At 64.7% G+C, this 113,896-nt stretch carries 109 protein-coding genes, 1 tRNA gene and 1 pseudogene (1 of these 111 cut by a window edge); 55 read left to right on the top strand and 56 right to left on the bottom strand.

Going from position 1 to position 113,896, the window contains the following annotated elements; all coding sequences use genetic code 11:
• From AC1DSD_RS05930 to AC1DSD_RS05940, 3 genes are all read right to left on the bottom strand, one after another.
• Positions 1–478, bottom strand: a 478-nt coding sequence (locus AC1DSD_RS05930) for a 1-deoxy-D-xylulose-5-phosphate synthase N-terminal domain-containing protein (RefSeq protein ID WP_478029026.1), incomplete at its 3' end; no start/stop codon positions are given.
• Positions 479–588: 110 nt separating this feature from the next.
• A complete protein-coding gene (locus AC1DSD_RS05935; protein WP_478029027.1) occupies positions 589–1,632 on the bottom strand; it encodes an MlaA family lipoprotein in 1,044 nt (347 codons plus the stop codon).
• A complete protein-coding gene (locus AC1DSD_RS05940; protein ID WP_478029028.1) occupies positions 1,629–2,222 on the bottom strand; it encodes an ABC transporter substrate-binding protein in 594 nt (197 codons plus the stop codon). Before AC1DSD_RS05940 ends, AC1DSD_RS05935 begins: the two co-directional genes overlap by 4 nt.
• Before the next feature lie 190 nt (positions 2,223–2,412).
• Here AC1DSD_RS05940 and ispH point away from each other — a divergent pair, with 190 nt between their 5' ends.
• On the top strand, positions 2,413–3,381 hold the full coding sequence (ispH, locus tag AC1DSD_RS05945) for a 4-hydroxy-3-methylbut-2-enyl diphosphate reductase (protein ID WP_478029029.1): 969 nt from the start codon (positions 2,413–2,415) through the stop codon (positions 3,379–3,381).
• A 9-nt stretch (positions 3,382–3,390) separates the two neighbouring features.
• Entirely contained in the window at positions 3,391–4,536 is a 1,146-nt protein-coding gene (gene hpnH / locus AC1DSD_RS05950; RefSeq protein ID WP_478029030.1) for an adenosyl-hopene transferase HpnH, read from the top strand.
• Between the two features lie 15 nt (positions 4,537–4,551).
• On the opposite strand, the gene AC1DSD_RS05955 is transcribed toward hpnH, so the two are convergent.
• From AC1DSD_RS05955 to hpnA, 7 genes are read right to left on the bottom strand one after another with little or no spacing between them, the layout of a single operon-like run.
• On the bottom strand, positions 4,552–5,202 hold the full coding sequence (locus AC1DSD_RS05955; protein WP_478029031.1) for a phosphorylase family protein: 651 nt from the start codon (positions 5,200–5,202) through the stop codon (positions 4,552–4,554).
• Positions 5,199–7,136 carry a squalene--hopene cyclase gene (shc, locus tag AC1DSD_RS05960; RefSeq protein ID WP_478029032.1) on the bottom strand — a complete coding sequence of 646 codons (1,938 nt, stop codon included), beginning with the start codon at positions 7,134–7,136 and terminating at the stop codon, positions 5,199–5,201. The genes AC1DSD_RS05955 and shc overlap by 4 nt, the downstream gene beginning before the upstream one ends.
• A gap of 9 nt (positions 7,137–7,145) precedes the next feature.
• Entirely contained in the window at positions 7,146–8,402 is a 1,257-nt protein-coding gene (gene hpnE / locus AC1DSD_RS05965; RefSeq protein WP_478029033.1) for a hydroxysqualene dehydroxylase HpnE, read from the bottom strand.
• Entirely contained in the window at positions 8,399–9,235 is an 837-nt protein-coding gene (gene hpnD / locus AC1DSD_RS05970; protein WP_478029034.1) for a presqualene diphosphate synthase HpnD, read from the bottom strand. The genes hpnE and hpnD overlap by 4 nt, the downstream gene beginning before the upstream one ends.
• Positions 9,232–10,056 (bottom strand): squalene synthase HpnC, encoded by an 825-nt coding sequence (gene hpnC / locus AC1DSD_RS05975; RefSeq protein WP_478029035.1) that lies wholly within the window; start codon positions 10,054–10,056, stop codon positions 9,232–9,234. The genes hpnD and hpnC overlap by 4 nt, the downstream gene beginning before the upstream one ends.
• Complete coding sequence (locus AC1DSD_RS05980; protein ID WP_478029036.1) at positions 10,053–11,183, bottom strand: glycosyltransferase; 1,131 nt, start codon at positions 11,181–11,183, stop codon at positions 10,053–10,055. The genes hpnC and AC1DSD_RS05980 overlap by 4 nt, the downstream gene beginning before the upstream one ends.
• Positions 11,180–12,190, bottom strand: coding sequence for a hopanoid-associated sugar epimerase (gene hpnA, locus AC1DSD_RS05985; protein ID WP_478029037.1), 1,011 nt, complete (start codon positions 12,188–12,190; stop codon positions 11,180–11,182). The genes AC1DSD_RS05980 and hpnA overlap by 4 nt, the downstream gene beginning before the upstream one ends.
• A gap of 46 nt (positions 12,191–12,236) precedes the next feature.
• On the opposite strand from hpnA, the gene hpnI reads away from it, so the two are divergent.
• Genes hpnI through AC1DSD_RS06010 form a run of 5 tightly spaced genes read left to right on the top strand, consistent with a single transcriptional unit; the run spans position 12,237 to position 17,587 of the window.
• The gene (hpnI, locus tag AC1DSD_RS05990) at positions 12,237–13,403 is read left to right on the top strand and encodes a bacteriohopanetetrol glucosamine biosynthesis glycosyltransferase HpnI (RefSeq protein WP_478029038.1); all 1,167 of its coding nucleotides are present in this window, start codon (positions 12,237–12,239) and stop codon (positions 13,401–13,403) included.
• Positions 13,400–14,845: a hopanoid biosynthesis associated radical SAM protein HpnJ gene (gene hpnJ, locus AC1DSD_RS05995; RefSeq protein WP_478029039.1), complete on the top strand. Its 1,446-nt coding sequence runs from the start codon at positions 13,400–13,402 to the stop codon at positions 14,843–14,845. The genes hpnI and hpnJ overlap by 4 nt, the downstream gene beginning before the upstream one ends.
• 5 nt (positions 14,846–14,850) lie before the next feature.
• Positions 14,851–15,681 carry a hopanoid biosynthesis-associated protein HpnK gene (hpnK, locus tag AC1DSD_RS06000; RefSeq protein ID WP_478029040.1) on the top strand — a complete coding sequence of 277 codons (831 nt, stop codon included), beginning with the start codon at positions 14,851–14,853 and terminating at the stop codon, positions 15,679–15,681.
• Between the two features lie 11 nt (positions 15,682–15,692).
• Positions 15,693–16,601 carry a ferritin-like domain-containing protein gene (locus AC1DSD_RS06005; protein WP_478029041.1) on the top strand — a complete coding sequence of 303 codons (909 nt, stop codon included), beginning with the start codon at positions 15,693–15,695 and terminating at the stop codon, positions 16,599–16,601.
• A gap of 20 nt (positions 16,602–16,621) precedes the next feature.
• A complete protein-coding gene (locus AC1DSD_RS06010) occupies positions 16,622–17,587 on the top strand; it encodes a lysylphosphatidylglycerol synthase domain-containing protein (protein WP_478029042.1) in 966 nt (321 codons plus the stop codon).
• A 25-nt stretch (positions 17,588–17,612) separates the two neighbouring features.
• On the opposite strand, the gene AC1DSD_RS06015 is transcribed toward AC1DSD_RS06010, so the two are convergent.
• Positions 17,613–18,710, bottom strand: coding sequence for a carbohydrate porin (locus tag AC1DSD_RS06015; protein WP_478029043.1), 1,098 nt, complete (start codon positions 18,708–18,710; stop codon positions 17,613–17,615).
• A 334-nt stretch (positions 18,711–19,044) separates the two neighbouring features.
• Here AC1DSD_RS06015 and AC1DSD_RS06020 point away from each other — a divergent pair, with 334 nt between their 5' ends.
• Positions 19,045–19,617 (top strand): CC0125/CC1285 family lipoprotein, encoded by a 573-nt coding sequence (locus AC1DSD_RS06020; RefSeq protein WP_478029044.1) that lies wholly within the window; start codon positions 19,045–19,047, stop codon positions 19,615–19,617.
• Between the two features lie 216 nt (positions 19,618–19,833).
• Here the strand turns inward: AC1DSD_RS06020 and secA are convergent, their stop codons facing one another.
• The 3 genes from secA to AC1DSD_RS06035 form a co-directional block, all read right to left on the bottom strand.
• The gene (secA, locus tag AC1DSD_RS06025; RefSeq protein WP_478029045.1) at positions 19,834–22,575 is read right to left on the bottom strand and encodes a preprotein translocase subunit SecA; all 2,742 of its coding nucleotides are present in this window, start codon (positions 22,573–22,575) and stop codon (positions 19,834–19,836) included.
• An 82-nt stretch (positions 22,576–22,657) separates the two neighbouring features.
• Positions 22,658–22,915, bottom strand: a complete 258-nt coding sequence (locus AC1DSD_RS06030; protein ID WP_478029046.1) for a hypothetical protein — start codon at positions 22,913–22,915, stop codon at positions 22,658–22,660.
• Between the two features lie 104 nt (positions 22,916–23,019).
• A complete protein-coding gene (locus AC1DSD_RS06035) occupies positions 23,020–23,505 on the bottom strand; it encodes an energy transducer TonB (protein ID WP_478029047.1) in 486 nt (161 codons plus the stop codon).
• A gap of 97 nt (positions 23,506–23,602) precedes the next feature.
• Here AC1DSD_RS06035 and argJ point away from each other — a divergent pair, with 97 nt between their 5' ends.
• Together argJ and AC1DSD_RS06045 are read left to right on the top strand one after the other, a co-directional pair.
• The gene (gene argJ, locus AC1DSD_RS06040; protein ID WP_478029048.1) at positions 23,603–24,829 is read left to right on the top strand and encodes a bifunctional glutamate N-acetyltransferase/amino-acid acetyltransferase ArgJ; all 1,227 of its coding nucleotides are present in this window, start codon (positions 23,603–23,605) and stop codon (positions 24,827–24,829) included.
• Positions 24,830–24,835: 6 nt separating this feature from the next.
• Positions 24,836–25,447 carry a glutathione S-transferase family protein gene (locus AC1DSD_RS06045; protein WP_478029049.1) on the top strand — a complete coding sequence of 204 codons (612 nt, stop codon included), beginning with the start codon at positions 24,836–24,838 and terminating at the stop codon, positions 25,445–25,447.
• 268 nt (positions 25,448–25,715) lie between these two features.
• On the opposite strand, the gene trxA is transcribed toward AC1DSD_RS06045, so the two are convergent.
• The 11 genes from trxA to pdhA form a co-directional block, all read right to left on the bottom strand.
• A complete protein-coding gene (trxA, locus tag AC1DSD_RS06050) occupies positions 25,716–26,060 on the bottom strand; it encodes a thioredoxin (RefSeq protein ID WP_478029050.1) in 345 nt (114 codons plus the stop codon).
• Between the two features lie 62 nt (positions 26,061–26,122).
• Positions 26,123–29,545, bottom strand: a complete 3,423-nt coding sequence (gene addA / locus AC1DSD_RS06055; protein WP_478029051.1) for a double-strand break repair helicase AddA — start codon at positions 29,543–29,545, stop codon at positions 26,123–26,125.
• A complete protein-coding gene (gene addB, locus AC1DSD_RS06060) occupies positions 29,526–32,501 on the bottom strand; it encodes a double-strand break repair protein AddB (RefSeq protein WP_478029052.1) in 2,976 nt (991 codons plus the stop codon). The genes addA and addB overlap by 20 nt, the downstream gene beginning before the upstream one ends.
• Before the next feature lie 191 nt (positions 32,502–32,692).
• The gene (locus AC1DSD_RS06065; RefSeq protein ID WP_478029053.1) at positions 32,693–33,454 is read right to left on the bottom strand and encodes a nucleotidyltransferase family protein; all 762 of its coding nucleotides are present in this window, start codon (positions 33,452–33,454) and stop codon (positions 32,693–32,695) included.
• Positions 33,451–34,422, bottom strand: coding sequence for an aminoglycoside phosphotransferase family protein (locus AC1DSD_RS06070; RefSeq protein WP_478029521.1), 972 nt, complete (start codon positions 34,420–34,422; stop codon positions 33,451–33,453). Before AC1DSD_RS06070 ends, AC1DSD_RS06065 begins: the two co-directional genes overlap by 4 nt.
• Positions 34,419–34,859, bottom strand: a complete 441-nt coding sequence (gene tsaE, locus AC1DSD_RS06075; RefSeq protein ID WP_478029054.1) for a tRNA (adenosine(37)-N6)-threonylcarbamoyltransferase complex ATPase subunit type 1 TsaE — start codon at positions 34,857–34,859, stop codon at positions 34,419–34,421. The genes AC1DSD_RS06070 and tsaE overlap by 4 nt, the downstream gene beginning before the upstream one ends.
• Entirely contained in the window at positions 34,859–35,155 is a 297-nt protein-coding gene (locus AC1DSD_RS06080) for a CcdB family protein (RefSeq protein WP_478029055.1), read from the bottom strand. The genes tsaE and AC1DSD_RS06080 overlap by 1 nt, the downstream gene beginning before the upstream one ends.
• The gene (locus tag AC1DSD_RS06085) at positions 35,155–35,403 is read right to left on the bottom strand and encodes a type II toxin-antitoxin system CcdA family antitoxin (protein ID WP_478029056.1); all 249 of its coding nucleotides are present in this window, start codon (positions 35,401–35,403) and stop codon (positions 35,155–35,157) included. Before AC1DSD_RS06085 ends, AC1DSD_RS06080 begins: the two co-directional genes overlap by 1 nt.
• A 49-nt stretch (positions 35,404–35,452) precedes the next feature.
• On the bottom strand, positions 35,453–37,795 hold the full coding sequence (locus tag AC1DSD_RS06090; RefSeq protein ID WP_478029057.1) for a PAS domain-containing sensor histidine kinase: 2,343 nt from the start codon (positions 37,793–37,795) through the stop codon (positions 35,453–35,455).
• A gap of 136 nt (positions 37,796–37,931) precedes the next feature.
• Positions 37,932–39,344 (bottom strand): pyruvate dehydrogenase complex E1 component subunit beta, encoded by a 1,413-nt coding sequence (locus AC1DSD_RS06095; RefSeq protein WP_478029058.1) that lies wholly within the window; start codon positions 39,342–39,344, stop codon positions 37,932–37,934.
• Between the two features lies 1 nt (position 39,345).
• Positions 39,346–40,392 (bottom strand): pyruvate dehydrogenase (acetyl-transferring) E1 component subunit alpha, encoded by a 1,047-nt coding sequence (gene pdhA, locus AC1DSD_RS06100; RefSeq protein ID WP_478029059.1) that lies wholly within the window; start codon positions 40,390–40,392, stop codon positions 39,346–39,348.
• A gap of 166 nt (positions 40,393–40,558) precedes the next feature.
• On the opposite strand from pdhA, the gene AC1DSD_RS06105 reads away from it, so the two are divergent.
• The 5 genes from AC1DSD_RS06105 to AC1DSD_RS06125 all read left to right on the top strand — a co-directional run bounded on the left by AC1DSD_RS06105 (position 40,559) and on the right by AC1DSD_RS06125 (position 47,895).
• A complete protein-coding gene (locus AC1DSD_RS06105) occupies positions 40,559–41,947 on the top strand; it encodes an MFS transporter (protein WP_478029060.1) in 1,389 nt (462 codons plus the stop codon).
• Entirely contained in the window at positions 41,944–42,864 is a 921-nt protein-coding gene (gene cysK, locus AC1DSD_RS06110) for a cysteine synthase A (RefSeq protein WP_478029061.1), read from the top strand. Before AC1DSD_RS06105 ends, cysK begins: the two co-directional genes overlap by 4 nt.
• 138 nt (positions 42,865–43,002) lie before the next feature.
• Positions 43,003–44,406, top strand: coding sequence for a cell wall hydrolase (locus tag AC1DSD_RS06115; protein ID WP_478029062.1), 1,404 nt, complete (start codon positions 43,003–43,005; stop codon positions 44,404–44,406).
• Between the two features lie 278 nt (positions 44,407–44,684).
• The gene (locus AC1DSD_RS06120) at positions 44,685–46,220 is read left to right on the top strand and encodes an ArnT family glycosyltransferase (protein ID WP_478029063.1); all 1,536 of its coding nucleotides are present in this window, start codon (positions 44,685–44,687) and stop codon (positions 46,218–46,220) included.
• 277 nt (positions 46,221–46,497) lie between these two features.
• Positions 46,498–47,895 carry a hypothetical protein gene (locus tag AC1DSD_RS06125; RefSeq protein WP_478029064.1) on the top strand — a complete coding sequence of 466 codons (1,398 nt, stop codon included), beginning with the start codon at positions 46,498–46,500 and terminating at the stop codon, positions 47,893–47,895.
• Between the two features lie 19 nt (positions 47,896–47,914).
• Here AC1DSD_RS06125 and AC1DSD_RS06130 read toward each other — a convergent pair whose 3' ends face one another.
• The 4 genes from AC1DSD_RS06130 to hisI form a co-directional block, all read right to left on the bottom strand.
• On the bottom strand, positions 47,915–49,717 hold the full coding sequence (locus tag AC1DSD_RS06130) for an acyl-CoA dehydrogenase C-terminal domain-containing protein (RefSeq protein ID WP_478029065.1): 1,803 nt from the start codon (positions 49,715–49,717) through the stop codon (positions 47,915–47,917).
• 2 nt (positions 49,718–49,719) lie between these two features.
• Positions 49,720–50,148 carry a MerR family transcriptional regulator gene (locus tag AC1DSD_RS06135; RefSeq protein ID WP_478029066.1) on the bottom strand — a complete coding sequence of 143 codons (429 nt, stop codon included), beginning with the start codon at positions 50,146–50,148 and terminating at the stop codon, positions 49,720–49,722.
• Between the two features lie 47 nt (positions 50,149–50,195).
• Positions 50,196–50,690 carry a hypothetical protein gene (locus AC1DSD_RS06140; protein ID WP_478029067.1) on the bottom strand — a complete coding sequence of 165 codons (495 nt, stop codon included), beginning with the start codon at positions 50,688–50,690 and terminating at the stop codon, positions 50,196–50,198.
• A 64-nt stretch (positions 50,691–50,754) separates the two neighbouring features.
• The gene (gene hisI, locus AC1DSD_RS06145; RefSeq protein WP_478029068.1) at positions 50,755–51,117 is read right to left on the bottom strand and encodes a phosphoribosyl-AMP cyclohydrolase; all 363 of its coding nucleotides are present in this window, start codon (positions 51,115–51,117) and stop codon (positions 50,755–50,757) included.
• A 142-nt stretch (positions 51,118–51,259) separates the two neighbouring features.
• Here hisI and purF point away from each other — a divergent pair, with 142 nt between their 5' ends.
• Complete coding sequence (gene purF, locus AC1DSD_RS06150; protein ID WP_478029069.1) at positions 51,260–52,717, top strand: amidophosphoribosyltransferase; 1,458 nt, start codon at positions 51,260–51,262, stop codon at positions 52,715–52,717.
• Between the two features lie 5 nt (positions 52,718–52,722).
• On the top strand, positions 52,723–53,430 hold the full coding sequence (locus AC1DSD_RS06155; protein ID WP_478029070.1) for an SDR family NAD(P)-dependent oxidoreductase: 708 nt from the start codon (positions 52,723–52,725) through the stop codon (positions 53,428–53,430).
• Between the two features lie 13 nt (positions 53,431–53,443).
• Here AC1DSD_RS06155 and AC1DSD_RS06160 read toward each other — a convergent pair whose 3' ends face one another.
• The 10 genes from AC1DSD_RS06160 to AC1DSD_RS06205 form a co-directional block, all read right to left on the bottom strand.
• Entirely contained in the window at positions 53,444–54,436 is a 993-nt protein-coding gene (locus AC1DSD_RS06160; protein WP_478029071.1) for a DUF6976 family protein, read from the bottom strand.
• Positions 54,437–54,439: 3 nt separating this feature from the next.
• The gene (locus AC1DSD_RS06165) at positions 54,440–54,742 is read right to left on the bottom strand and encodes a hypothetical protein (RefSeq protein WP_478029072.1); all 303 of its coding nucleotides are present in this window, start codon (positions 54,740–54,742) and stop codon (positions 54,440–54,442) included.
• Positions 54,739–54,861 carry a hypothetical protein gene (locus AC1DSD_RS06170; RefSeq protein ID WP_478029073.1) on the bottom strand — a complete coding sequence of 41 codons (123 nt, stop codon included), beginning with the start codon at positions 54,859–54,861 and terminating at the stop codon, positions 54,739–54,741. The genes AC1DSD_RS06165 and AC1DSD_RS06170 overlap by 4 nt, the downstream gene beginning before the upstream one ends.
• A gap of 99 nt (positions 54,862–54,960) precedes the next feature.
• Positions 54,961–56,118, bottom strand: a complete 1,158-nt coding sequence (locus tag AC1DSD_RS06175; RefSeq protein WP_478029074.1) for a serine hydrolase domain-containing protein — start codon at positions 56,116–56,118, stop codon at positions 54,961–54,963.
• Positions 56,118–57,344: a class I SAM-dependent methyltransferase gene (locus AC1DSD_RS06180; protein ID WP_478029075.1), complete on the bottom strand. Its 1,227-nt coding sequence runs from the start codon at positions 57,342–57,344 to the stop codon at positions 56,118–56,120. Before AC1DSD_RS06180 ends, AC1DSD_RS06175 begins: the two co-directional genes overlap by 1 nt.
• A gap of 50 nt (positions 57,345–57,394) precedes the next feature.
• A complete protein-coding gene (locus tag AC1DSD_RS06185) occupies positions 57,395–58,768 on the bottom strand; it encodes a cryptochrome/photolyase family protein (RefSeq protein WP_478029076.1) in 1,374 nt (457 codons plus the stop codon).
• A 173-nt stretch (positions 58,769–58,941) separates the two neighbouring features.
• Positions 58,942–59,979: a 2-oxoacid:ferredoxin oxidoreductase subunit beta gene (locus tag AC1DSD_RS06190; protein ID WP_478029077.1), complete on the bottom strand. Its 1,038-nt coding sequence runs from the start codon at positions 59,977–59,979 to the stop codon at positions 58,942–58,944.
• On the bottom strand, positions 59,976–61,844 hold the full coding sequence (locus AC1DSD_RS06195) for a 2-oxoacid:acceptor oxidoreductase subunit alpha (protein WP_478029078.1): 1,869 nt from the start codon (positions 61,842–61,844) through the stop codon (positions 59,976–59,978). The genes AC1DSD_RS06190 and AC1DSD_RS06195 overlap by 4 nt, the downstream gene beginning before the upstream one ends.
• Before the next feature lie 175 nt (positions 61,845–62,019).
• The gene (locus AC1DSD_RS06200; protein ID WP_478029079.1) at positions 62,020–64,338 is read right to left on the bottom strand and encodes a TonB-dependent receptor; all 2,319 of its coding nucleotides are present in this window, start codon (positions 64,336–64,338) and stop codon (positions 62,020–62,022) included.
• A gap of 198 nt (positions 64,339–64,536) precedes the next feature.
• Complete coding sequence (locus AC1DSD_RS06205) at positions 64,537–65,463, bottom strand: histone deacetylase family protein (protein WP_478029080.1); 927 nt, start codon at positions 65,461–65,463, stop codon at positions 64,537–64,539.
• A 52-nt stretch (positions 65,464–65,515) separates the two neighbouring features.
• Between AC1DSD_RS06205 and AC1DSD_RS06210 the strand changes: the two genes are divergently transcribed.
• From AC1DSD_RS06210 to AC1DSD_RS06235, 6 genes are all read left to right on the top strand, one after another.
• Positions 65,516–66,490, top strand: a complete 975-nt coding sequence (locus tag AC1DSD_RS06210; protein ID WP_478029081.1) for an alpha/beta hydrolase — start codon at positions 65,516–65,518, stop codon at positions 66,488–66,490.
• 184 nt (positions 66,491–66,674) lie between these two features.
• A complete protein-coding gene (locus AC1DSD_RS06215; protein WP_478029082.1) occupies positions 66,675–67,157 on the top strand; it encodes an RNA pyrophosphohydrolase in 483 nt (160 codons plus the stop codon).
• 79 nt (positions 67,158–67,236) lie between these two features.
• Positions 67,237–68,133, top strand: coding sequence for a DUF481 domain-containing protein (locus tag AC1DSD_RS06220; protein ID WP_478029083.1), 897 nt, complete (start codon positions 67,237–67,239; stop codon positions 68,131–68,133).
• A gap of 54 nt (positions 68,134–68,187) precedes the next feature.
• A complete protein-coding gene (locus AC1DSD_RS06225) occupies positions 68,188–69,390 on the top strand; it encodes a hydrolase (protein WP_478029084.1) in 1,203 nt (400 codons plus the stop codon).
• Positions 69,387–70,403 (top strand): arginine N-succinyltransferase, encoded by a 1,017-nt coding sequence (locus AC1DSD_RS06230; RefSeq protein ID WP_478029085.1) that lies wholly within the window; start codon positions 69,387–69,389, stop codon positions 70,401–70,403. The genes AC1DSD_RS06225 and AC1DSD_RS06230 overlap by 4 nt, the downstream gene beginning before the upstream one ends.
• A complete protein-coding gene (locus AC1DSD_RS06235) occupies positions 70,403–71,659 on the top strand; it encodes an N-succinylarginine dihydrolase (RefSeq protein ID WP_478029086.1) in 1,257 nt (418 codons plus the stop codon). The genes AC1DSD_RS06230 and AC1DSD_RS06235 overlap by 1 nt, the downstream gene beginning before the upstream one ends.
• A gap of 9 nt (positions 71,660–71,668) precedes the next feature.
• On the opposite strand, the gene AC1DSD_RS06240 is transcribed toward AC1DSD_RS06235, so the two are convergent.
• The gene (locus AC1DSD_RS06240; protein WP_478029523.1) at positions 71,669–73,873 is read right to left on the bottom strand and encodes a S9 family peptidase; all 2,205 of its coding nucleotides are present in this window, start codon (positions 73,871–73,873) and stop codon (positions 71,669–71,671) included.
• 197 nt (positions 73,874–74,070) lie between these two features.
• Between AC1DSD_RS06240 and AC1DSD_RS06245 the strand changes: the two genes are divergently transcribed.
• Positions 74,071–74,451 (top strand): VOC family protein, encoded by a 381-nt coding sequence (locus AC1DSD_RS06245; protein ID WP_478029087.1) that lies wholly within the window; start codon positions 74,071–74,073, stop codon positions 74,449–74,451.
• Between the two features lie 49 nt (positions 74,452–74,500).
• Here the strand turns inward: AC1DSD_RS06245 and AC1DSD_RS06250 are convergent, their stop codons facing one another.
• The gene (locus AC1DSD_RS06250; RefSeq protein ID WP_478029088.1) at positions 74,501–75,052 is read right to left on the bottom strand and encodes a DNA-3-methyladenine glycosylase I; all 552 of its coding nucleotides are present in this window, start codon (positions 75,050–75,052) and stop codon (positions 74,501–74,503) included.
• 134 nt (positions 75,053–75,186) lie between these two features.
• Here AC1DSD_RS06250 and AC1DSD_RS06255 point away from each other — a divergent pair, with 134 nt between their 5' ends.
• Positions 75,187–76,395, top strand: a complete 1,209-nt coding sequence (locus tag AC1DSD_RS06255; RefSeq protein WP_478029089.1) for a serine hydrolase domain-containing protein — start codon at positions 75,187–75,189, stop codon at positions 76,393–76,395.
• A 28-nt stretch (positions 76,396–76,423) separates the two neighbouring features.
• On the opposite strand, the gene AC1DSD_RS06260 is transcribed toward AC1DSD_RS06255, so the two are convergent.
• From AC1DSD_RS06260 to AC1DSD_RS06275, 4 genes are all read right to left on the bottom strand, one after another.
• Complete coding sequence (locus AC1DSD_RS06260; protein ID WP_478029090.1) at positions 76,424–77,971, bottom strand: N-acyl-D-amino-acid deacylase family protein; 1,548 nt, start codon at positions 77,969–77,971, stop codon at positions 76,424–76,426.
• A gap of 190 nt (positions 77,972–78,161) precedes the next feature.
• On the bottom strand, positions 78,162–78,542 hold the full coding sequence (gene rplS / locus AC1DSD_RS06265) for a 50S ribosomal protein L19 (protein ID WP_066806226.1): 381 nt from the start codon (positions 78,540–78,542) through the stop codon (positions 78,162–78,164).
• Between the two features lies 1 nt (position 78,543).
• The gene (trmD, locus tag AC1DSD_RS06270) at positions 78,544–79,275 is read right to left on the bottom strand and encodes a tRNA (guanosine(37)-N1)-methyltransferase TrmD (protein ID WP_478029091.1); all 732 of its coding nucleotides are present in this window, start codon (positions 79,273–79,275) and stop codon (positions 78,544–78,546) included.
• Complete coding sequence (locus AC1DSD_RS06275; protein WP_478029092.1) at positions 79,272–80,000, bottom strand: metallophosphoesterase family protein; 729 nt, start codon at positions 79,998–80,000, stop codon at positions 79,272–79,274. The genes trmD and AC1DSD_RS06275 overlap by 4 nt, the downstream gene beginning before the upstream one ends.
• 197 nt (positions 80,001–80,197) lie before the next feature.
• Between AC1DSD_RS06275 and AC1DSD_RS06280 the strand changes: the two genes are divergently transcribed.
• Positions 80,198–81,493, top strand: a complete 1,296-nt coding sequence (locus AC1DSD_RS06280; protein ID WP_478029093.1) for an Hsp70 family protein — start codon at positions 80,198–80,200, stop codon at positions 81,491–81,493.
• A gap of 22 nt (positions 81,494–81,515) precedes the next feature.
• Here AC1DSD_RS06280 and rimM read toward each other — a convergent pair.
• The 3 genes and pseudogenes from rimM to ffh form a co-directional block, all read right to left on the bottom strand.
• Positions 81,516–82,007 (bottom strand): annotated as a pseudogene (gene rimM, locus AC1DSD_RS06285) (ribosome maturation factor RimM); the annotation flags it as partial.
• A gap of 110 nt (positions 82,008–82,117) precedes the next feature.
• Complete coding sequence (gene rpsP / locus AC1DSD_RS06290; protein WP_478029094.1) at positions 82,118–82,771, bottom strand: 30S ribosomal protein S16; 654 nt, start codon at positions 82,769–82,771, stop codon at positions 82,118–82,120.
• Positions 82,772–82,843: 72 nt separating this feature from the next.
• Positions 82,844–84,349 carry a signal recognition particle protein gene (gene ffh / locus AC1DSD_RS06295; protein WP_478029095.1) on the bottom strand — a complete coding sequence of 502 codons (1,506 nt, stop codon included), beginning with the start codon at positions 84,347–84,349 and terminating at the stop codon, positions 82,844–82,846.
• 246 nt (positions 84,350–84,595) lie between these two features.
• Between ffh and AC1DSD_RS06300 the strand changes: the two genes are divergently transcribed.
• Complete coding sequence (locus AC1DSD_RS06300) at positions 84,596–86,206, top strand: putative bifunctional diguanylate cyclase/phosphodiesterase (protein ID WP_478029096.1); 1,611 nt, start codon at positions 84,596–84,598, stop codon at positions 86,204–86,206.
• Here AC1DSD_RS06300 and AC1DSD_RS06305 read toward each other — a convergent pair.
• A complete protein-coding gene (locus AC1DSD_RS06305) occupies positions 86,181–86,759 on the bottom strand; it encodes a DUF924 family protein (RefSeq protein WP_478029097.1) in 579 nt (192 codons plus the stop codon). The two genes, AC1DSD_RS06300 and AC1DSD_RS06305, sit on opposite strands and share 26 nt — an antisense overlap.
• Between AC1DSD_RS06305 and mtaB the strand changes: the two genes are divergently transcribed.
• From mtaB to AC1DSD_RS06335, 6 genes are all read left to right on the top strand, one after another.
• Positions 86,758–87,987, top strand: coding sequence for a tRNA (N(6)-L-threonylcarbamoyladenosine(37)-C(2))-methylthiotransferase MtaB (gene mtaB / locus AC1DSD_RS06310; RefSeq protein WP_478029098.1), 1,230 nt, complete (start codon positions 86,758–86,760; stop codon positions 87,985–87,987). The two genes, AC1DSD_RS06305 and mtaB, sit on opposite strands and share 2 nt — an antisense overlap.
• Positions 87,984–88,919 carry a signal recognition particle-docking protein FtsY gene (gene ftsY / locus AC1DSD_RS06315; RefSeq protein ID WP_478029099.1) on the top strand — a complete coding sequence of 312 codons (936 nt, stop codon included), beginning with the start codon at positions 87,984–87,986 and terminating at the stop codon, positions 88,917–88,919. Before mtaB ends, ftsY begins: the two co-directional genes overlap by 4 nt.
• A complete protein-coding gene (locus AC1DSD_RS06320; protein ID WP_478029100.1) occupies positions 88,916–89,602 on the top strand; it encodes an inner membrane-spanning protein YciB in 687 nt (228 codons plus the stop codon). Before ftsY ends, AC1DSD_RS06320 begins: the two co-directional genes overlap by 4 nt.
• Before the next feature lie 135 nt (positions 89,603–89,737).
• Complete coding sequence (locus tag AC1DSD_RS06325) at positions 89,738–90,040, top strand: hypothetical protein (protein ID WP_478029101.1); 303 nt, start codon at positions 89,738–89,740, stop codon at positions 90,038–90,040.
• A 52-nt stretch (positions 90,041–90,092) separates the two neighbouring features.
• Entirely contained in the window at positions 90,093–91,031 is a 939-nt protein-coding gene (locus AC1DSD_RS06330; RefSeq protein WP_478029102.1) for a cation diffusion facilitator family transporter, read from the top strand.
• 2 nt (positions 91,032–91,033) lie between these two features.
• Positions 91,034–91,627 carry a hypothetical protein gene (locus AC1DSD_RS06335; RefSeq protein ID WP_478029103.1) on the top strand — a complete coding sequence of 198 codons (594 nt, stop codon included), beginning with the start codon at positions 91,034–91,036 and terminating at the stop codon, positions 91,625–91,627.
• A 64-nt stretch (positions 91,628–91,691) separates the two neighbouring features.
• Here the strand turns inward: AC1DSD_RS06335 and AC1DSD_RS06340 are convergent, their stop codons facing one another.
• Both AC1DSD_RS06340 and pspF read right to left on the bottom strand, forming a co-directional pair.
• Positions 91,692–92,303: a superoxide dismutase gene (locus tag AC1DSD_RS06340; RefSeq protein WP_066806251.1), complete on the bottom strand. Its 612-nt coding sequence runs from the start codon at positions 92,301–92,303 to the stop codon at positions 91,692–91,694.
• 118 nt (positions 92,304–92,421) lie between these two features.
• Entirely contained in the window at positions 92,422–93,429 is a 1,008-nt protein-coding gene (pspF, locus tag AC1DSD_RS06345; protein WP_478029104.1) for a phage shock protein operon transcriptional activator, read from the bottom strand.
• Positions 93,430–93,598: 169 nt separating this feature from the next.
• On the opposite strand from pspF, the gene AC1DSD_RS06350 reads away from it, so the two are divergent.
• The 12 genes from AC1DSD_RS06350 (at position 93,599) to AC1DSD_RS06405 (ending at position 97,689) form a co-directional block, all read left to right on the top strand.
• Entirely contained in the window at positions 93,599–93,748 is a 150-nt protein-coding gene (locus AC1DSD_RS06350; RefSeq protein ID WP_157093879.1) for a hypothetical protein, read from the top strand.
• Positions 93,749–93,841: 93 nt separating this feature from the next.
• Positions 93,842–94,507, top strand: coding sequence for a phage shock protein PspA (gene pspA, locus AC1DSD_RS06355; RefSeq protein WP_478029105.1), 666 nt, complete (start codon positions 93,842–93,844; stop codon positions 94,505–94,507).
• A gap of 14 nt (positions 94,508–94,521) precedes the next feature.
• Complete coding sequence (gene pspB / locus AC1DSD_RS06360) at positions 94,522–94,791, top strand: envelope stress response membrane protein PspB (protein ID WP_478029106.1); 270 nt, start codon at positions 94,522–94,524, stop codon at positions 94,789–94,791.
• Position 94,792: 1 nt separating this feature from the next.
• The gene (gene pspC / locus AC1DSD_RS06365) at positions 94,793–95,170 is read left to right on the top strand and encodes an envelope stress response membrane protein PspC (RefSeq protein WP_478029107.1); all 378 of its coding nucleotides are present in this window, start codon (positions 94,793–94,795) and stop codon (positions 95,168–95,170) included.
• 28 nt (positions 95,171–95,198) lie between these two features.
• A complete protein-coding gene (locus AC1DSD_RS06370; RefSeq protein WP_439646753.1) occupies positions 95,199–95,516 on the top strand; it encodes a hypothetical protein in 318 nt (105 codons plus the stop codon).
• A 104-nt stretch (positions 95,517–95,620) separates the two neighbouring features.
• The gene (locus tag AC1DSD_RS06375) at positions 95,621–95,827 is read left to right on the top strand and encodes a hypothetical protein (protein ID WP_478029524.1); all 207 of its coding nucleotides are present in this window, start codon (positions 95,621–95,623) and stop codon (positions 95,825–95,827) included.
• 12 nt (positions 95,828–95,839) lie between these two features.
• Positions 95,840–96,115, top strand: a complete 276-nt coding sequence (locus AC1DSD_RS06380; RefSeq protein ID WP_066806263.1) for a hypothetical protein — start codon at positions 95,840–95,842, stop codon at positions 96,113–96,115.
• Positions 96,116–96,138: 23 nt separating this feature from the next.
• Entirely contained in the window at positions 96,139–96,267 is a 129-nt protein-coding gene (locus tag AC1DSD_RS06385) for a hypothetical protein (RefSeq protein ID WP_478029108.1), read from the top strand.
• A 27-nt stretch (positions 96,268–96,294) separates the two neighbouring features.
• Entirely contained in the window at positions 96,295–96,585 is a 291-nt protein-coding gene (locus tag AC1DSD_RS06390; RefSeq protein ID WP_478029109.1) for a hypothetical protein, read from the top strand.
• A gap of 34 nt (positions 96,586–96,619) precedes the next feature.
• A complete protein-coding gene (locus AC1DSD_RS06395; protein WP_478029110.1) occupies positions 96,620–96,868 on the top strand; it encodes a hypothetical protein in 249 nt (82 codons plus the stop codon).
• Positions 96,869–97,014: 146 nt separating this feature from the next.
• The gene (locus AC1DSD_RS06400; RefSeq protein WP_478029111.1) at positions 97,015–97,422 is read left to right on the top strand and encodes a SufE family protein; all 408 of its coding nucleotides are present in this window, start codon (positions 97,015–97,017) and stop codon (positions 97,420–97,422) included.
• Between the two features lie 93 nt (positions 97,423–97,515).
• A complete protein-coding gene (locus AC1DSD_RS06405) occupies positions 97,516–97,689 on the top strand; it encodes a hypothetical protein (protein WP_478029112.1) in 174 nt (57 codons plus the stop codon).
• 40 nt (positions 97,690–97,729) lie between these two features.
• Here AC1DSD_RS06405 and AC1DSD_RS06410 read toward each other — a convergent pair whose 3' ends face one another.
• Both AC1DSD_RS06410 and AC1DSD_RS06415 read right to left on the bottom strand, forming a co-directional pair.
• Positions 97,730–98,050, bottom strand: coding sequence for a DUF2218 domain-containing protein (locus tag AC1DSD_RS06410; protein ID WP_478029113.1), 321 nt, complete (start codon positions 98,048–98,050; stop codon positions 97,730–97,732).
• Between the two features lie 85 nt (positions 98,051–98,135).
• The gene (locus AC1DSD_RS06415) at positions 98,136–98,729 is read right to left on the bottom strand and encodes a PadR family transcriptional regulator (RefSeq protein WP_478029114.1); all 594 of its coding nucleotides are present in this window, start codon (positions 98,727–98,729) and stop codon (positions 98,136–98,138) included.
• A gap of 195 nt (positions 98,730–98,924) precedes the next feature.
• On the opposite strand from AC1DSD_RS06415, the gene AC1DSD_RS06420 reads away from it, so the two are divergent.
• The 6 genes from AC1DSD_RS06420 to AC1DSD_RS06445 all read left to right on the top strand — a co-directional run bounded on the left by AC1DSD_RS06420 (position 98,925) and on the right by AC1DSD_RS06445 (position 102,515).
• Positions 98,925–100,244, top strand: a complete 1,320-nt coding sequence (locus AC1DSD_RS06420; protein ID WP_478029115.1) for a replication-associated recombination protein A — start codon at positions 98,925–98,927, stop codon at positions 100,242–100,244.
• Entirely contained in the window at positions 100,241–100,468 is a 228-nt protein-coding gene (locus AC1DSD_RS06425) for a DUF7336 domain-containing protein (protein WP_478029116.1), read from the top strand. Before AC1DSD_RS06420 ends, AC1DSD_RS06425 begins: the two co-directional genes overlap by 4 nt.
• Positions 100,455–100,802: an MmcQ/YjbR family DNA-binding protein gene (locus AC1DSD_RS06430; protein WP_478029117.1), complete on the top strand. Its 348-nt coding sequence runs from the start codon at positions 100,455–100,457 to the stop codon at positions 100,800–100,802. The genes AC1DSD_RS06425 and AC1DSD_RS06430 overlap by 14 nt, the downstream gene beginning before the upstream one ends.
• A complete protein-coding gene (locus AC1DSD_RS06435; protein WP_478029525.1) occupies positions 100,792–101,664 on the top strand; it encodes a hypothetical protein in 873 nt (290 codons plus the stop codon). The genes AC1DSD_RS06430 and AC1DSD_RS06435 overlap by 11 nt, the downstream gene beginning before the upstream one ends.
• Positions 101,665–101,708: 44 nt before the next feature.
• Positions 101,709–101,784 (top strand) — tRNA-Thr (locus tag AC1DSD_RS06440).
• A gap of 146 nt (positions 101,785–101,930) precedes the next feature.
• Positions 101,931–102,515 carry a hypothetical protein gene (locus AC1DSD_RS06445; protein ID WP_478029118.1) on the top strand — a complete coding sequence of 195 codons (585 nt, stop codon included), beginning with the start codon at positions 101,931–101,933 and terminating at the stop codon, positions 102,513–102,515.
• Between the two features lie 54 nt (positions 102,516–102,569).
• On the opposite strand, the gene AC1DSD_RS06450 is transcribed toward AC1DSD_RS06445, so the two are convergent.
• A complete protein-coding gene (locus tag AC1DSD_RS06450; protein ID WP_478029119.1) occupies positions 102,570–103,163 on the bottom strand; it encodes a hypothetical protein in 594 nt (197 codons plus the stop codon).
• A gap of 117 nt (positions 103,164–103,280) precedes the next feature.
• A complete protein-coding gene (locus AC1DSD_RS06455) occupies positions 103,281–104,069 on the bottom strand; it encodes a class I SAM-dependent methyltransferase (RefSeq protein WP_478029120.1) in 789 nt (262 codons plus the stop codon).
• 129 nt (positions 104,070–104,198) lie between these two features.
• Here AC1DSD_RS06455 and pdxR point away from each other — a divergent pair, with 129 nt between their 5' ends.
• The 3 genes from pdxR (at position 104,199) to AC1DSD_RS06470 (ending at position 108,922) form a co-directional block, all read left to right on the top strand.
• Positions 104,199–105,698, top strand: coding sequence for a MocR-like pyridoxine biosynthesis transcription factor PdxR (gene pdxR, locus AC1DSD_RS06460; protein WP_478029121.1), 1,500 nt, complete (start codon positions 104,199–104,201; stop codon positions 105,696–105,698).
• 206 nt (positions 105,699–105,904) lie between these two features.
• Positions 105,905–106,687, top strand: a complete 783-nt coding sequence (locus AC1DSD_RS06465; protein ID WP_478029122.1) for a DUF3108 domain-containing protein — start codon at positions 105,905–105,907, stop codon at positions 106,685–106,687.
• Between the two features lie 165 nt (positions 106,688–106,852).
• Positions 106,853–108,922: a S9 family peptidase gene (locus AC1DSD_RS06470; RefSeq protein ID WP_478029123.1), complete on the top strand. Its 2,070-nt coding sequence runs from the start codon at positions 106,853–106,855 to the stop codon at positions 108,920–108,922.
• Positions 108,923–108,961: 39 nt separating this feature from the next.
• On the opposite strand, the gene AC1DSD_RS06475 is transcribed toward AC1DSD_RS06470, so the two are convergent.
• Positions 108,962–111,355, bottom strand: a complete 2,394-nt coding sequence (locus AC1DSD_RS06475; RefSeq protein WP_478029124.1) for a penicillin acylase family protein — start codon at positions 111,353–111,355, stop codon at positions 108,962–108,964.
• Positions 111,356–111,828: 473 nt separating this feature from the next.
• On the opposite strand from AC1DSD_RS06475, the gene AC1DSD_RS06480 reads away from it, so the two are divergent.
• A protein-coding gene (locus AC1DSD_RS06480; protein ID WP_478029125.1) for a TonB-dependent receptor plug domain-containing protein crosses the window boundary here: on the top strand, positions 111,829–113,896 show its 5' portion. It continues 1,001 nt past the right edge of the window; the window shows 2,068 of its 3,069 coding nt (coding positions 1–2,068); it begins with the start codon at positions 111,829–111,831; its stop codon lies off the right edge, out of view.

Genomic DNA, 113,896 nt, shown 5'->3' on the forward strand with positions numbered 1-113,896 from the left:
ACGCCATGCCCGCCGACATCGCGCCGTCGCCGATCACCGCGATCGCCTTGCCGGGTCTCCCCGCCAGCTTGTTGGCGATGGCGAACCCCAGGGCCGCCGAGATCGAGGTCGAGCTATGCGCCGCGCCGAACGGGTCGTATTCGCTCTCGCTGCGCTTGGTGAAGCCCGACAGGCCGCCGCCCTGGCGAAGCGTGCGGATGCGGTCGCGCCGTCCAGTCAGGATCTTGTGCGGATAGCATTGGTGCCCGACGTCCCAGATCAGCCGGTCGTCAGGCGTGTCGAACACATAATGGATCGCGGTCGTCAGTTCGACCACGCCCAGCCCCGAGCCGAGATGGCCGCCGGTCGTCCCCACCGCCGAGATCGTCTCCGCGCGCAGTTCGTCCGCCAATTGCCGCAATTGCTCGGGCTTCAGGTTGCGAAGATCCGCCGGCGTCGAAACAGTGTCGAGCAGCGGCGTCTCGAAGGAAATGGTCATCTGGTATCGGCTCCTGCGCCCAACTTAACCCAACAGCGCCGCGAAACAATCGTGCGGACAACGACCATCTCTTCGGAAAACCGCGGGATGTTGATGAGCATTAGAAGAAATCAATGTGGCATTTCTGCGGGTGCCGGCGCGGCGGGGTCGGCCATCGGGTCCTGCAATTCCCGCGCGTTCGACTCGGGCGGAGACGCGACCGGCCCACCGGGATCACGTAAAGGGTCATCGAGTTCCGACGGGCTCTGCACGTCAACCCGGTGGTGCCGCAGACCGGCGACCTCGGCCGCGCGATTCTGCAGCCAGACCGACCGCAAGGTGGCGTACGGGTCCACGGCGCCGCCGAACAATGCGCGCAATTCGGGGTCGGATTCGGCGCGCAGATCGAGTCCGGTGATCGCCCCGCTGGAAAGCTGATAGCGCCAGTCGCTGAACGGCTTGCCGACCGCGAGCGGCAGGACGGCCCCGTCCAACGGCCCACCCAGCACATCGCGCAACGTGGTCGGGCCCATCAGCGGCAGAAACAGATAGGGTCCGGGCCCGACGCCGTAATAAGCCAGCGTATCGCCAAAGCTGTTGTTGCGATGTGGAAGGTTGAAATCCTTCGTCTTCGCGATGTCGAAGAGGCCACCGACACCCAGGGTCGAATTGATCGTGAACCGCGCCAGCGTCTCCGCCGCCTTGCCGAACTTGAACTGGAGCAGGTAATTCAGGAACACGACCGGCTCGGTCAGGTTACCGAAGAAGTTGCGCAATCCCGATCGCACCGGTTTGGGTACGATATGCTGATAGCCCATTGCGACCGGCCGGTAGATCGACTTGTCGAGCGCCTGATGGAGCCCGAACATCGCGCGGTTGAATCCTTCCAGCGGATCACCGCGATTGGGGTCGACCGCGGTTGCCCGAAACGGCGTCTCGCCCATGGCGGCCGGAGCGGCGGTTTCGGGATCGAACAGCGGGTCCGCAAACTCGGGAATCGGCGCGGAAGGGCTTGCCGCCGGCGAGTCGGCGACGGGCGGCGCCGGGGCAACGATAGGAGCCGACCCAGCGACGGGCGCCGGCGCGACGACCGGAGGTGCCGGCGGCGGTGCCGTTTGCTCTTGGGCCGGGGCGGCGATCAGCGCCACTGCCGGGAGGACAAGCGAGATCGTCAAAAATCGCCCTTCGCCGCCAAGCTATCGAGATGGGCGATCAACGCCTTGGCCCCCCCCTTGGCCAGAACGGTCGCGAAATCGGACCGTCGCGTCGCAATCTGACTGATCGAATTGCGGTAGAAGACGTCGATAATCTTCCAGGTGCCGCCGCTCGCGCGCAGGCGATAGCTGATCGGGATATCGGCCTTGCCCGGCGTGGTCAGCGTCGTGCGGACCAGCTTGTCGCCGCCCCGTGCCTCGATCTGCGGTGCGATCGCAAACCGCTCACCCGACCAGCTGTCGAAATTGGTGGCATATTGGGCGATAGTCATCCGTCGAAAGGCGGCGACCAGCGCCTGCTGATCGGCCGGCGCAGTCGTCGTCCAGCCCGAGCCCACCGCGAGTCGCGTCATCAGCGGCAGGTCGAACGCGCGGTCGATCACTGGGCCGATCGCCGCCGAACGGCTCTTTACCGCCCCCTTCGCCTTCATGATCGCGATCAGGCCATCGTCGAGCGCCTGCACCGTAGTGCGCGCGGGATCGGTCTGGGCGAACGCAGGAACGGGAATCGCAAGCGCCAGCAACACGGCGGAGGAGACAGTGATACGCATCAAAACACTCCTGATCGGCCGCCGGGCAATACCCCGCCCAGCGTGAGGGCGTCCACCCTTGTCGAACGCAAACTCTTTGCCGCGTTGCAATATTGCGTCTTTTGCAACCGGGGGTGAACGACTATCTGTGCCCCCAGGGCCCAGTGCTGGGTCGCGGCATTTCGAAAGACGGAATTGCATGCAGGACCAGATGACCGATCCTTCTTCGCCTTCGATCAACGTTCTGCTGGCAAATCCACGCGGTTTCTGCGCGGGCGTAGTCCGCGCGATCGAGATCGTCGAGCGCGCACTCGATCTCTATGGTGCCCCGGTCTATGTCCGGCATGAGATCGTTCACAATCGCCATGTCGTCGATCGATTACGCGGCAAGGGCGCGATTTTCGTGGACGAACTCGATGAAATTCCGCCTGAGGCGCCGACCGTCTTCAGCGCGCATGGCGTCCCGCGATCGGTCCAGGAGGCTGCCGTCGCGCGCGGCTTGCCGGTGCTCGATGCGACCTGCCCGCTCGTCACCAAGGTCCATGTCCAGGGTCGTCGTTATGCCAAAGCGGGGCGAACGCTCGTGCTGATCGGCCATGCCGGCCATGCCGAGGTGATCGGTACGATGGGCCAGGTCGACGCGCCGATTCATCTCGTCTCGACCACCGACGACGTCGCCTCCCTGCCGCTCGCGACGGATACGCCGATCGCCTATATCACGCAGACCACCCTCAGCGTCGACGATACGCGTGGCGTGATCGCGGCGCTCAACCAGCGTTTCGACGACGTCCAGGGTCCTGACGTCGCCGACATCTGCTACGCCACCCAGAACCGGCAGACCGCAGTTCGCGATCTCGCCCGGCAAAGCGACCTGCTGATCGTGGTCGGCGCGCGCAACAGTTCGAATTCGAGCCGGTTGCGCGAAATAGGCGACGAAATGGGCGTGCCGAGCTATCTGGTCGACGATGGCGGCGGCGTCGATCCGGCATGGTTCGACGGCGTGGCGACAGTCGGCATCACTGCCGGCGCGTCGGCACCCGACGAGTTGATCGAAAGCGTGATCGCCGCCATTGCTTCGGTCCGCCCGGTTTCGGTGAAACAGCTGGATGGCGTCACCGAAGATGTGGAATTCACGCTTCCTCCCCAATTGCGCAACGTCACCCGCGCGGCTGCCGAATAGGATTTCCCGATGACCTTACCGCTTTCCCAGATCGCGCGGATCGGCGCCTATACGCTGAAGCAGCATATCAAGGGCGGGAAATATCCGCTGGTGCTGATGCTCGAGCCGCTATTCCGCTGCAACCTGGCCTGCCCCGGCTGCGGCAAGATCGATTATCCCGATCCCATCCTCAACCAGCGCATGTCGTACGAACAATGCATGGAAGCGATCGACGAATGCGGCGCGCCGGCCGTCTCGATCGCCGGCGGCGAGCCGCTGCTGCACAAGGACATGGCGCGGATCGTCAAGGGCTATATCGCCAAGAAGAAACTGGTGATCCTGTGCACCAACGCGCTGCTGCTCAAGAAGAAGATCGACGAATACGAACCGTCGCCCTTTTTCACCTGGTCGATCCATCTCGATGGTGACAAGCAGATGCACGATCATGCCGTCGATCTCGACGGCACCTACGAAATCGCGATCGAGGCGATCAAGCTGGCCAAGAGCAAGGGCTTCCGCGTGCAGGTCAATTGCACCGTGTTCGACGGCGCCGATGCCGAGCGGCTGGCGACCTTCTTTGATGAGATGGAATCGCTCGGCGTCGAGATCACGATCTCGCCCGGCTATGCCTATGAGCGTGCCGCCGACCAGGAGCATTTCCTCAACCGCGAGCGGACCAAGAAATTCTTCCGCGACGTGTTCGCCCGCGGCAATGGCGGCAAGGACTGGACCTTCACCAACTCGCCGCTGTTCCTCGATTTCCTCGCCGGCAACCAGACTTACGAATGCACACCCTGGTCGATGCCGTTACGGACGATCTTCGGCTGGCAGAAGCCGTGTTACCTGCTCGGCGAGGGCTATGTCGCGACCTTCAAGGAATTGATGGAAGGTACCGACTGGGAAAAATACGGCGTCGGCAAATATGAGAAATGCTCGAACTGCATGACGCATTGCGGTTTCGAAGGCACCGCCGCGACCGACGCGATCCGCCATCCGCTCAAGATGTTCAAGGTCGGCCGCAACGGCGTCAAGACCGAAGGCCCGATGGCGCCCGACGTCGACCTGACGACCGCGCGGCCTGCCGAGGATGTCTATTCCTCGCATGTCGAACTGGAACTAGCGAAGATCAAGGCGGCCGATCCCGAAGGCTTCAAACGGGTCCAGCGCGCTGCGTGATCCCGTTTGCCGGCCTTAACGGGCCGGCAGCCCGAGTCGGTCTATCCCGGCCCCGATAATCGCATCGAATGCCTGCGCCAGGCTGCGAAACGCCTGATCGGCCTGGCGCCCGGTACGGATCAACGCCGACAGCTGCCGCGGATCGCGCGCGAGCGAGACGAGAACCGCGCCCAGTGCCATCCCGCCGTCCGGCCGCATCCCGACCAACGCAGCGGGCGGGAGATCGTCTTCGGCACGATCCGAAATCACCCGCAACGCGGCGAACGGCAGGCCCTTGCGCACCGCCACGCGCGCGGCGACGTGGCTCTCCATGTCGACCGCAATCGCGCCGGTCCGCTCGTGCAGGAGGCGTTTTTCCGCCGCGGTTGCGGTGATCGCGTCGTTCCCCACAATCCCGCCGCGATGAGCATACGGCAGCGCCTGCCCCAGCCGTTCAACCACAACCACATTGCCGTCGATCACGACATCGCCGGGTCGCAGCGACGGGGCGAGCGCGCCGGCGATGCCGCATGACAGGATGATGCCGGGAAAAAGCGCGGCTTTATCGTCGAGATCGCGCTCGAGCGTCGCCGCAACGCCGCCGCCGGTGACGACGACGAGATCGCGTCCGGGGCGGTTGAAAATCCGCGCCTCGCGCTTGAGCCCGCAGGCGATGATCAAGGTCACATGCCGACCGTGACACGCTTGGTGTTCGAGCGCTTGAGGTTGCGGTAGCGCGCCATCGCCCAGAACGGGAAATATTTCGGATAGCCGTGATAGCGGAGATAGAAGACCCGCGGAAACCCGCCGCCGGTATAATATTCCTGGCCCCACAGTCCGTCGGGATCCTGGTTAGCGGCCAGCCAGTCGATCCCGCGTGCCACCGCCTGGCTGTCGACCTCGCCCGCCGCCATCAGCCCTAGCAACGCCCAGGCGGTTTGCGACGCGGTCGAGGGAGCCGGAACATGGCCGGTGCGATCGAGATCATAGCTATTGCAATCCTCTCCCCAGCCGCCATCGGGATTCTGGATCGTCTCGAGCCACGCGGCAGCGCCCGCGACCATCGGATCTCCCTGATCGAACCCTGCCGCGTTCAGCGCGCACAACACGGACCAGGTGCCATAGATGTAATTGACCCCCCAGCGACCGAACCAGCTGCCCTCGGGTTCCTGTTCGCGGCGAAGATAGTCGATCGCCGCCGCCATACGCGGGCTGTCCGGCCGCTCGCCCAGCTGCGCGAGCATCGACACGCAGCGCGCGGAGACGTCCGCGGTCGGCGGATCGAGCAGCGCGCCATGGTCGGCAAATGGCAGGTTGTTGAGATACTCGTAGGCATTGTCGGCGTCGAACGCGCCCCAGCCGCCATTCTTCGACTGCAGTCCGACCGTCCATTCGACCCCGCGGTCGATCGGCATCCGGTCGGCCGTCCCGGCGCGATCCATTGCCATCACCACCACCGCGGTATCATCGAGGTCGGGATAGTGCGCATTATTATATTGGAAGGCCCAGCCGCCCGGGCGCACGCCGGGCCGTTCCTCCGCCCAATCCCCCGCCACGTCGAGCACTTGGCGCGGCTTGAGCCAATCGAGCGCGGCGTCAGCGCTGGCGATATTGGCCTCGCCCCCCGCCTCCAGCATCGCATGTGCCGCGAGTGCTGTGTCCCACACCGGCGACACGCAGGGCTGGCAATAGGCCTCGTCCTCCTTGATCACGAGCAAATTCTCGACCGATTGCCGGGCGATGACGCGAGCCGGATGGTCCTCTGCATAGCCGAGCAGGTCGAACACCATCACGCTGTTCGCCATCGCCGGATAGATCGCGCCGAGCCCGTCCTCACCGTTGAGCCGTTCGACTACCCAGGCCTCGCAGGTCCGGATCGCGCGCTGCCGGAGCTTGGTCGGCCACAGCCCGTCGCCGGCCTTGAGCAACCGGTCGAGCGCATTGAAGCCCTTGGTCCACAGCCATTTGGGATCAGCCGCCTTGGTCCCGGCGCGTACCGCCTCGCCAGTATAGAGCTCGTCGACCTTGATGCCCTTGGCGTTGCGCGCAACGGGTTTGAGCGCACACAGCACGAGCAGCGGCACCACCACGGTACGCGCCCAATAGCTCATCTTGGACAGATGGATCGGGAACCAGCGGGGCAGCAGGATCAGCTCTGGCGGCATGGTCGGCACGGTCGACCAGGGGCTGGCATCGAACAAGGCGAGCTGGATGCGAGTGAATACGTTCACCGCCGCAGCCCCGCCCGCCGCCAGGATCGCCGTCCGCGCGCGCACCATGTGCTGCGCCTGTGGATCGTCGCCGATCATCTTGAGCGCGTAATAGGCCTTCACGCTGGCGCTGACGTCGAATCCGCCGGCATGAAACAGGCCCCAGCCGTCATGCGCCGGCGACTGGATGCGGCGCAGATAGCGGCCGATCTTCGCTTCCAGCACTTCGTCGACCGGTTCGCCGAGATAGTGGCGCAGCAGCACATATTCGGCCGGGATGGTGCAGTCCGCCTCGAGCTCGAACACCCAATGGCCATCGGGGCGTTGTGCGGCGGTCAATGCGGCAGCGGCGCGATCCACCGCCCTATCGATCGCCGCAAGCGGATCGGCTGACTGAAGCTTGGTGGCCATGCCGATCCGTTAGCGCGTCCGAGCGCCAATCGCCAAGCGTGCGGCGGTCTCGCCTGACCGCAGCGCGCCTTCGATCGTCGCGGGAAGGCCGGTATTGGTCCAATCGCCGGCCAGGAACAGGTTGCGCCAGCGTGTCGCAGCCGGGGGACGCTTGGCGTCCTGTACGGGCGTTGCGGCGAAGGTGGCGCGCTTTTCCTTTACGATCTGCCACTTTGGCATCGGCGCCGTGAAGCGATAGGCGCTCTGGATATCTGCCCAGAAACGCTGTGCCACATCCTCGCGGTCGAGATCGACGATCGCGTCGGCCGCGCTGACCGTCACCGAGATCCGGTCGGGAAAAGCGAACAGCCATTCTGCGGTGCCGCCGAGCACACCAAGCATCGTCGGCGCACCTTCCGGCGGCGTCATCGCGAAGTGGCCGTTGACGATCGCGTGGAAGGCGTCGGGCGCCGAAATCTCCGGCAGCAGCGCGGTCGCGACCCAGGGCGGCACGGCGAGGATCACGACTTCGTCATCGGCCACGGGTTCGGGCCCGGCGCCCCAGTCCAGCGCGGTTGCGCGATCGCCGAGCGTTTCGATCGCGCGAAGCCGCCTGCTTGGCGTGAACGGTGTGTTGCGAGCGGCGAGCCAGGCCAAGGCTGGATTGATGAACGCCGCCCCAAGGCTCGGTTCGGCGATGCGCGGCAAGGTCGCCTTGCCGCCGCGCAACAGCGATTCGCGGAGGACTGTCGCGGTCAGCCGGGTCGAGCCGGTTTCAGGCAGGGTATTGAGCACCGCGAGCAGCACCGGCGCCATCAGCTTGTCCCACACCAGTCCGGTCGCATCGATCCGGTCGCCGACTGCGTCCGCAGGAGCGCCTGTCAGCAACCCGGCGAGCCTGAGATAGTCCATCACCCCCGTTCCCGGCACGCGCCGCCGCTTCGACAGCACCCACCACGGCAGCACCCCGTCGTTCATCCGGATCGTCCAGCGCTCGTCGCTGGCGAGATCGGCGAACGCGAAATCAGCGTGATCGGGCCCGGCAAGCGGTGTGGCCGCCCCGATAGTCGCGCGGAACGCCGCGACCGACCTGTTCCCCGCCAGCACTAGGTGGTTGCCATTGTCGATCGTGAGACCCAGTTGCGGGTCGTGATAGGAGCGGCATCGCCCACCCGCCTGGGCAGCCGAATCGGCGATGCGCACGGTCAATCCCGCTTCGACCAGCCGCACCGCCGCCGACAGCCCGGCGAGACCGGCCCCCGCTATCGTCGCTCGCGCGAAGGTCACCGCGTCACCAGCAGCCGCGCCACCGTCCACAGCAAGGCCGGCTTGCCGACTTTCACCCGCCGGCGCGGCGGCGCCCAGCCGGTAACTTCCATGCGCTTGAGCAGCTTCGAATAGACCGCTTCCATCAGCCGCGGCGCGATCAGATGCCCTGCGGGCCGCGCCGCGAGAATGGCATTGGCGGCGCGATAATGATCGTGCGCACGCGCCACCAGCGGGCGGACCGCTTGGTCGATGCGCGGATCGGCGGCGACCTCGACCGGTGTGGTCAGCGCGATCCCGGCCCCGGTCAGCGCCTCGGCGGGGAGATAGACCCGGCCGATCTCGGCATCTTCATCGATATCGCGCAGGATATTGGTGAGCTGGAGCGCGCGGCCGAGATGGTGCGCGAGTTCGAGACCGGGCTCGCGCGGCATGCCGAACACGCGCACCGACAGCCGGCCCACCGCCGAGGCAACCCGGTCACAATAAAGGTCGAGCTCCGCCATGGCCGGCCAGCGAATATCGCGAGCCACATCCATCGCCATGCCGTCGATCACTGCCTCGAAATCGGTGCGGTCCAGGTCGAATCGACGTACCGCCTCCGCCACCAACCTCGCCTGCCCCGGATCGTCCCCGGCATAGAGCGAGTCCAAGTCGCGGCGCCAGCGGTCGAGCGCCACCGCGCGCCCTTCCCGCTCTCCCCCCTGATCGTCAGCGATATCGTCGACCACGCGGCAGAAGCCGTAAATCGCGTACATCGCCTCGCGCTCGGCCTTGGGCAGCAAGCGCATGCCGGCGTAGAAGGAGCTGCCGGCAGCCTGTGTCGCCGGCGCGGTGGTGGCGGCGTCGCTCATGCCGCGCGCCTGAAGAGCACGGGAAGCGCCGCGCCGAGCGCGATCCAGCCCGCTTCGACCTTGCCGTGATGGACGCGCTCGCTCAGCGGATCGCGCTGCTCCAGTCGATCGCACAGGCTAAGTGCCAGCCGGTGGATCGCCGCCACTTCCGCCGCCAGCCGCCGATCACGGATCAGCGCGGCGAATCCGGCGGACGAATCGAGCAGTTGCCGCGTGCGCCCGACGAGATCGGTGAGGATCGCCCGCAGCGCCGGCGTGGTACGTGTGCCGCCGAGATCCTCGACCCGCAACCCGGTATCGAGCGGGATATAGACTCGGTCGAGCTCGCGATAATCCTTGGCGCAATCCTGGAGATGGTTGATCACCTGCAGCGCGGCGCACAAAGCGTCGTTGGCGGGCCAAGTCTCGCGGCTTTCGCCGTGCACGTCGAGGACATAGCGCCCGACCGGCATCGCCGAGAGCCGGCAATAGCCGATCAGCTCGCCCCAGTTGCGGTAGCGGGTGACTGTCACGTCGCGGACGAACGCATCGAGCAGGTCATGGGCATGGACCGGATCGATCCGCCGCGCGGCCATCACCTCGGCCAGCGCCATCGCCTCTGGCGCGCCCTTTCCGTCCAGCCCGGCGCGCATTTGGGCGAGCAAGTCGAGCTTAGTCTCGGGCGAGGCCTGCGCATTGTCGGAAATGTCGTCCGCGGCCCGGGCGAAGCGGTAATAGGCCATGACCGGCGCGCGATGTTCGGGGCGCAGCAGGAAGCTCGCCACCGGAAAATTCTCGTCGGTGTGATTCTTGCCCGAAGCAAGGTCGGTTACGTCTGTCATCGCCCCGCCGCTGCCTGCGCCCGACCTTTCCACATGCCGCCACGACCGCGCATGTGCTGCCAGGCCGATAGCAAGGTGCAGCCAGCGTAGAAAGCCGCGATCAACGGCAGCGCTACGCCCCAGAGCGGCGAGCGGCGATAGAAAGCGAGCATCGGCTGAAAGGCGATCGCCATCAGCGCCCAGGCGGCGCTCCCGGCGAACCGCGCGAAACCCTGGCCGAAGATCGCGAGCAATGGCGGCGCGGCATAGACGAGCGCCAGGCCCAACAGAGTGCCCGCGAGCAGCAACGGCGAATAGCGCAGCTGGGCATAAGCCGAGCGCGAGATCATCGCCGCCACCGCGCCGAAGCCGTCATACGGCCTGATGCTCCGCGACCGGTCGGTGAGGCCGAGCCAGATACGCCCCTGTCGCTTGAGCAACGCGCCCAGCGTGCAATCGTCGATCAGTGCATCGCGAATCGCCGCGATACCCCCCGCCGCCTCCAACGCCTCGCGCCGCACCAGCATGCACCCGCCGGCGGCTCCCCCGATCCCGCCGGCGCGATTGACCAGCCCGAACGGGTAGAGCAGCTGGAAGAAGAACACGAAGGCCGGGATCAGCATCCGTTCGGCGATGCTGTCGCAGCGCAACCGAGCCATCAGGCTGACCAGGGTCAGTGCACCCGCCTCCCCGCGCGCGACGAGCGTTCGCAACGTGTCCGGCGCATGGTCGATATCGGCGTCGGTGAGCCACAGCCAGGTGGGCGCGCTCCCGGCACGCTCGACACCTTGCGAGACCGCCCATAATTTGCCGGTCCAGCCCGGAGCGAGCGGTAGACCGCGCACCACCTCGACCCGATCGGATCCCAGCGCGCGGGCGATATCGGCGGTGCCGTCGCTCGACGAATCGTCCATCAGGATGATGCGGAAGCGTCCCGGATAATCCTGCCCGGCAAGGCTGCCGATCGAGCGCGCGATCACATCAGCCTCGTCTCGCGCGGGTACCACCGCCACCACGTCCGGCCAGTGCATGGGATCGGCCGGCACGTCGCGCGTGTCGCGCTCGCGCGCCAGCCAGAAACCGTGCCGGGCAAGGATCAGCACCAGCCAGATCGCCAGCGACAGCCCGGCAACGAAAGTCCAGATCACCGCACCATCCCTGCGTCGCGGAACCAGGCGATCGCATCGCCCAGCGCCTCGCGGTGCGGCCGCGCGCGATAGCCGAGCTCGGCCTCCGCCTTGGCCGACGTGAAGAACATCCAGTGCTTCGCCATCCTGAGCGAATCCCTGTTGAGGAACGGATCGCCACCAGTGACCCGCGCGATCTGCTCGTTCACCCAGGCAAACGGAAAAAGCGGTGCGCGCGGGATGCGAATCGTGGGAGCCTTGCGGCCGACGATCGCGGCGATCTCGGCAAGCATGTCGCCCAGCATCACATCCTGCCCGCCCAGAATGTAGCGCTCGCCGACCCGTCCGTTGTCGAACGCGAGCAAATGCCCGGCGGCGACGTCATCGACATGGACGAGGTTGAGCCCGGAATCGACGAATGCCGGCATCCTGCCGTTCGCCGCCTCGACGATGATGCGCCCGGTCGGCGTAGGCTTGACGTCACGCGGACCGATCGGAGTGGTGGGCTGAACGATCACCGCGGGCAGGCCGCGGTCGGCGACCATCTCCTCGACCAGCCGCTCGGCCACGACCTTGCTCCGCTTATAGGCGCCGACCGCCTGGTCCGGCGTCGCCGCGCGGCTTTCGTCCGCGGGCGCGTCGTCGCGCGGCTTCAGCGTGGCGACGCTCGACGTATAGACAATGCGCTCGACCCCGGCAGCGAGCGCCGCCTCCATCACGATCCGCGTCGTCGTTGCGTTGTTGCGGACGATCTCCTCCGGATCTGGTGCCCAGAGGCGATAATCGGCGGCGACATGGAAGAGATGGCGCACCCCGGCCATCGCCTGTGCGACGGCTTCGGCATCGCGCAAGTCGCCCTCGACAAGCTCGCCCGGAAAATCAGTGAGGTTCGCGCGCGGGCTCGATCCGCGGATCAGGCCGCGCACCCGAGCGCCGCGCACCGCCAGCGCGCGCGCCACGGCCGAGCCGACAAAGCCGGAAACGCCGGTGACGAGAACGAGTGGAGAAGATGCGTCGGACTGACCCACGTGCGCGCTCTACACAGGACCTGCAGCTCCGGATAGAGGAGCAGGCATGGCAAGCGTCCCGATCGCGATCATCGCTGGACTGACATGGGCAGTGCTGGGGCTGAGCCTGATCGGCTCGGCCTATATGGTTGCGGCCGCGATAACGCTGCGCAGCTTTCTGTCGCCTGGGGCTGCGGCGGGGCGCCGTGATGACGCAGTGACGATCCTGAAGCCCCTGCACGGCGCCGAACCGCACCTGGTCGACAATCTCGCCAGTTTCCTGGCGCAGGATCATGACGGACCGATTCAGTTGCTGTGCGGCGTCCAGCGCGCCGACGATCCCGCGATTGCCGCGGTCGAGACGCTTCGCGCGCGCTTTCCTGAGGCTCGGATCGACTTGATCGTCGATCCGACGGCGCGTGGCGCCAACGGCAAGATCGCCAATCTGATCAATCTCGAACCGCATATCGCGCACGATGTCGTGGTGCTGAGCGACAGCGACATGGCGGTAGGACCCGATTATCTGTCACGCCTGCTCGCGGCGCTCGATGCGCCCAAGACGGGCGCGGTGACGATCGCCTATAACGGACGCGGCGATGCCGGTTTCTGGTCGAGGATCGCCGCCGCCGGGCTGAGCTGGCAATTCCTGCCCGGCGTGGTTTTCGGGGCCGTACACGGGCTAGCGCGGCCATGCATGGGATCGACCATCGCAATGCGGCGCGAAACCTTGGTGGCGATCGGCGGATTCGCGGCGTTCGCCGACGTACTGGCCGACGATTATGCGATCGGCGAGGCGGTCGCGGCGCTGGGCCTTAAAGTCGCAATGCCGGCAATGCTGGTCACTCATGCGTCGGCGGAACGCAGTTTCGGGGAGCTGTGGCGGCACGAACTGCGCTGGGGCGCGACGGTGCGGGACGTGGTGCCGGTCGCTTATGCGATGGGCGTGATCGCCATTCCATTCCCACTGGCGCTGCTCGCGATCCCCGTTCACCCCCTGCCAGGCCTTGCCCTCGCCGGCCTCGCTTTGCTTGCGCGTCTTGCCACCGCCATCGTGGCGGACCGGCGCGGCGGCGCTCGGACCGCGCCATTATGGCTCCTGCCGCTGCGCGATTGCCTCACATTGACGGTATTTATCGCCAGCCTGACGGTGCGATCGGTTGATTGGCGCGGCGCAACACTTAGAATGGCACAACGTGGCCGGATCTCGGCCGAACCGGAGTTACCTTTCCGATGATGCGCTCGCTGTTTCTTCAGGCCCCTTCGTTCGACGGTTATGACGGAGGTGCCGGCGCCCGTTATCAGATGAAACGCGAGGTGCGCTCCTTCTGGTATCCGACCTGGCTCGCCCAGCCGGCCGCGCTGATCGAAGGGTCGAAGCTGATCGACGCGCCGGCGCATGATCTCGGCTGGGACGACATCAAGCATGAGGTCGACGACAAGGACCTCATCATCCTTCACACCTCGACGCCGTCGTTCCGCCAGGACGTCCACACCGCCGAGCTGATCCGCGCGCGCAACCCGAAAGCGCTGATCGGCCTGATCGGTGCCAAGGTCGCGGTCGAGACCCAGACGTCGCTGGAGGCATCCACGGCGGTCGACTTCGTGTGCCGCAACGAATTCGACTTCACGATCCTCGATATCGCCAAGGGAATACCGCTCAGCGAGGTCCACGGCATTTCGTATCGCGATGCCGACGGCACGATCGTCCACAACAAGGATCGCGCGGTAATCGAGGACATGGACTCGCTGCCGTTCGTCTCACCGATCTACAAGCGCGATCTCCAGATCGAGAAATATTTCGGCGGCTATCTGAAGCACCCGTATGTGTCGTTCTACACCGGCCGTGGGTGCAAGAGCCGCTGCACTTTCTGCCTGTGGCCGCAGACCGTCGGCGGCCACAATTACCGCACCCGATCGATCGGCCATGTCATCGAGGAAGTGAAATACGTCCTGGAGGCGATGCCCGAGGTCAAGGAGATCTTCTTCGACGACGACACGCTGACCGACAACGCCCCGCGGATCGAGGAGCTGTCGCGGGCGCTCGGCGAACTCGGTTTCGGCAAGCCGGGCTTCCGCGTCTCGTGGAGCTGCAACGCCAAGGCCAATGTGCCGAGGGAGACGCTCGAAGCGATGAAGGCCGGCGGCTGCCGGCTGCTGCTGGTCGGCTATGAGAGCGGCAACCAGCAGATTCTGCACAATATCAAGAAGGGCCTGCGCACCGATGTCGCGCGGCAATTCACCAAGGACTGTCACGAGCTCGGCATCGTGATCCACGGCACCTTCATCCTCGGCCTCCCCGGCGAAACCGAAGAAACGATCGAAGAGACGATCAATTATGCCAAGGAAATCAACCCGCACACCATCCAGGTGTCGCTCGCCGCGCCCTATCCGGGGACGTTTCTGTTCAAGCAAGCGACCGAGAATGGCTGGTTCGACGGCACCGACCATCTGCTGACCGATGGCGGCAACCAGATCGCGCAGCTGAGCTATCCGCATCTGCCGTCGACCGTGATCTTCGACAAGGTCGAGGAATTCTACAAACGCTTCTACTTCCGCCCGTCCAAGATCGGGTCGATCGTGTGGGAAATGGTTCGCGATTTCGACATGATGAAGCGCCGCCTGCGCGAAGGCGTCGAGTTCTTCGACTTCCTGCGCCGCCGCAAGGAAGCCGCATAAGCGACGTGAAACGGCTGATCGTCACCGCCGACGATTTCGGCGCCTCGCCCGAAGTCAATGACGCGGTCGAACAGGCGCATCGCGACGGCATCCTGACCGCGGCCTCGCTGATGGTGGCGGGCAAGGCGGCGGCCGATGCCGTGGCGCGTGCGCGCGCGCTTCCGACCCTGGGCGTCGGACTGCATATCGTGCTGGTCGAGGGACGGCCGGTACTGCCGGCCGATCGCCTTCCAGCGCTGGTCGATGGCACGGGCAATTTCCGCACCGACATGGCGCGAGCCGGCGTCACCATCTTCGCCTCTCCCGCCGCGCGGCGGCAACTGGCTGCCGAGGTGGAGGCGCAATTCGCTGCCTTCGCCGCGACCGGGCTGACGCTCGACCATGTCAACGCGCACAAGCATTTCCACCTCCATCCGACGATCGCCGGCGCCATCCTGAAGATCGGGAAGCGTTACGGCATGCGCGCGGCCAGGGCGCCGATCGAGCCTCGCCGGCTACTGGCGCAGGTCGATGGAACCGCTTCCGGTCCTCGCATCGAGACGATCTGGGCACGCCTGGTTCGCGCACGCTTGCGGCGTGCAGGGATACTCGTTCCCGATCAGGTGTTCGGGCTGGCCTGGTCGGGCGCGATGACCGGCGACAGGGTGCGCGGCATCCTGGAACTGCTGCCCGACGGCCTGACTGAGATCTACACCCATCCGGCGACCGGCGCCTATCCCGGATCGGCGCCCAGCTATGATTATCGCGGCGAGTTGGCTGCATTAGTCGACCCGCTTGCCAAGACCATCCTGACGCGCGAGCGCGTCGCCCTCGGCCATTTCGCCGATTTTGCCTGAAAGACCGACCGATGAACCTCGTGCCCGATTGGGGGGAGTTCGACACCGACGCGCCACTGCCCACCGGTCCGGTGCGGCTCGGCTCTCCCGACCATCTGATGCTGTTCAGCCGCATGATCCTGGATACGCACGATCCCTATCGGCCCGCGCTGATCGACTGGCCCGAGCTCGAGCCGGAGACGCGCGAGAAGATCGTCTCGCTGCCGATCTGGGACATGGCGGTGCAGACCGAGGGTCGCACCGGCCTGTTCGTCAAGACGTTCAGCGAGACGGTCGAGGATCCGCTGTTGAAAGCGGCAGTCCAGATGGACGCGTTCGAGGAGCGCCGGCACAAGGTCGTGCTCGCCGACATGGTCCAATCCTACGGCATCGAGCTGCGGCCCGAGCCGGATTACCGCAAGCCCAAGGACGCGGAATGGGCATTCATGCGCTCGGGCTATTCGGAATGTATCGACAGTTTCTTCGGCTTCGGCCTGTTCAAGCTCGCCAAGGATACCGGCTTCTTCCCGCCCGAACTGATCGACACGTTCGAGCCGGTGATGCGCGAGGAAGGGCGGCACATCCTGTTCTTCGTCAACTGGGTCGCCTGGTGGCGGCGTAACATGCCGTGGTGGCGGCGGCCCTATTTCGAGGCCAAGGTCATTGTCGTTTGGCTCTTCCTGATCTGGGAACGGATCGATATGGCCAAGGGCATGGGGGATAATAGCAAGGCGCAGGAGAACAACTTCACGCTCAATGGCTCGAAGGAGCTGGGCGTCGAGGTCAGCTTTGCCGAACTGGCGCGGATCTGCCTGGCGGAGAACGACCGGCGGTTGGCGGGGTATGATTCACGGCTGATCCGTCCGCGCTTCGTGCCGGCGATGATCCGCCTCGCGCTGAAATTCGTGCGCGCGCCCCGCCCGGCGGGAGACACCGCCTGAAGATTTCCGCCAGCGCCGGCTTGCTGCTGGCCACCATCGCGGGACTGATTGTCACGATCTGGACGTTCGGCGCCACCGGGTTCGCCGATATCGCCGCCGTGGCGCGCCGGCTCGGGCTGGGCGGCTTCCTGCTGTTCTGCAGCTGGTCGCTCGGGACGTTCCTGCTGCTTGGTGCCGCGTGGCTCGCCGCCGCGCCCGGCGAGCGGACCGCACGGATCGGCCGATTCACCTGGGCAAGAATGCTGCGCGAGGCGGTGTCTGACCTGCTGCCCTTCTCGCAACTCGGCGGTATCGTGGTCGCCGCGCGCTCACTCACGGTCGCCGGTATTCCCACTCCGCGCGTCTATGGATCGCTGGTCGTGGACCTGACGACCGAAATGGCCGCGCAATTGGTCTACACGTTGTTCGGGCTGGCGCTGATGGCGTCGCTGCTGATCGGCGATGGCACGGCGGTATCGCTGCGCCCCGCCATTCTCGGCGGGACCGCGATCATGGTCGTGATCATCCTGTTCTTCTTCGTCGCGCAACGCTCGGCGCTCGACATTACCGGGCGCATCGGGGAGCGCTTCATTCCGGGGTCGCAAGTCGCCTTCGGCGATATCCGGGCCGAACTCACGCGAATCTATCTCCGGCGAGACCGGGTGGCGATTGCCTTCGGCTTCAACCTCGCCGCCTGGGTGGCGAGCGGTCTCGGTGGCTGGCTGGCGCTTCACCTGATGGGCGCGCGGATCTCGCTATGGGACGTGCTGTCGCTCGAAAGCCTGATTTTCACCCTGCGCAGCGTCGCCTTCTTCATTCCCGGAGCGCTGGGGGTGCAGGAAGTCGCCTATGCGCTGGCTGCGCCATTATTCGGTCTGCCGCCTGAAAGCGCGCTCGCGCTGTCGCTCGCCAAGCGCGCGCGGGACGTGGCAATCGGTCTGCCGACCTTATTGTGCTGGCAATTTGCCGAGGCGCGCCAGATCGCCGCCCGAGCTGGCGGTAGGTAAGCCTCGTTACGCGCCACGAAGCGGTTCACTTGACCGCGAAATGCAGGCGCAATCCCAAAACCAGCGCGTCGGCGGCAGCGCCCCAGCTCGGATGGCGGACATATTGCACGTCGGGCTGCACCTGTAGCCACTTGCTCAACCGACGAGTCGCGGTGACTTCGATCGTGGTCTCGGCACGCCGCCGCGGCGTAAACTCGGCGGCGAACGCACGCAGGGCCGGATCGCCCAACCGAGCGTGGGCGACCGCGATGCCGTACGACCGATCGTCGGTTCCCCAGGAGAATCCTCCCCCGACATAGACACCGATCTGGTTGACCTCGGCCGCCGCACGTCCGGCCCGAAGCCATCCCTTGAGCGCCCCGGTCTTCTCATCGCCGGCAAGGACCTGCTCATACTGCACATAGCCGCCCGCGCTTCGCCCGCGGCCGGTGCCATCGAGCCGCGCGAATCGATCGGTATAATACCAGGCGCCCAGCTGCAGTTCGCCACCGCCACCGATCTTCACCTCCCCTTCGGCCGACAGCAACGCTCCGCTGCGACCAAACGGGCCAGGGAACGTCCGATGCGGGTGGCCCGGGTCTCCCGGCAGCGCGTCGAACATTGCAGCGCGGATCGTCCAGCGCGGCCGTTCGATCGCGACGACCACGCCCGGCGACGTCACCGGAAAGATCGACGGGCCGTTCAGTCCGGATTGCGAATAATCGGGCGCGATGCCGAACGAGCTGTTGAGGAACAACGCCCCGACCGACTGCACGTCGAATTCGCTGTTGAGGTCGATCAGCCCGGCTTTGGCCCTGACGCTGGCGCCCAACGGCGCTTCGACCCAGGCTTCGAACGGACGGATGGCATAAGGCGCATCGATATTGCTGACGACCTGGGCATCGCCGGCATCGCGTGCCGAAAAGCCGCCGCCATGGAGAAGGAAGATATCAGCATGGGCACGCGCGCCTGCTACCCCGAACAGATCGGTACCACTATCGAGATCGAGGTCCAGCCGCCCCATCCAGCGCACGCCGCGCCGTTCGCCGCCGGCGGCCACGCCAACGATGTCGGTCGTGTAACGCAAATCGGCCGACGGCGTGTCGTCGGCTCTCGCCGCCGCCGGTACGACAAGAGCGATCACGCCACAGGCCAGACGTAAGAACCTTTGCACGAGATTGCACCGATCGTTGCCGTCGGTCCCTCCGACCCGCCGCGCGTATCGGGATGCGTTGCGGAGATCAATGCATTATCGTATGTTATAATACATCTTATCCTGACGCCGATCCGAAACTGCCACTGCGATTGGCAAAGGCTCGAACACCTTCCTGCAGGTTCATTCCGTCAGCCGATCAAAGGAGATGCGACCAACCGATCGTTACGCCGCTGGCATATGGAGCAAAATCCGTTCATTCTGCGTTCCAAGAGGGCGGGGTAGGATGGAGCGTTGCTTCCTCCCGGTGAACGGAGATTTGAAAATGACGTCTTCCTTAGGTCGCGTTGCCCTGATGGGCGCAGTCGCCGCGACATCGTTGATGCTCGCAGGCTGCATGACCGAAACCACCTACCGCCCGGCGACCGGCGCCGGCTTCTCGCGCGAAGGCTATAGCGATCGCCAGATCGAGGCGAACCGCTTCCAGGTTACCTTCTCAGGCAATACCATGACCTCGCGCGATACGGTCGAGCGCTACCTGTTGTTCCGTGCCGCGGAACTGACCGAGCAGCAGGGTTATGACTATTTCGTCATGGCCGATCGCGACACCGACAAGAAGACGCGGACCTATGTCAACGACTTCGGCGGTCCCTATGGCGGCGGGCTATGGGGCCCGCGCTGGCGCTATTATGGCCGCGGCTTCGGCTGGCGGAGCTGGGACCCGTTCTGGGGTGATCCCTTCTTCGACCGCAATATCGATGTGAATACGGTCGAAAAATACGAGGCCATTGCCGAGATCGTGATGGGCAAGGGCCCCAAGCCTGCGGGCAATGTCCGCGCATTCGATGCCAAGTCGGTGATCGCCAATATCGGACCGACCATCGTCATGCCGAAATAGGCTGGGCGATCGGACTGAAACGAAAAGGCCGGGGCGCAATCCCCGGCCTTTTTCTTTATTCATACCCTCTCCCGCTTGCGGGAGAGGGAGGGGCCCGCCGCGAAGCGGTGGGAGGGTGAGGGTCTTCTGTCTTCTTCTGTCTCGGTAAACGCCTGGAAGAAGACAGAAGACCCTCACCCAACCCTCTCCCGCTTGCGGGAGAGGGCTAGCTGACCACTACGCGATCTGGCCGTGGCAGTGCTTGTACTTGAGCCCCGAGCCGCACGGGCACGGTGCGTTGCGGCTGACCTTGCCTTCCCAATCCTTCGGATCCTCGCCCAAATCGGGCTGTTCGGGCCGAACGATCGACAGCGGCGGCAGGCCGAGATCGCCCGGCGCGCGCGACCCGCCATCGATATCGGCGCTGTCGTCATCGCCCGAGAACGGATCGAAATGCTGGGTGATGAAGTCGGGCAGTTCGGGAAGCTCGGGCGGCGGTTGGAAGCGGAATTCGGCGGTGGCCAGCACCTTGGTCACATCCTCGCGGATCGATCCCAGCATGCGCTCGAACAGCGCGAACGCTTCCTGCTTATACTCGTTGATCGGCGTCTTCTGGGCATAAGCGCGCAAGTGGATGACCTGGCGCAGCGCGTCGAGCGTCGCGAGATGCTCTTTCCAGTGATGGTCGAGATTCTGGATCAGGATCGACTTTTCGATCGTCGTCCAGGTTTCGGGCTCGATCTCGGCCGCCTTGGCGTCGACCAAAGCCGACGCCGCCTCGTTCAGCCGCTCCTCGACCATCTCGACATCGACCGCTTCTTCCTTGAGCCAGTCGTCGATCGGCGGCTCGATCCCCAGCATCTCGGAGACTTTGGCCTTCATCCCTTCGACATTCCATTGCTCGGGATAGGAATTGGGCGGGCAATGGTCGCTGACGATCGTATTGATCGTCTCGGTCCGCATGTCGACCACCACGTCGCCGACCGTTTCGGCGTCCATGATGTCGTTGCGCTGCTCGTAAATGACCTTGCGCTGGTCGTTCATGACGTCGTCATATTCGACGACCTGCTTGCGGACGTCGTAGTTGCGCGCCTCGACCTTCTTCTGCGCGGTCTCGATCGCCTTCGACATCCAGCGCGACGGCGGCAATGCCTCGCCATCCTCCAGGCTCGACCGCATCATCTTGGCGAACAACGTGTTCGGCCCGAAGATGCGCAGCAGATCATCGTCGAGACTGAGGTAGAAACGCGACAGGCCGGGGTCACCCTGACGGCCCGAACGGCCGCGCAGCTGGTTGTCGATGCGCCGGCTCTCGTGCCGCTCGGTGCCGAGCACGAACAAGCCGCCCGCCGCCAGCACTTCCTGCTTCTCGACCGCGATCTCCTGACGAATGCGCTCGATCGCGGCATCGCGCTCGGGCCCTTCGGGCATGTCGCTCAATTCATCCGCGATCCGGAAATCGAGGTTGCCGCCGAGCTGGATGTCGGTGCCGCGGCCGGCCATGTTGGTCGCGATCGTGACCGCGCCCTTGCGGCCCGCCTGCGCGACGATATGCGCTTCCATTTCGTGATAGCGCGCGTTCAGCACCTTGTGCTCGACCTTTTCCTCATGAAGGAATTCGGACAGCATTTCGGATTTTTCGATCGACACCGTGCCGACCAGCACGGGCTGGCCCAACTCAGCCTGGACCTTGATCGCCTTGGCGATACCGCGGAACTTGTCCTGGATATCCTTGTAGAACGTGTCTTCCTCATCGATGCGCCGCACCGGTACATTGGTCGGGATCGACACGACGTTCATCTTGTAGATGTCGTAGAATTCCGCCGCCTCGGTCGCCGCGGTGCCGGTCATGCCCGACAGCTTGGGATACATGCGGAAATAATTCTGGAAGGTGATCGACGCCATCGTCTGGTTCTCGGGCTCGATCTCGACCCCTTCCTTGGCCTCGACCGCCTGGTGCAGGCCGTCCGACCAGCGCCGGCCGTCCATCATGCGACCGGTGAACTCGTCGATGATGATGACCTTGCCGTCCTTGACGATGTAATCGATGTCGCGCTTGAACATCATGTTGGCGCGCAGCGACTGGTTCAGGTGGTGGACCACCTGGGTATTCTCGAAATCGTAGAGGTTGGTGCCTTCGAGCAATCCGGCGGTTTCGAGCATCCGCTCGACCGTCTCGGTACCCTCCTCGGTCAGGATGATCGACTTCTGCTTCTCGTCCTTTTCGTACAGGTCGGGCGCGAGCTGCTTCACCACTGCATCGACGCTCTTGTAGAGCTCGGACTTGTCGTCGGTCGGGCCGGAGATGATCAGCGGCGTGCGCGCCTCGTCGATCAGCACCGAATCGACCTCGTCGACGATCGCCATCGAGAATGGACGCTGGACCATCTGATCGCGCTCATATTTCATGTTGTCGCGCAGATAGTCGAAGCCGAATTCGTTGTTGGTGCCGTAGGTGATGTCGGCGGCGTAGGCTTCCTTGCGCTGATGGTCGGTCAAATTGGGGATGATCACCCCGACCGTCAGGCCCAGGAACGTGTACACCTGCCCCATCCACTCGGCGTCGCGCTTGGCGAGATAGTCGTTGACCGTGATGACATGGACGCCGGTGCCCGGCAGCGCGTTGAGATACACCGCCAGCGTCGCCACCAGCGTCTTGCCCTCACCCGTCCGCATCTCGGCGATCTCGCCGCGATGGAGGACGATACCACCGACCATCTGAACATCGTAATGGCGCTGGCCGAGCACCCGGCTGGCGGCCTCGCGCACCGTCGCGAAGGCCTCGGGCAAGAGGTCGTCGAGCTTCTCGCCATTGGCCAGGCGCTCACGGAACAGCACCGTCTGGTTGGCGAGCGTCGCGTCGTCCATCGCCTGGAGCGCGGGCTCGAAGCTCGCGATCGTGTTGACGATGCCGCCGAGCGATTTGACATACCGGTCGTTGGACGACCCGAAAATGGATTTGGCGAGTCCGCCGAGCATGATGATTTCCTGTTATATGAATGCGCGCGGGCCCCACGGGGCCGCGCTGATCGGGTAGAAAAAGGACGTGGTCGCGCGGGCGCTATTCGCGCCGGCGGCTCGCAAAGGCGGGGATCGCGTTCGAAAGGACGAAAGCCGGCAGCGCCGAAATCGCCGCTTGAGCCGGCCCGGCGATCGCCTGGATCGGCCGCGCCGCCACCTGACGCCGCACCTCGGCCGTCGCTTTGACCGCCGTCGCTACCACCGCGCTGCTGAGCGTGGTCGGCACCTGCGCCCCGCGCGCGCCGGCCGTGCCGCTGAACGCGGACAACAAGGCAGACAGGAGCAGGATCAGGTTCAAGCGAGCGCTACTTCATCGATTATGACGGACGGTGACATAGGGTCGCGTCCGGCAAAGGTCTATCAAATACTCATTACTTGCCGGCTTTGGGCTTCGGGAAGGCCTCAGCGTTTCTTGGCAGGCGTCGGTGCGACTTTAGCCGGAGCTGGTGCATTTTTTGCGGGAGTCACCGCAGGCACCGGTACGCTAACGGCGGCCGGCGGAGGCGGTGGAGGTGGCGGATTTTCGAGCTTCCACATCATCGACGAGCTCCACTTGCTCGCGGTCGGCTTGTTCTTCTTGTTGCGCGCCACTTCGAACCGGCCATTGGCGGTCATGAAATTGCACGTCGTCTCATCGAGCAGCGGCGATTCGGAGCTCTTGATGACCTTGCAATCGGTCACGCGTCCGGTGTCGTCGATAGAGAGGGTGAAGCTGACGCGCCCCTGCTCTCCACTCGCGCGCGCCGCCGGCGGGTAGCCATCCTGGGGAATCCAGCTGCCCGGACTGCCGATCGGCTTCGCGGTCGGGATCGGCTCGTCGTCATCCTGCGCCTGAGCGACGCCCGGAAACGCAAAGGCGGCCAATGCCAGAACGATGGCAATACGCATGTTTTTTTCTCCCCAATTGGCGTCACGCTAGCCCAACCCGACCCGACTTGTCACCGCCGCCTTTGCCTGTCCGGCACACGGCTCTATGAGAGCCGCCATGACCGACCGCTCCCCCCTCGCCCCCACCGCCTTTCCCGATCTGCCGGACATTGCCGGCATGACTCGCCGCGTCGCCAAGGCACAGTACAAGACCTGGGACCGTTGCGACCTGACCTATGTCGAGCTGGCGCCCGGCACCGCGGTAGCGGGCGTGCTGACCAAGAGCCGTTGCGCTTCGCCCGAGGTAGATTGGTGCCGCGCCGCGCTCGTCCTGGGCCGCGCGCGCGCGCTGGTCGTCAACGCCGGCAATTCGAATGCCTTTACCGGCGATCGTGGCCGCCACGCGGTCGAAGGGCTCGTCGCCGCTGTCGCGCGGCATCTCGATTGCCAGCCGTCGGACGTGTTCGTCGCCTCGACCGGCGTGATTGGGGTGCCGTTGCCACTCGACAAGGCAGAAGCCGGACTCGCCTCCGCCTTCGCTGCCGAGCCTTGCAGTTGGGAAGAGGCGGCCGCAACGATCATGACCACCGACACCTTCCCCAAGGCGGTGGTGACGCGCGCAGTGGTCGACAGCAAGCCGGTCAGCCTGGTCGGGATCATCAAGGGATCGGGCATGATCGCGCCCGACATGGCGACGATGCTGGGATTCATCTTCACCGACGCAGCAGTCGATCCCGCCTGGCTGCAGGCGGCACTCGCGCGTGCCAATACGCGCAGCTTCTCGTGCATCACGGTCGATAGCGACACCTCGACCAGCGACACCGTACTCGCCTTCGCGACCGGCGCTGCGGGTAATGTCGCGATCGCGCATGACGACGATCCCGGCGCCGACGCCTTTGCCGCGGCGCTCAACGATCTTTGCCTGCAATTGGCGCACCTTGTCGTGCGCGACGGCGAAGGCGCGACCAAGTTCATCGCGGTCGAGGTGACCGGCGCCGAAAGCGACGCCAGCGCGCATCGTATCGGCATGAGCATCGCCAACTCGCCTTTGGTCAAGACCGCCATCGCTGGCGAGGACGCCAATTGGGGCCGCGTCGTCATGGCGGTGGGCAAGGCCGGCGAGCCCGCCGAGCGTGACCGCGTGGCGATCCGCTTCGGTGAGACCCAGGTGGCACTCAATGGCCTCGCGGTCGAGGGATATGACGAAGCGCCGGTCGCCGCGCACCTCAAGGGCCGCGAGATCGATATCGGCGTCGATCTGGGATTGGGTGACGGCCGCGCCACGGTTTGGACCTGCGACCTGACCCACGGCTATATCTCGATCAACGCCGATTACCGGAGCTGAAACACGATGCTGACGATCTGGGGCCGGCTCAACTCGCACAACGTCAAGAAAGTCGCCTGGTTCGCCGAAGAACTGGGACTCTCCTATGTCCGCCACGATATCGGCGGTCAGTTCGGCATGAGCGACGCCTATCTGGCGATGAACCCCAATGCGCTGATCCCGACGATCGACGATGACGGCTTCATCCTGTGGGAATCGAACGCGATCCTGCGCTACCTCGCTGCCCACCATGGCGGCGTGCGCTGGTGGCCTGACGAGCCGCAATTGCGCGCGCTCGGCGACCGCTGGATGGAGTGGCAGAATGGCTATGCGCCGGTGCAACTCGACGCGTTCGTCAACCTGGTGCGCGTCGTGCCCGACAAACGCGATATGGCGGCCGTCGCCCGCTCGGCGCAGCGTTGCGGCGAGCGGATGGCGATCCTCGACCGGTACCTCGCCGAAACACCCTGGCTATCAGGCGACGATTTCGGCGTCGGCGACGTGCCTATGGGCGTTTACGCCTATACCTGGTTCACGCTCGACATCGAGCGACCCGATCTGCCTAATGTCGCCGATTGGTACCGCCGCCTGCAATCGCGCCCCGGTTATGCCAGCCAGGTGATGATCCCGCTGACGTAGAACGCGATCCCTCTTCCGCTTGCGGGAGAGGGCGGGCCCCGCCGCCAAAGGCGGTGGGAGGGTGAGGATCTTCTTACTTCTTTTGTCGTTTTATCTGCATGGAAGAAGAAAGAAGACCCTCACCCAACCTGCACCGGCTGAACAGCGCCCCGCGCTGTTCAGGTCATGCCGGGGGCATGACCGACCCGGTGCACCCGCAAGCGGGAGAGGGCTAAAAAAAAGGCCGCACCCAACAGGATGCGGCCTTTTGTTCACCTCGACTTCGAACTCAGGCGGCCGAACTGGTCGCCGTTCCGAGTTCACCCTCGAGCCACGCCTTGATCCGGCCTTTGGGTTCGGCGCCGATCTTGGTCGCCGCCGGGCTGCCGCCCTTGAACAGGATCATCGTCGGGATGCCGCGCACGCCATAACGCGCGGGCGCATCGGGATGATCGTCGATATTGAGCTTGGCGATCGTCACCTGCTCGCCCAGCTCTTCCGAGATTTCCTCGAGGCTCGGCCCGATCATCTTGCACGGCCCGCACCATTCCGCCCAGAAATCGACCAGCACCGGCTTGTCGGAATCGAGCACATCCGCCTGGAAACTGTCGTCGCTGATATGTTTGGTTGCCATGAGAGAATCTCCTTTGACCCCGAATGTAGGCGCGGCGAGGCACTTGCTCAACGGCTCTGGCCCTAGCTTTGCTCCATCGCGGCAAAGCCCGGCTTGTGAGGAGCGAGCACGTCTTCGGGCAGATCGAACAGGCGCGGCGCGGCCGTGTAGAGCAACGCCGCCTCGATCCGCCGCCCCGGGAAGATCACCCGCAAGGCTTCGGCATAGGCCGCCATCTGGCGCAGGTGGAATAGCGGCACTTCGTCGAGCCCCAGCGGCACGCGTCGCCCGGTCTTGAAATCGATCACGCGAACGCGGTCGGGCTCGACCAGCAAGCGGTCGACGGTTCCCGCGATGACATAGCCGCCGGGCACGACCGCCGAGATCGGTGCCTCCCCTAGCGAATTCGGCCCGAACAGATCACCGTGCGCGGGATCGTCGAGCACTGCCGATACCGTCGCGATCAGCTCGCTCCTAAGCCCGGCATCGGCGACCAGGCCCACGGCCGACAGCCAGCGATCGGCCGCTGCCGCGCGGCGATCCGGCGCCAGGGCCGGCAATCGCTCGAACAGAGCGTGGATCAACCGGCCGCGCTCGGCCGCCGTCCGCATCGCCGCCGAGGGTGGAGGATCGGACACATCGTCCTCGCCGACCGACGAAGGCGCGAGCGGCCGTGGCGGCCGCGCCTCCTTCGGGGCGGGCTGGAATGCCCAATCGGGCAAAGCGACGGTCTGCGCCTCGGCGTTCCGTGCCGGTCGCGGCCGCACCGGCGGCTGCGGATCGTGGCCGGCGAACGAGCGGCGTGGCCCCTCCTCGCGCTGCGCCGTGCCCAACGCCGTGAGCGCCGCTTCCGCCGCCGCATACCAACTATTCTCGGACGGCACGCCTTTCGCCCGCGGCCCCAAAGATCCCGCTATCTCCAATCTTTCCTCGGCGCGCGTCGCGGCGACATAGAATAATCGCCAATGCTCAGCGAGTTCGCGCGCGTCGGCGGTCGTGATCGCCTCGGCCAATACTCCCGACCGTTGCTCCTTGCGTGGGCGGAAGACGGGCAGTTTGGTATCCTGATCTGCCTGCCAATCAAGCGTCGAACGCGGCCGCGCCTCCGGATCGGCGGTGGCGTCGGCCAGGATCACCAGCGGTGCCTGCAATCCCTTGGCGCCATGCGCGGTCATCACCCGAACCGCGTCGAGCGGCTGCGACGGATCGCGCACGATCTCGACATCGCCGCGGTCGAACCAGTCGAGGAAGCGTTGCAACGAGGGGATCGCGACGCGTTCGAACTCGAGCGCGGCATTGAGCAATTCGTCGATCGGGTCGCGTGCTTCCTGCCCCAATCGCCGGATCAGCTTGCGCCGCCCGTCGAGCGGCCCAGTTAGCATCTCCTCGAGGAAGACATAGGGCGTGGTGAAATCCGCGCGTCGCAGCATTGCGCTGAGCGGCGCGATCCGCTCGATTGGTTGCGTAGCCTGGAGGTGCGCCCATAAGCCGCCGCGGCGCTTCATTGCCGCGCGCATCAACTCGTCCTGGCTCCAGCCGATTAACGGCGACACCAGCAGGCTGGCGAGGGCAAGATCGTCCTGAGGCTGGAGTACGAAGCGGATCGCCGCGAGCAGATCCTGCACCGCCAGCGGCGCGGTCAGCCGCAAGCGGTCGACGCCCGCCACCGGTACGCCCTCGGCATAGAGCCGCGCGACGATCAGCGAGGCGAGCTCGCCGCGCCGCTTGACCAGGATCATAATGTCTTCGGGGCGCAGCGGCCGGCCCTTGCTCTCCAGGATCAGCGGGTCGTTGGGATCAAGCCAGGCCTTGACCTGGGCGGCGATCCGCGTCGCGTGCGCGCGCACCGCATCGGTGATCCAGCCCTCCTCGCCTTCATCCTCTTCGCCGGCCAGGGTCGGTGCCCAGAGATTGACCTGACCCGGCCCCTCGACCTTGCTCGAATGCCGCTGGTTGTCGTCCACCCCCAGCCCGCTACCGGGCAGCACGCCGATCGCCGCGTCGACGAAGTCGAGGATCGGCTGGGTCGAGCGGAACGACGACGTCAGCGCGAGCTGCTCGAACGGCGTCGGCTCGATCTCGCTGATATCGCTCGTCACCTCGGCAAGGTCGCGGAAATGCCGTTCGGCCCAGCGGAAATTGAGCGGGTCGGTGCCCTGAAAGCCGAAGATCGCCTGTTTATAGTCGCCGACGGTGAACAACGTGCGCCGCCGGTCGCCGCGGCTTCCCTGACCCGAGAAGAAGTCGCTCGCGATTGCGTCGACGATTTCCCATTGCCGCAAATTGGTATCCTGCGCCTCGTCGATGAGGACATGATCGGTCGACTGGTCGAGTTTGAAGCGAACCCAATCCCCCATCCCGTCCTGGCGCAGCAATGCGACCGCGGCGTCGATCAGATCGTCGAAATCGACCGCGCCGATCCGGCGCTTGGCGGCGCGATAGGCAAAAGCATAATCGCGTCCGACCGCGAGACCGGCAGCCAGCAGATCGGCATAATCCGCCAGATGACGCATCTGGATCAGGCGCGAGACTTGTTCATGGAAGTCGGTCGCGATCGGCGCGTAATCCTCGTCCTGCGGCGCCTGCCCCTTGGCAAACGACCGCAGCTCACCGTCCTGGCGTGCCCACACGCTGTGGAGTTCGTCGAGTGTCGCCGTCCGCCGCTCCACGCTCCTCGTCAGCCAGGTACCGATGATCTCGGCACGCGACAGACCGCTTTTGGTGCCCCACGCCTGGTTGAGGTCGCGCAAATGCTCGAGCAGGTCGTCGTCGAGCTGGGCACAGCCGTCGGCGATCGCCGCCTCGACATCGTCCACCCCGATCAACGCGCGCCGGACATACGGGCCGACCCCCTCGCCCATCGGCAGCGCCGCCATTGCCGCCGGAGCACGGGCGCAGGCACGCAGAAAGGCTTCCGCGCCCTCTTCACCTAGCCTGAGGCTCAACGCACCAACCGCGCGCACCGCGCCGTCGCGCCCCTCGCGCTCGGCATCGACCAACAATTGCGCCAGCGTCTCGCGCGCCAGCGCAGATTCCTCGCGCGCTTCTAGTGGACGAAAACCGGGAGTCAGCCCCGCTTCGACCGGGAAAGCGGCGAGCAACGACTGACAGAAACCGTGGATGGTCTGGATGCGCAGCCCCCCGCCCGGCGCGTCGAGCACCTTGGCGAACAAGGTTCGCGCCCGCGCGATCAGCGCCGGGGTGGCGCGCTCGCCCAGCGAGGCGAGATCGGCCCGGATATCGGCCTCGGACGCGCGCACCCAGCGCGCCAGTCGCTGGTTGATCCGCCCCGCCATTTCCGCAGCACCTGCCTTGGTGAACGTCAGGCAGAGGATCGCACCGGGATCGGTGCCGCCGAGCAGCAACCTATAGACTCGCGCCGCCAGCACCTGGGTCTTGCCGGTCCCAGCCGACGCTGCGAGCCAGACATGCGACGAGGGATCGCTCGCGCGCGCCTGCTCGTCGACCAGACGCGGCAGGATCGCGTCAGCGCCGCTCACGGCCATACCATTCGTCGCGGCGCATCAGCTGGTCGTAATCGCCGAACGGCGCGAATTCGGGTTTCAATTTGGCGGTAAACGGCGCCGCGCCGGTCAACCAGGCTTCCGCCGCCTCAGTGAAGTTGCGCCGCGCCTCAGCGACGAATTCGTCGGCCGGGATCGGCTCCTTCTTCTTCGGATCGCACGGCGAATCGACATAACCGAACCCGCCGGCGCGATTGCGGGCTAGCGACCAATATTCGAACCCTTCGGCCTTGCCGGCGACGCCGGCGAACTTGCCCGCTTCGGCGATCATCCCGAGCAAGCCGAGTTGCAGGCTGAACCCCGCGCGCACCGCCGCGGTCGAGGGCGGCTGTCCCGTTTTGTAGTCGACCACCACCAACCCGCCATCGTTGAGCCGATCGATGCGGTCGAATCGTCCGGACAATTCGACGCCCGCAAGCTGCAGCGTTCCTTTACCCTCAACCGCGAGGATGGTTCGTTCACCCGCGCGATCGGACACTTCGCGCGCGATCCAGTCGACCGCCTCGATCAGCCGCGGTCCCCATAAGGCTCGGATCATCGGATGCGTGCGGACGTCGCCCAGCAAGGCCTCGGCACGCGGGCGCAAGGTTTCGGGATTCGCGCTATCCTCGCGAAACCAGGTTTCCAGGATCGCATGGACCTGATTGCCGCGCCACGCCGGGCTCGGTTCGGCATCAACCGGATCGATAGCGCCCAGCCGCAGCATCCGGCGCGCGTAAAAAGCAAAGGGGTCGGCCTTGAGGCGGTCGACTTCGGTCACCGAAATCTGGCGCGGCCGGTCCTCGATTGCCGGCGACGGCTCAGGCCGCGTTGCCGGTTCGTGCACGCCCGGATTGTCGATCGCGGCGGCCCATGCGGCCAGATCGGGGTCGCGGACGAAGCGATCCCCCGCCAGGGCTTCGAGCCGCAGCCAGAAGCGTGAGGCCAGCGTCGGCGACCGTCCGTCGCGGCGCGCGCGCGTGATCAGCACTTCGGGCGCGCCCAAAGCATTGGCGAAATCGTGCGCCGCGACGCCGACGCCGCGATCGAGCCCGGGCAACCCCAGTTCCGCCCGGATGCGCGGCGCCAGCCACGGATCGGGTGCAGCGATCGCCGGCCAGGTACCTTCATTAAGGCTTCCCAGGATGGTCAAGTCGGCGGTCTGCAACCGCGCCTCGATCAGGCCATAGATCGCCAGGCGCGGATGGCCGCCCTGGGGAGGACGAACCGCGACTTCCTCCATCAAGGTGCGCAGCAGTGGCGCGACGCTGGCCGGGTCGACCAAGGCCGGCCCGTCCGCCGCGCGCAGTTCGAGATCGGCGAGCAGTTCAGCCGCCGCGCGACCCGCCGGTCCAGCCCATACCGCGAAACCGCACAGGGCTTCGGCCGTCTCGCGCAACGTCGCAATCATCGCCGCCAGCGGTTGCTCGCCATTGCCGAAGCAGTGCGCCAGCGGTTCGAGCAATCCGCGCATTTCCGGCCAGACCTGGCGCGCCGCCGCGCGGATCGACGCCTCGCGCTCGTCGCCGTCGAGCAGATGCGAATCGATGCCCGCGAGCCCCGGAGCCGGGCGGGGCCCGCGCAACGCACGGTCGAGCGCGCGGACGCCGTCGAGCCACAAGGTCCGCGGCTCCCCGCTCTGGACGAGCGGGTGCTTGAGCAGCGCCAGCAATGCGAGCGGCGCGAAGTCCTGTGCCGCAGCCTCGGCCAGCATCGTCAGCAGTGTGCCTGGCGCGCGCGTCGCGAGCGGACGGCCGGCAGTATCGTCGACATCGATCCCCCAACGCGCGCAATGGGCCGCGACGCGCTCGGCCAGCGTGCGGTCGGGCGTGACCAGGGCAGCGGTACGCCCCTCGACTTCCAGCGCGCCGCGCAATGCCAGCGCAATCGCCTGCGCCTCATCGGCTGGGGTTGCCAGCTCGACCGCGCGAATCCCGGTCAATCGCCGGTCGGGCGCTTCCAAATCGGTCCACTTGCCGGTGAAATCAGCAGGCGCGAAGGCGTTGGCGATCGCCTTGCCGCGCGCCGCCGAGGCATCGTGATCGCTTCCCTCGCGCCAAGCGCGCACCTCGCCGCGTCCCGCGCTCATCCGTTCGAGCAACAGCTTCAGCTGAAATTGCGGGTGGGTCTCGATCGAGCGCGCCTTGAAGCAGCTGGCATCTGCCTCGTGCGGCCCAAGCGCGTCCCATTCCTCGGCCGGCATCGCAGTGGCGAGGTCCTGGAACACGACCAAGCCTTGGTCGAGCTCCGCGACACGGCGCAACAAGGCCGCCACTGCCGGCGCCGGATCGGTGATCCCCGCTGCACAGACGAAACCCGCGGGCGGCATCTCCTTCCAGCGCGCCGCCAACCGACGCAGCATGATCGCACGGCGCGTTGCTGCGTCCATCGCGCCCAGCCGCGCCAGCTCCGCCGGCCACCGATCGATCACGATACGGAACAGCTCGAGCGCGCGCTCCCAATGGCTGGTCAATTCGCGCCCGACGTCGAGCTCGGCGAGTTTCGTCGCCGCGACTTCCTCGACCAGCAGTTGGTCAAGCGTCCGCGCCAATGCTCCGGCCAGGCGTACGGCTTCGTCGGCGGCGACCGGCTCCCCTTGGCGGGCGCGCTCCTCGCTGACCAACCTCGCCAGGATCATCCGTCGCGCCAGCGGATCGACCGGTGGCGGCAAAGGCTCGAGATCGTCAGCCGGATCGAGCATCGCCCCCGCCGCTTCATCGAGCGCCGGATCGCCGATCGTCACTAGTCGCGGCAACAACAGCCCACCGCCGCTCGCACGCACGAACGCGTCCTGGACCGCGCGCCGCCCGCGATTATTGGGAAGAAGGACGAGGCCACGCGCGAGCCGCATCGGATCGTCGCCGAAGCGCTTCATCAGCCCAGCGACGAGCGCATCGGCAAAGGCTCGCTGTGCCGGAATCGTATAAAGCGCGAGGCCGCGTTGAGAGGTCGAATTCATGATCGCCAATCAACTATCACAACCGGGAATACCCCGACCGTAAAATAGCCGCGCCTGCGCCTGATAATTCAAACGTTACCCCGGCCTTGTGCCGGGGTCCAACGCGCCTCCTGGGAAGTCAGCCGTTGGTGCACGTTGGATGCCGGGACAAGCCCGCATGACGACACGAGCTTGAGCGGCAAGGCCGCACCCTAAGCATCGATCAGAAGCGCTTCCGTCTTGGCAATGGCCGGCGGCGTGCCGACGTCGAACCACAACCCCTGATGGACGAAGCCGTAAGCACGCCCGGCCTCGATCGCGCGGTTCCAGAACAGGTTGGTCGAGAACGGCCCTTCCGGCCAATCGTGGATCACGCGCGGCGAGAGGATCTGGACGCCGGTATAGACGAACGGCGCCACCCTCCCAGGCTTGCGGCGCCCGGTGATGCGGCCGTTGGCGTCGAGGTGAAAATCGCCCAAGCCGCCATGATTATGCGCGCGCGCCAACGGCACCATCAGCAACAGCGCGTCCATCGCCTCGTCGTCCCAGCGCGACGCGAGCAGCTTGATCGTGTCCGCCGGTCCGTCGACCCACAGATTGTCGGCATTGGCGACGACGAACGGCTTGTCGCCGATCAGGTCGCGCGCTTTGACGATGCCGCCCCCGGTTTCCATCAACTGATCGCGCTCGTCGGAGACGATGATGTCGACGCCCTTCACCCGGTTCTTGAGGTGCGCTTCGAGCGCATCGGCGAGATAATGGACGTTGACCACCGCACGCTTGATCCCCGCCGCGCGGAGGCGGTCGAATACGTGATCGAGCAAGGGCTGACCGGCGACCTGGATCAGCGGCTTGGGTCGCGTCGCGGTGAGCGGACGCATGCGTTTGCCGATTCCCGCCGCCATCACCATCGCGGTTTCCGGAACCGTGCCGCCCGGATCGGGCCGCAGCGACAAGGTGCGTTTCGCGGTCATGCGCGGGCGATCTCCATCGGGTCGCCGCGCAGGTCGGCCGGGATATTGGCGTCGAACCAGGCCTTGACCGGCGCCAGTGCCGGGTGATCAAGATCGCGGTTCAGATAACGCCAGACGCGCGGGCACATCGCCGGATAGCGCGGCTTGCCGTCGCGCCGCCATAGCCGGGTGAAGATGCCGACGATCTTGGCGTTCCGCTGCGCGCCGAGGATGTGATAGGCCGCATCGAAATCGTCGCCCGCACCGGTCACGCGGCGATAGCGGTCGAGCATCGCCGCCTCGATCTCGGGCTCGACATCGCGGCGAGCGTCCTGCAGCAGCGACACCAAATCATAGGCCGGATGGCCCGCCAAAGCGTCCTGGAAATCGAGCAGGCCGAGCGCTTCGGTGCCGCCGATCAGCATCAGATTCTCGGCATGATAATCGCGCAGCACCGTCACCGGCTCGGCCGCCAGCGCATGGTCGAACACCTCGCCCCAGGCTTTGGCGTAGCCGTCGGTATCGACCGTCACGCCGATTGCCGGGCAATACCATTCGGTCAGCAAATCGGCTTCGCGCTGCAATTCCTTGCGGTCATAGGGACGCCACGGGCCGGCGGGTTCCCCGCGCAAGCGGATCAGGATATCGACCGCCGCCTCGTACATCCGCAACAGGCTTTCCGGCGCGGCATCGACCGTCTCGCGCATCCGGGCGTCACCGAAATCCTCGATCAGCACCAGTCCCTGCTCAAGGTCCGTGCCGAAGATCACCGGCGCGGGGAAACCGCGCGCGACCAGCCATTGCGCGACTTGGATGAACGGGCGCGGGTCCTCATGCGGTGGCGGCGCATCCATCAGGATCGCGCTGCGGCCGTGGTCGGCGACGCGGAAATAGCGCCGGAACGAGGCGTCGCCGGCGAGCGGCAGCACGTCGCCCTCTCCCCAGCCCAGTTTGGCAAGGAAATCGGCGGTCCCCGCCGGTGGATTCATGTCAAGGGCCATCGCCCCTCCCATGCCGCGGGCACGGTTGCTGTCAAGCGGCGTCCGCCATCGGGTGCGAAGTCCAAGGTCAATGCCAAGGCGTCCGGCCATCGGCCGGGCGCACGCTCGGGCCATTCGATCAGCAGGACCGAGTCCTCTCGCGCTTCGTCCAGCCCGAGTTCGTCGAGTTCGTCGACATGCTCGATCCGGTAGAGGTCGACATGCATCACCGGCAGCCGCGTCTCGGGTGGCGCATATGGCTGCACGATCGCAAAGGTCGGCGACGGCGCTTCCTCTTCGAGTCCCAAAGCCGCGAGCAGGCCACGAGCGATACTGGTCTTACCGGCGCCGAGAGAGCCGGATAGCGTGACGACATCGCCGGGACGGACCGCAGCGGCGAGAAGGGCGCCGAATTCCTCGCTGGCGGCAGCATCGGCGAGCAGCATCAATAGCCGCTCAACAGCATGTCGATGGCGTTCATGATTGCGTCCTGTTCAGCCGTAAGTGAATCGACGCGCACCCCAATCCGCTTGATTGGCACCGCGCCCATCGATTGGGTCAACATGACCATATCGTTTCCGGCAACGCTGAAGACGGGATTGAGGCGCGGGATCTTTCGCTCGACTCGGTCTGCGCGATACAAAGGGACCATCAGCCGCGAGTTGATCCCGTCGAGCAAATCGGTTTGGCAATCGAGCAGAAGCGGCCCGCCCTCACCGCGATGCACATCAAATCGTGCCATCAGAACGTGCGATACCGTTCGAGCGGCAAGCCGTTCTCCTCGATAAATCGGTTATATTCCTCGAAAGCCTCGGCATTCTCTTCCTTGAACCGGCGTTCCCGCTCAGCCTTCACTTCGCGCGCCAAACCTTCCTCACTCGCGCGGGAAACGTTGATGCCGAGTTGCTTGGCCTCTTCAACCAGGCGCGCGTCGAGCGACACGTTGGTTGGCCGGCGGAACGGCGCCCGATCTTCACGCACTCTCGCCATCACAATCTCCTATGCGCATAGATTATGCGCATCGAAATCGCGACGCAAGCTATCGCGGCAGCTCGACGATCAGCACTGCCCCCGCGCCGGGTTCGGACAATAACTGGATCGTGCCGCCATGCGCCTCGGCGAATTGCCGCGCGATCGGCAGGCCGAGCCCAAGCGCGCGGTCGTCATCGCGCGCCTGGTGTCCGCCAAAGCGATCGAACGCATGCTCGATCGCGTCCGGCGTCATTCCCGGACCATCGTCCGACACAACGATCCGCGCCGTCCGCACGTCACCATCGGTGTGGAGCAGCACGCGTCCGCCCTCGCCAATCCCGCCCACCGCGTGGCGCAGTAGATGCTCGATCATCTGGCGCAACTTCTTGGCATCGCCCTTCACCATGCCGGTCGACGGCGCGACCTCGATGGCGAAATCGACTTTCTTGCGCTTGGCGCTCGGCGCGATTGTCTCCGCGGCGTTGTAGGCGGTGGTTTCCAGATCGACGCTGAGGCGTTCGATCTTGTTCTGATCGGCCTCGGTCAGATCGAGCACGTCGTCGACCAACGCCGCCAGCCGCGCGACCGATTCGAGGATCGCGTCGACATAGCCGTCGGCTTGTTTGGTAAGCTTGCCGGCATAGCCCTCGCCGAGCATTTCGGCGAAGCCCTGGATCGAGGTCAGCGGGGTGCGCAATTCATAGCTCATGTTCGCGACGAACGCGGTCTTGACCTGATCGGCCGCCTCCAGCGCCTCGTTGCGATCGCGCAGCGCCTGTTCGATGTGCCGGCTGTCGGAAATGTCGAGCATCGTGAATAGCGCGTTGCCGTCGGGGAGTGGCACGCCGGCGAATTCGAAATGGCGCCCGTCGGCGAACGCCACGCGGCCGCCGCGCTGTTGCCGGCCAACCGCCGCCGAACGCACGATCTCGGCAATCACGCTTGCCCGGCCTGGCTGCGCGAGCCGCGCGGCGCCCTTTTCGACCAGCGCGTCGATCCGGGGATGGCTGGTCAGGAACTCCTCGTCGAATTCCCACAGCTGGCGGAATTTGTTGTTCCAGATCTGCAACCGGCCGTCGCCCGCGAACACGCCCAGCGCCTCGAACAGATTATCGAACGTCGCGGTGCGGACGCGGAGCAAGGTATCGCGCGCGCTGGCAAGCTGGACCTGCTCGGTGCGATCCTCGAAAATCAGCAATAGCCCGCCGTCGGGCAACGGATTGCCGACCAGCCGCAGGTGCACCCCGCCAGGCAGCGTCCAGGTCTCTTCGATCGCGCCGGTCGCCGCCAGGAACCAGTCGCGGCGCTCCGCCTTCCAGCCGGGGAAATCGCGCACCTCGGGAAGCCGGTTCGCCTCGCGCATCCGTTCGAGCACGCGATCGAATTCGGGACGGTCGGCGAGCCATTCGCTGCGCATCGCGAACATACGCTGGAACGACTGGTTGCAGAAAGCGAGGCTGCGGTCCGCCGCGAATTGCGCGACGCCGGCGGACAGCCGATCGAGCATCGCGCGCTGGGCGTCGGAGAATCGCTTCATCCCGCCGCGCGCTTGCTCGAGATCCTCGATATCGATGGCGAACCCGGCGACACCGCCGGGGGGCGCCGGCAGCGGCACGTCATGGATGCGGAGCATGCGCCGCGCGCCGCCGATCGTCGCGGGCATCGATTGGACGTTGGGGCGATCGGTATCGCGAGCGACAAGCGCGCTCGCCAGTGGCCCGCCGATCCCCGACCCCTCGATCAATTCGACCTGGCGCGCCACGACATCCTTGGCGTCGCTCGCTTCGACCGCGCGGACATAGGCCGAATTGACCATCGCCAGCCGCATGTCGGGTCCGCGATACCACATCGGCAGCGGCGCGGCCTCGATCAGCCCGCGCAACGCGGCGAAGGCCTGGCCCCGGTCGGCGGCTTCGTCACGCAACTGCCCGATCTGCGCCTGGCTTTCGGTCGAATCGAAAAACCAGACGACCACGCCACCGGGCGACCCCACTTCGCGCGACGCACGCTGGCCGCGCACCGCGAGCATGCGGGTCGATCCTTGCGGGCGGATGGTCAGCGTGAATGGCTCGCCAGCCTTCTGCGCCGCGGTGACCGCATCGCCCAGCAGTACCGCGTCCTCGCTGGTCAGACCGGTGCCTGGCGACACCAATTCCGCCAGATATTTGGGCGGGGGCACCAGACCGAGCCAGTCGGCCAGCCGATCGGGCAATTCAAGCCGGCCATCGGCGCGCACTACCATCGCCAGTGCCGGGGCTGACGCCAATAGCGCGTTCAGCTTATCGTTGCCCGCCAGCGTCGCCGCGGCGGCGGCGCGGGCGCGCAATCCGGTGTACAGAATCCAGCACATCGCTACGATCGCCAGAGCGAGTGCCGCCCCGACAAGGCCGAGGGTCGTCGTCGACACCATCAGAAACGGCCCCCGATCATCACCAGTCAACTAATCCCGTTCGCGCTTCACCCATCGAGCGCCTGCATCTTCGTAGAGAGAGATGCAGGCATTCGACAAGCGGGACCCGAACGGGATCGGGCCGATCACAGCAATATCAGCGATAACAGACCTTCTTGACCGTCTCGACGACCTTGGCGGCCGAAATCAGCGCGAGCTTTTCCAGGTTCGCAGCATAAGGGAGCGGCACGTCCTCATTGGCCACGCGCAACACCGGGGCGTCGAGGTCGTCAAACCCTTCCTCCATCACGAACGCGGCGACTTCGGACGCGATCGAACAAGTCGGCCAGCCTTCCTCGACCACGACGATACGGTTGGTCTTGGCCAGGCTCTTGAGCACCGTCTTGCGGTCGAGCGGGCGCAGGGTGCGCAGATCGACCACTTCGGCCTCGATGCCTTCCTTGGCGAGCTCGTCGGCGGCTTCCAGGCTGATCCCGACGCCGATCGAATAGCTGACGATCGTCACATCCTTGCCCTCGCGCATGATCCGCGCCTTGCCGATCGGGAGGACCCAATCCTCGACCTGCGGCACCTCGAACGAGCGGCCGTAGAGCAATTCGTTCTCAAGGAAGACAACCGGATCCTCGCTGCGGATCGCCGCCTTGAGCAGGCCTTTGGCGTCCGCCGCATCGTAGGGAGCGATCACGATCAGGCCAGGGACGCTGGCGTACCAGGGACCATAATTCTGCGAATGCTGTGCGCCGACACGGCTCGCCGCACCGTTGGGGCCGCGGAACACGATCGGGCAGCGCATCTGGCCGCCCGACATGTAATTGGTCTTGGCCGCCGAATTGATGATGTGGTCGATCGCCTGCATCGCGAAGTTGAACGTCATGAACTCGACGATCGGACGCAGACCGCCCATCGCAGCACCAGTGCCGACACCGGCAAAGCCATATTCGGTGATCGGCGTGTCGATCACACGCTTCTCGCCGAACTCGTCGAGCAGGCCCTGGGTGACCTTGTACGCGCCCTGATATTGCGCGACTTCCTCGCCCATCACGAAGACGCGCTCGTCCTTGCGCATTTCCTCGGCCATCGCGTCGCGCAGCGCCTCGCGCAGCGTCAGCTTGACCATCTCGGTACCGGCGGGAACTTCGGGGTCGGCGACTTCGGCGTCGTGTTTGGCCGCTTCGAACATTTGACGCGCGCCGGTCTCGACGAGGTGAGGTTCGGGCGTGCCGCTCTCGGCCGCTTCCTGGGCGACCTCGGGGTCTACAACCTTTGCTGCGGGCGCGGGTGCAGGCGTCGCCTTCGACACTTCCTCCCCCTCTGCCGCCAGGGTCGCGATGACGGTGCCGACCTTCACATTGTCGGTACCCTCGGCAACCAGGATCTGCGCGATCGTACCTTCGTCGACCGCCTCGAACTCCATCGTCGCCTTGTCGGTCTCGATCTCGGCCATGATGTCGCCCGACTTGACCGTGTCGCCTTCCTTGACGAGCCACTTGGCGAGCGTGCCTTCTTCCATCGTCGGCGACAGCGCCGGCATCTTGATCTCGATCGCCATCTCAGTACGACTCCACCAGCACGTCGGTATAAAGCTCGCCCAGCGCGGGCTCCGGCGTCTGCTCGGCGAAGTCCGCCGCCTCGTTCACCTGCTTCCTGATCGCTGCCTCGGCGGCTTTCAGCTCGTCTTCCTTCACGCCCAGTTTCTCGAGCAATTGCTTGGCGTGCTCGATCGGGTCGGACTTGTCGCGGACCGCCTGGACTTCCTCGCGGCTGCGATATTTGGCCGGGTCCGACATCGAGTGGCCGCGATAGCGATAGGTCTTCATCTCGAGGATGAGCGGACCCTTGCCCGCGCGGACCCAGGCGAGCGCTTCCTCGGCTGCCCCGCGGCACGCCAGCACGTCCATGCCGTCGACCTGGATGCCGGGAATGCGGAAGCTCTCACCGCGGCGATAGAGCTGGTCCTCGGACGAAGCGCGGTTGACGCTGGTGCCCATGGCATATTGGTTGTTCTCGATCACGTAGATGATCGGGAGCTTCCACAGCTCGGCCATGTTGAACGATTCGTAGACCTGGCCCTGATTGGCCGCGCCATCGCCGAAATAAGCGAGGCAGACGCCGCCGTCGTTCGAATATTTGTGTTTGAAGGCAAGCCCGGTGCCCAACGACACCTGCGCGCCGACGATGCCGTGCCCGCCGTAGAACTTCTTCTCGGTCGAGAACATATGCATCGACCCGCCCTTGCCCTTCGAGATGCCGGCGGCACGGCCGGTCAGCTCGGCCATGATCAGCTTGGGGTCGATGCCATAAGCGAGCATGTGGCCGTGATCGCGATACCCCGTGATCACGCTGTCCTTTTCGCCATCGAGCGCCGACTGGAGCCCGACCGCGACCGCTTCCTGGCCAATATAGAGGTGGCAGAAGCCACCGATGAAACCCAGGCCGTAAAGCTGGCCCGCTTTTTCCTCGAAGCGGCGAATCAGCAGCATCTGCTTGTAGAGTTCGAGCAGTTCCTCCTTCGACGCCTGATAGGGCTGCGGCTCATCGGGCCGCGGACGGTTGGTAACTGGGGGCTCGCTTTTGGCGCGCGCTGGGGCTTTTGCCACGATGGGGAAACCTCGTTTCCTTGGGGGAGAAAGGGCGGCCTATAGGCCGGACCTGTTGCGGTTTTCAATCGTGCGCTGCGACAGGGCCGAAACGGAGATCAACTTCGCAACGGACAAGCAACGCGATGGTTGCGGAATGCGGGCGGCACCGCCTAAGGCGAGCCAGATGTTCCCCGCCGACCATCCGTTCCGTATCGCCAATTTTCGCGCCTATTGGCTGTCGCGTTTTGCTGGCACCGTCGCGCTTTCCGCCATGTCGATCATCATCGGCTGGCAAGTCTATAGTCTCGCGCGGGACGTTCATCACCTCAGCATCAAGGAAGCAACTTTCCTGCTCGGCATGATCGGGGTGGCGCAGTTCGTGCCGCTGTTCCTGCTGACGCCGATCGTCGGGTTGGTCGCGGATACATTCGACCGCCGCTGGATCGTGCGGTTCACCACCGCGCTGCTGGTGGCGACGACGGTGATGCTCGGCACCCTCACCTGGCTGCACGCGCTGAGCCTGCCGATGCTGTTCCTCGCCGCCGTGATGATCGGCTTGGCGCGCGCCTTTTCGGGTCCGGCCTATTCCGCGCTCGCCCCGAACCTGGTCCCGCGCGAGGTGCTGCCGACGGCGATCGCGGTCAGTTCGATCGCCTGGCAGGTCGGCGTGATCATCGGCCCCAGCCTGGGCGGCTTCCTTTACGCGATCCATCCCGATGCGGCCTACGGCACGTCGACCGCGCTCTTCCTCATCGCGCTGGGGATGATTTTCCTGATCGGCAAGGTGCCTCAGCCGCAGGCGCAGGCCGATCATCGCCCGCTCCATCGCATTGTCGAGGGGTTCCGCTATGTCCGCAACAACCGCCTGGTGCTGGCAGCGATCACTCTTGACCTGTTCGCCGTCCTGCTCGCAGGTTCGACTGCGTTGCTGCCTGTGTTCGCGCGCGATATTCTGCATGTTGGGGCACAAGGCTTGGGCCTGCTGGCAGCGGGCATGGGAATAGGTGCCACGACCACCGCCTTGTTCTTCTCGTTCCGCCCGATGAAGTCGAATGTCGGCATCAAAATGTTGATCGCAGTCATCGTGTTCGGCGCCGGTATTCTGACCTTCGGTCTCGCGCACACGATCACCGACGTGTTGGGAATCACCGACCTTACCGTCACACTGCCCAAGGCAGTTGCGAAAACCCTGCATCTCGCCTCCAGCCGCGTGGACGTAGCGCCGGCCTTTTGGCTGAGCCTGATCGCGCTGATCGTCGCGGGTTGCGCCGACATGGTGTCGGTCTATGTCCGCTCGTCGTTGATCCAGCTGCACACGCCCGACGCCATGCGTGGCCGCGTCTCCGCGGTGTCGCAGCTGACGATTTCGGCGTCGAACGAGCTAGGCGAGGCCGAAAGCGGCCTGCTCGGCTCGATTTTGGGGCCGGTCGGCGCAGTCGTGTTCGGCGGTGTCGGCGCGATTGTCATCACGTTGCTCTGGGCACGGCTATACCCCGAACTTCGGCTTGCAAAGTCTTTCGACCCGCCCGACATCCTAGAAACTGCCCCCGAACACGGAGTGATCCAGCCATGAAGGCCAACACCATCCTGGAAACGATCGGCAACACCCCGCACATCCGCGTCCAGCGGCTGTTTCCAGACAGCGAGGTGTGGATCAAGTCCGAGCGCTCCAACCCCGGCGGCTCGATCAAGGATCGTATCGCGCTGAGCATGGTCGAGGCGGCCGAGCGCGACGGCAAGCTCAAGCCCGGCGGCACGATCATCGAGCCGACCAGCGGCAATACCGGTGTCGGCCTGGCAATGGTCGCCGCGGTCAAAGGCTACAAGATCGTCCTGGTGATGCCCGAATCGATGTCGATCGAGCGCCGCCGCCTGATGCTCGCTTATGGCGCGACCTTCGACCTCACGCCGCGCGAGAAAGGCATGAAGGGCGCGATCGAGCGCGCGCTCGAACTGATTGAGCAGACGCCCAATTCCTGGATGCCGCAACAGTTCGAAAATCCTGCGAACATCGACGTGCATGTGCAGACGACCGCACAGGAAATCCTCGCTGATTTCGCCGATTCTCCAATCGACGTGCTGATCACCGGCGTCGGCACGGGCGGACATATCACTGGCGTCGCGGAGACACTCAAGAAGAGCTGGCCGAACCTCAAAGTCTATGCGGTCGAGCCCGACGCCTCGCCGGTCATTTCGGGCGGCCAGCCAGGTCCGCACCCGATCCAGGGCATCGGCGCGGGCTTCATTCCGGCCAATCTCCACACTCAGGCACTCGACGGCGTGATCAAGGTCGACGCCGGGGTCGCCAAGGACATGGCGCGTCGCGCGGCGCGGGAGGAAGGCATGCTGATCGGGATCAGCTCGGGCGCGACGCTCGCAGCGATTCTGCAAAAACTCCCCGACCTTCCTGCCGGCACGCGCGTGCTTGGATTCAATTACGATACCGGCGAACGCTATCTGTCAGTGCCCGACTTCCTGCCCGAAAGCTGAGCAGTCCGGCATAGGAAAGACCCGTTTCGAGGGAACAAATCCGGCCTTCGGGGTTTTGGCAGCGGACGCTTTGCGCTAAGGGCTTGCGCGCGCGCGATATCGCGCAGGTGCGTGCGCGCCTCCTCCACAGGTAGAAATTTGATCGACTCGCCGACCCGCTCCCCCTCGCTCGCGCTGTGCCTGATCCTGGGTGTGGTGGCGATCCTGCTGGTCGCGGTTCCTGTCGCGATCATCACGTTGATGCCCCACGTGCGCCCGGTTCCGAAAGGCGTGACTGTCCTGCCGCAGCGTGTCGTCCCCCCGACCGAATTGCCACCGGTCGAGCCCGTCCAGTTCCAGTCGGTCGATCCCAATGACGCCAAGGCCTTCAACGCCAACGTCCCCTTCTCGACCCTGCCCAATCCCGCCGCCCGTCCGTTCATCTTTTCGGGCTCGACCGATGCGCGGCTGCGCGCGATCGACTGTCTGGCCGTTGCCCAACTCTACGAAGCGGGCGACGATACCGACGGTGAGCGAGCGGTGGCACAGGTCGTGCTCAACCGCGTCCGCCATCCGGCCTTCCCCAAATCGGTGTGCGGCGTGGTGTTCCAGGGGTCGGACCGCAGCACCGGGTGTCAGTTCAGTTTTTCGTGCGACGGTGCGCTGACGCGCTGGCGGCCCAGCCCTACAGCCTGGAAGCGCGCGCGTGACGTGGCGATCGCGGCCTTGAACGGCTCGGTCGACGCCAAGGTCGGCTACGCGACGCATTACCACACTGACTGGGTGGTGCCCTATTGGAGCGCGAGCCTCGACAAGATCGCGGCAGTAAAGACGCATCTGTTCTTCCGCTGGACCGGTTGGTGGGGAACGCCCGCCGCCTTCCTCAAGAGGGTTTCGGGATCCGAGCCGAACATCGCCGCTCTTGGCGGCTTGTCGAGCGCGCATATCGGCGAGGTCGACGTCGCCAACGTTAGTCCCGCCGAGATCAACGGCGCCCCGACCGTAGGCGAAGCTGCCGGCTCGCCCTTGTCGATCGATCCCAACAGCTTCCTCGTCACGCTCGATGCCCGCACCGGTGCGGATTCGTTCCCAACGGTGGCGACCAAGGCGTGCGGCGCGCGCGATTATTGCAAGTTGATGGCCTGGACCGACAAGGCGCACACCCCGGCCAATTTGCCGCTTGGCCAGGCGCAGATCGCGACGATGTCGTTCAGCTATCTGCGCGACAAGGCGCATGGCTATGAAAAAGCGCTGTGGAACTGCGCGCAATTCAAGCGCGCGTCCAAGGGCGAATGCATGAAGCTCCAGGTGCTCGGCCTGCCCCAGACGACGACGCCAGCGCCGGGCACGCGCCCCCTCACCCCGCCTCCGGTGACCGGCACAACACCGGGCAAGCCTGGCGCGGCGCCGTCGACCATGACCTTCTCGGTGAAACCGACCGCGGCGACCGTGCCTGACGGGCTCAATGGGGTGCGCCGCAAACCGGCCGATGCCGCTCCCGCGCCCAAGGCCGCCGCCACGCCGGCACCGCGCCCAACCGCATCGCTTCCCGAGCGGCCCTAACCGTCATCCACTCGCGAACAGCGCCGGCCATTGCGCCGCGCGTCGGGATCTCCTCGCGCAGCAATGGGTGAGCACGGCTGAAACCGTCCGAACCGTTCGATTTGCGCGGGCCCTGACGGCTCCGCACCTGGAACCTCGGGCGTTTTCCAGTCATTTCATCGCGAGAATGATGTTGGACGCGATCTGCAACGTCATTCCTTTTGGGGCGTCATGAACGACGCGGCGATGGAGCAGGCATCGCCGTGGGCGCGAGTTGCTTATGTCAGGGCCCATTGGGAATGCATGATCTAACGTCGAACATCGGGTCGTTGCGCGTGCGGCACGTACGAGCCGATCGAAGCCACACGGCCCTGTTCATCGCTTTCTCCGTCGTCCTCGCCCAATTGTCGTTATTCTATCATCCGGCGGGGTTCGCCGGCGGTCCGAGCGACGATCAGCAATATCTCGACATAGCGCTGGGCTGGTATGCGCACGGCCCACAGATCGGCACGTCGCATTGGGCTTTGCGCCACCCGTTGATCCTGTCGATCACCGCCATCTTCCACCTGTTCGGCCCGTCGATCGACTCGCTGCTGCTGGTGCCGCGCCTGTTCTACGCCTTGTTCGTCGGCGTGACGGTGGCGACGATTCTGCGGCTGGGCGGGCGTCGCGCAGCAGCGCTCTGGCTGGTGCTGGTCATCCTGTCGCCCGTGATCCACGCAATGGCTACCAGCTGCTTTCCCGAAATGCTCGAACTCGCGTTCAGCGCAACGTCGATCTGGGCGTTCCTCAATGCCCGGCGCTCGAGCGGTGGCGCCGGCATAGGTTGGTCGCTGTTCTCAGGCCTGATGCTCGGCTGCGCAGTGCTGACGCGAGAGACGGCGGCCTTTGTGCTGCTTTTCTACGGCTGGGCATTCCTGCGGGATCCGGCAATGCCGCGCAGGGCCTATCTCTTGCTCGGCCTCGGCTTCGCTTTGCCGCTGTTGGTGGACAATGGCTGGTTATGGGCGATGACTGGCGACCCGCTCTATCGCCTGCACGTCGACAAGCATCACGTCCTCATCGCCAGCGATCATATGATCGGCAAAACCTATGCCGGCAGCCCCTTCCTCAATCCCGATCTGGCCAGCCGGTGGATCCCGGCGGGGCCGACGCGCCTGCATTGGGCGATCAATCCGCTGGGCGATTTCCTGATCGATCCGGCGTTCGGCTTCGTCATCCTGGGATGGGCGCTGAGCGCGCTGCCATTCTTCCGCGATCGCACGATTCCCCGGCCGAGAATATCGACGCTGTTGCTGCTGCTGTTCGCGGTCGCCAGCTATATGACCGTCACCTGGGTGTTCACGCTCAGACCACAGCCACGTTATTATCTGTTCGTCGTCGCCGCCGCGACGATCGGCTTCGCACTCTATCTCGACGCGGCGCTGGCGATCCCCAGGCTGAAGCGGCGCGTATCGATATTACTCGGCCTAGTGCTGCTGGGTGGTAGCATCACCATTGCCGTCGCGCCCGACCAAGGCTGGCAAGCGAAGCTGGTCGTGCCCTATATGGCGGCGCATCCCGGGCAATATAGCGCGGAGGATCACGTCGTCGGGCGGGCATCCTATCCGCTCGCACGGCTGGGCATGGCAGGCAAATTGACCACGGCCGAGCCGGCGGTGGGAGACTATCGTTTCCGCCTGATCAGCAGCGCGATGTTCAACGGCTCGGCACCATTCCCGCACGATCCCGATTATCGAGAGATCACCTATCTCGACCGCCCCTCGCCAGGGCTGCTGTTGCTGGTGCGCCCGCATTTCCGCACCGGTATCCTGGTCGAGCAGCGGATACGTTAGAGAGAATTACCCTCTCCCGCTTGCGGGAGTGGGAGGGGCCCGCCGCGAAGCGGGGGGGGGTGAGGGTCTTCTTACTTCTTCTTGGTTTTTAGCCGTGCGGAAGAAGAAAGAAGACCCTCACCCAACCTCTCCCGCAAGCGGGAGAGGAGCTTGGAAGCAATGCAGCCATCGCTGGACAAGTCGCGTCGATCATGCTGCCATTGGGCGCGTCTCCCGCCCGCCACCTAACATGGACACCTTCGTGCAGACGAAATTCGATCGGCGATCCTTTATCGCAATGACAGGAATGTTAGCGCTCCCTGCCCGGGCGTGGGCCGAGCCGCTATCGACGATCACCATCGGCGCGCCCGGAACCGGCGGCGTAACGGTTCCGGAAGATTTCCTGGGCCTGAGCTACGAGACGCCGCAACTCTACAACCACGCGTTCTTCTCACCTCACAATCAGCAGCTGATCGAGGCGTTTCGCGGGATCGCGCCGCATGGCGTGCTGCGCTTCGGCGGATCGCTCAGCGCCTATAGCCGATGGCGGCGGCCAGGCGCGGATTTCGGGAGCGTGAAAGAGGAAAGCGCGATCGCCACGCAACGCAATTGGGAGTGGAAGCTGCTCGATCCGCCGCTGACACACCCCATCGCCGGCGCGATCACGCCCGAGGCGTTGCGGTCGCTGCGCGGCTTTCTCGATGCGACCGGTTGGCGGTGCATCTACGGCCTAAATTTCGGCTCCGGCACGATCGCGCGCGCCGTCGACGAAGCCGACTATGTCCATCGCATTCTCGGCCCGCGCTTGTTATGTTTCCAGCTCGGCAACGAGGCTGATTTCTGGGCCGGCAACCCGCTCCTGCGCGGCAAGGATTATTCCTTCGACCTTTACTGGGACGAGTATCGATCCTTTGTCCGGGCGGTCCGTGCACGGGTTCCGAAGGCACCATTCGCCGGCCCCGACGTGGCGATCAATCTCGATTGGCTGGCGCGGTTCGCCGAGCGTGCGCGTGGCGATGCGCTGTTCTGCAGCGGCCATTATTACGGCATGGGTCCGGCATCGGATCCGCGGATGGACGCTCGAAAGCTGCTCGCGAACGGCAATGAGAAGCTGGCGCAGGAGATGGCCGCGGTGGAGGAGATCGCGACGCGGACAGGAATGCGGTTCCGCATGACCGAGGGCAATTCGTGTTTCGGCGGCGGCAAAGCAGGCGTCAGCGACGCCTTCGCCTCGGCATTGTGGGGATTCGATTACGCGCTACAGACCGCGAGCGCGGGCTATCTCGGCATCAATCTGCATGGTGGCGGCGAAGGTTTCTATACACCGATCGCGTCGAGCCCCGCCGGCCAAGTGCTGCGCCCATTACATTACGGCATGGCGTCGTTCGCGCTGTTCCTCGGCACTCGCCTCAGAGTGTGCCCGATCGCCGAAACGCTAAATGCGACTTCCTATCTAGCCGACAACGGCCGGACGCGGCTGCTGGCGATCATCAACAAGTCCGGCACACCGCTGACGATCCGGCTCGCGGACAGGCTCGGTCTCTCGACCCCGCCGAGCTCCGGACACCTGCTGTCGGCGCCTGCACTCGACGACAAGGTGCATATTCGGATCGAGCCGATCGTGCCGAACAGTGCGTTCCTGCCGACGGTCCCACCCTATTCGGCGCTGACGCTGCGATGGGACCGAACCGCCTGACGCGTCGCAGAGCGGCCAGTCAAGCCGCGGCGAACATCTCCGGCGGCAAAGCCATCAGTGCTTCGGCCCCGCTTTCGATCTTGCGGCGCAGCGCGCCGGCATCGGGCATGATGCGCTCGGCGTAATAGCGTGCAGTGGTCAGCTTCGCGTCGAGGAACGCGGCATCGCCTTCGCCCGCCGCCTTGAGCTTCGCCGCGGCGGCGGCCATCCGCAGCCACATCAGCCCGACCGCGACGATGCCCATCAAGTGCATATAGCTGTGCGCGCCGGCGCCGACATTGTTGGGATTGGTCATGCCGTTCTGCAGGAACCACATCGTCGCAGCCTGGAGTTCGCCATTGGCCTTTTCCAGCCGCGCGGCGAAATCGGCGGTCGCCGGATCGCCCTTCGCCGCCGCGACTTCCTCGCCGACCACCTTGAACAGCGTCTGCACCGCGCGACCGCCATTGGCAGCGAGCTTGCGGCCGACCAGATCCATCGCCTGCACGCCGTTGGTGCCTTCGTAGATCATCGAAATGCGGGCATCGCGGACGTACTGCTCCATGCCCCATTCGCGTATATAGCCGTGGCCGCCATAGACCTGCTGGGCATTGGTCGCGATGTCATAGCCCTTGTCGGTGCCATAGCCTTTGATCACCGGGGTCAGCAGCCCGACCAGATCGGCGGCGAGCAGCCGTTCCTCCTCGCTCGACGCGGCATGTTCGAGGTCGACCTGGAGCGCGCCCCACAAACAGAGCGCGCGCAATCCCTCGGTCAGCGCCTTGGCGTCCATCAGCATGCGGCGAACGTCGGGATGGACGAACAACGGATCGGCCTTTTCGCCGGGCTCGGCCGGACCGGTCAGAGCGCGGCCCTGGCGACGGTCGTGCGCGTATTGGACGGCGTTCTGATAGGCTGTCTCTGCGACGGCAAGGCCCTGCAACCCAACGCCGAGCCGGGCGGCGTTCATCATGATGAACATCGCCGCTAGGCCCTTCATCTCGTCGCCGACCAGCCAGCCCTTAGCGCCGTCATAATTCATCACGCAGGTCGAATTGCCGTGAATGCCCATCTTGTGTTCGATCGATCCGCAGCTCACCGCGTTGCGCTCGCCGAGCGAGCCATCCTCGTTGACGAAGATCTTCGGCACGACGAACAGCGAAATGCCCTTCGAACTGTCGGGCGCGCCCGGCGTCTTGGCCAGCACCAGATGGATGATGTTGCTGGTCAGGTCGTGCTCGCCACCCGAAATGAAGATCTTTGTCCCGGTGATCGCATAGGATCCGTCGGCCTGCGGTTCCGCCTTGGTCCGGATCAGCCCGAGGTCGGTACCGCATTGCGGCTCGGTCAGGTTCATCGTGGCGCCCCACTCTCCCGACACCATCTTGGGCAGATATTTCTGCTGCTGTTCGGGGCTTCCCTTCGTCAGGAGGGCAGCGATCGCGCCGTGGGTCAGGCCGGGATACATGGCGAACGCCATGTTCGACGAGATCATGAATTCCTGGAAAGCGGTCGACACGACATGCGGCATTTCCTGCCCGCCAAACGCCGCCGGCGCGCTGAGCGTGCCCCAGCCCGATTCGACGAACTGTTGATAGGCTTCCTTGAACCCCTTGGGCGTCGTCACGCTGCCGTCGTCGTGGCGCGTGCAACCCTCCAGGTCACCCGATTGGTTGAGCGGGAACAGCACTTCGGCGACGAACCGACCGCCTTCTTCGAGCACCGCGTCGACCGTTTCCGGCGTCGCATTCTCAAACCCGGGCAGGTTGGCATAACGCTCGATCCCGAGCACGTGATCGAGCACGAAGCGCGTATCGCGCACCGGGGGCGTGTATTGCGGCATGGTCAGTCCTTCTGGTGATCGGCGCGCGAGCCTTGCTCGAGCAATGCGATGAAATCGTTGAGTTCGGCGATGGCGGCGTCGATGTCGCGCTTTTGCTGGTGGAGCAGGCCAACACGGTCCCTGCAGCGGTCGATCGTGCGCTCGCGCTGAGTGCGGCGGCCGTCGCCGACATCGTACAGATCGATCAGTTCGCGGATCTCGGTCAGCGAAAAGCCGACCCGCTTGCCGCGCAGGATCCAGGCCAGCCGGGCGCGGTCGCGATGCGAATAGATGCGCTGGGTGCCGCGCCGTTCGGGCGAGATCAGCCCTTCATCCTCATAGAAACGCAGCGCGCGAGCGGTGACGCCGAATTCGGCGGACAGATCGGAAATGGTAAAGCTGTGCCGGTCGTGGAGCGGCTCGATCGGGGCATAAGAAGGGACCCAGGGCATGACCCTTTTTACGCTCGCTTGACGTTAACGTCAAAGGGGTCGTGCGGTCATTTGCCGGGCGCGCAGAGCATTCTGCCCCTGCCATCGCGTAGGGCGCCCGCCTCGGATGGCGAATCGCTCATCCGTACGACGGTGAGGCCCGTCAGCGAGGCGCGGGAGGAGCACGCTTTCTGGCAGGCATCGGGCAAGCGGCCGGGGAAGAGGATGCGATCGCCCTCGAACCTCGCGTCGAAATTGCAGCCGGGAGCATTGGCGAGGTCGACGTGCAACGTCTCGCCGGCCCGGGTCGCCTCGCCCTGCCCGCTGCAATAATAAGTGTCGCCATAATCGACATAGATGCCGATGCGGAACGTGGTCGCGCTCGGTACCACGCAGATGCGGTCACGATCGCGCGTGTAGAGGCCGGTGGGATCGGCATTGGCAGGATCGGCGATGATCCCGGCCTCGATCGCGGCGGCTTCGAGGCTGGTCGGGGTTGCGGTTGCCTGTGGAGCAGGCTGGCTGCCGTGGCAGGCTGCGAGGGCTAGCAGGGCCAAGATCATTCCGCGGTGGCGAGTTATCACGCCGGGGAGGCATGAGCGAAAAGAAGCTCGTTCCGGCCTCACCTCAGTCAACCCGTTCCAGCCCAGTCTTCGTAACCCGCCGATAAAAGCACGACCGCTCGCCGGTATGACAAGCGGGCCCCGCAGGATCGACGATCAGCCACACCGCATCCTGATCGCAGTCGATCCGGACGTCGCGCACCCGCATCACGTTCCCCGACGTCGCGCCCTTGCGCCACAATTCGCCGCGGCTGCGCGACCAGAACACCGCTTCGCCACTCTCGATCGTTGCCGCCAGCGCCTCCGCGTTCATATGCGCCAGCATCAGCACCTCGCCCGAATCGCCATTGGTGACCACGGCGGTGATCAGCCCATCGGCACCCCATTTCGGATCGAGCGTCAGCCCGGTTTCGCGCGAGTCGGTCATGCCCCTCCCCTAGCGCGGCGCCGCGATCCGACAAAATCGGCACAAGGCGTATGACAAATACGCGACAAACCCGGCAGGCGTCACTATATGCCCGAGCGCCACAGCAGCACGGATCCTAGGGTCCGCACTGAGTACGGACACCATGCTGACCACGAATCCTTTCGACGACGACAAGCTCCGCGAGGAGTGCGGCATTTTCGGCGTGTCCGATGCGGACGGCGCGGCCGCGCTCGTCGCGCTCGGCCTCCACGCGCTCCAGCATCGCGGGCAGGAAGCTGCCGGCATCACTAGCTGGGACGGCAAGCATTTCCATAGCCACCGTGCGATGGGCCATGTCGCGGGCAATTTCGACAAGGACGAGATCATGGGCGGGCTGCGCGGGCAGACCGCCTGCGGCCATGTCCGCTATTCGACCACCGGCGAAACCTCGCTCAGGAACGTCCAGCCGCTTTATGCCGAGCTTGCCACCGGCGGGTTCGCGGTTGCGCATAATGGCAACATTTCCAACGCTTTCCGGCTGCGCAACGATCTCGTCCAGCGCGGCGCGATCTTCCAGTCGACCAGCGATACCGAAGTCATCATCCACCTGGTCGCGACCAGCTCGTATCGCGATCCGCTCGACAAGTTCGTCGACGCGTTGCGCCGGGTCGAGGGCGCCTATTCGCTGATCGTGCTGACCCCGACCGGGATGATGGCGTGCCGCGATCCGCTTGGCATCCGTCCGCTCGTGATGGGCAAATTGGGCGAGTCGATCATCTTCGCGTCCGAAACCGTCGCACTCGACGTGGTCGGGGCGGAATTCGTCCGCTCGGTCGATCCGGGCGAGCTGATCATCATCGAGGACGGCAAACTGCGCTCGCTGCGCCCGTTCGGCCAGACCGCGCCACGGCCGTGCATCTTCGAATGGGTCTATTTCTCTCGCCCCGATTCGATCGCCGGCGACCAGTCGGTCTATTCGGTCAGGAAGGCGATCGGCGCGCAGCTGGCGATCGAATCGCCGGTTGAGGCCGATCTGGTCATCCCCGTGCCCGATTCGGGCGTGCCCGCGGCGATCGGCTATGCCCAGCAATCGGGCATCCCGTTCGAGCTCGGCATCATCCGCTCGCATTATGTCGGTCGCACCTTCATCCAGCCGGGCGCCGAAGTCCGCCGCCTCGGCGTGAAGCTCAAGCACAACGCCAATCGCGCGCTGATCAAGGACAAGTCAGTCATCCTGGTCGACGATTCGATCGTCCGCGGCACCACCAGCCTGAAGATCGTCGAGATGATGCGTGAGGCCGGCGCGCGCGAAGTGCATATGCGCATCGCCTCGCCGCCGACCACGCATTCGTGCTTCTACGGCGTCGACACGCCCGAGCGCGAGAAATTGCTCGCATCGCGCTATTCGGTCCCCGGCATGACCGACTTCATCCATGCCGACAGCCTGGCGTTCGTGTCGATCGACGGCCTGTACAAGGCGCTGGGCGAAGCCGGACGTAACGGCCCCGCCCCTAAATATTGCGACGCCTGTTTCACCGGCGATTATCCGACCGTGCTGACCGATTACAGCGACGCCCATATGGACGAGCAACTCGCTCTTCACCCCGAAGCCGCGGAATAAGCGTCATGACCAAGAGATTAGAGGGCCAGCTCGCGCTGGTGACCGGCGCGAGCCGTGGGATCGGCGCCGCCACCGCCACGGCACTCGCCGCAGAAGGCGCCCACGTGATCCTGACCGCGCGGACCGCCGGCGCTCTGGAACAGGTCGAGGAAGCTATCCACGCCGCCGGCGGGACCGCGACGATCGCGCCGCTCGATCTGATCGAGACCGACAGCATCGCCCGGCTGGCGAGCGCTGTGGCGGAACGCTGGGGAACGCTCGACATTCTCGTCCTCAACGCCGCGACATTGGGCTCACTATCGGCGGTTCAGGCGATCGACGCCAAGGAATTCGCCAAGGTGATGACGCTCAATGTCAGCGCGCAACAGGCGCTGATCGCCGCGTTCGATGCGGCGCTGCGCAAATCGGCGCGCGCGCGCGTGGTCGGAATCACATCGAAGGTGGGCCGCCAGCCCCGTGCCTTCTGGGGCGCGTACGGCGCGTCCAAGGCGGCATTCGAGACGCTGGTCCAGGCCTATGGCGAGGAGGTCGAGGGAATCAGCGCCATTCGCGTCGCCCTGCTCGACCCCGGCGCTACCCGCACCGCGATGCGCGAGCGGGCCTATCCCGGTGAAGATCCGGCCAGCGTCAAGCCGCCCGAAATGGTGGCGGACAAGATCGTCGAGCTGATCGCGAGTGATGTCGCGTCGGGGCATTTCGAGCACATTGCCTGACGGCGCATCCCGTTCAGGCGGCTGGCGCGGGGCGGACCGACAAGCGCGAGAGCGTCTGGTTGAGCAGGATATAGGCGAACTCGCCGAACGTGACCGGACCGACGAAACTGCCGGTCGGGCGGCCTTCCAGCCCGGCATAGCGGTAATTCAGGATGCAATTGCACGATAGCATGTCCGCGGCGCTGCCTTCCCTCGTGGCGTCGGCATAGGCCGCATCATAATCCTCCACGGACCGTGCCAGGCGATAGATCGTGCCCGGCATGACCGGCGCATAGAAGCGGACGCTGCCACTTTTCGCATCGACCGTCTGGAAGGAAACATTGATCATCGCGCCGGCATAATCGGCGACGAGCGGCAAGGTGGTGTCTATGCCGCGTTCGACGATGTAGCGCGCGAGGTTGGTCGGAACGCCGCCGATCAGGCAATCGGTCACATCGAAACCGCCTTGCGGGAAGGTGATGCTTTCGCCTTCACCGGGAGCGAATAAATTGACGATGTCGAGATCGACCTCGGAGGTTTCCGGCAATGCTACCCACAAAGCGGCCAGTCCATCGACCGACGCCGCGCCGGTCGCGCCGTCGAACACCATCGGCACATCCTGACCGAGGCGGTCGAGATGAACACCCGCGACCCAACCGAATACGGGCTGATTGTACAATCCCTGCAAGGACGGCCCATCCATGGCGTAGCGCTGCAGTGTCGTACTGAATGCCGGCGTGACGATGCAGGTAAAACCGTGCGCGAAGCGGTGCTCCGTCAACCCGGACAAGCCGTCGGGCGGCAGGATGGCCATTCGCGCATTCACGGCATCGTCAAAGATGGTGCAGAACAGCCGATCTTCCCGCGATGCGCCTCCTTCGGGCGTCATGAAATAGGATGTGGTCCCGCCGACCCAGTTGCCGCGCGGGAGCGATCGTAGCAGGCACTCGGGGCCCGATACGAACAGAATGGCGCGAGACGCGATGAGCGCGACCGTGTCTTCTACCGAAAGAAAGGCGTTCTTCATCGTTCAGAATCCCGTGATCGCAGTGAGGTCGCGGTGTGCGAACTTGTTGTCGGCGAAAAAGCGCCGAAGCTCTTGGACGGCCCTTGGCAGAACGGCCGGGTTGTTCGCGACGTCGATGCGGAGGCGTGTGATGATCAGGCGCGTGGCAAGCGTCTTGATATTCGGATTGAGTTCGCCGGTGAGCAATCGGGCCCAAAGCTCATGGTCGACAGACGACAAGGGGCCGCCATTGTGCATCGGCCTGTCCAGCCGATCCGCCTGAGAGCGATCGCCGCGCGTTCCGTAACTGCTTGGATAGCCGGTCATGCCGAATCCGCTTCCTCCAGCCACGCCTCGGCGCTCGGCAAATCGCCAAACCAGCGGACGTTGGGCATGGTTGGAACCACGTGGCGCGGATCGACATCGATGGAGTGACTGGCAGCCATCGCCCAGGACTGCGCCGACGGCCTTTAAAACCGCCTGTTAACCGACCCCCGTAATCCTACCAGGGTCGCCAAAACGCCTCGTTTTGACTTCACGACGAACTAGCCTGCCGCCGCCTCGATCTTCTTCCAAAACGCAGCACGCGCCGCCGACAATTTCTCACCGGTAGCGGTCGGCCACGATCCCGACATGACGACGACCAGCTTCTTCGCCGGATCGACCAGGATGCTCTGTCCAAAAATGCCGATCGCGGCGAAACGGCCGCCGGGCAATGTCCACCATTGATAGCCATAGCCGAAACCACCTTCGTCCTTGGGGATCGGCACCTGGTTACTCGTCGCATGCGCGAACCAGTCGTCGGGGACGACGCCCTTGCCGCCCGACAGCGCGAACATTCCCATCCGGGCATAGTCGCGCAAGCTCACCGACAGGCAGCACCCGCTGACCTCGCTACCGGCCGGGTTGGTCATCCAGAAGGCGTCGCGCTCCATTCCCCATGGCTTCCAGACCTTTTCGGTCAGATATTCCGCCAGGCTCTTCTTGGTGGCGCGCTCGACCAGCACGCCGATCAAATTGGTTTCGCCGGTCTTGTAGACCCATTTGGAGCCCGGCGAGCTCTCGCGCGGCAGCTTCTTCATGTACCAGATTGTGGGGTCCTGCCCCGCCGGCACCGCATCGGAGAACATCCGCGCCACGTCGGACTTGGGGTCGGTATAATCCTCGTTCCATTTCACGCCCGAGGTCATGGTCAGCAGCTGACGCACCGTCACGCCGTCATAGCCACCGCCGGCCAGGTCGGGAATGTATCTCGTGACCGGGTCGTCGATCGACTTGATATAACCGTCGCGGATCGCCGCACCGACCAGGGTCGAAGTGAACGACTTGGCGACCGAGAAGCTCGTCCAGCGTCCCTGGGGACCAAATCCGAGGCCATAGCGTTCGAGCCGGACCTTGCCGTCCTGCACGACAATCAGCCCAGAGATATTCAAATCGGCCATGCCTGCTTTGACGTCCGCCTCCGCGATTGGCAGCGACTTGCCGTTGGGAAGCGGACGGACCTTGGTACCGGCCTTGACCACGTGGCCGGGAAAGATCTTCTCCATCTCGCGGAAATTCTGGTCGCGCTGCTGCTGGCTCCAGAACAGCACCGCGGCACCGACCTGGCGGAGTTTCGCATTATTGTCGGGAGTGACGATGACCGATTGCGCCGACGCCACCCCCGCCAGTGCGAACGCAGCAAACAGACCGAATCCTCTCATCACCCCTCCTTGATCAATGTCACCTGCGCTACATCAATCCCACCGCCGCGGAACCCTCCCTCACAGTACATCAGATAAAAACGCCACAAGCTGATGAAATGCTTATCGAACCTGTCCGGCAATTTGCCCGCCGCGACGACCGCATCAAACGCTTCACGCCAGCGCTTCAAGGTCTCGGCATAATCCAGCCGAAACGCATGGCGGTCGCGCCATGCCAGCCCGAGCTTCTCCGCCACGGCGCGAAACCGGCTCTCCGACAGCAACATCCCGCCTGGGAAGATGTAGCGCTGGATGAAATCGACGTTGCGCGCATAGCCTTCGTACATCGCATCGTCGATCGCGATATACTGGATCGCGGCCCGACCACCGGTCTTCAACGCACGCGCGATCGCGGCGAGATAGTCGGGCCAATATTCCTCGCCGACCGCCTCGACCATCTCGATGCTCGCAACCCCGTCGAACGTGCCGCTGACGTCGCGATAGTCGATCAGTTCGATCTCGACCCCGTCGAGTTTCTGCTGCGCCATCCGCGCCTCGGCATAGGTTTTCTGCTCGGTTGACAGCGTGATGCCGTGGACGCCGATACCCGCTTTCGCCGCGGTCTCGGCGAACGATCCCCAGCCGCACCCGATCTCAAGGATGCGGTCGCCGGGATTGGTCGCGGTGCGATCGAGAATCGCCTTGAGCTTGACGTGTTGTGCGTCCTCGAGGCTTTGGCCAGGCGCGTCGAACATCGCGCTCGAATAGGTCATCGTCGGGTCGAGCCACAATTCGTAGAACTCGTTGCCCAGATCGTAATGCTCGTGGATGTTGCGCCGCGCGCCGGCGCGATCGTTGCGATGCGCCTTATGCCACAACCGGCGGAGCAGCCGCGACAGACCGTGCGCGCGCCCTGTGCCGGCAAGGCCATGGCGATTGAGCGAAAAGACCTCGAATAGCGCCACCGGGTCGGGGCTTTCCCATTCGCCGGCCGCCCAGGCCTCGTACCAGCCCGACGACCCGCCGGTCACCAGCCGCCACAGCGCCCGCCAGCTCGTGAGGATGACGACCGCCTCGGGCCCCGGCCTGCGGCCGCCAAGTCGCGTGGGCGCCCCGCCTTCGGGCAGCGAAACGGTGATCGCGCCCTGATCGAGGCACTTGTCGATATGCGCCAGCAAGGGCCGTCCGATCAAAGAGAACGGTTCCCTGCGGCTGCGCTGCCCCCGGTCAATTGTCGGCGCATCCATAGGCTATCTCAAAGCACGTCATGCGCGGTTCGCCAAGCGATTCGGGCAGATCATCGCACCTTTTTTCCCGCCGCCAGGGCCCGATCGCGCGCCTCGCGATGACCGATCAGCTTTAGGGGATAGCCGTTGGGGCGGCAGCCCGCCGCCTCGGGATCGTGGATCGCAGGATCGGGGATGCCGGTCAATTCGGGCACCCATTGGCGGATATAGGCACCCGCGTCGAACTTCTCCGATTGTACGAGCGGCGCCATGATCCGGCCCCACATATTGGCGTCGATTCCGGTGCCGGCGACCCATTGCCAATTGACCGAATTGTTGCCGTAATCGGCGTCGACCAGCGTGTCCCAGAACCAGCGCTCGCCCTCCCGCCAGTCGACCAGCAGATGTTTGATCAGGAATGAGGCCGCGATCATCCGCACGCGATTGTGCATCCACCCAGTTGCCCAAAGCTGACGCGTCCCGGCATCGACGATCGGATAGCCGGTTTCGCCGCGCTGCCATGCCCGCAGGTCCTCCTTGGCCGCCCTTCCCGAGCGCCAGGGAAGGTCATCGAACCGCTCACGCCCGTTCCTGGCACCGTAATCGGGCAATTGCAGGATCACGTTCTGGGCATAATCGCGCCAGGCAAGCTCGCTGAGGAAGACCTGGGTCGACCCACCCTTCCCTGCCATACGATGCCAGACATAGCCCGGCGACACCTCACCGAAATGCAGGTACGGCGACAGCCGCGAACTGCCCTCAATCGACGGCAGGTTGCGCGTGTCGCCATAGCGCGCGACGTCATCGGCGAAATCGTCGACCCGATCGTGCGCGCCAGCCTCGCCCGGTGTCCATTCCTTCGCAAAACCCGTTGCCCAATCGGGCTTGGTCGGCAGCAAATCCCGGTCGGCCAGCGCCTCGCTTGCCGGCCAGGAAGCAGGCGCCGGAATCTCATGCGGTCGGGGCAGCGGATGTGGTGGCGGCATGACGTCACGCAATGCGCGCCAGAACGGCGTGTAGATCTTGTAAGGCGCGCCGCTCCCGCTCGTGATCGATCCGGGCGGCGCGAGATAATTGCCGTCGTGGCAGACGAGATCGAGCCGCTTCGCCACCGCGCGCTCGGCGTTGCGCCACCATGGCTCGTAATGGCGAATAGCATGGACGGTGCCGGCGCCGACTTCTTGCGCGACCTTGGCCAGCTCCTCATCGCATTTCCCGCGCCGCAGGATCAGTCGCGACCCCTTCTCGCGCAACGCTTCGTCAAGCGACTTCAAACTGTGATGCAGCCACCAGCGCGAGGCCGCGCCCATCCTGCGATGCTTGGGGGTTTCATCATCGAGCACATAGACGGGGATGACCGGCCCATCGCGCACCGCAGCTAACAGCGCTGGCTGATCTGTGAGCCTGAGGTCCCGGCGAAACCAAAGGATCGTTGGCGTGGTCACCGCAGCCAAGTCAGGATGTGGTTGTTCACGCGGAGGCGCGGAGGCGCGAAGTGCGTTTTACGGCGTAGCATGATCCAACAACGCCATCGTTCCAGCCGTGCCGAAGTAACCAGCTAGGAGCGCGCGACCGCACCCCTTCTTCGCGCCTCCGCACTTCCGCGCGAATCAACAAATCACTCCGGTCGCGGCTCTTTCTCGACCTGCCAGGTTTGCCCCTGGCTGAGCAGCTTCTGCAGGTCAGGCTTCTTGCCCTCGCTCGCTTGCTTGTTCTGCGCGATCACCGCGCTGTCGAAGGTCGGGGCGGGATCGTCGTAGAGCACGCCAAGCGCCATCGGGAACGGGCCGAACGGCATCTCGACCAACATGTGAGCCAGGCCGCGATTGGTCTGATCATGGACCGCGACATGCGCGCCTTGCCAGTCGCCATCGACGACATCGACCACCTTGAGCACCAGCCGGTCGATATCCATGGTCAGGCCCTTGGTCCCGCCCGCGAACAGTAGCGGCTGGCCGTGCTCGACCCACAATTGGTTGCCCGAGGCGTTAGCCTTTTCGGTGAACGACGCGAACACGTCGTCATTGTAGACGATGCAATTCTGGAAGATTTCGACGAATGCCGCGCCCTGATGCGCATAAGCCGCCTTGAACACCGACGGCAGGTTCTTGTGCACGTCGATCCCGCGTGCAACGAACCGCGCGCCCGATCCCAGCGCGAAGGCGCACGGCTGCGCCGGGCGGTCGACCGAGCCGAACGGCGTCGAGGGGCTGCGCGTCCCGACTCGGCTGGTCGGCGAATATTGGCCCTTGGTCAGGCCGTAGATCTCGTTGTTGAACAGCAGCACCTGGCAATTCAGGTTACGGCGCAGCAAGTGCATCGTGTGGTTGCCGCCGATCGACAGCGCATCACCGTCGCCGGTGATGATCCACACGTCGAGCTCGGGATTGGCGAGCTTGACCCCTGTCGCCACCGCCGGCGCACGGCCGTGGATCGTGTGGAAGCCATAGGTTTCCATGTAATAGGGAAAACGCGACGAGCAGCCGATGCCACTGACGAACACGGTGTTTTCGGGCCGCGCGCCGATTTCCGGCATGGTCCGCTGCACGGCTTTGAGGATCGCATAGTCGCCGCAGCCTGGGCACCAGCGCACTTCCTGGTCGGTTTCCCAGTCTTTGGGCGAGCTCTTCACCACTGGGGGCGTCATGTCGTTCATGCGAGAATTCCTTCGATCGCCGCCTCGATCTCCGCGATACGGAAGGGCTGGCCCGACACTTTGTTGAGCGGCTTGGCATCGACCAGATACTGGTCGCGCAGCACCGTCTTGAGCTGGCCGGTGTTCATCTCTGGTACGAGGATCTTTTCGTAACCCTTGAGCAACGCACCAAGATTTGCTGGCATCGGCCAGATGTGGCGCAGATGAATGTGGCTGACGTCGAGCCCCTTGCGGCGCGCGCGCCTCACCGCCTGGTGGATCGGGCCAAAGGTCGATCCCCAGCCGACCACGACCAGCTTGCCGCCCGGATTGCCCAGCTCGATCGCCTGGTCGGGGATTTTAATCCCGTCGACCTTGGCCTTGCGGATGTCGGTCATCGCCTGGTGGTTGGCGGGGCCGTAATCGATATTGCCGGTGCCCTGCTGCTTCTCGATCCCGCCGATGCGGTGGAGCAAGCCCGGCGTGCCCGGCTTGACCCAGGGACGCGCGAGCTTTTCGTCGCGGGCATAGGCCTGGAACCCGCCCTCCGGCACCGTATCGAGATATTCGACCGGGAACGGCGCATAGTCGCTGACCTCGGGCACTTTCCACGGCTCGGCGGCATTGGCGATATAGCCGTCGGTCAGCACCATCACCGGCGTCATATATTGCGTGGCGATCCGCACCGCCTCGATCGCGACCTCGAACGCGTCCGACGGGCTGCGCGCGGCGATCACCGGCATCGGCGCGTCGCCATTGCGGCCATAGACCGCCTGATAGAGGTCCGATTGCTCGGTTTTGGTCGGCAGTCCGGTCGAGGGTCCGCCGCGCTGAGAATTGATGATCACCAGCGGCAGCTCGGTCATGATCGCAAGCCCCATCGCCTCTCCCTTGAGCGCGATGCCCGGCCCCGACGAGGAAGTGACACCAAGCTGGCCGGCATAAGACGCGCCGATCGCGCTGGCGATCGCGGCGATCTCATCCTCGGCCTGGAAGGTGGTGATGCCGAACTCCTTGAGCCGACTGAGATGGTGCAGGATCGCCGAGGCGGGCGTGATCGGATAGCCGCCGAAGAACATCGGAATGTTGGCGAGCTGCGCACCCGCGACCAGGCCCATCGAAATCGCCTCCGCACCTGTCACGGTGCGGTACAGGCCCGGTTCGGCTGGGGCTGCGGGGACATGATGCTGCTTGAGCGGACCCGAAATCTCCGCGGTCTCGCCGTAAGCATGCCCCGCGTTGAGCGCGGCGATATTGGCTTCCGCCAGTGCCGGAGCCTTGGCGAACTTGTTCTTGAGCCAATCGACCAGCGGCTGGCGGTCGCGGTCGAACATCCAGAGCGCGAGGCCCAGGGTCCACATGTTCTTGCAGCGCAAAGCTTCCTTGTTGCCCAGCCCGAACGGTTTCACCGCCGCCACTGTCAGCGCGGAAATGTCGAAGGCCAGCACTTGCCATTTGGCGAGGCTGCCATCCTCGATCGGGTTGGACTCGTACTTCGCCTTGGCGAGGTTGCGCTCGGTGAATTCGCCGGTGTCAGCTATGATCAGCCCGCCGGTCTTGAGCTCGTTGACATTGGTCTTGAGCGCCGCCGGGTTCATCGCGACCAGCACGTCGAGCGCGTCGCCCGCGGTCTCGATCGAGGTCGACCCGAAATTGATCTGGAACGCCGACACGCCGAACAGCGTGCCCAAGGGCGCGCGGATCTCAGCCGGGAAATCGGGAAAAGTCGACAGATCGTTGCCGGCCAGCGCGGTCGACAGCGTGAACTGTCCCCCGGTCAGCTGCATGCCGTCGCCGGAATCCCCGGCGAAACGGACAACGATCGATTCTGCTTGTGGGTGGGCCGACGCCTCGGTGGGCGTCACTTCGTGGACGGCGGTCGCCATGTCAGCACTAAATCCTGCGGTCTTGTTCGGAGGTCTCTCTAGGCTCGGGGACCCCTTATGACCAACGTAGATCGGTTACGCTTCCGTGAAAACCGTTCTTTAGCATACCCGCGATGCGAAAACGGCCCGGCGTGCCCTTGGCAGCCGGGTCGTATCGTATCGGATCGGGAATGGCTTAACGGAATTTGCCGCTCAGCTGGATGCCGACGATGCGCGGTTCGTTGAACACCGCCGCCATATAGTTCTCGATCACGCCCTTCAGATTACGCTCGTCGGTCAGGTTGCGCGCGAACACCGCAATCTCCCATTTGTCGCCGGGCGCGGCATAGCCGAGCTTGGCGCCAAGTTCGAAATTACCGTTCGAAGTGAATTCCTTGGTCCGATAGAGCACATACTGAGTGTAGCCCTGGATGTTGAAATCGCCCGCCAGAAACACCTTGCCGTCGCCGACCGGCTGGTCGTAGCGCGCGGTCAGGTTGATATTGTACTGCGGGGCGTTCGGCAGCGGCTCACCGTTGATCTGCGCGAAATAGTTCGCTCCGATCTTGGTCAGCGGATCCTCGACCGTGCAGACCACCACGCCGTTGAGCGCGCAGACCTGTGCATAGACGCGCTTGTCCTTGATCTCGCTGTGCAGCAGGCTGAGGCCCGCCGAGAGCGTCAGGTTGCGCACCGGGCGCCAATCGGCCTCGAACTCGGCGCCATAGGCGACCGCCTTGTCAGCGTTGAACAGCACGCCGTTGCCGTTCGAGTCGTTGCCGTTGAGCTGGATGTCATGCATCCGCCAGGCGAACACCGAGCCGTTGAAGCGCAAAGTGTCGTTGAACAGGCTGGTCTTGAAGCCGACTTCGCCCGAAAGGATCTTCTCCGAGTTCGCCGTGGTGAAGTCCGAGTTGAACACCGCTGAGCGGCCCTGGATGGTCGGGCCACGGAAGCCGGTCGCGACGCGGGCGTAGAAGCTCACGTCGTTGCTGGCTTCGTATAGAGCCGACACATCGAAGCTCGGCTGCGTGTCCGATAGGCGGACGCGGCGGCGACCGGTATAGGTGCTCACGTTCGCGATCGTGTTGGCGGTCTTGAGCAGGCGGGTCGTCTTGGTATCGTTGCTCAGGCGGCCGCCCAGCGTGAAGGTCAGCTTCGGCGCGACCTTGTAGCTGACTTGCCCGAACACGCCCCAGGAGGTGTTGAGATTGCGCAAGCGGACCCAGTTGTTCGGGTTCTGCGCCGCGGTCTTCAAGAAGAAGGCGCGCTGGTAGAAATCGGTCGTATCGGCCGAGTTGAAATAGAGGCCACCGACCTGCCACTTGAAATCGCCGCTATTGGCGCTGGCCAGGCGAAGTTCCTCGGTGAACTGATCGAGGTCGCGGACCTGACCTTGCGATTCGCCGAATCCGTTGGGAACGCCGTTGACCGGGAAATTGGCCGCGGCGCCGCCGTCGGTCTCGCCCCGGCTATAGCCGAACAGCGATTCATAGCCGGAGATCGAGGTCAGCGTGACGCCCCCGAAATCATAGGCCATGTTCACCGACCCGCCATAGGTGGTGTATTCCTGCGGGTTGTTGGCGCCCTCGTCATACGCAACCTGGCTGCGCTTCACGCTGTCGATGATCTGGTTCGATCCCTTCACCAGAGCGGCGCGGCGGAACAGGGTCGCGGTGCCGTCATAGGCGCGGACATGAGCCGAGGTCAGGATCGAGAAGTTGCTCGACGGCTGGAACAGCAACTGCGCGCGGACGTCGCGCTCGTTAAAGCCACCCATCGCCTTCTTCTTGGGCGTGATCGTGCCGTCGGCGCTGGTGCCGGCAAAGGTATTGTCGACCCAATCGTCGCGGTGCTGGTACAGCGCCGACAAGCGGAACGCGACCTTGTCACCGATCAGCGGACCGCCCACGCCGCCGTCGAACGTGACGGTGTTGTAGCTGCCATATGACGCCGAGGCGCGGCCGTTGAAATCGAACGACGGCTTGATCGAGTCGAACTTGATGATACCCGCCGGGGTATTACGTCCGAACAAGGTGCCCTGCGGACCGCGCAGCACTTCGATCTGCGCGTTGTCGAACACCGGGTTCGACTTCATCACGACATGCTCGAGCACGATGTCGTCCTGGATGATCGACACCGGCTGCGACGCGCCGAGATAGAAATCGATATTGCCGAGACCGCGGATATAGAAACGCGGGAAGATGCGGCCCGTCGTGCTTTCGGCGTAGACGCCGGGCACACGGCCAGAGATCGACAGGATGTCGTCGCCGCCAGCCTGGACCGAGCGGAACGCATCGCCATCGACCACGGCGACCGAGACCGGGACCTTGAGCTGGTTTTCCTGGCGGCGGTTGGCGGTGACGACGATCTCGCCGAGCCCGTCATCCTGGGAAGCGCTCGCCGCGGTCGGCGCGGCGGGCGTTTCCTGTGCCGCGGCGGCGCCGCTCCACATCGCGCCCAGCGCAACGCCGGCCAGCAACATTGTGGTCTTGGTCAATCGATTCACGAGCATATCCCCATGCTGAAAATTGGATTCCTCCCCGTCGGACGCACGGCAACACGCGGCGCTCGCAGTGGAGGCCGTGCCGAGGGTGATTATTGGTGCGGGCTGAGTGTCCGACTCCCGCGCCGGTACGGGCGCATTATTTCGCCTTTGTGACGAAAGCACCCCCTGCCGGTCGCGTAATCGCGGCGCCGGTCGAAAAGCCGCTCAGCGTTGCCCGAAAGCCTCACTCTCACGGGCCGCGCCCGCAAACGCCCTGCCCAAGGTGATAATCGCGGCGACGTGGCGGCGCGCGATCGCCAGCACATCGTCGCCATAGCCGCCGCCGACCGTGCTCGCGAGCGGCAGGCCGCGCTCGATCGCCAGTCGCGCGACGAGCTGTTCGCGACGCATCAGGCCCTCATCGCTTAGGTCGAGCCGGCCGAGCCGGTCGCCACCGAACGGATCGACGCCTGCCTGATAAAGGATCATATCGGGCCGCTCGGTATCGAGCATCGGCGCCAGCGTCTCCTCCAGCGCCGCGAGATAGGCATCGTCGCCCACGCCGTCGGGCAGTGCCAGGTCGAGCGTCGAGCGCGCTTTGCGTGCCGGAAAATTCTTCTCGGCATGGATCGAATAGGTCGCGATATCCGGGTGACCGGCGGTCAGCGCGGCGGTGCCGTCGCCCTGGTGCACGTCGCAATCGACGATCAGCACGCGGCGACCCTCGTCCGCCAGCCTGATCGCCGCAATGGCGAGATCGTTGAACACGCAATAGCCCGCGCCGGTATCCGCCAGCGCATGATGGCTGCCGCCCGCGCTGTTGGCGGCGAACCCGCGCTCTAGCGCGAGTTGCGCCGCAAGATAGGTGCCGCCGGGCACGATCTGGGCGCGACGTGCGACAGTCGCATTGACCGGGAACCCGATCCGCCGCTCCTTGGCGCGCGGTACGCGTGCCTCGATCACCTCGGCGACATAATCGGGATCGTGCGCCGCCTCGATCCAGTGCCGCGGCATCGCTTCCGGCTCGAACCAGGCGATCGCATCGCCGGATTGATGGAGCAAGTCGCGGATCGCGCCGTTCTTGTTCCACTGATAGCCCGATTTGGGCTGTCCCGGCGCAACATAGTCGGGATGATGGACGACCGCGATCATAGGTTTTAGTTAAGGACTGAAATCGACAGAGACCAGTGAGAGGAATAACTGAATGACCGAGCCTTTCGTCCGCCCCGACGTTCGCGGATTCCTCGATTTTCTCAACAATATGCCCGGGCCGAAGATGCATGAGCTCGACGCGGCGACCGCGCGCCAGATGTTCCTGGCAATGAAGGATGTCGGCGATCCGGCCGTGGGCGAACTCGGCACGCTGCTCGACCTCTCCATCCCCGGCCCGGCCGGCGATATCCCGGCGCGCCTCTATGACCCGCGCGCCAGCCGCGAGCCGGGGCCGGCGGTGGTGTTCTTCCATGGCGGCGGGTTCGTGATCGGCGATCTCGATAGTCATGGCAGCTTTACGGCCGAAATGGCGCGTGTGCTCGATTTGCCGGTGATCGCGGTCGACTATCGCCTCGCCCCCGAATTCCCCTGGCCCGCCGCGCCGGACGATTGCGAAGCGGCGGCGCGATGGGTCGCGGGCAGCCCAACCGAGCTGGGCCGCTCGATCACGTCGCTGATCTTGTCTGGCGACAGCGCCGGCGGCAATCTGACCATCGTCACCGCCGCCGCGCTGCGCGACCAGGCCGCCAAGGTCCCGGTAATCGCGCAATTGCCCTTCTATCCCGCGACCGACGCCAGCAAGGAATATCCGTCCTATTCCGAATTCTCCGAAGGCTATCTGCTGACGCGGGACAGTATGGAATGGTTCATGGCGGCGTATAAGAGCGAGGCCGACCATATCCGCAGCTCGCCGTTGCTCGGCGATCTGGCCGGCATGCCGCCCGCCGTGGTGGTGACTGCCAGCCTCGATCCGATCCGCGACCAGGGCCGCGCTTATGCCGCCGCACTGGCGCTGGCCGGAGTGCCGGTGGTGTTCCGCGAGGCCAAGGGCAACATCCACGGCTTCATCACCCTGAGGAAAGCGATTCCGTCGAGCGTCGGCGACGTGATGGGCGCATTCGCAGCACTGAAGGACATTATCACGGAAGCTGAAGGCGAACGCACGATGGCGCAGGCGGCGGAATGAATGGCGGAGATCGTGCGATGAGCAATTCCTCCCCGGCACGGGGAGGGGGACCGAGCCGCGAAGCGGCTTGGTGGAGGGGGCCCACGACCAACGAGCAGCAAGGAAAGGGGCCAAGGCGTCGCGGGCCCCCTCCACCATTCGCTTTGCGAATGGTCCCCCTCCCCGTTCCGGGGAGGATTTTTTGATGACCACAAAGGCCGACCTCCCCTACCGCCCCTGCGCGGGTGTCATGCTGCTCAACCGCGACGGGCTGGCGTTCGCGGGGCAACGGATCGATACGACGATGGAAGCCTGGCAGATGCCGCAAGGCGGGATCGATCCCGGCGAGACCGAGGGGCAGGCAGCGATTCGCGAACTCGGCGAGGAGATCGGCGTCGGGCGCGACAATGTCGAGCTGATCGCCCAGGCGCCGGGCGAATTCTATTACGATCTGCCCGAAGATCTGGTTGGTAAGGTATGGAAAGGCAAATGGCGCGGGCAACGCCAAACCTGGTTCCTGTATCGCTTCCTGGGCGAGGATCTGGATATCAACCTGGCGACCGAGCATCCCGAGTTCAGCACCTGGCGCTGGGTCGACCCATATGAGCTTCCCGCGCTGATCGTGCCGTTCAAGCGCAAGCTGTACGAGGACGTAATCGCCGCATTCTCGCCCTATCTGAAGCGCTAGGAACCGTTTCGCAACAATCCCTCAACGGATCGTCGCGTAACGGTTTTAATGGCAGGATCGCTGTATTATGGGCCGCGCCATGCGCCTCCCCCTGCTTCTCGCCACAGCAGCGCCGATGCTGCTCGCCAATACCGACCCGGCCTCTATTCCCCCGCAGATCAAGACGATGATCGACGCGGCGATCGCGTCTGGCAACGAAAGCGAAGTGGCGACGATCGTCAAATATGCCGGCACCGCCGCGCCCGACAGCAAGGAAGCGATCGCCAAGCTGGTCGATGACTGGAAAAGAAAGCGTAGCGACGAAAAGACTGCGAAACTGCAGAATGCCAGCTTCTTCGACTTATGGTCGGGGCGCGCCGAGCTTGGCGGGTACATCTCCACCGGCAACAGCAATAGCGAAGGCATTTCGGCTTCGCTTGCGCTGACCCGCGATGGGCTCGATTGGCGTCAGAAATTCAAGGCTCAGCTCGATTATCAGCGCAGCCTGGGCGTCACCTCGCGCGAACATTATCTGGCGGCGTGGGAGCCCAATTGGAAACTCGACGACCGGTCATACATTTACGGATCGGCACAGTTCGAAAGTGACCGCTTCCTCGGTTACACTACTCGCTATTCCGTATCGACCGGAGCGGGCTATAGCGCGCTCAAGGGCAACAGGCTGAAGCTCGATCTCGAACTCGGCCCGGCCTATCGCTCGACCAGCTTCACCGACGGCGAAACCGAACGCAGCATCGCAGCCCGCGGCAGTGTCGATTTCGCCTGGAAACTCTCGCACGGGCTGCAATTGACGCAGAATGCGTCGGCCTATGTCGAGCGCTACAATTCGACGGTTACTGGGACGACCGCGCTCAATGCCAAGGTGCTGGGCCCGCTATCGGCGCAGTTTTCCTACAACGTCCAATATGAAAGCATGCCGCCGGAAGGCCGCGTGACGACCGACCAGATCAGCCGGGCCGGATTGGTCTACGCTTTCTGATCCGTTCCCGGGTCACGGCTTCACCAATCGATCGCGACCGCCTAGAGCGGTGGCATGACGGAGACGACAGAGGCCGCGATCCTCGAGCGCGTGCGCGACGAGCCGATGCTCGATCACACAAGTGCCTGGGCCGCGATCAATAGCGGGACGCGCAATCTCGCAGGCCTGAAGACGATGGCAGCGACGCTGGCTGATGCATATTCGGCGCTGCCCGGAGAGGTGGCGTTGATCGACCCCGCTCCCGCCACCAGCGTCGCTTCGGACGGCAATGTCAGCACGCTCGACCATGGCCGGCATCTCGTCGTCCGCGTACGGCCTGACGCCCCGGTCAGGATGCTGTTCACCGGGCATATGGATACGGTCTATCCGGTCGATCACCCATTCCAGAATCAGACGTTCCTCGATCCCAATACGCTCAACGGCCCCGGCGTCGCCGATATGAAGGGTGGGTTGGCGTTGCTGCTCGCGGCGTTGAAGGCGGTCGAGATATCGCCGCTGGCGAGCCGGATCGGCTATGACGTGATGATCAATTCGGACGAGGAGACCGGGTCGTTCTCGTCCTCCGCGCTGATCGCCGATCTGGCGCACGGCAAGGTCGCCGCCTTGACCTATGAGCCCGCGCTGGCTGACGGCACGCTGGCCGGCGCGCGCGGTGGCACCGGCAATTTCTCGCTCGTCGTCCATGGCAAGAGCGCGCATGCCGGGCGCAATCCCGACGATGGCCGCAATGCGATCGTCGCGGCGAGCGACCTCGCGGTGCGCCTATTCGCGGCGAAGGAAGAAGGGTTGGCGGTCAATCCCGCGCGGATCGAGGGCGGCGGCCCCAACAATGTCGTTCCCGACCTCGCCATCCTGCGGATCAATTTCCGGCCGTCCTCGCCCGAGGCGATCGCCCGCGCGCAGGCCGCGATCGACGCCGCCGTCGCCGAGGTCGGCACTGCGCGCGACGTGAGGATCGAGGCGCATGGCAGCTTCAACCGCCCGCCCAAACCGATCGACGACGGCGCCGCCAAATTGTTCGACCTGGTCAAGCAGGTCGGCGCCGGGCTCGGGCTCGCGATCGGTTGGAAAGCGACCGGTGGCGTGTGCGACGGCAATAACATCGCCGCCGCCGGCGTGCCCGTGGTCGATACGATGGGCGCACGCGGCGGCGCGATCCATTCGGCGGACGAATTCCTGCTGGTCGACAGCCTGGCCGAACGCGCGGCCTTGTCCGCGCTCACCATCATGCGCATCGCCGAAAAGGGGGGATTGTGAATTTCCGTATCCGAGCCGCGAACGACGAGGATCTCGACCATCTCTATGAGATGGCGAAACTGACCGGCGGCGGGTTCACCAACCTGCCCGCCGACCGCCGCGCGCTGCGCCGCCGCCTTGCCCAGAGCAGCACCGCTTTTGGCCGCGCCGATGAGACGCTAGGCGACGATATCTTCGTGTTGATGCTCGAAAATGTCGAGACCGGCGAGGTCCGTGGCACGTGCCAGATGTTCAGCCAAGTCGGGCAGCATCACCCCTTTTACAGCTATCGTATCGGCACGCTGTCGCAGAAGAGCGAGGAGCTCGACCGCACCTTCCGCGCCGAGATGCTGACGCTGTCGACCGACCTGGAAGGTGCAAGCGAAGTCGGCGGGCTGTTCCTTCATCCCGGCGAACGTGCCGGGGGCCTGGGCATGCTGCTCGCACGCAGCCGTTATCTGTTCATCGCGATGCACCGCCCGCGCTTCGCCGACCGCATCCTGGCCGAATTGCGCGGGATCATCGACGAAGCCGGCGGATCGCCCTTCTGGGACGGGCTGGCGGGTCGTTTCTTCGGAATGAATTTCCAGGATGCCGACCGCTTCAACGCCACCCATGGTCACCAATTCATCGCCGACCTCTTCCCCAAGCATCCGATCTATGTCGCGATGCTGACCGAGAGCGCGCGAAGCGTGATCGGGCTGCCCCACCCGTCGGGCCGTGCGGCGATGCGAATGCTGGAAAATGAAGGGTTTGCATTCGAGAATTACATCGACATCTTCGATGGAGGGCCGACCATGACCGCGCGTACCGACAAGGTGCGAAGCATCGCCGAAGCGGTGACGAGCAAGGTGGTCGCGATCGATGACGATGGCGGCGAACGCGCGCTCGCGGCCGCCGGGCATTTGTCGAGCTTCCGCTGCGCCTTCGCTCAATTGCGCACCGCCGCCGGCGGAATCGTGATCGACCGCGCCGGGGCCGCCGCGCTCGGCGTCGGCGAGGGCGACAACGTCACGCATATCGGCCGCTTCTGATGCCGCTGGTCGAGATCAATTTCGATGGCGTGGTCGGCCCGAGCCACAATTATGCCGGCTTGAGCCTGGGCAATCTCGCCGCGACCGGCAATGCCGGCCTGACTTCGCGCCCGCGCGAGGCGGCGCTCGAAGGCGTGGAGAAAATGCGCGCCAATCTCCGGCTCGGTTTGACCCAGGGGCTTCTGCCGCCGCACGACCGGCCCGACGATCGCTGGCTAGCCGCGCTGGCGACCGATTATGCCGCGGCGGCAACCCATTTGAAGGCGCAGGCCTTATCGGCCTCGCCGATGTGGGCGGCGAATGCGGCAACCGTGTCCCCTGCCCCCGACGCGGCTGATGGCCTATGCCATCTGACCGTCGCCAATCTGGTGACGATGGCGCATCGCAGCCATGAATGGCCAGAGACACTGGCGCAGCTCCGCCTCGCCTTCGCCGATCCGGCATTCTCGGTGCACCCGCCCGTCCCCGCTCCGTTCGGCGACGAGGGCGCGGCCAACCATGTGCGGCTGTGCGAGCAACATGGCGCGCCGGGCGTCGAGATCTTCGTCTACGGCGAAAGCGGCGGACCCTTTCCCGCTCGCCAGCGCCGCGAAGCGTCGGAGGCGGTTGCGCGCGCGCATCGCCTCGATCCGGCGCGGACCATCTTCGCCCAGCAATCGGTCGAAGCGATCGCCGCCGGCGCCTTTCACAACGACGTCGTCGCGGTCGCCAATCAACGCGTGCTGTTCGCGCACGAACTCGCGTTCGAAGACAAAGCCGGCCTATATGCGGAGATCGCCTCAAAAGCGCCCTGGGCCGAGATCGTCGAGGTGCCGGCGCATCGTGTCAGCCTTTCCGACGCGATCCAATCCTATCTGTTCAACGCGCAGCTGGTGACGCTGCCCGATGGCACGATGGCGCTGATCCTGCCCGGCGAGGCGCGTGGCAATGCCGCGGTCTGGTCCTGGCTCGGCGAGATGATCGCCGGCAACGGGCCGATCCGGCGCCTCGAAGTAGTCGATGTCCGCCAGTCGATGCGCAACGGCGGTGGCCCGGCCTGCCTCAGGCTGCGCGTGGTCTGCGACCCCGCGACGGTCGATCCCCGTTTCCTGGTCGACGAGGCGAAGCTCGATCGCATCGCCGCCGTGATCGAAGCCCATTGGCCCGAGGAAATCGCGATCGCCGAGATCGGCGAGCCGGCATTGCTCGATCGCATTCGCACCGCGCGCCGCGCCTTGCTCTATGCGCTCGGCCTGATCGAGCTTATCGACCGGTAAACCGGCCGCCTACTGGGCCGGCCGGTTCTTCACCACGCGATCGAAATAATTGAAGATCGTCGTCCAGACATGGATATCCTTGCCCGCGGCATGGGTCTTGCCGGGGTAGAACATCATTTCGAACGGGCGATTGGTCGCCTGCATCCTCGCGGCGAACGCAGTCGAGTTTTCGAACACGACATTATCGTCGGACATTCCGTGGACCAGCAACAGCGGGTCGTTGATCTTCGGCGCATCGTCGATCGCGTCCGAGGTCGCATAGGCTTTGGCGTCCGCCTTGGGGTTGCCCATGTAACGCTCGGTATAGTGCGTGTCGTAGAGTTCCCACTTAGTCACCGGCGCGCCGGCGACACCGCCAGCATAGACGCCGGGATTGGCCTCCAGCATTTTGAGCGTCATGTAACCGCCATAGGACCAGCCATAGATGCCGATCCGGTCGGGATCGACATAGGCCTGCTGCTTGAGCCATTTGGCCCCAGCCAGTTGATCCTGCACCTCGATCGATCCCATCGCGCGATAGATCTTGTCCTCGAACGCCTTGCCGCGATTGGGCGAGCCGCGATTGTCGAGCTGGAAGAAGATATAGCCCTTGCCGACGATCAATTGCTCGAGCGGGCTTTCCCAGCCACGCGTCACGGTCTGGCTGTGCGGCCCGCCATAATGCTGGAAGAACACGGGATAGCGTTTGCCCGGTTCCATCTGCGGAGTGATCATCTCGTAATAGAGATCGGTGCCGTCGGCCGCCTTGATCGTGCCGAACGTGCGCTGCCGATGTGCGCCGAGATAGGGGTAATAAGGATGCCCCGGCTTGACCGCATTTTCGTTGATCCAGCCGAGCCTCTTGCCGCTGGTGTCGGCGAGATAGGACTGCGGCGGCTGGTTCGGGTTGGAGCGTGTGACGATCAGCCGCGTCGCGGCGTCATCCATCACCGCCTTGTTGGTCCAGCCGCGTTCGGTCAGCCGTGTCACCGCATTGGGATGGGCGATATCGACCGCATAGAGCTGTTGCTCCAGCACATCGTCCTTGTTCGCCATGAAATAGAGCCGCCCGCGCGCTTCATCGACGCCGACCAGGTCGGTGACTTGCCACGCCCCCTTGGTCAGCTGCGTCCACTTGCCCTTGGCGAAGCGATAGAGATGGCCGAAGCCGTCGCGCTCGGACCACCAGATCAGGCTGCCGTCCTTCATCGCGTGGTAATTGTCGCTGAGATTGACCCAGGAGTCCGGGCCGGACTTCTCGCTGAACCAGGTTTTGGCTTTGCCCGTCGCCGGATCGACCGCGAGCATGTCGAGCTCGGTCTGTGCGCGGTTCTGGCGCTGGACGAGCAGGGTCTTGCCGTCGGGCGTCCAGTCTACCCGGGTGAGATAAATGTCTGGATCGCTGCCCAGGTCGACCTTGACCTTGCCACCCGTTGCCGGGTCGATGACATAGAGCTCGACCGTGACGTTGGGCGTGCCGGCAGACGGGTAGCGCTGGTCGAACACCTTGGTGCCCTCGGCGCCGATCGCGGCACGGGTGACGACGCCGACCGGCGCCTCATCGAACCGTTCGACCGCCACCAGCCGGTCGCCCGGCGCCCACCAATAGCCGGTGTCGCGGTCCATTTCCTCCTGCGCGACGAACTCGGCTTCGCCCCAATGGACGGTACCGCCGCCGTCCGAGGTCAACGCCTTGGCCGCACCGCCACCGAGCGGCTGGGCGAACAGATTCTGGTCGCGGACAAAGCTGACGAAACCGCCCGCCGGGCTGATCACCGGGTTGAGCTCGCCGCCCGGGGTGTTGGTCAGGCGCTCGACCTTGCCATCCAGGTGCGCGAGATAGAGGTCGCCGTCGAGCGGGACCAGGATCGACTTGCCGTCGGGCGCCCAGTCATAAGCGACGATGCCCTTGTCGCCGGCGATGCGCGCGCGTTCGCGCTGCATCTTCTCCGCCTCGGACAATTCCGCACCGGTGCCGACTTTCTTCGAATCGACCAGCATCCGTTCCTCGCCGGTCGTGGTATCACGCGCCCAGAGGTCGAAACGGTTCTTCTCGTCGGCCCTGGGCTTGAGCAACGTCAGCAATTTGCCGTCGGGCGAGAGCTTCATCGCACGCGGCTGCGATCCGGACAGATCGGGGCTAGCGAACACCCGATCGAGCGTCAGCGTGCGCTGCGCATCGTCAGCAGCCATGGCATGCGTCCCGATCGCGAGCGCCGCCGCCAGCCCGATCATTCCACCGGTCAACCATGTCCGCATGTCCTTCGCGACTCCCGCATCACCCGGCTGATCGCGGGCGTTGCCGCGGCTTATCGCGGGACCGGAACGTTCCGTAAAGGGCTGCGCGTCGATCGATATCCCTCTTGACCTCAACTATAGTTGAGGAACTATCTCTCCGCGCAGGGAGCAAATTCAGTCGAAAGGACATATCCATGCCCGGCGCTTTCATCGAGCACGTCAACATCACCGTTCGGGATCCGGCGCGCAGCGCGAAGCTGATGCACGATCTGTTCGGCTGGAACATTCGCTGGCAGGGCCCGTCGCTCAATGGCGGCCACACGATCCATGTCGGCGACGACCAATTCTACCTGGCGTTATACACCAGCCAGGGCGCGGAAACGCCCGACGACGCCTTTCGCAAGGGCCGCCCGCTCAACCATGTCGGCATCGTCGTCGACGATCTCGACGATGCCGAACGCCGCGTCGTCGCCGCAGGGCTCGAGCCGTTCAATCACGGCGATTACGATCCCGGCCGGCGGTTCTATTTCTTCGATTTCGACGGCACCGAGTTCGAGTTGGTCAGCTACGGCTGACGCCGACGCGCCTCCCGCCTCCCCGGTCTTCGCCGCGGAGGTGGGAAAATTACGAAGCGCTCCAGCGGAAACAGCCCTTCAAATGGTCGTCGACCAGCCCACAGGCTTGCATCCAGGCATAGACGATCACCGGGCCGACGAACTTGAACCCGCGTTTGCGGAGTTGCTTCGAGACTTCCTCGGATAATTCGGTCTTCGCCGGCAGGTGCACACCATCGCCCTTGAGCGGCACGCCATCGACGAACGACCAGCAGAAGTCGGCGAAGTCCTCGCCGGCGTCGCGCATCGCCAGATAGGCGCGCGCATTGCCGATCGTCGCCTCGATCTTGGCGCGCGAGCGGATGATCCGGGCGTCGCCGAGCAGCCGCTCGACATCGGATGCGTCGAACCGGGCGACCTTCTCCGGGTCGAAGCCGGCGAACACCTCGCGAAACGCCTCGCGCTTCTTGAGGATGGTCGACCAGGACAGGCCCGCCTGGAAGCCGTCGAGCTGCAGCTTTTCCCATAAGGCCCGACCGTCGCGTTCGGGCACGCCCCATTCGGTGTCATGATAGGCTTGCATCTGCGGGTCGGCGCCCGCCCAGGGACAACGGTTGGTCATTCACGCGAGATAGCGCGCGACGACGCGCTTAGCGATCCCGCAAGCTATACCGGCCGCAACCCATTTGCATTGCGCTATCGAAAACCGGCCAGCAGGATCGGCGTCGTTCGCGCGAAAGAGCAAGGAAGATCGCCATGTCCCGCTGGATCCCCGCTTGTCTACTGCTCGCCATCTCCGCGGCCGTCAGCCCGGCGGCGGCTAGCGAGCGCGCGTTCGACAAGGCGTTGACCGACTTTCGTGCGCTCCACCGAGCCGAAATCAAGCGCGCGGGCATCGTCGGCAGCAGCTTCTACGTCGTGCGCGACGGTCGTGTCGTCGTTGCCGATCATCTCGGCGATCAGGACGCCGATGCCAAGGTACCGGTGGACGCGCAGACCATCTATCATTGGGCGTCGATCACCAAAACGATGACCGGAATCGCGATTATGCAATTGCGCGATCGCGGCTTGCTCAGGCTCGACGACCCGATCGTCCGCTACGTCCCCGAGCTTGCCGGCGTGCACAATCCGTTCGGCGATACCGGCGCGATCACCATCCGCGAGCTGATGAGCCACAGCGCCGGGTTCGGCGGCGCGACCTGGCGCTGGCGCGACCGCGACTGGCAGCCGTTCGAGCCGCCGCGCTGGGAACAACTCAAGGCGATGATCCCCTATACCGAGGTGAAGTTCAAACCCGGCAGCCGGTTCAGCTATTCCAATCCCGGCATCGTCTATCTCGGCCAGGTGATCGAGCGGCTCTCGGGCGAGGATTTCGAAGTCTATATCGACAAGAACATCCTCCGGCCGCTCGGCATGTTTTCGAGCTATTTCGACCGCACGCCGCTTTATCTGCTGCCGCACCGGACGCACAGTTATTACATCCGCAATGGCAAGCGGGTCGAGGCGCCGTTCGACGTCGATACCGGCGTGACCGTATCCAATGGCGGGCTCAATTCGCCGCTGCCCGATATGGCGAAATATGTCGCCTTCCTGCTCGGCGATCCGGCGCGCCAGGGCGAATATGATGTGGTGCTCAAGCGGTCCTCGCTCGAGGAAATGTGGAAGCCGCAAATCTCGGCGGGCGAGGATTATACCCAGGGGCGGATGGCCAAGACGACCTGGAGCGGGCTGTCCTTCTTTCTCGACCAGACCGACGGTATCCGCATCGTCGGCCATAATGGCGACCAGAATGGGTTTCGCGCTTATCTGAGCCTGTGCCCCGACCAGCACATGGGAAGCTTGCTCACGTTCAATACTGAGACGCGTGAGGTGGAGAACGATCCCGGCAATCGTGACATGCCGGAATCGCGGATCGCGCTGGCCACGGATGGCTTGTGCAAGGCGGTGGCGGCGATGGGTCGCTAATTCCTCCCCGTGCCGGGGAGGATTTTGTCTACCTCGCCCTCAACAGCTTCCCCGAAAACCCAACCCTTTTCCCGCCCTCGAACGCCCGCTGGCCGTTCACCATCACCAGGTCGAACCCCTCGGCCATCGCGAAGGGATCGACATAGGTCGATCGCGCTTTGACCTTATTCGGATCGAACAGGACGAGATCGGCCTTCGCCCCAGCCCGCACCACGCCGCGATCTGACAGGCGCAGCGTCTGGGCGGGAAAGCCGGTTGCCTTGCGGACCATTTCCTCGATCGTCAGTTTCTTGTCGCGAACGACATATTCCTCGACCAATTTGGCGTAGGTGCCGGTCGCGCGCGGGTGCCGCATGCCAGGGCCGCCATCGGTCGAGAACGAGACGTTAGGATCGACCAGCAAGGTATCCTGCAACACCTTGTCCATCGTGAAATGCGCGCCTGATCCGCCGTCCGGCCCGAGTTTGATGAGCAGGTCGGCGTAGTGCATCCCCTCCCGCTGCGCCGCCTGGGCCAGGGTCCTGCCGGCATATGGCGCGGTGCCGATCAGCAACGCCTCCGGTCCGCCGCGCCGCGTCATCCGAGCGATCAGATAATCACGCAATTCCTGCCGTCGCTGTGCCAGAACAGCGGCATAATCGGTCGGCGGCAGCGCCCATTTCGGAAACAGGATCGCGATCCCGGTATAGCCGGCCTCATAAGGATATTCGTCGGCGGTGAGATCGATCCCGCGGCGGCGGAAATCGGCGACGAACGCGAGCAACTCGCGGCCGCGCTTCTCGCCTTTGCCGAACACCGACTTGAAGTGCGAGATATGTGGCCGCGCGGGCAGCGACGAGGCAACCAGTTCGTTGATCGACGCCTCGATCTCGTCGTCATTCTCCGACCGCATATGGCTCATGCAAACGCCGCCATAGCGCGCCACGACCTTGCCGAGATTGCTTAGCTCGGGCGTCTCCGAATAGATTCCGGGCACATATTCAAGGCCGTAGGAGATTCCGAACGCACCCATCCGCAGTTCGGAATCGAGCTGCGCCGCCATCCGCTCGAGCCCGGCCGCGTCGGGACGGCGCACCGAATCCGCCACACCGGCCGCGCGTCGTAATGTGCCATGGCCGGCCAGCAAAGCGACGTTGATATCGATCCGCGCGCGATCGACCGCCTGCATCCAGCTTTTGGGATCGAGGTCCTTGCCGATCCTGGGACCCTCGCCGTCCTGGCCGAGCGTGGCGGTGGTGACGCCCATCGCCAGGAACGTCTCGTAGGAATCGTGCAACGGATCGCCATGGCTGTGCATGTCGATGAACCCTGGGGCGAGCACCCTGCCCTCGCCCGCGACAACCCGCGCTTTCGACCCAAGCGCTTTGCCGCTCGCCGGCAGGATCCGCGCGATCCGGTCGCCGGTTACGAGCACATTGGCGAGCCGCCCCGGTGCCCCGGTCCCATCGACCAGCATGACCTCGCGAAACAATGTCGAGGGTTCGTCCAGCGCTGCGGCGCGAACCGCCCAGCTCGCCAGTCCTCCGGCCGCGGCCGCTCCACAGATCAGCTGCCGCCGCGTCAGGCGCTGGGACATGGGCCCTCCCTTTCTCATTCTCGATCCCGAGAGGGCAGACTAATCGCGATCCGCTCGTTCCCGCCATAGATTGAAAGGGAGCAGCCATAGACGGCCGGCATAGGCGTTAGACCGCCTCGCGGCGCGCCAGCCGAAAAAGGGCGCGGAGGATGACCTCCGCGCCCTTTCTATTCTCGCGAGACGGCGTCGCTTACGCGGCGTTATCGCCACGCGTGTCGCGGCGCTCGGCGATGCGCGCCGACTTGCCGGTGCGGCCACGCAGATAATAGAGCTTGGCACGACGCACCGCGCCCTTGCGGACCACTTCGATGCTGTCGATGTTCGGCGAATAGAGCGGGAAGACGCGCTCGACGCCCTCACCGAACGAAATCTTGCGCACGGTGAAGTTGCTGCCCATGCCCTTGTTCGAACGCGCGATGCACACGCCTTCGTAATTCTGGACGCGGGTGCGTTCGCCTTCGACCACCTTCACGCCGACGCGCAGCGTGTCGCCGGGGCGGAATTCGGGGATCTTCTTGGCCTCTACGAACTTCGCAATGTTCTCGGCCTCGAGTTGCTGGATGATGTTCATCTCAGTCGTCCTTCTTTCGTCGCCGCGCGCCAGAGGGAGGCTGGACCCGAGCGCCCTCGTGGCGCTCCCAAAGATCCGGTCTCCGTAACCGTGTATCTGCCTCGGCCATCGACTTTCGCCAGGCCGCGATCTTCGCATGATCCCCCGATCGCAGCACTTCGGGGATCGTGCGCCCTTCCCATTCAACAGGACGGGTATAATGCGGATATTCGAGAAGGCCGCTTTCGAAGCTCTCTTCATCTCCGCTGGAAGGCGCGCCCATTACGCCGGGAAGCAGCCGAATGCAAGCGTCCAGCAACACCAGCGCGCCCATCTCTCCGCCCGACAGGACATAGTCGCCGATCGACACTTGTTCGACTGGCCGTGCATCGAACAATCGTTCGTCGAATCCCTCGAACCGCCCGCACAGCACGATGGCGCCGGGACCGGCCGCAAGATCGCGAACACGCTCTTGAGTGAGCGGCCTCCCCCGCGGCGTCATCGCCAGGATCGGCCGCCCGTCCGCCACGCTGTCCAACGCGCTCGCCACCACATCGACGCGGAGCACCATCCCCGCACCGCCACCGGCCGGCGTTTCGTCCACCGTACGATGCTTGTCGATTGCGAAGTCGCGAATGTTGACCGCGTCGAGGCTCCATTTTCCCTCGCCCAGCGCGCGCCCCGCCAGCGACGTGCCGAGCGGGCCCGGGAACATGTCAGGATAGAGAGTGAGGACGGTGGCGGCGAACGTCATGCCATCCGCCCCGTCCTGAGCGCGATCGCCCAATCGTAACTGCCGTTCATTTCCGCGCGCCGGGCGGCGGCCTCGTGATCATAGTCAATCGCCCGGAGCGTTACCGCCATGCCATCGACAATGGCATAGCGCACGCAAGGATCGCCTACCTCCACGCGATAGGCGACCGGATGATCATCATCATAGGCCTGCAGCCCGACCGAGCCGGGATTGGCAATGGTCCGGCCGTCCTCCAAGGTCACGATTCGTGGCAGATGCGTATGCCCGCACAGGATCAGCGCCTCGCTGCAATCTCCCGCCCGTTCCAACGTCTCAGCCTCGGTCGCCTCGCGAACCGTGCCGCCATCGACGGTATGGAGGAAATGTTCGAGGTCATCAGCCGGCGTGCCGTGACACAGCAGCACGTCCGGCGACAGTTCCAGCGTCGGCGGCAGGCTCGCCAGCCATTGGAAGTGACGATCGTTCAAGGCATCGCTGGCAAAAGCGTCGCTCGCGCCCATCCGCGCGCGGTCGATGGTCAGCAATTGGCGCTCATGATTGCCTGCGATCGTCGGCCAGACACGCTCGATCAGGAGATCGGCGGTTTCCGCTGGCCAGAGCGGCCCGGACAGAGAGTCGCCGAGATTGACGAATCCGGTGCAGCCTTGCGCCTCGGCATCGGCGATCACAGCCTCCAATGCGGCCAGATTGCCATGGATATCAGTCAGCACCGCCAGCCGGGTCATGCGCACCTCGCGTAACCGAAGGTAGCAGGCGTAAAGAGAGGAAAATCGGCGAGCGTCATCTATCGACCATTGCCTGCGCCGTCCGAGACGGCAAGGGGCGCCTCATCCGCCGGCACGAAAAGGGCTGCGTACAGAAATGCGCGATCACGTCTTCCCTTTTGCCGCTCGCCGTCATCCCGGCTAGAGGCGCGCGCGCCATGAGTGACGCTGCCTCTTCCGCGCTGGGATTCGATTTCGGCACCACCAATACCGTGGTCGCCGCGGCGAGCGGCGATACCGCCAACCTCGTCATGATCGAAGGGCCCGAAGACAGCGACGCTGTGTTCCGCTCCGCCTTGTGCTTTTGGGAGGAAGGCGATGCTCGGGTCGCGCTCGGCGCCGATGCCGGCCCCTGGGCGATCCGCGACTATCTCGATTTCCCGCAGGGCAGCCGCTTCATCCAATCTTTCAAGTCGGTCGCCGCCAGCTCGAGCTTCGAGCACGCCACTATCTTCGAACGCCGCATGCGGTTTGAGGACCTGGGGCAATTGTTCCTGCGCAAGCTGACTGCCCGGTCGGGCGGGCGGCTGGGGCAGACCGCGTCGCGCATCGTCGTCGGGCGTCCGGTCGAATTCGCCGGCAGCCGCCCCGACGAGGCACTCGCCAGGCAGCGTTACGACTTGATGTTCGCCGCCCTCGGCACCGATATCCATTATGTCTACGAGCCGCTGGGCGCCGCCTTCAGCTACGCCTCGCGCATCACGGACGCTGCAACGATCCTGGTCGCCGATTTTGGCGGCGGCACCAGCGATTTCTCGGTAGTGCGGATAGAGGCGCCGGGCGCGCCGCGCCGCTGCACCCCGCTGGGTCATGCTGGTGTCGGCATCGCCGGCGACCGGTTCGATGCGCGGATCATCGACAATCTGGTGATGCCATTACTCGGCAAGGGCGGGTCCTACCGATCGTTCGACAAAATCCTCGATATTCCCGGTGGTTATTTCAGCGACTTCGCGGATTGGTCGAAACTGGCGCTGATGCGCAATCGGCGTACCTTGGCGGATCTCGAAAAGCTTCGCCGCGCCGCGCTCGACCCCGCCGCGATCGGCAGGATGATCGCCGTGATCGACCAGGAGCTCGGCTATCAATTGTACGACGCCGTCGGCCAGCTCAAGCGCGCGCTGTCGGCATCCGACCATGCCCATTTCCATTTTGCCGGCGCCGGTCTTGCGATCGAGGCCGACGTCACGCGCGACGCGTTCGAGACCTGGATCGCACCCGATATCGCGCGGATCGAAGCCGCCGCCGATCGCGCGCTAGCGGCCGCCGATATCGCCCCGGCCGATGTCGATCGCGTCTTCCTGACCGGCGGCACCTCATTGACCCCGCGCATCCGGCGCTTGTTCGCAGACCGTTTCGGCGAGGAGCGGATCGCGTCAGGCGGCGAGCTGACCTCGATCGCGCATGGATTGGCGTTGATCGGGCAACAGGAGGATCTCGCCGCCTGGGCAGCGTGAGCCGTGGAATGCCAAGCCGGCGTCAGCCCTGATCGACGAACGCCGCGGCGACGACCAGCCGCTCGCTATCCCATTCGGGAACCGCCTCGGGGCGCATCGGCACCATGAAGCGCTTGCCGGGTTTGCCGCCCTCGGCCGGCCGCTCGATCTCGATCACATCGCCGGCACCGAAATTCTCGATCAGCACGACGTGCCCTAGCGGCTCTCCGGCATCGGACACCACCGCCAGGCCGAGCAGATCGGCGTGGTAATATTCGCCCTCGCCCAGCGGCGGCAGCGCCGACCGCGGTACGGTGAGCTCGGTGCCGCGCAGTTTCTCGGCGGCAGTGCGGTCAGGGATTTCGGCGAAACGCGCGATCGCACCCTGCGGCGTGATGCGCAGCGCCTTCAGCGTCAACGCGCCGGCGTTGAAGCTTTTGTGCGGCTTGAGGTCCTCGGCGAAGACCTTCAGGCGAACTTCTCCTGTCACGCCATGCGCGCCGGTGATGACGGCGAGCGTGACGGGCTGAGAAGCCCTCTCCCCGCTGGGGAGAGGCTTTGGGAGAGGGGCAGTGCGAGAGGACGCCGCCTGCGACTCCCCCTCTCCCCGACCCTCTCCCCGATGGGGAGAGGGAGTTTTCGGCATCAGCCCTCGGCGGGAGCCTGAGCGCTCTTGGCCTCGTCGGCGCCGGTATCGCCGGCGTCGCTGTCGGGTGTCGCTTCGTTGGCGGGCGCTTCCTCGGCAGCGGCTTCGACCGCGGGAGCCTCCTCCGCCGCGGGAGCTTCCTCAGCGGCAGGAGGCTCTTCGGCAACCGGCGCTTCAACCGGCGGCGTTTCTTCGGCGACCGCCTCGGCAACGGCTTCGGCCTCGGGCGTCGGCTCTTCGGTCGCGGCTTCGACCTCGGCGGCAATCACGGCCTCGGCTTCGTTCTGCTTGGCGGTTTCCGCGGCCTCGGCAGCTTCGGCAGCCTTCGACGCACGCTCTTCGACGCGCTCCTTGGCCTTCTCGCCCGGCTCACCCTTCTTCGGATTGTTGCGGGCCGCACGCTCCTTGACGCCGGCGACGTCGAGGAAACGGGCGACGCGGTCGGTCGGCTGCGCACCGACGCCCAGCCAATGCTTGGCGCGATCGGCGTCGAGGACGACGCGCTTCTCATCGTCCTTGGCCAGCAGCGGATTGTAGTTGCCGATCTTCTCGATGAACTTGCCGTCACGCGGGCTGCGCGCGTCGGCAACGACGATACGGTAATACGGACGCTTCTTCGAACCGCCGCGCGAAAGACGAATGCTCAGTGCCATTTTAGTTCAACTTCCTTCTTCAGATTCTTTGATAACTGGATCCCGGCCTGCACCGGGATGACGGCTTCGCCGTCACTTCTTTTTCACGTTCATGAAATTCTGGAACCCGGGCGGCAGCTTGGCCCCCGTGCCGGGCAGGCCGGGAAGCCCGCCCATCTGGTTCATCGCATCACCCAGCTCGGGCCCGCCCATCGCGTTGCCGAGCCCGCCAAGGCCGCCACCCGGGCCGCCTTTGCCAAGCATCGCCATCATGCCCTTCAGCCCGCCCATCTTCTTGATGCGCTTCATGGCGGTGGCCATTTCCTGGTGCATCTTGATCAGCTTGTTGACGTCCTGAACGGTCGTCCCCGATCCGTTGGCGACGCGGATCTTGCGCTTGGCGTTGAGCAGTTCGGGCTTGGTCCGCTCCTTGGGAGTCATCGAGGTGATGATCGCGTCCATCCTCAGCAGGATGCGGTCGTCCATGCCCGATTGCGACATCGCGGCCTGCGCCTTCTTCATGCCGGGGATCATCCCCGCCAGCGCGCCGATGCCGCCCATCTTCTTCATCTGCTGCAACTGGCTGCGCAGGTCGTTCATGTCGAACTGACCCTTGGACAGCCGTTGCGCCATGCGCTCGGCATCTTCCTGCTGGATCGATTCGGCGGCGCGCTCGACCAGGCTGACGACATCGCCCATGCCGAGGATGCGGCCGGCGACGCGGCTCGGGTGGAAACCCTCGATCGCGTCGAGCTTTTCGCCGGTGCCGGCGAACTTGATCGGTTTGCCGGTGACCGCGCGCATCGACAGAGCGGCGCCGCCACGGGCATCGCCGTCCATCCGGGTCAGCACGACGCCGGTCAGCGGCACCTGGTCGGAGAAGGCGCGCGCGACGTTGACCGCGTCCTGACCGGTCAGGCTGTCGACGACGAGAAGGATTTCCTGCGGCTTTGCGATGTCGGCGACCGCCTTCATCTCGTCCATCAGGCCCTGATCGACGTGGAGACGGCCCGCCGTGTCGAGCATCAGCACATCGAAACCCTGGAGCTTCGCTGCCTGGATCGCGCGCCGCGCGATATCGACCGGCTGCTGCCCCTGGACGATCGGCAGAGTCGCGACCTCGGTCTGCTCGCCCAGGATCGCGAGCTGTTCCTGCGCGGCCGGGCGATTGACGTCGAGCGACGCCATCAACACCTTCTTCCGATCGCGCCCGCCCTGCCCGCTGGTCAGCCGCTTGGCGATCTTGGCGGTGGTCGTGGTCTTGCCCGAGCCTTGCAAGCCGACCATCATCACGACGGCAGGCGGCGTCACGCCGAGATTGAGCTCGCTCTCATCGGCGCCGAGCATCTCGACCAGGCCGTCATGGACGATCTTGACGACTTGCTGCCCCGGCGTGATCGAGCGCAGCACTTGCTGGCCGACCGCCTGCTCGGTGATCTTGTCGACGAAATCGCGCGCGACCGGCAGAGCGACGTCCGCCTCAAGCAGCGCAACGCGCACTTCACGCATCGCCGCGCGCACATCCGCCTCGGTCAGCGCGCCACGGCCACGCAACCGGTCGAATACGCCGCCAAGACGATCGCTCAGGCTGTCGAACATAAACAAATCACTCCCATCCGAACCCTAAAACGCACAAAGCGCCGGCGGACGAAACCTCGTCGGCCGGCGTCACCACATGGGTGCTCCTTGTCGCGTTCGCAAAGGGAACGGTGCCGGCCCGATAACGGCTCGGCCGGAAAAACGCAACCCGGCCTTAGCCCCTTAACATCTTCTTGACCTCACGATGCCATCAGCAGGGTTGGATAGAGCCGCGGACGCGCGGTGTCGAAGAAGGGGATACGGGGCATGAGCGAACCGGCCGCAGCCCGGCGCGATCTGTTGAGCGGCGCGATCACGGTCGCCGCGATCCTGATGTTCATCGGCACCGGCAGCCAAGTGCTGTCGATGGTCCTGAGCAATTGGATGCACCATGACGGTGGCACCGACCAGACGCTGATCATCGCCCTGCTCCTCAATGTCGCCCTGATCCTGTTCGGCTGGCGCCGTCATCGCGACCTGGCCAACGAAGTCACGGTGCGCACCGCGGCCGAGGAACGTGCCAACGTCCTCGCCTCCAGGGACCCGCTCACCGGCTTCCTCAATCGCCGCAGCCTGGCCGAGGAAGGCGCCGCGATGCTGGTTCGCGCCGACCGCCGTCATAAGGCGATGGCGCTGATGATGCTCGATCTCGACCATTTCAAGACGATCAACGACATGCATGGCCATACCGTCGGTGACGCGCTGTTGCGCGCCGTGGCTGACGAAATGGCGACCGCATTGCCCGAAAGTGCGCTGCTTGCGCGGTTCGGCGGCGACGAATTCGCCTGCGCGATGCTGTTCGATCCGGAAAATCCGGACAGCGTCGAGCGCGTCGCCGAACGGCTGGTGTCGCGGATGGGTCAGCCCTTTCACGTCGAAGGGCTCAACCTTCATGTCACCTGCTCGATCGGCATTGCCCGCAGCGATCGCGACGCGGCAACGATCGACGCTTTGCTCCGCTCGGGCGATATCGCAATGTACGCGGCCAAGAATGCCGGGCGGAATCGCCACGCCTGGTTCGACGTATCGATGGAGCGCGAGCTCCAGTCGCGCAACGAGCTCGAAAGCAGCTTGCGCGTCGCCATCCCGCGCGGCGAGATCGTTCCCTATTTCGAACAGCAGATCGACCTGGTCACCGGACGTCTGACCGGGTTCGAGGTACTGGCGCGCTGGGAACACCCGCAACGCGGCGTAATGATCCCCGACCAGTTCATCCCGATCGCCGAGGAAACCGGCATGATCGCGGATTTGTCGCTATCGTTGATGCGCCAGGCCTTCCTGTCGGCACGCGACTGGCATCCGCAGCTGCAATTGTCGGTCAACATCTCGCCATGGCAGCTCAAGGATCCCTGGCTGGCGCAAAAGATCATCAAGCTGCTCACCGAAACCGGCTTTGCGCCGAGCCGGCTCGAAATCGAGATCACCGAAAGCTCGCTGTTCGACAATCTGGCGATGGCGCAGTCGATCGTCGCCAGCCTGAAGAACCAGGGTATCAAGCTTGCGCTAGACGATTTCGGCACCGGCTATTCCAGCCTCGCCCACCTTCGCGCGCTGCCGTTCGACCGTATCAAGATCGACCGCAGCTTCGTCATGTCGGTCAACCAGAATCCGGAGAGCGCCGCGATCGTCAACGCGATCGTCGGCCTTGGTGAAAGCCTCAATCTGCCGATCACCGCAGAAGGGATCGAGGACAAGGCAATTGAAGAGCGCCTGCGTGGCCTGGGTTGCGCGCGCGGCCAGGGCTATGTCTATGGCCGCCCGCTGACCGCCGGCAATGCTCGCCGCCTGCTCGCCGAGCGCCGCTTGCTGATCGCGCCCGACGCGGTTGACGCCCTATCAGATTCCGATCCCGCTACCAGCCGACGCCTGGCTGGCTGAGATATTCGCGCTCGATCACGGTAGAGCGCCGACCCAATGCACGATTACGCGACGGGAACCGTCCGAATCGCTCGATCACCGCTGCGTGATCGTGCGCGAACCCCAGATTCTGCTCGTCGCCGAGCGCGGTGAAGCGCTCGACGCTGAGTTGCTGCAGCTCCGGATCCTCGGCATGCATCAACGGCATATAGAGGAACGCGCAGCGCTCCGTCGGCAGCTCGCGGTCGAACCCGCGTAACAGTCCGTATAAGGTCAGTTCGCGCGCCAGCCCGTCATGTTCGAATGCCGCGCCCTCGTCGCGGAACATATTGCGCGAGAATTGGTCGATCAGGATGGTAGCTGCAAGCAAGGTGTCGGGCGTGCTGCGCCACCCCCAGGCCGCGCTCTCCACCACTTTCAGCCTTAGCGGTCCGAACCGTTCGGCGATCGCCTCGTCGAGCGTGATCGACTTGACCCAATGCTGCTCCTCGCTCAACTCCTCGAACCAGAAGTGCAACAGGCGCGCCGCCTCGTCGTGGACTTCCCCGCGCTTCGCTCCTAGATCGTCGCCCATGTCATCCCTTCCGCAGCCCGAGGTAATCAGTCTCGGGTGCCGCCTCAACATCGCAGAGAGCGAGACGATCCAGCGCATGCTGGACGGCCGCGATGTCGTCGTGATCAATAGCTGCGCCGTAACCAATAGCGCGGTCAAGCAGACCCGCACCGCGATCCGCCGCGCCCGCCGTGCCCGCCCCGGGGCGATGCTCGCGGTGACTGGCTGCGCTGCGCAGATCGACCCGGCGAGTTTCGCGGCCATGCCCGAAGTCGATCGTGTGATCGGCAATGGCGAGAAATTGCTGCCCGAAGCCTGGGCGTCGAGCGCCGCGCTGATCGTCGGCGACATGGCGCGCGTGACCGAAATCGCGCCGCACCTCGCCATTGCGCTCGATCAGGCCCGCGCCTTCGTCGAGGTGCAAAACGGATGCGACCATCGCTGCACCTTCTGCGCGATCCCGTTCGGACGCGGACCGAGCCGCTCGGCGCCCGCCGGAGCCGTGATCGAAGCGATTGAGCGCGTCGTCGCGGCAGGCAAGAACGAGGTCGTGCTGACCGGGGTCGACTTGACCAGTTACGGCCATGATCTGCCGGGCAGCCCGACGCTGGGCAGCCTGGTCGAGCGTATCCTGACGCGTGTTCCATCCCTTCCCCGCCTGCGCCTGTCCTCGATCGATGCGCCGGAGATCGATGACCGCCTGTTCGAGTTGCTGACGCAGGAAGCGCGCGTGATGCCGCATCTCCATCTCTCGCTCCAGGCCGGTGACGACATGATCCTCAAGCGGATGAAGCGCCGCCACTCGCGCGCGGATGCGGTACGGCTGGTCGAGCGGCTCAAGACGGCACGGCCCGACATCGCGATCGGTGCCGACCTGATCGCGGGTTTCCCGACCGAGGACGAGCCAATGGCGGCGAACAGCCTTGCGCTGATCGACGATTGCGACATCGTCCACGCCCATATCTTTCCTTACAGCCCGCGCGCCGGGACGCCGGCGGCTCGGATGCCGCAGGTTGACCTCGAGTTGCGCCGCGAGCGTGCGGCCAGGCTTCGTTCGGCCTCGGCGCGGCGCAAGGCGGTTTGGCTGGACCGCTTAGTCGGAACCGAACAACAGATCTTGGTCGAGGCACCTGGGAACCGCGGGCATTCGACAGGTTTTGCCGACTTCCGGCTGGACCAAAACCATCGCACAGGCGACATCATCTCCGTGACCATCACCAAGGACCATCTTTTCGGACGCGCCGCATGAGCACCACCCCATCCTGGCATCAGCGCCTGCTCGGCGGGTTCAAGCGGACGTCCGACCGCCTGGTCGGCAACCTCGCCGGTCTCGGCACCGCGCGGCTCGACGATGCGACGCTCGACGATATCGAAGAGGCGCTGATCGCGTCCGACCTCGGCCCCGCCACTGCCAAACGCATCCGCGATCGGCTGGCCGAGGGCAGCTTCGAGCGCGGCATGGAGGAACTCGGCATCCGCCTGGTCGTCGCCGAGGAGATCGAGAAGGTCCTCGAAAAGGTCGCCAAGCCGCTCGAGATCGAAGCCTTTCCGCGCCCCCAGGTCATCCTGGTCATCGGCGTCAACGGATCGGGCAAGACCACCACCATCGCCAAGCTGGCGCATTGGCTGGTCGAGCAGGATTACGGCGTGATGCTGGCGGCGGGCGATACGTTCCGGGCGGCGGCGATCGGCCAGCTCGCGACCTGGGCCGAGCGTGTCGGGGTACCGATCGTCAAAGGTGCCGAGGGCGGTGACGCCGCGGGCATCGTGTTCGAAGGGGTCAAGCAGGCGACCGACAAGGGTATCGATGCGCTGATCGTCGACACTGCCGGGCGCCTACAGAACAAGCGCGAGCTGATGGACGAGCTCGCCAAGATCCGTCGCGTACTCGGGCGCATCAACCCGGCGTCGCCGCATGACGTGATCCTGGTGCTCGACGCCACCACCGGCCAGAACGCGCTCAGCCAGATCGAGGTATTCAAGGAAGTCGCGGGCGTGACCGGGTTGGTGATGACCAAGCTCGACGGCACCGCGCGCGGCGGCGTGCTGGTCGCGGCCGCCGAGCAATTCTGCCTGCCGATCCATGCCATCGGAGTGGGCGAGACGCTGAGCGACTTGCGCCCGTTCGACCCCAAGGAAGTTGCCCGGATCATCGCGGGCGTCGAGGAGCTGGTGCGATGAGCGCGACGAGCAAGAACGGAACCGCCGGCCTGCGCCTGGCGATAGATTATGCGCCGCTGGTGATCTTTTTCCTGGTCAATTTCCTCGCGCCCCAGGCGCTGACGATGAAGCTTGTATCGAGCTTCAGCCACTCGCTGTCGGACCTCGACCAGATGTCGGCGCTGGTAGTGTCACGCGCCATCGTCGCGACGTCCGCCTTCATGCTGGCGACGGTGATCGCGCTGGTGGTGTCGCGGATCAAGCTGGGCAGCATCTCGCCGATGCTATGGATTTCGGGCGCATTGGTGCTCGTGTTCGGCGGGCTGACCATCTATTTTCACGATCCCAAATTCATCCAGATGAAGCCGACCTTCGTCTATGCGGTGTTCGCCGCGATCCTGGGGTTCGGCTTGCTGACCGGCAAACCGCTGCTCGAGCAATTGCTCGGCACCGCTTATCCCGGTCTGTCGCCGCTTGGCTGGCAGAAGGTGACGCGCAACTGGGCGCTGTTCTTCCTCGGCATGGCGATCCTCAACGAACTGGTGTGGCGCAACACCAGCTTCGATTTCTGGACTGCGTTCAAATTGTGGGGCGCGATCCCGATGACCTTCATCTTCGCGCTCGCCAACGTGCCGATGATGATGAAACACGGCCTGATGAGCGAGGTCGGCGACGCGGCGGCGAAAGAACTGCCGCCGGAATGAATATCACGGCGATTTAGTGTTTTTCGGCAGGAACGTTGGCGCGCGTCGCGCCGTTCTAGGACGACCTTGAGCCGCCATCATGCCCATTGGAGCGCGACGCGATATGATACACCCCAACCTGCCGACTAAATCCTCTTGAGTGCGCGGTCGCCGATAGCGGCATGGAGCGGGCTGGCGTTCGATAGCTGGGCTTTGGCCTGGGAAGCGTCGGCCGTGGTCGGCTTGCGTCTCGCAGAAATCGCACGCGGCGACGGCACATTGGCGGAAGCCTCGCTGATGACGTCCGAAAAGATTGCCGCTGCGATCGAACTGCAGGCGTCCTTGGTCGCCGGCGGGCTGACCATGACTCCGTTGCAGGGCGCCGAACGTGCCGTGCGACTTTACCGCCGAAAGGTCCGGGCCAATCGTCGCCGATTGAATGCCTCCGCGCGGAAATAGAAGCGCTCTCCAGGACTAGCCCGACCGACCACTTCATGCTTAGGCGCAGTTCATGAAAGCCGATAACAACCGGGTCTTGATCATCGCATTGGCCGCCAATGTCGGCATCGCGGTCGCCAAGTTCGTCGCGGCGGCGATCACCGGATCGTCGGCGATGCTGACCGAAGGCGTGCACAGCCTGGTCGATTCCACCAACCAATTGTTGCTGATGTACGGGCAGAAGCGCGCCGCCAAACCGGCCGACGCGCTCCATCCCGCGGGATATGGCCGCGAACTCTATTTCTGGAGTTTCGTCGTCGCTCTGCTGGTGTTCGCGCTGGGCGCGGGCGTGTCGGTCTACGAAGGCGTGCTGCACTTCCTCGAGCCGGAGCCGGCGGTGTCGCCGCTGATCGCTTATGGCGTGCTGGCGATCGCTTTTGCGCTCGAGGGTGGATCGACCATCGCAGCGTTCCGTGAATTCAACACAGCGCGCGGCGGTCAGTCGTGGCTGCGGGCGCTGACCTCGACCAAGGACGCGACCACCGTGATCGTGCTGCTGGAGAATGGCGCGGCGATGGCAGGTATCTTGATCGCGGCGGTTGGACTGGCGCTGTCGCAAGTGACCGGCGACCCGCGCTTCGATGGCATCGCGTCGGTCCTGATCGGCCTGTTGCTCGGCGTCGTCGCGATCTTCCTCGCGCGCGAGGCGAAGGGCCTGCTGATCGGCGAAGCCGCCGATCCCGAACTCATCGCCGGCATTCGCCGTGCGGCGACGCGCGAGGGCATCATGGGCGTGGGCGAGATCATGACGATCCACAATGCCCCGACCCAGATCGTCGCGGCGGTCAATGTGGATTTCGACAATCGGCTGAGCGCGGGCGATGTCGAGCGGATCGTCGATGCGATCGAACGCGATTTGCAGGCCGAGTTTCCCAGCATCCATCGAGTCTATGTACGGCCCCATGAGGATGCCGGGATGAAATTGGACGCGCGTGGGCTGATCAGGACGTGACGGTGTACGACCATCGCGCCGGCTCCGGCCGAGCGATGACCGAAGAGATGCGGCACGCATCCTCGACCCTGTTCCGCGGCGCGACCTTCCTTGGCGCGTGCCTGCGGACGCCGATCGCGCACGATGTCGAAAGCGGATTGCCCGCGATCGTCGGCCGCCACCGCGCGAAGGTGATCGGCAACGGGCTGCGCGAACTCGACCGCTTCCTCAACCTGTTGATTGACGCCGCTTCGACCGCGGAGGGGCTGCCCGTCCACCCCGGCCAACGCAACACGGCGAACAAGCTATCCGCATATCGCGCTGCAAAATCGCTCCCTAACGATGACGACGCGCGGTTGCGCGCGCTGGGGCGATCGCGCGACTGCCTCTTCCACTGCGGCGGGCGCGTCCGTCGCGGCGATCGTCGCGACGCGCTGGCGATGACCGTGGGATGGCCCGCACGGGCCGGATACGGCGCGGCGCTCGATCGCGTGATGGTGGGCCAGGATTTGCACGTGACGCGCAGCGATCTCGACGATGTCTGTCTTTTTTATCGCGAGATCGCGCGCAATCTGTGCAGCGGGGTTGGTCGAGTGCCAGTCGCGGCGTTGCGTTGAGGTTCTCCCAACGAAAAAGGGCCCCGCCAACGCGGAGCCCTTCGTTATTCGATCGTAGCGGGGATCAGCCGGCGACGCTGTCGTAGATCCGCCCGGCTTCGTCCCAGTTCACCACGTCCCACCAGGCCTTGAGATAGCCGGGACGGTCGTTCTTGTAGGTGAGGTAATAAGCGTGTTCCCACACGTCGTTACCCAGGATCGGCGTGCCCTTGTCCTTGGCATCGTCCATCAGCGGATTGTCCTGGTTGGGGGTCGAGACGACCTTCAGCGCGCCCGACGAATCCGCGATCACCCAGGCCCAGCCCGAACCGAATTGGCCCGCGCCCTTGGTGTTGAAATCTTCCTTGAGCTTGTCGAGACCGCCATAAGCATCGATCGCCGCGGCCAGCTTGCCCGACGGCTGCGTGGTGCCGGCCGGCGCCATGATCCGCCAGAAGAAGGCGTGGTTCCAGAACCCGCCGCCATTGTTGCGGACGAGCGGCGGCTGCGACGAGATCACGCCGAGGATTTCCTCGATTGTCTTGCCTTCCAGCTTGGGATCGGCGGCGACGCCCTCATTGAGCTTGGCGGTATAGGCCGCGTGATGCTTGTCGTGGTGGAACGTCATCGTCTCCTTGGAGATGGTCGGCTCCAGCGCGTCATAGGCATAGGGCAGCGGGGGGAGTTCGAAAGCCATAAGGATCCTCCGTCTTTTGAGCGGCTATAGGGGAACGTCGCCAAGCGAACGCCCATGCCCGCCAAATGGGTCCGCGATTGTCGTTGCGCAAGCGATTCCATCGCTCTCGCGGCGCTTTCTATCCCGGCAAAAGGTCGTGACGCCTGAGCGCGTGGCGCAACTGGTCGTAACTCAACCCCAAAGCGTCCGCGGTCTGGCGCTGGTTGAAGCGGTTGGCGGCGAGCGCCTTGGTCAGCACGTCGCGCTCGAAGCGCGCGACCCGGCTCTTAAAATCGCCAGGTTCGCTCTCGCCGGGCGGCGGTGGCGGAGCCGCGACATGGTCGACCATCGGCGCGGGCTGCGCGCCGGCGCCCGGACGATGGGGTGACTGGAACGGATCGAACTCGATATGCGCGATCGGCACATCCTGTTCCCAGCGATAGACCGCGCGCTCGATCACGTTACGGAGTTCGCGAACGTTGCCGGGCCAACGATAGTCGATCAGCGAATCTAGCGCTTCGGGCGAGAAGCCATGCCAGTCACGGTTCATTTCCGCCGCCATGCGCCGTCCGAAATGGTCGGCGAGCACCGGGACGTCCCCTGGCCGTGCGCGCAACGGCGGCAAGGTCACCACTTCGAAGCTCAACCGGTCGAGCAAGTCGGCGCGAAACTGGTGCCGCTCGACCTTTTCGGGAAGATGTTCGTTCGTCGCCGCGACGATGCGGACGTCGACGCGGATCGGATGCGACGAGCCGATCCTCGTGACTTCGCCATATTCGACCGCGCGAAGCAATCGCTCCTGGGCCGCCATGCTGAGCGTGCCGAGTTCGTCGAGGAACAAGGTGCCGCCATCGGCTTCCTCGAACCGCCCCGCCCTCGCCTTGGTCGCGCCGGTGAACGCGCCCGCTTCATGGCCAAACAATTCCGCTTCGATCAGCGTCTCGGGCAGTGCCGCGCAATTCATGATGATCAGCGCCTGGTCCCAGCGCGGACTGAGGCGATGGAGACGCTCCGCAACCAGCTCCTTGCCGGTCCCGCGCTCACCGATCACCAGCACCGGACGGTCTAGCGCGGCGGCGCGGCTAGCGCGTTCCAGCGCGTCGAGAAAGGGTCCCGATTGCCCGATGACCTGCGTCGTCCGTTCCATGCCCACGACTTGGTGTATTTTGCCAATGTTTGGCAAGTGTAAATCGCCAAACGACCTCCACTTCCGAGCAGAAACGGCAGATTTCCGCCGTTTTTAGGAATTGGCACGGCATCTGCAGTTGAGTTGGCATCGCCGGATGTCCGGCACGAAATACTAGGGAGTAAGAACAATGCAGTCGGTTTCAAATGGTCTGGGTCGCACTTTGGTGGTGGTCGCCAGCACCTTCGTTTGCGGTTCGGCGCTGATGCTCGCGGCCGTTGGCCCGGGCCTGGCGCAGGCCAATCCGGCTCCGCAGGTTCCCGTCGCGCTGAAGGCGTGACGGCCAACCGCCGGGGCGGGTTTCCCCCTTGCTTCCCGCCCCGGCGGTCCCACCAATCCGAGTAAAGCGTAAAATCCGAGGAGTAATTTCAACATGGGCATTTTTTCGCGCACCCGCGACATCATCGCCGCCAACTTCACCGACCTTTTGGACAAGGCGGAAGATCCGGCGAAGATGATCCGCATGATTATCCTAGAGATGGAAGAGACGCTGGTCGAGGTTCGTGCCTCCGCCGCGCGCACCATCGCCGACCAGAAGGAAATGCGTCGCCATATCGCCAAGCTCAGCCAGCTCGAGGAAAGCTGGACCGAGAAGGCGGAACTGGCGCTGTCGAAGGATCGCGAGGATTTGGCCAAAGCGGCCCTGGTCGAGCGCCAGAAGGCGACCGACATGGTCGTCGAGCTGAGCCAGCAGATCAGCGTGCTCGACGAGGCGCTCCGGGGTTCGGAAGAGGATATCGCCAAGCTTCAAAAGAAGCTGAGCGAGGCGCGCAACCGCCAATCCTCGATCGCCACCCGCCTGGAAAGCGCGAACAACAAGTTTAAGATCCGCGAGGTCTATTCGGCCGGCCGCACCCAGGACGCCTTCTCGCGCTTCGACGTGCTCGAACGCCGCGTCGATCTGGCCGAGGGCCGCGCCGAAGCGCTCAACCTGGGCGGCGAGCCCAAGACGCTTGAGGAAGAGATCGCCGAACTGAAAGCGTCCGAAAAGGTCGACGCCGAACTCGAAGCGCTCAAAGCTCGCCTCGGCAAGAAATAGGGAAGGACTGAAACATGGAAGACGTCCTTGTCCCGATCATGATCGTGGGGATGCTCTTTATCGGGCTCCCGTGGATCATCCTCCACTACGTGACCAGATGGCGCCAGGCGCCGAAGATCACCAACGAGGACGAGAAACTGCTGGATGAGCTCTACTCGCTCGCCCGCCGCCTCGAGGATCGCGTTTCGACGGTCGAGCGCATCGTCGCTGCCGACCACCCAGACTGGAAAGCGAGCATGCCGCTCGCCGAACCGGCCGACCAAATCGCTTCACGGAGCAACTGACATGTCCGCAAGCCGCACCAAATTCTACCTGGACAAGCAGAACAAGAAGTTCCTGGGTGTCTGTGCCGGTGTCGCCGACTATACCGGGATCGACGTCACCGTTGTCCGGGTCGGCACGGTAATCCTCGCGCTGATAACCTCGGGCTGGGTCATTCCCGCTTATTTCATCACCGCCTGGCTGGCGCCGAGCAAGCCGTTCGGCCTGTATGACGACGCCGAGGATGCCAAGTTCTGGCAAGGCGTGCGATCGAACCCGAGCCGCTCGGCTTCCGAGGTCCGCTCGAAGTTCCGCGACCTCGACCGCCGGCTCGCCGACATCGAGACGCTCTACACCAGCCGCAACACCCGCCTGGCCGACGAGATCGACGCACTGCGCTGATCCGGCCGAACGATAGGGGAGAATTTACGTGGATAAAGGTCAGATCTTCGTCCTGATGATCATCGCAATCGCGACGATCGGCGGCATCATCAAGATGTCGATCAAGGCAAAGCACGGCTATCCGCTGGAAGACCGCAATAACCGCCGCGCCATGCGCCGGGGTTTCGTGGATACCAGCGGCGACCTGGAAGCGCAGCGCAAGATCGAGTTGCTGTCGAACGAGAATGACAAGCTCGTCAGCCAGATCGGCCGCCTGGAGGAGCGCCTGCGCGTCCTCGAACGCATCGCAACCGATCCCGGCGAGCGTGTCGCTCGCGAGATCGACGAACTTCGCAACCGCGACTGAGGAAGCACGAGATGACCGAGTTTTTTGCCACCAACGGCTTCACCATCTTCATGCTTGCCCTGGTGGTCGTGGGTATCCCCGCCGCGCTCGGCATCGGCAGTGAGATGCTCAAGACCTGGGCCCAGCACCGCGAAAAAATGGCGGAGACACTGAATGCCCAGGCCGCCGAGAAGGCCGCGCAATACGCCGCCCATACCGAGCGACTCGAGCAGCGGATGCGCGTCATGGAGCGGATCGTCACCGACCGCGGCCTGGATGTCGCGGAAGAGATCGAAAAGCTGCGCGACGCCCCGTCGCAGCCGCTGAACTAAGGAACCAATGCGGTGATCAACCCTCTGCTCATTCCGATCCTGGGCATCAGCTGCGGCCTGCTCGCGATCTTCGGCGGTGTCTTCGTCAAGCCCTGGCTCAAGCTGCGCGAACGCCAGCTCGAACTCGAAGCCGACAAGGTGGCCGAAAAGGCAGCACAATATGCCGCCCAGACCGAACGCCTGGAACAACGGGTGCGGGTGCTGGAGCGGATCGTGACCGACCGCGGCATCGCAGTCGCCGACGAAATCGACAAGCTGCGGGGCGACGAGCCCCAGCCGCTGAACTGAACAGAAGAGATAGGATAAGAACAATGATCGGCTTAGCAATCTTCGTCGTGATCCTGGCGATCCCCACCGGCCTCGGTGTCTGGCTCGCCGAGCGGGTCGACCGGCCACGCCGCCGCGCCATGCGCGAGGCCGGCCTGCAGCCCGCCGAATAACCCAACGTCTGACGGGAGCCCCCTCAAATGGTCTTCGTTGATATGGTCTTGGGCCTCGCCCTGATGGTCTTCGGCATCGTGTTGGTCGTCACGATCGGCAGCATCGTCCGGGCCAGGATGGGCATCGGCCGCGACACGATGGGGAATGAATTCACCCTGCGTGATCCAGCCCTTGGCGAGGAAAATCGCCAGCTTCGCCACGAGATCACTGGCCTCAAGGACCGCATCGCCGTCCTCGAGCGGGTGATCACCGACACCAACAGCAGCAGTGCCAACCTCGACCGCGAGATCGAGTCGCTGCGCAACCGCGACCGCTGAGGGCGGCCGGGATAATCGAATGGAGACGTCAATCATGACCGACCCCAATCTCTATTTCACCATGGCGGGTGCCGGCCTGGCCGGTCTGGGTATGATCTGCATGGCCTCGCTCGCCGGTTGGCGCGGGTGGCTGGCGCTCAAGGAGCGCGAGATCAACGCTTATGCCGATCATGCCGGGCATGACGGCCCCACGCTTCCCAATGCCAGCGCGCGGATCGAGATCGCGGACCTCAAGGAGCGGATCCGCAAGCTCGAGGCGATCGCGTCCGGGGTGGATCTCTGAGGTCCGCCCCGCCGGCTCCCTGAGCTTGTCTCAGGGCCCGGGTCCGATGGAGATCGCCGCGGCGCGGTCGCGGCGAAGGACCCGGACCTTGAAACAAGTTCAGGGCGACGGTTGGATTGAGTGGCAGGAGCGCTATAGCGCGGACCATGCCGAGTCTTTCCGACCTGCACGACGAATATGAATTCCTCGACGCCGACGATCGCTATCGCCTGCTGATCGATCTCGGCCGCGCGCTCGAACCGATGCCCGACGCGCTCAAGACGGATGCTACGCTGGTGCGGGGATGTTCGGCGTCGGTATGGGTCTATCCTACCATCCGCGACGATGGCGCGCTGCACTTCCTCGCGGATTCGAACGCGGCGATCACCAAGGGCATCATCGCGCTGGTGCTGCTGACCGTGCAGGACCGCCAGCCCGCCGACATCCTGGCGATCGATATCGATGCCGCGCTGGCGCCGTTCGATCTGCGCAACCAGCTCAGCTCGAATCGCACGCAAGGGATCCCGAACATGATCGCGCTGATCAAGGCGACGGCGGAACGGTACGCGGGTTGAACGCGGCAGACCGACGTCGGCTCACGCCGGGATTCTCGTGATGGATTTTCAATGAAGACGATCTAGGGAGCCCGGGAACCCGGGAGATCCATCGTGAAATTCATTCTGCTCAAGTCACGCGGCGGCGACTATCTCGTGGTCGCGGCCAACATTGCCTATCTGCGTGCCGATGAGAACGGCCAAACCAAAGTCGGCATGGTCGGCGGTGACTCGCTACTCGTCGTCGGCAGCATCGAGGAAGTGGCGGAGAAGATCTTGGCGGGCTGATAAAAAAGTCCTCCCCGTCCCGGGGAGGATTTTTGGAACCTCACGCCGCCTGCCAGTCGAAACTCAACGGCGCTTCGCGGAAGGCGAAGCGATCGAGATGGCGTGCGACGGCGCCCTTCAACCCTTCAAGCTGGCCATCGACGCTGGCATCGATGCGGACGTCGAGCGCATCGGCCGATGCATCGAACGTGACCAGCGCATCGCCCGGCCAGTCGGCGCCGCGAGCATCTTTGGGGAAAGTCACGGTGCCGTGATCGGCGGTGAACTCAACCGTCAGATTGTGCTGCCAATGTTTGCACAATTGCTGGAGATATTTGCTGGCGCTCGCGGTCGGCACCTTGGCGGTCGCGGAAACGGTCATGGGGGTCTTTCGATAAGGGGCCGGCGGCCGGGTCGATGCCCAGCCGCCGGCGGAGGATCTGCAAGCGAGTAATGCCGCTCACGCCTTACAGCCGCTCGATCTTCTGCGCCGCCTCGTCGAGCAAGGCGACGACCTGGTGCAAGACCTCGTCATCGACCTCGCCAGAGTCGAGGCGGTTGACCAGCACCTCGCGAAGATTGCCCATGGCGCGGCGGATCGAGGTGGCGTCGACCTTCTGCCGCTCTTCGCCGATCGCGCTCAGCCGGGCGATCAGCGCCGCAACCTGCTCGGCATTGGCCTCGAGCTCGGCAGTGCCGGCCTCGGTGACCGCGAACAGCTTCTTGGCGCCCTCGCTCTGTTGCGCCTCGATCAGACCCATATCGTCGAGCAGAGTGATGGTCGGATAGACCACGCCTGGGCTCGGCGCATAGGCACCGCCAGTCAACTCTTCGATCTGGCGGATCAGGTCATAGCCATGGCGCGGCTCGTCGGCGATCAGCTTGAGCAGGACGAGACGAAGCTCGCCGCCGTCGAACATGCGCCGCGAGCGGCCTTCGCCGCGACCCTCACGGCCGCCGCCGAAACCGCGGCCATGCCAGCCGCGATGCCCCCAGCCACCGCGCATTGCGTGATGTCCGGGATGGCAGCCGCGGCCGCCGTGATGATGATGGAAAAACATGGATTCTTGATTCCTTGGGTGTTTCATGATGAACTCAAGATATATCTTAAGCAGAATACGTCAAGATATATCTTAGAAATTATTCTGCTCGACGGCTTTATGCGCCCTCGATCGTCAGGCCGGCCTCGTGCCGTATCCCCCTGCTGGCTTGCCGAAGCACTGGGATTTCCGTCCGTCCCGCCCTATGTTCCCGTTATGGCCGATCTCTTCGCTGGCTTCGAACCCGAAGCCTCTTCCCAGGATATTCCGAGCGAGAACGCGCCGCTCGCCGACCGGCTGCGCCCGCGCCGCCTTGAGGATGTCGTCGGCCAGGAGCATCTGACCGGGCCAGAAGGCGCGATCGGGCGAATGGTCGCCGCCGGCCGACTGTCGTCGATGATCCTGTGGGGGCCACCCGGCACCGGCAAGACGACGATCGCGCGGTTGCTGGCGGACGCGGTCGGCTTGCGCTTCGTCGCGATCTCCGCGGTATTCTCTGGCGTCGCCGACCTCAAGAAAGCCTTCGCCGAAGCGCGCGAGCATGCCCGGATCGGCAAGCGCACCTTGCTGTTCGTTGACGAGATCCACCGCTTCAATCGCGCGCAGCAGGATGGTTTCCTGCCTTATGTCGAGGACGGCACCGTTACGCTCGTCGGCGCGACCACCGAAAATCCCAGCTTCGAACTCAACGCCGCCGTGCTCAGCCGGGCGCAGGTGCTGATCCTCCATCGCCTCGACGCCACAGCACTAGGCAAATTGCTCGACCGCGCCGACGAGCTGATGGAGCGCCCCCTACCCCTCACCCCCGATGCACGCGCCGCGATGATCGCCAGCGCCGATGGCGACGGGCGCTTCCTGCTCAACCAGGCAGAGACGCTCTATTCGGTCGATCTTCCCGAACCGCTCGGTCCCGCCGGGCTGTCGGCGTTCCTGCAGCGTCGCGTCGCGGTGTACGACAAGGATCGCGAGGGCCATTACAATCTGATCTCGGCACTGCACAAAGCGGTGCGCGGCAGCGATCCCCAGGCGTCGCTTTATTATCTCGCGCGGATGCTCACTGCGGGCGAAGAACCGCTCTACCTGCTGCGCCGGCTGGTGCGCATGGCGATCGAGGATATCGGCCTCGCCGATCCGCAAGCGCTGGTCCAATGCATCGCCGCCAAGGATACTTACGATTTCCTCGGCTCGCCCGAGGGCGAACTCGCGCTGGTGCAGGCGTGCCTCTATCTGGCGACCGCGCCCAAGTCGAACGCCTCGTACAAGGCGATGGGTGCGGCGTGGCGCTCGGCGAAGGAAACCGGCTCGCTGATGCCGCCACAGAACATCCTTAACGCGCCGACCAAGCTGATGAAGGATATCGGGTACGGCAAAGGCTATGCCTATGACCATGACACCGAAGAAGGCTTCTCGGGATCGAACTATTGGCCCGAGGAAATGAGCCCGCAGACCTTCTATACGCCGACCGATCGTGGGTTCGAGAAGCGGATTCAGGAGCGGCTCGACTATTGGGACAGTCTTAGGAAGCGAGCAGAATGAGCGTTGTGTTCCTCCTTTGGCACTCCCGCGAGACGAGTGACGGCGAGAGCCACGACAAGCTCGTTGGAGTCTATAGCAGCCACGAAGGAGCGGAGGCCGCCATCGTGCGCAAATCAGCCTTTCCCGGCTTTCGAGACCATCCCAAAGGGTTCGTGATCGATCCCTATACAGTCGACAGGGACGCATGGTCGGAGGGGTTTGGAGTAGCCGATGGCGATGAATAGCTGGGATGAGGTCGTCGCCTTCGCGCTGACGCTGCCCGAGACCTATATGGAAAGCTTCTACGGTACTCCCTGCCCGAAGGTGAACAAGAAGGCGTTCCTCTCGCCAGGGCGCGAAGCGGACAGCTTCCACGTGATGAGCCCGCACGACGAAAAGGCGGTGCTGCTCGACACCGACCCCGACACCTTCTGGCAAACGCCGCATTACGAAGGCTGGCCGGGCCTGCTCGTGCGCTATGGCTCGGACGATCCCGAGCGTGTCCGCACCGTGATCACCCGCGCCTGGTGGGATCGCGCGAGCAAGGCGCAGCGAGCGGCGTTTGGCGATCGTCCCTGATCATTTCGAATATTATGCGGCGATCGACTGGTCGGGCGCGGTCGGCCCGGTGCAGCGCGGCATCGCGGTGGCGATCTGCGCCCGTGACGGCGGTGCCCCGGAGCTGATCGCGGCGCCGGATGGCTGGTCGCGAACCGCCGTCCTCCATTGGCTGCGCGGCGAGATGCCCGACGGGACACTGGTCGGGCTCGATCTCGGCCTGTCGCTGCCGTTCGCCGATCGCGGCGCGTTTTTCCCCGGTTGGGAGGAAAGCCCGGCGGATGCGCGGGCTTTGTGGGCATTGGTCGACCGCATATCGGCCGACGACCCGCATCTGGCAGCCTCGACCTTTGTCGATCACCCCCAGGCGTCGCGCCATTTCCGCCGGCATGGCGGGCGCGAGGGCGACCAATATGGCGGCGGCCGTGGCCGGCTGCGCCTCAGCGAGGTCGAGCAGCGGCTTCAGGGACTGAACCCGTACAGCAACCTCAACCTGGTCGGCGCGGCGCAAGTCGGGAAGTCGAGCCTGACGGGGATGCGCGTGATGCACCAGCTGGCGGGAAAGCTTCCGATCTGGCCGTTCGACGCGGCACCGGCACAAGGATCGCTGATCGTCGAAATCTATACCAGCTTGGCCGCGATCGCCGCCGGGCGGACCAAAGGACGTACCAAGATGGCATCGATCGAGGCGCTCAACACCGCGCTGGAGGCAATCGGCAGTGCTTCGGTGGCGGGGAGCGGCGCGATCGACGACCATAGTGCCGACGCGTTGCTGACGGCTGCATGGCTGCGTGCCTACGCGCCTCGCCCGGAATTATGGTCGCCCGCCGGACTGACTCCCGAGATCGCGCGAACAGAGGGCTGGACCTTCGGCATCACCTGACGCATGGGAGCGCGCAGCTGATTTGTCGGGGTCGCGCCCCGAGGGCCGGTTTAGCTCAGCTGGTAGAGCAGCGGTTTTGTAAACCGAAGGTCGCGGGTTCGATTCCTGCAACCGGCACCATCCCGACATCTGTCGCGACCAAGCGAACACGGCGTACTCGTGGGCGCGAGCCTTCCGACGGGTGGCCCAGGCAGATTTCCCGCAAGCGGCTCTTCGAAATCCCGGCCGGCGCGGCGTAATCGCGCTCGCACTTGGGAGATGATTTCATGAACATTCGCGCCCTGCTAGCCCTCGGCCTGGCCGTGACGCTCGGCGGTTTGCCGATCGACGCCGGCCGCGCTGCCGACATTGTCGTCGCGCCACCTGCACCGCACGACGGAACGCGCGACTTCGATTTCCACATGGGCGTGTGGAAGACGCATATCTCGCGGCTGATCCATCCGTTGAGCGGGTCGTCGGAGTGGACGGCCTATGATGGCGTGTCGACGGTCCGGTCGGTGTGGAACGGCAAGGCCAGCCTGTTCGAGCTCGAGGCGAGCGGACCGGCCGGACATCTCGAAGGCGTGGGTCTCCGCCTCTATGATCCCACCGCGCGCCAGTGGAACCTCAACTGGACGAACAGTAGTACCGGAAAGCTCGACGCCCCTGTGGTCGGCGAATTCCGCGACGGCCGGGGCGAGTTTTACGGGCCGGACACGCTCAACGGACGGACGATCCTCGTGCGCAACGGCTTTTACGACATCAAAGCGAACTCGTCGCGCTTCGAGCAGGCCTTTTCCGCCGATGGCGGCAAGACCTGGGAAACCAACTGGATCATGACCTTCGATCGCGCGACGCCGACGGACAAGTGACACAGCGGATGGCGGGCCGGAACGCGCTGGCCCGCCACGTTGGCACCGGTCTGGTCAGGATGCCGTCCGGATATCGTCCGCTATCCAGTTCACTTCCCAGGTCTTGCCGCCGTCGGCGGAGAAAGCCTGTTCGAAATGGATCGCGTCCTTCGATCTTATGGTGATGACGAAGCGCACGAAAATCGCGCGGCCGCCCAGCGTGTCCTGCTGGTAGAATTCGCCGCGACCGTCGCGAAAACCGCCAATCGTGGGTGCGACCATCTGACCGTCTGCCCGGTTGGAAAAGTTCAACCCCCATTGCCGGGTCTGCGGGTTGTAGAGGCGCAACGACAGCCCCTCGAAATGGCCGGCCGGCCCATCGGCCACCAGCTCGACCAGATTGGCCGCGCCGCCCCAGACCGGCCGGACGGTCGTCGTGCCGTCATAATCGACCCAGGTCTGCGACCCGGTCAGCGGGCGAAGGCGGCGCGTCAAATGCGTCTTCCACACGCCAATCTCGAAGTCGAAATCGTGTTCGCCCGCGGTCGGCGCCGCCGCGGTCACCGCCGGCGGCCGCACATCGGATTCGCCGGTGGCATCCGCAGGTGGCACATAACCCTGCGTCGCGACGCAGAGCATCGCGGCGACACCTATTCCCACCTTCGACATCGACCTCTCCTCGCTGATCACGCCACCGAATCCGCTCTCGCTCGGCGTTTATCCCTGACATCATGGGAGAAATTATGCCGGATGCCCAGATGCCTATGGCTGCCAAACCAGCTCCCGTCAGCGCAGTGGGCGCCTGAACTTGTAGATGAACTGATCGGTGTGCCCGCGGATGGCCGCGTTGAACGGGCCGGCGGTATGCGGATCGGCGGGATTGGCGAGCAGGTCGCTGCTCCCAACGAATTCGAAGCCGGCGCCTTCGACTTCACGCCGCACCGTGGATGGCTCGATACGATGCAGCGTGTCGGTGACATTGGCCGGCGATCCCGTCGCGGCGACATGATCGAGCACGATATAGACACCGCCGGGCTTGAGCGCGGCATACACCGCGCGGTTGAACGCCTTCATGTCGACGGGGCCCATGAAGGAGTCGTGGAGATCGTGATAGTTTTGCGAAATCCAGTACAGGTCGAGCTTCTCTGGATAGCGCGCCACGTCGATCGCCGATCCCGCCGTCACCGAGACGTTGGGATGCGTCACGATATAGGCCTGGATATCGGCAATCCCTTTGACGATATTTTCATATTGGAAAAGGCTGGCCGGCACGCTCGCATATACATGCCCCTGCGCGCCCACGACCCCGCAAAACAGCCGGGTGAAATAGCCATTGCCCGCGGCATAGTCCGCTACCCGATCGCCAGGCTTGACCCCGGCAAAGGCGAGCACCTCTCCTGGCTTGCGGTTCGCGTCGCGGTCGACATCGGCCGCCGGGCGCGCAGGGTCGGCGACCGCTGTAGCGATATAGGCCGGCGGCCCGCCACCTTCACGTGCGTCGACCGCAGCAGCGGAAGCGATCATCACCGCGAGTCCGGCGGCGAATCCAATTCGCCGAACAACTTGCACCAACATCCGGAAATTCTCCGATCGATTGTCTTCGAGTATCTCGCCCAAGCCTCTATGCCGCCGGCGCATCGGAATTGAGGGCCGGTCGGGACAAAATTGGTTGGTCCACTTGGCCAAGTCCGGCAAAAGGCTGCAATGAATCCATTGTTTGAGCTGCGGCTCGAACGTGTCGGTGACGGCACGCGCAATTCGGCCCGCAGCATCTACGCGCAATTGAAGACCGCGATCGTCGAGGGCCGGCTCGCGCTGGGCGCGCGGCTGCCAGGCACCCGGCAATCGAGCGAGTTTTTCGGTGTTTCGCGCAATACAGCGACCGACATTTACGAACGGCTGATCAACGATGGCTATGCGATCAGCCGGCTGGGCTCGGGAACCTATGTCGTCGACGCCTTGCCGCAGGCGGTCCCCTCCGACCAGGACGAGGATATCCCGACCGACGATCCGAGGCTCAACGGCTTCTGGCTAAGCGAGGAGACCCGCGCGGCAATCGGATTTTGGCGCGACCAACCCGCCACCGGCAAGCGTGCCAGCAAGGGCATCGCCGTGGATTTTCGTCCTGCGATGATCGACACACGGCTCTTCCCGATGGATCTGTTCCGACAAATCAGCGTCAAGCAACTGCGGCAGCTCGAGACCCAGCCGCCGAGCTTCAAGAGCGCGCAAGGCAACCAGGGAAACTTCCGGCTTCGCGAAGCCATCGTCCGCCACATCGCGCTGACCCGGGCGGTGCCATGCCGACCGCAGGACGCGCTCGTCACGTCGGGCGCACAACAGGCGTTCGATATCCTGGCCCGGACGCTGGTCACGCCGGGCAAGACCGTCGTGGCGATCGAAGATCCCGGCTATCCGCCGATGCGCGTTGCGTTTGCCGCGGCCGGCGCGACGATCGTTCCGGTCGAGGTCGATGACGAAGGGCTGGTCGTCGATCAGCTGCCGGCGAACACCAACATCATCTGCGTCTGCCCGTCGCATCAATTCCCGATCGGCGTGACGATGTCGGCACAGCGCCGCACGGATCTGGTGGCGTTTGCACGCGCCAATGGCGCGGTAATTGTCGAGGACGACTACGATGGCGAATTCCGCTACGAAGGCAGCCCGCTCGAGGCGCTGAGGACCGCCGATGCCGCCGACCTCGTCTTCTATGTCGGCACCTTTTCGAAATGCATGCTGCCCTCGCTGCGGCTGGGCTTCATCGTCGCGCCTCCCTGGGCGATGCAGACTCTCATCGCAGCCAAGAACTGTCTCGATTGGCATTGCCCGATACCTACCCAGTTGGGTGTCTCAGGGTTCATTGCCGAAGGGCACCTGACACGCCACGTGCGCAAGATGCGCGGCGTGTACGACCGCCGGCGGCGACTGATCATGTCATTCCTGACCGAGCATCTCGGCGAATGGCTCGACCCCATCCCGCCACCCTACGGCATGCACATCGCGGCGCTGGCGCGCGATGCCACCGATATGGAAGCGGTGACCGCCAGTCTGTTGACGAGCGACGTCAAGATGCACACTCTCGACCGCTATCACCTTGGGCAGCCCAAGCGGCGCGGGATCGTGCTTGGCTATGGCGTGGTCGACCTTCCCGAGATCGAGCGCGGGCTGTCGCTCCTGCATAACGCGCTGCTCCGGTCGCACTAGGCGCTAGCAGCGACAAGGCCGATCGCGACAAGCGGCCCAGCGCACTTTCCCGCAAACCGCACTGGACATCGTCGCGCGGGCCTCGCGAGCCTTCACTCATCCCATTCGATTTCATCGCGAATATCTTGACACAGACGCAATGTCTTGGTGGTGTGCCACCTTTATACGACACCCCTCCCAACTGCGGAAAGGCCAGTATGCGCGCGATGAATGCCGTCACCCTCCTTGTCCTGAGCCTGGCCTTCTCGGTGCCGGCGCACGCCGACACGATGCGCCTCAAGGTCGGCGAGCCGCTCGCCCGTTTCGCCAAGCTGCGTCCCGGTGTGCATCGCTACGTGCGCTATATGGTCGGCGCGGATGGCAGTCGAAAAGCGATCGATATCTGGCAGCGCACGGTCAGCTTCGGCCCCGACGCGCAAGGCCGGCCCAACGCATTGCACATCGCGCAGCGCTGGGATCGAGCCGATGGCAGCAGGGTGTTGATCCAGGACAGCTGGTTCGACGCACGCACCTTCACGCCGAGCACCCACGTCCGTCACACCGTACAGGACGGCAAGGACGACTATGCCGGGTACCGGTTCGACACCGCTCAGGTGGTCGGCATGGCGGACCTCGCCAATAACAGCCGCAAGGACTTCGTCATGGCGCTGCCCGAGCCGTCGTACAATTTCGAAACCGACATGGAGTTGTTTCAGACCCTTCCGATGGCGAACGGACGGACGTTCAACATGCCCTTCTACGATGCCGGTATCGGTCAGCCCGGCCGCTATAATTTCGTCGTGGCGGGGTCGGAGACAATCCCCGGGCCCGATGGGCGTCCGATCGACTGCTGGCTGGTCACCGCCGATTACAACAAGGACAAGATCGGCGCGCGTTTCTGGTTCGCCAAGTCGAACCAGCTGCTGATCCATGAAGAGTCGCCGATGGATGGCGGCGCGACCCTGGTCAAAACATTGCTCCCGCAGGAGGCAGGAGACGCAAAGTCCTAACCGCACCAATACCCGCGATATCGAGGCGAGCTGCTCGTCGATTGAACGAGTCCGCTTGGTGACAACATCGCGGGTATGCGTCGGGGAAGAAGAGCCATAACCGCTTGGCATAAGCGCCGAATCGAATGCTTGCCCGGCGCGGTTTTCTGTTTCTAGCCTGTGCACATGACGCTGCATCCCGCCTGGCTGGCCTCCGCGCTGCTCGCTTTTTCCCTAGCCGGTGCGCCGGCACTTGGCGGGCCATCCTCTCCAAGCTCCGGCGACAGCCGGCCGGCCGACGCGCTGGCCGCCAACCTCGCGCTGCCGTTCGCCAGCGATCTTACCGGCGCTCGCCAGGCCCGGGTGTTCGCCTGGATCGAGGATGAAGCCGGTTCACGCAATGTCTGGGTAGCCGGACCGGGTGTCCCGGCTCACGCGCGCACCGCCTTTACCGGCGACGACGGCGTCGAGCTGTCCGAGCCGCAGCTGAGCCAGGACGGTCGCCGACTGCTGTTCGTACGCGGCGGCGACGCCGAGTTTCCCGAAGCGAACACCCCCAATACCGGGATCGCGCTCGAAGTGCCCGAGCAGACGCTGTTCGTCGCCGACGTCGCGGGAGGCCAGGCGCCGGTCAAGATCGGGCTCGGCCATGGTGCGGCGTTCGACCCGGACGGCACGCGCATCGCTTTTACGCGCAAGGGTGAGATCTGGCTGTGGAGCGGCGACGCCGCGGCGCGTCGGCTCGCCACTGTTGCGGGCTCGGTGGAGGATTTGCAATGGTCACCGGACGGCGGGCAAGTGCTGTTCACCGAACAGCGCAAGGGCCACAGCTTTATCGGCCTGCTCGACGCCGAGCGACGCTCGCTCCGCTATCTCGGGCCGACTTTGGGTCAATCGAGCGATCCGATCTTCTCGCCCGACGGCCGGCAAGTCGCATTCCTGCAGTTCCGCGATCCGCCTGCGGACGTGCCCGACAGCACCGCCTCGTTCTGGTCGGTGCGCGTAGCGGACGTGGCAAGCGGCGCCGTCCGCACGATCTGGTCGGCGCCCGGCGGCGAAGGTGGGCAATTCGCGGGGACGCGCAGGCGCAATCTATTCTGGACCGCGTCTGGCCATCTGCTGTTCCCATGGGAACACACCGGCTGGATGCACATCTATGCATTACCGGTTGCGACCGGCGGCACGCCGCGCGACCTGACGCCGGACGCCAACGAGGTCGAGACCTTCACCCCGACACCGGACGGCAAGGCGATCGTCTATTCCGCCAATGCCGGCAATCTCGACACACGCCAACTCTGGCGCACGGCAATTGAGGGTGGCAAGCCGGCTCGGCTGACGCAGGATGACACCTTCGTTTTTCGCCCGGTGTTCGGCGGCGACCGGTTGGCGGCTACAGCGACCGATGCCCAGCGTCCGGCGCACGTGGTGCTCGTCGAAGGCATGAAACCGCTAGGCCCGGTGGCGATCGCGTCCTCCTATTCCACGCCGGAGACGATCGTCTTCACCGCCACGGACGGCATGAAGGTCCATGGCCAAGTGTTTCGCGGCAAGGGCCCCGGTCCCCACCCTGCCCTGATCTTCGTCCATGGCGGACCGCGCCGCCAGATGCTGCCGGCATTCAACCCGATGCATTATTATTCAAACGCTTATGTCCGCAATCAGCAGTTCGCCGCGCTGGGCTATACGGTGCTGTCGGTCAATTATCGCAGCGGCACCAATTATGGCCGTGCATTCCGCGAAGCGCCCGAAACCGGGCGTGACGGCGCCTCGGAATATCGTGACGTGCTGGCCGGCGGGCGCTGGTTGGCGAAGCAGCCGGACGTCGATCCCAAGAGGATCGGCATCTGGGGCGGAAGCTGGGGTGGCTATCTCACCGCGCTGGCGCTGGCGCGCGACAGCGACCTGTTCGCCGCGGGTGCCGATTTTCACGGTGTTCACACGCTAGTCCGTTCGGGCGATCCATCGCTGTCGCCCGACGCCGAGATCAAGGCACGCGAGCTGCAATGGCAGTCGTCGCCGATGGGATCGATCACGCGCTGGCGCTCGCCGGTGCTCATCGTCCATGGCGACGACGACAAGAATGTCGACCATGACCAGTCGCTGCTGCTCGCCCGCGAATTGACCGCGCGCGGCGTGCCGTTCGAGGAATTGAGCCTGCCCAACGAGCGGCACGAATTCTTCCGCTACGGCGACTGGCTGGCGAGCTATCGCACGACCGAGGCGTTCTTCGCGCGGACGCTGAAGGGCAGGAAGTAGAGGGGCTGACAAGAACTCCTCCCGTTCTGGGGAGGATTTTTATCGCTTCGCAGGCGCTATCGTCGTCCGTGTCACCGCATGCGCATCGACCGCGGCCTTGCTGAACCATAGAGGCTGCGTGTTGGCCGTCAGCCAATCCTGATGCCAATCCCGATAATGCGGCGAACGTGGGTCGCCGGATTGGCCCGGCAGCAGCAGAACGCGCGAGTTATCCCAGGCGCCGACGTCCGCCACGAGCAGATAGCTCGCGCCGTGCATGACGTTGAAGGTCTTGCGCCCCAGGTTCACGCCGCGCGCCATGACGGTGTAGCCGTCGCCGCCCGACCGACCGCCATCGATCCTGGGGAAAGCGGCGGCGATCGCCGGCGAGGCCGATAGCGGGTGCGCGATCGATACCTGATGCAGGTCGCCCCAGCGCCATTGCGCGGGATCGGGGCCGGCAAGCTTCACCGCTTTGGCCCATCCCGCCGCCAACGCCTTGTCGAGCAATGCGTCACGCGCCGCGACGGGATCGGGGCCGAGATAATGGTCGGGATTGGCCAGCAGGCGCAGCATCTCCGACAGGTTCATCGTCTTGAGAAGATCGCGCGCCGCCTTGGGAATGACGAGATCGCGGAACGCCGAAGACAGTTCCGGCATGATCTGTTCGTACAGCAACGCCGCCGCGCTATCCGCCGCGATACCGCAATCCCATTGCCGCAACAGCGCAGCCGCCGGCGCCGCTTCGGGCGACAGGGTCGCGGGCAACAGTTTCGCCAGCGCGCGCGCCGGGAGCGATTGCACGTCATGCTGGAGCGCGACGCTGTCCTCGACGCGGTGTTTAGGCTGGCTGCTCAGCACCTCGGCAATGCGATCGAAGCGATAGGAATCGCTCCAGCTGAAGCTGATCTTGCGATCCTGGTATGGGTAGTCGGACGGCAGGTTCATCTGGTTGGCCGAGGCGAACCAGCCTGCTTTGGGGTTATAGCTGCTGGGCATTTCCTCGACTTTAAGGATTCCCGTCCAGTCGTAGCTGCCGTCGCCCGGTGCAGGAAACAAACCGTCATGCTTGGGCCGCTTGGGGGTGAACCCGCTCGCCTGCCATCCGGTATTGCCATGCACGTCGGCGTAATGATGATTGGTCGGCGAGACGTGGATCTTGAGCGCCTGACGCAGCGACTCCCAATCGTGCGCCAGGTTGATCGCGATGATCGCGAACCGCATGTTCGCGCCGGGCAACAGCGCCACGCTGGCCTGGACGACGGCGCGGTGGCGCGCCGGGTCCTGCGAGATGACGGGCCGGCCTTGCGAATAGCGCAAGGTCACACGCTCGGAGGGTCCGTCCTTGACCGCGATCTCCTCCTCGACCGTCTCGAAGCGCTTCCACTGGCCGTTATGCCAATATTGCTCGGGATCGTCCTCGCGCGTCTTGAGGATGAACAAGTCGGTCTGGTCGATATGGAAGTTGGTCCGGCCGAACGCGAAGCGGTCGGTATGGCCTTGCATGATCCCGGGCAGTCCGGGATCGCCGCCGCCGATCACGTCGAGGCCGGGGGCCGTAAGGTGCGCGATGTGCCGCGGGCTGAGCCCGCCGATCCCGAGATGCGGATCGTTGGCCAGGATCGGGCGGCCGGTCGCGGTGCGGCTGCCGGCGACGGTCCAGGCGTTGCTGCCTTGCGCAATGCGATCGATGCGGTCGAGGTCGCGGTCATAGGCCGCGATCTTCTGGCCGAACGGCAGTGGCGTCGATCCTTCGAGCAGGATGCCGAGATCGGCATCGCTGACCGCCGCGCAATCGAGCCCGTCGGGTACGGTGAATTGCCACGCCGGGCGCAGCGGATCCATGAACCGGTCGAATTCGAGCAGCCCGCGCGCCTGGAGCTGAGCGTGGCGCACTTCGTCATCGGCATCCCCGATCCCGCCGCCGCGCATGCGGACGAGATCGCGCACATCCCAGCGCAGCGGTGTGATGCCCAATATGCCATATTCGAGTGGCAACTGGCTGGCATCGGCCTCGAGCTCGTCGATCCGCGCGTTGATCCCCGCGACATAACCGCGCGCGCAATCGAGCACCTCGGGTGGCAGCGACCTGAGTTCGGCGTCCACATCGCCGCGATAGAGGAACAGCCGCGCCGCGCTATCGGCAGACACGAAGCGCGAGCCGAACACCTCCGCCATGCGTCCCAGCTCGCGGCGATAGTCCCAATCGATCTGGAACATCCGGTCGCGCGCGACGACATACCCCTGGCCGAAATACGCGTCGTGCTTGGATTTGGCGCGAATGTGCGGGACGCCCATCGCATCCTCGAGGATCTCGATCAGCGCGCGCGCACCGGCCAGGCGGACAGTGCGGCCGCGCCCAGGTCTGGGCTTACTCACCTCGCGCGCCATGCTCGCACCGGGCAGAGCGAGCATCGCGACCGAGGTCAACAGGAACGCGCGACGCTGAATCATCAAGGGCCCCAATCGTCATCACCCAATCGTCATCACCATGAATCGAGACCCTATCGCAGCCGGTTGGGCAAAAGTGCATAGCAAGCCGGGTATCGCCTATAGCCATGAGTTATCGACGCCTCTGCGAATGCGACTCCGTGCCGCGCCGGCGAACCCTATTCCCTCAGGCTATACCCAAGCAAAATCATAGTAACCCCGCTTCTATTGACCCCCTTTAGGCGCCCTGTAACCTCCCGTCTCGGAAGTGACATGTTTCCGCAACACAGCGGGCGGTCGCCCTTCCAAAAAGGCAGGGGTGACAGGAGGACAAGCCGATCGGCCCTTCCGGTACATCCCGCCGACAAATGCAGGTGGGACACATGGGCTGATCGACAGCCACATGGTCCAAGCTACGAAATCGGGTCTCGACGCGCCACGCACGTCGGAGGAGTTCCTCCAAATGGGCCCGATCGCAAGCCAAAGGGGTTGTTTGAATGTCTATTTTCGGGCGTATTAATCCGCGGATCGACCGCCGTTACGCGGCGGGTCTGGCCATGACGGCGCTGGCCATCGTCCATAGCGCGCCGGCCTTCGCGCAAGCGAGCCCGGCCGCGCCGCAGGACGCGGCGGCGGCGCCGCAGGATGCGCAACCGACGCCGGATGATGGCAAGGAGATCATCGTCACGGGTTCGCGCGTGGCGCGCAGCGGATTCTCGGCACCGACCCCGCTTACCGTGCTGTCGACGGCCGAAATCCAGAACCAGTCGCCATCGAACAATCTGGCGGACTTCATCAACCAGCAGCCGGCGCTCGCCGGGTCGACCCGCCCCGCCAACTCGCGCCTCAACCTTTCCAGCGGCCAGGCGGGCATCAACGCGCTCAACCTCCGCAACCTCGGTGAGATCCGTACACTGGTGCTGATCGATGGGCGGCGATCGGTCGGTTCGACCATCACCGGGCTGGTCGACGTCAACACGATCCCGCAGTCGCTGGTGAAGAGCGTCGAGATCGTGACCGGCGGCGCCTCGGCCGCTTATGGCTCGGACGCGGTCGCCGGCGTCGTCAACTTCATCCTCGACAAGAAGTTCACCGGGATCAAGCTCACCGCCGACAATGGTGTCACCACCTATGGCGACGGCTTCAACTATTCGGCAGGCATCACGGCGGGCACGTCGTTCGCCGGCGGACGCGGGCACATCCTGTTCAACGCGGAGATCGCGCATCGCGACGGCATCTTCACCGTCGACCGTGACTGGAACGCGACGGGTTATGTTCGCATCCAGGATCCGAACTGGGTGGCGGCGACGTTCAACCCGGACGGCACGCTTAAGACGCCGGCCAGCCCAACGCCACGCTACCTGATCCGCCGGCAGGTCGGTGCCGCCAACTCCACGCCCGGTGGCCTGATCACGGGGTCGACCGGTGGCACCTCGCTCCGCGGCGTGTATTTCGGTCAGGGCGGGGCACCGGCCAATTTCCAGTTCGGCGCGCTGAGTTACCCGACCACCGGCACGCCGTCACTGACCCAGGGCGGCGACTGGCAAGTCAACGATTCAGGTCGCCGCATCGGCCTGGATCCGCAGGACGACCGTCACGGCGTTTACGGTCGCCTCAGCTACGAGGTCACCCCGGGGATCGAGTTGTTCGCCGAGGGCTCGTACAATTGGCAGCATATCCTGTTCAACGCCGGCCCGAACCTCGCGACCGGCATCTCGATCGCGGCAACCAACTGCAACGTCGTGCCGACGCCGACCACCTGCAACGCCTATCTCTTGCAGCAGCTCGGCGCCGCCCGCCTCACCGGCGTGACCAGCGTGACGGTGGCGACGACGGCCGCCGACCTGCCGTTTCGAGCTGCTGACAATCGACGCAAGGTTCAGCGCTACGTGATCGGCGCCGAGGGTTCGTTCAACGCGTTCGGCAAATCGGCGCACTGGGACGTCTATGCCCAATATGGCCGTGCCGACCTGCGTGAACAGCTGCGCAACATCATGAACACCGCGCGTATGAACAACGCCACTGCCGCCGTGTTCACGCCTGCGGGCAACCCCAAATATGCGGCCGGGTCGATCCAGTGCCTGATCAACGTCGACGCCAGCACGACCAACGACGATCCGAATTGCGTGCCGCTCAACCGGCTGGGCGTCGGCGTCGCCGATCCGGCCGCAATCGCCTATGTGCTGGGCAATCCCTATCGCGACGAGGTCGCCGAGCAGAAGGTCGCGGGCGCCAACCTGGCGTTGACGCCATTCTCCACCTGGGCAGGCGATGTCAGTCTCGCGGTGGGCGGCGAATGGCGCGAGGAAAAGATCAGCGGCTCGGTCCCCTCACAGTTCCAGCCCGTCGTGACACCGAATCCCGGCGGCGGTATTACCACCGCGAATGCCTGGTCAGTGGGCAATTACCTGCCGACCAACGGCAAATATAACGTCAAGGAAGCCTATCTCGAAACGGTCGTTCCGCTCGGTCTGGGCCTCGAATTCAACGGCGCGGTGCGCGCGACCGATTATTCGACCTCGGGTTACGTGACGACGTGGAAGCTCGGTGCGACCTGGCAGCCGA

This window comes from Sphingomonas sp. P4_D12, from assembly GCF_056401895.1.

Bases quoted from the DNA above. Each gene is read 5' to 3' on its own strand.
- AC1DSD_RS05940 (WP_478029028.1), bottom strand. From the start codon at position 2,222: ATGCGTATCACTGTCTCCTCCGCCGTGTTGCTGGCGCTTGCGATTCCC.
- ispH (WP_478029029.1), top strand. From the start codon at position 2,413: ATGACCGATCCTTCTTCGCCTTCGATCAACGTTCTGCTGGCAAATCCA.
- hpnH (WP_478029030.1), top strand. From the start codon at position 3,391: ATGACCTTACCGCTTTCCCAGATCGCGCGGATCGGCGCCTATACGCTG.
- shc (WP_478029032.1), bottom strand. From the start codon at position 7,136: ATGGCCACCAAGCTTCAGTCAGCCGATCCGCTTGCGGCGATCGATAGG.
- hpnD (WP_478029034.1), bottom strand. From the start codon at position 9,235: ATGAGCGACGCCGCCACCACCGCGCCGGCGACACAGGCTGCCGGCAGC.
- hpnC (WP_478029035.1), bottom strand. From the start codon at position 10,056: ATGACAGACGTAACCGACCTTGCTTCGGGCAAGAATCACACCGACGAG.
- hpnI (WP_478029038.1), top strand. From the start codon at position 12,237: ATGGCAAGCGTCCCGATCGCGATCATCGCTGGACTGACATGGGCAGTG.
- hpnJ (WP_478029039.1), top strand. From the start codon at position 13,400: ATGATGCGCTCGCTGTTTCTTCAGGCCCCTTCGTTCGACGGTTATGAC.
- AC1DSD_RS06005 (WP_478029041.1), top strand. From the start codon at position 15,693: ATGAACCTCGTGCCCGATTGGGGGGAGTTCGACACCGACGCGCCACTG.
- AC1DSD_RS06020 (WP_478029044.1), top strand. From the start codon at position 19,045: ATGACGTCTTCCTTAGGTCGCGTTGCCCTGATGGGCGCAGTCGCCGCG.
- secA (WP_478029045.1), bottom strand. From the start codon at position 22,575: ATGCTCGGCGGACTCGCCAAATCCATTTTCGGGTCGTCCAACGACCGG.
- AC1DSD_RS06035 (WP_478029047.1), bottom strand. From the start codon at position 23,505: ATGCGTATTGCCATCGTTCTGGCATTGGCCGCCTTTGCGTTTCCGGGC.
- argJ (WP_478029048.1), top strand. From the start codon at position 23,603: ATGACCGACCGCTCCCCCCTCGCCCCCACCGCCTTTCCCGATCTGCCG.
- AC1DSD_RS06045 (WP_478029049.1), top strand. From the start codon at position 24,836: ATGCTGACGATCTGGGGCCGGCTCAACTCGCACAACGTCAAGAAAGTC.
- trxA (WP_478029050.1), bottom strand. From the start codon at position 26,060: ATGGCAACCAAACATATCAGCGACGACAGTTTCCAGGCGGATGTGCTC.
- addA (WP_478029051.1), bottom strand. From the start codon at position 29,545: ATGGCCGTGAGCGGCGCTGACGCGATCCTGCCGCGTCTGGTCGACGAG.
- addB (WP_478029052.1), bottom strand. From the start codon at position 32,501: ATGAATTCGACCTCTCAACGCGGCCTCGCGCTTTATACGATTCCGGCA.
- AC1DSD_RS06065 (WP_478029053.1), bottom strand. From the start codon at position 33,454: ATGACCGCGAAACGCACCTTGTCGCTGCGGCCCGATCCGGGCGGCACG.
- AC1DSD_RS06070 (WP_478029521.1), bottom strand. From the start codon at position 34,422: ATGAATCCACCGGCGGGGACCGCCGATTTCCTTGCCAAACTGGGCTGG.
- tsaE (WP_478029054.1), bottom strand. From the start codon at position 34,859: ATGCTGCTCGCCGATGCTGCCGCCAGCGAGGAATTCGGCGCCCTTCTC.
- AC1DSD_RS06080 (WP_478029055.1), bottom strand. From the start codon at position 35,155: ATGGCACGATTTGATGTGCATCGCGGTGAGGGCGGGCCGCTTCTGCTC.
- AC1DSD_RS06085 (WP_478029056.1), bottom strand. From the start codon at position 35,403: ATGGCGAGAGTGCGTGAAGATCGGGCGCCGTTCCGCCGGCCAACCAAC.
- AC1DSD_RS06090 (WP_478029057.1), bottom strand. From the start codon at position 37,795: ATGGTGTCGACGACGACCCTCGGCCTTGTCGGGGCGGCACTCGCTCTG.
- AC1DSD_RS06095 (WP_478029058.1), bottom strand. From the start codon at position 39,344: ATGGCGATCGAGATCAAGATGCCGGCGCTGTCGCCGACGATGGAAGAA.
- AC1DSD_RS06105 (WP_478029060.1), top strand. From the start codon at position 40,559: ATGTTCCCCGCCGACCATCCGTTCCGTATCGCCAATTTTCGCGCCTAT.
- cysK (WP_478029061.1), top strand. From the start codon at position 41,944: ATGAAGGCCAACACCATCCTGGAAACGATCGGCAACACCCCGCACATC.
- AC1DSD_RS06120 (WP_478029063.1), top strand. From the start codon at position 44,685: ATGCATGATCTAACGTCGAACATCGGGTCGTTGCGCGTGCGGCACGTA.
- AC1DSD_RS06125 (WP_478029064.1), top strand. From the start codon at position 46,498: ATGACAGGAATGTTAGCGCTCCCTGCCCGGGCGTGGGCCGAGCCGCTA.
- AC1DSD_RS06130 (WP_478029065.1), bottom strand. From the start codon at position 49,717: ATGCCGCAATACACGCCCCCGGTGCGCGATACGCGCTTCGTGCTCGAT.
- AC1DSD_RS06135 (WP_478029066.1), bottom strand. From the start codon at position 50,148: ATGCCCTGGGTCCCTTCTTATGCCCCGATCGAGCCGCTCCACGACCGG.
- AC1DSD_RS06140 (WP_478029067.1), bottom strand. From the start codon at position 50,690: ATGATCTTGGCCCTGCTAGCCCTCGCAGCCTGCCACGGCAGCCAGCCT.
- hisI (WP_478029068.1), bottom strand. From the start codon at position 51,117: ATGACCGACTCGCGCGAAACCGGGCTGACGCTCGATCCGAAATGGGGT.
- purF (WP_478029069.1), top strand. From the start codon at position 51,260: ATGCTGACCACGAATCCTTTCGACGACGACAAGCTCCGCGAGGAGTGC.
- AC1DSD_RS06155 (WP_478029070.1), top strand. From the start codon at position 52,723: ATGACCAAGAGATTAGAGGGCCAGCTCGCGCTGGTGACCGGCGCGAGC.
- AC1DSD_RS06160 (WP_478029071.1), bottom strand. From the start codon at position 54,436: ATGAAGAACGCCTTTCTTTCGGTAGAAGACACGGTCGCGCTCATCGCG.
- AC1DSD_RS06165 (WP_478029072.1), bottom strand. From the start codon at position 54,742: ATGACCGGCTATCCAAGCAGTTACGGAACGCGCGGCGATCGCTCTCAG.
- AC1DSD_RS06170 (WP_478029073.1), bottom strand. From the start codon at position 54,861: ATGGCTGCCAGTCACTCCATCGATGTCGATCCGCGCCACGTGGTTCCA.
- AC1DSD_RS06175 (WP_478029074.1), bottom strand. From the start codon at position 56,118: ATGAGAGGATTCGGTCTGTTTGCTGCGTTCGCACTGGCGGGGGTGGCG.
- AC1DSD_RS06180 (WP_478029075.1), bottom strand. From the start codon at position 57,344: ATGGATGCGCCGACAATTGACCGGGGGCAGCGCAGCCGCAGGGAACCG.
- AC1DSD_RS06190 (WP_478029077.1), bottom strand. From the start codon at position 59,979: ATGAACGACATGACGCCCCCAGTGGTGAAGAGCTCGCCCAAAGACTGG.
- AC1DSD_RS06195 (WP_478029078.1), bottom strand. From the start codon at position 61,844: ATGGCGACCGCCGTCCACGAAGTGACGCCCACCGAGGCGTCGGCCCAC.
- AC1DSD_RS06200 (WP_478029079.1), bottom strand. From the start codon at position 64,338: ATGCTCGTGAATCGATTGACCAAGACCACAATGTTGCTGGCCGGCGTT.
- AC1DSD_RS06205 (WP_478029080.1), bottom strand. From the start codon at position 65,463: ATGATCGCGGTCGTCCATCATCCCGACTATGTTGCGCCGGGACAGCCC.
- AC1DSD_RS06210 (WP_478029081.1), top strand. From the start codon at position 65,516: ATGACCGAGCCTTTCGTCCGCCCCGACGTTCGCGGATTCCTCGATTTT.
- AC1DSD_RS06215 (WP_478029082.1), top strand. From the start codon at position 66,675: ATGACCACAAAGGCCGACCTCCCCTACCGCCCCTGCGCGGGTGTCATG.
- AC1DSD_RS06220 (WP_478029083.1), top strand. From the start codon at position 67,237: ATGCGCCTCCCCCTGCTTCTCGCCACAGCAGCGCCGATGCTGCTCGCC.
- AC1DSD_RS06225 (WP_478029084.1), top strand. From the start codon at position 68,188: ATGACGGAGACGACAGAGGCCGCGATCCTCGAGCGCGTGCGCGACGAG.
- AC1DSD_RS06235 (WP_478029086.1), top strand. From the start codon at position 70,403: ATGCCGCTGGTCGAGATCAATTTCGATGGCGTGGTCGGCCCGAGCCAC.
- AC1DSD_RS06240 (WP_478029523.1), bottom strand. From the start codon at position 73,873: ATGATCGGGCTGGCGGCGGCGCTCGCGATCGGGACGCATGCCATGGCT.
- AC1DSD_RS06245 (WP_478029087.1), top strand. From the start codon at position 74,071: ATGCCCGGCGCTTTCATCGAGCACGTCAACATCACCGTTCGGGATCCG.
- AC1DSD_RS06250 (WP_478029088.1), bottom strand. From the start codon at position 75,052: ATGACCAACCGTTGTCCCTGGGCGGGCGCCGACCCGCAGATGCAAGCC.
- AC1DSD_RS06255 (WP_478029089.1), top strand. From the start codon at position 75,187: ATGTCCCGCTGGATCCCCGCTTGTCTACTGCTCGCCATCTCCGCGGCC.
- AC1DSD_RS06260 (WP_478029090.1), bottom strand. From the start codon at position 77,971: ATGTCCCAGCGCCTGACGCGGCGGCAGCTGATCTGTGGAGCGGCCGCG.
- rplS (WP_066806226.1), bottom strand. From the start codon at position 78,542: ATGAACATCATCCAGCAACTCGAGGCCGAGAACATTGCGAAGTTCGTA.
- trmD (WP_478029091.1), bottom strand. From the start codon at position 79,275: ATGACGTTCGCCGCCACCGTCCTCACTCTCTATCCTGACATGTTCCCG.
- AC1DSD_RS06275 (WP_478029092.1), bottom strand. From the start codon at position 80,000: ATGACCCGGCTGGCGGTGCTGACTGATATCCATGGCAATCTGGCCGCA.
- AC1DSD_RS06280 (WP_478029093.1), top strand. From the start codon at position 80,198: ATGAGTGACGCTGCCTCTTCCGCGCTGGGATTCGATTTCGGCACCACC.
- rpsP (WP_478029094.1), bottom strand. From the start codon at position 82,771: ATGGCACTGAGCATTCGTCTTTCGCGCGGCGGTTCGAAGAAGCGTCCG.
- ffh (WP_478029095.1), bottom strand. From the start codon at position 84,349: ATGTTCGACAGCCTGAGCGATCGTCTTGGCGGCGTATTCGACCGGTTG.
- AC1DSD_RS06300 (WP_478029096.1), top strand. From the start codon at position 84,596: ATGAGCGAACCGGCCGCAGCCCGGCGCGATCTGTTGAGCGGCGCGATC.
- mtaB (WP_478029098.1), top strand. From the start codon at position 86,758: ATGTCATCCCTTCCGCAGCCCGAGGTAATCAGTCTCGGGTGCCGCCTC.
- AC1DSD_RS06305 (WP_478029097.1), bottom strand. From the start codon at position 86,759: ATGGGCGACGATCTAGGAGCGAAGCGCGGGGAAGTCCACGACGAGGCG.
- ftsY (WP_478029099.1), top strand. From the start codon at position 87,984: ATGAGCACCACCCCATCCTGGCATCAGCGCCTGCTCGGCGGGTTCAAG.
- AC1DSD_RS06320 (WP_478029100.1), top strand. From the start codon at position 88,916: ATGAGCGCGACGAGCAAGAACGGAACCGCCGGCCTGCGCCTGGCGATA.
- AC1DSD_RS06330 (WP_478029102.1), top strand. From the start codon at position 90,093: ATGAAAGCCGATAACAACCGGGTCTTGATCATCGCATTGGCCGCCAAT.
- AC1DSD_RS06340 (WP_066806251.1), bottom strand. From the start codon at position 92,303: ATGGCTTTCGAACTCCCCCCGCTGCCCTATGCCTATGACGCGCTGGAG.
- pspF (WP_478029104.1), bottom strand. From the start codon at position 93,429: ATGGAACGGACGACGCAGGTCATCGGGCAATCGGGACCCTTTCTCGAC.
- AC1DSD_RS06350 (WP_157093879.1), top strand. From the start codon at position 93,599: ATGCAGTCGGTTTCAAATGGTCTGGGTCGCACTTTGGTGGTGGTCGCC.
- pspA (WP_478029105.1), top strand. From the start codon at position 93,842: ATGGGCATTTTTTCGCGCACCCGCGACATCATCGCCGCCAACTTCACC.
- pspB (WP_478029106.1), top strand. From the start codon at position 94,522: ATGGAAGACGTCCTTGTCCCGATCATGATCGTGGGGATGCTCTTTATC.
- pspC (WP_478029107.1), top strand. From the start codon at position 94,793: ATGTCCGCAAGCCGCACCAAATTCTACCTGGACAAGCAGAACAAGAAG.
- AC1DSD_RS06375 (WP_478029524.1), top strand. From the start codon at position 95,621: ATGCTCAAGACCTGGGCCCAGCACCGCGAAAAAATGGCGGAGACACTG.
- AC1DSD_RS06385 (WP_478029108.1), top strand. From the start codon at position 96,139: ATGATCGGCTTAGCAATCTTCGTCGTGATCCTGGCGATCCCCACCGGC.
- AC1DSD_RS06390 (WP_478029109.1), top strand. From the start codon at position 96,295: ATGGTCTTCGTTGATATGGTCTTGGGCCTCGCCCTGATGGTCTTCGGC.
- AC1DSD_RS06395 (WP_478029110.1), top strand. From the start codon at position 96,620: ATGACCGACCCCAATCTCTATTTCACCATGGCGGGTGCCGGCCTGGCC.
- AC1DSD_RS06400 (WP_478029111.1), top strand. From the start codon at position 97,015: ATGCCGAGTCTTTCCGACCTGCACGACGAATATGAATTCCTCGACGCC.
- AC1DSD_RS06410 (WP_478029113.1), bottom strand. From the start codon at position 98,050: ATGACCGTTTCCGCGACCGCCAAGGTGCCGACCGCGAGCGCCAGCAAA.
- AC1DSD_RS06415 (WP_478029114.1), bottom strand. From the start codon at position 98,729: ATGTTTTTCCATCATCATCACGGCGGCCGCGGCTGCCATCCCGGACAT.
- AC1DSD_RS06420 (WP_478029115.1), top strand. From the start codon at position 98,925: ATGGCCGATCTCTTCGCTGGCTTCGAACCCGAAGCCTCTTCCCAGGAT.
- AC1DSD_RS06425 (WP_478029116.1), top strand. From the start codon at position 100,241: ATGAGCGTTGTGTTCCTCCTTTGGCACTCCCGCGAGACGAGTGACGGC.
- AC1DSD_RS06430 (WP_478029117.1), top strand. From the start codon at position 100,455: ATGGCGATGAATAGCTGGGATGAGGTCGTCGCCTTCGCGCTGACGCTG.
- AC1DSD_RS06445 (WP_478029118.1), top strand. From the start codon at position 101,931: ATGAACATTCGCGCCCTGCTAGCCCTCGGCCTGGCCGTGACGCTCGGC.
- AC1DSD_RS06450 (WP_478029119.1), bottom strand. From the start codon at position 103,163: ATGTCGAAGGTGGGAATAGGTGTCGCCGCGATGCTCTGCGTCGCGACG.
- AC1DSD_RS06455 (WP_478029120.1), bottom strand. From the start codon at position 104,069: ATGTTGGTGCAAGTTGTTCGGCGAATTGGATTCGCCGCCGGACTCGCG.
- pdxR (WP_478029121.1), top strand. From the start codon at position 104,199: ATGAATCCATTGTTTGAGCTGCGGCTCGAACGTGTCGGTGACGGCACG.
- AC1DSD_RS06465 (WP_478029122.1), top strand. From the start codon at position 105,905: ATGAATGCCGTCACCCTCCTTGTCCTGAGCCTGGCCTTCTCGGTGCCG.
- AC1DSD_RS06470 (WP_478029123.1), top strand. From the start codon at position 106,853: ATGACGCTGCATCCCGCCTGGCTGGCCTCCGCGCTGCTCGCTTTTTCC.
- AC1DSD_RS06475 (WP_478029124.1), bottom strand. From the start codon at position 111,355: ATGATTCAGCGTCGCGCGTTCCTGTTGACCTCGGTCGCGATGCTCGCT.